This window comes from Streptomyces sp. NPDC047022 (assembly GCF_040644155.1).
In the GTDB taxonomy this organism is placed as follows: domain Bacteria; phylum Actinomycetota; class Actinomycetes; order Streptomycetales; family Streptomycetaceae; genus Streptomyces.
In genome coordinates this window covers 189665-305007 of record NZ_JBEYVV010000004.1, presented here as the reverse complement: position 1 = coordinate 305007, position 115343 = coordinate 189665, and the positions used below count along the sequence as shown (strand labels likewise).

Below are 115343 nucleotides of genomic sequence, written 5' to 3'. Positions count from 1 at the left end.
GGCGATGAGTGGACACGAACACGTCGAGGTCCATGGGGTGTGCGGCTCCTCGCCTCTCGTCCTGAGTGTCGGCTTGTCGTACTGCGGCGGCGCGTTGTGCCCTCAGCTTGGCAGACTGGCGTACGCAGGGGTGGGCCAGGGGAAGGACGGATGACGTGAGTGAGCTGATAACCGGCGAGGCGGTGGCGCTGGAACTGAGCCCGGCGAAGCTCCCGAGCCGGGTCTTGGCCGTGCTGCTCGACCTGGCCGTGGCCATCACGGCCTACGTCATCGTGACGATCGCCCTGATGGTGTCCACGGCTGAAATGGACGGGGCCGTGCACGTCGCGCTGTCGATCTCCGCCTTCGTCCTTGTGCTGGTGGGCGGGCCGATCGCGGTGGAGTCGCTCAGCCACGGCCGGTCGCTGGGCAAGCTGGCCTGCGGTTTGCGCGTGGTGCGGGACGACGGGGGACCGATCCGGTTCCGGCACGCGCTGGTCCGGGGCTCGGTCGGTGTGATCGAGATTCTGATGACGTTCGGTGTGATCGCGTGCATCGCCTCGCTCGTGTCCGCTCGGGGCCGGCGGCTGGGTGATGTGTTCGCGGGGACGCTGGTCGTACGTGAGCGCGTGCCCGCTGGGCGTACCGGCTTTGTGCCTCCGCCGCCGCCCTGGCTTGCCGGAAAGTTCTCCGGACTGGATCTGTCTGGTGTTCCGGATGGGCTGTGGCTGGCCATCCGGCAGTACCTGACGCGGATGCACCAGCTGGATCCCCAGGTGGGCTGGGCGATGGCGACCCGTCTCTCCTCGGATCTCGCCGCGCGGACGGGGGCCCCGGTGCCGCAGGGGGTTCCGCCGGTCGCCTATCTGGCGGCGGTCGTGCACGAGCGGCAGGCTCGGGAGACGCGGCGGTCGCTCAACAGCCAGGCCGCGAGGGATTCCGGTGGTGTGAGCGCCGCCGCCGCTCCCGTCCGAACGGCCTGGGAGAACCCCGGCTGGGCTCCGGCCCCGCATGCCGGGGCGCCCTCGCCCGTGCCGCCGCATGCTCCTGCGGGGGTTCAGGCGCCCGTGCCCGTCACTCCGCCGGAGCGGGAGCCCGAGAGTCCGTCGGCCGAGCCGTCGGGCCGGGCCGCGACCGGGTTCGCACCGCCCGCGTAGTCAGCGCGATCTCGCTGCCCCCGTCAGGTGAACACTGACGGGGGTGTCTCGAGGTGCTCCAGCTCGATGCCGGGCGCGGCGAGCACCACGTCGCCGGAGATGTGCACCGTGTGCTGTTCCCCCGTGTCCAGGGCTGTGACCTGGTAGGTCTCCACGATCAGGGGGGCGTTGTCAGTGGCGTGTGCTTCTCTGACCATCAGAGCCCAGGACTGGTCCACGGTGCGGGGGGCGAGGACCGGTTCCGTGAAGGCGACGAGGCGTACGCGGGTCGCGGAGGAAGAGGGGGTGAGGCGGAGCAGACGAGCGGTGGCGATCAGGAAGGCGGGAGACGTGCCGGTGAAGGCGTGAGCGCGGACATTGCCTTCGGTGGCATGGGTGCCGGAGGGATCGGTGCGGACCCAGGTGACACCGTCGAGAGCGGCGCCCCGTACCTGCCAGCTCGCGGAGTGAAGTTCGAGGCGGATGGGGCGGCCCAGTTCGTCGAGGGCGAGGTCGACGGAGCCGGCGTGGTCGCCGGAGGGGGTGGTGAGTTGAGAGACGTAGCGCCAGCCGGAGGGGCCGGGCGCGCACTGGAAGTGCTCTTCTGCGAGGAGGGTGTGGTCGTGCGGGTCGTGAAGCGAATATCGGCCGCGGGGCATGGGGGTCCTGGGTGGTAACGGGTTTGGTCGGGCCAGTCTGACTGGTCCGGTCAAGGGGACAGGCCCCCGGCACGGGGGTGCGGGGGCCTGTCTCGGTACCTGCTACCTGACCGGTACCTGCTACCTGATCAGTAGCGGTAGTGGTCCGACTTGTACGGGCCCTCGACGTCGACGCCGATGTACGCGGCCTGCTCGGGGCGGAGCTGGGTGAGCTTCACGCCGAGTGCGTCCAGGTGGAGGCGGGCGACCTTCTCGTCCAGGTGCTTGGGCAGCGTGTACACACCGGTCGGGTAGGCGTCGGGCTTGGTGAACAGCTCGATCTGGGCCAGCGTCTGGTCCGCGAACGAGTTGGACATCACGAACGACGGGTGACCGGTGGCGTTGCCCAGGTTCAGCAGACGGCCCTCGGAGAGGATGATGATCTTCTTGCCGTCGGGGAAGGTCCAGGTGTGGACCTGCGGCTTGACCTCGTCCTTGACGATGCCCGGGACCTTGGCGAGGCCGGCCATGTCGATCTCGTTGTCGAAGTGGCCGATATTGCCGACGATCGCCTGGTGCTTCATCTTGGCCATGTCCGAGGCCATGATGATGTCCTTGTTGCCCGTCGTGGTGATGAAGATGTCGGCCTTGTCGACGACCTCGTCGAGGGTCGAGACCTGGTAGCCGTCCATCGCCGCCTGCAGAGCGCAGATCGGGTCGATCTCAGTGACGATCACTCGGGCACCCTGCCCGCGCAGGGACTCCGCGCAGCCCTTGCCCACGTCGCCGTAGCCGCAGACGACGGCGGTCTTGCCGCCGATCAGCACGTCGGTGGCGCGGTTGATGCCGTCGATCAGCGAGTGGCGGCAGCCGTACTTGTTGTCGAACTTCGACTTGGTGACCGCGTCGTTGACGTTGATCGCCGGGAACAGGAGGACGCCGTCGCGCTGCATCTCGTACAGGCGGTGGACGCCGGTCGTGGTCTCCTCGGTGACGCCGCGGATCTCCGACGCCAGCTGCGTCCACTTCTGGGGGTTCTCGCCCAGGGTGCGGTGCAGCAGCTGGAGGATGACGCGGTGCTCGTCGGACTCGGCGGTGTCGACCGAGGGGACCTTGCCGTCCTTCTCGTACTCGACGCCCTTGTGGACGAGGAGGGTGGCGTCACCGCCGTCGTCCAGGATCATGTTCGGGCCGCCGGTGGGGGTGTCCGGCCAGGTCAGCGCCTGCTCCGTGCACCACCAGTACTCCTCCAGGGTCTCGCCCTTCCAGGCGAAGACCGGGATGCCCTGAGGGTTCTCAGGGGTGCCGTTCGGGCCGACCGCGATGGCGGCTGCGGCGTGGTCCTGGGTGGAGAAGATGTTGCAGGACGCCCAGCGGACCTGCGCGCCCAGGGCGACCAGCGTCTCGATGAGGACGGCGGTCTGTACGGTCATGTGCAGGGAGCCGGTGACGCGGGCGCCGGCCAGCGGCTGCGTCTCGGCGTGCTCCTTGCGGATCGCCATGAGACCGGGCATCTCGTGCTCGGCGAGGGTGATCTCCTTGCGGCCGAACTCGGCCAGGGAGAGGTCGGCGACCTTGAAGTCCTGTCGGTTGTCGACAGTCGTCATTGCGAGCTGCTCCTCGGGGGTTGGGTCGAGGTGGGTACGGCTGGTCTGCGCGGCGGCGGGCACAAGGGTGCCCGAAGGAGGGCACAAGCATGCCCACGTGCGCGCAGCGCAGTCCGTCGGAGGCCCTCTCTCCCTCGGCCGGTCCTCGCTGGGACCGCCCGACCGCCATCAGCAGCGACGTCTGGCTCGCCTCCAAGCTACACCGGGGGGCGGGGCGGACCCCAGTCCGCCTCCGGGGTCGTCTGAATTTGCGCAGTTCCTCGCGGCTCTGGTGGGGACGTGCTGGTGCGTTGCCGGCTGCGCGCGCGTTGTGGGTTTTTGCGCAGTTCCCCGCACCCCCAGCGCGCACACCCTGGTGCATCGTCGGCTGCCGGTGCGTCGTGGAAATTTGCGCGGTTCCCTGCACCCCCTGGCCCGCACAGCCTGGTTAGTTGTCGGCCGTGCGGGATTGGGCGGTTTTGCGTAGTTCCTCGCGGGCCTGAGTGGGTCAGTGAGTGGGGGTCGGGGACGGGCCGCCCGGGGTTGCTTCGGGGTCGGGGCCCTTGGCTGCCTCGGCCTCGCTGTAGATGTCCGGTTCCAGATAGATGACGCGGGCGATCGGGACGGCGGCGCGGACCCGGGCCTCGGCGGCGTTGATGGCGGTGGCGACCTCCGCGGCCGTGTCGTCGTGCCTGACGGCGATCTTGGCGGCGATCAGCAGTTCCTCGGGGCCGAGGTGGAGCGTGCGCATGTGGATGATGCTCGGGACCGTGTCGCCGTCGACCATCGCGGCCTCGATCTCCCTGATCACGTCGATGCCCGCGGCCTCGCCGAGGAGCAGGGACTTCGTCTCGGCAGCGAGGACGAGGGCGATCAGCACCAGGAGCACACCGATGCAGACGGTGCCGATGCCGTCCCAGACGCCGTCACCGGTGATGAGTGAGAGGCCGACGCCACCGAGGGCGAGGACCAGGCCGATGAGCGCGCCGAAGTCCTCCAGGAGGACCACCGGCAGCTCGGGCGCCTTGGCGCGGCGGATGAACTGCGCCCAGGAGAGCTTGCCGCGCAGCTCGTTGGACTCCTTGATGGCGGTGCGGAAGGAGAAGCCCTCGGCGATGACCGCGAAGACGAGCACGCCGACGGGCCAGTACCAGTTGTCCAGCGCGTGCGGGTGCTCGATCTTCTCGACGCCCTCGTAGATGGCGAACATGCCGCCGACCGAGAAGAGGACGATCGAGACGAGGAAGGCGTAGATGAAGCGTTCACGGCCGTAGCCGAAGGGGTGCTGGGGGGTCGCCTCGCGCTGTGAGCGCTTGCCGCCGATCAGCAGCAGGAACTGGTTGCCGGAGTCGGCGAGCGAGTGGACACCCTCGGCCAGCATCGAGGAGGAGCCGCTGAAGGCGAACGCCACGAACTTCGATACCGCGATCGCGAGGTTGGCGCCGAGTGCCGCCACGATCGCCCTGGTGCCGCCTGACGCGCTCATGTGTTCGCGTTGTCCCTTCGTAGCCGTTCCGCCCCGGGCATTCGCACGTCGCGCACGTCGTCCGGGGCTTTGCCCGTGCTTTGCCGGTGGGACATTGTTGCAGCCGGGTCCGACGGCACTGCGCCGGACCGGCTCGACGGCAGCCCAGGGCTCGGGATCAGGCGGCGACCGTGGCCCGGAAGACCGTACCGTCCCCGGACACTTCGGTCTTTTCGCCCGCCGGTACGAAGACCGACTCACCGGGGGCGAGCACCTGGTCGCCCGCGCGGACGGTGCCCGCGGTGCACAGCAGGATCTGCGGGGTGGAGCGCGTGAGGTCGTGCGAGGCGCCGCTCTCGGCGAGCACGTAGCGGGAGAGGCGGAACTCGTCGATGGGGGTCTCGTAGAGCTCCTCGCCGTCGGGCGACGCCTCCGGGCGCAGCACACCGGGGTCGCTCGCTTCGAAGCGGACGATCCGCAGCAGCTCGGGGACGTCGACGTGCTTGGGGGTGAGCCCGCAGCGCAGGACGTTGTCCGAGTTGGCCATGATCTCGACGCCCAGACCGCCCAGGTAGGCGTGCGGGACGCCGGCGCTCAGGAAGAGGGCCTCGCCGGGCTGCAGCTGCACGTAGTTGAGCAGCATGGCGGCGATCACGCCGGGGTCGCCGGGGTAGTGGTGGGCGATGTCGGCGTAGGGGGCGTAGGCGCCGCCGAGGCGGGCGCAGGCTGCCGCGGCCTCGGTGACCGTGTGGGCCATCTCCTCGGCGTCGGCGCTCAGGACGGCCGTGAGGACCTCGCGCAGGGCGGCTTCCTCGGGGTGGGCGTGCAGCAGGTCGACGTACGGCTTCAGCGAGTCGACCTCGAGGCCCGCGAGCAGTTCTGCGGCGGCGTCGGGCGCGCGGAATCCGCACAGGCCGTCGAACTCGGTGAGGGCGCAGATCAGCTCGGGCTTGTGGTTGGCGTCCTTGTAGTTGCGGTGCGGCGCCTCGACCGGGATGCCGCGGCGTTCCTCGTCGGCGTAGCCCTCCTTCGCCTGCTCCAGGTCCGGGTGTACCTGAAGGGAGAGAGGGGCGCCGGCGGCGAGGATCTTCAGCAGGAAGGGCAGCCGGGGTCCGAACCTGGTCATCGTGCCGCTGCCCAGTTCCTCCTCCGGCGCCTTGTCGATCACCTCGTGGAGAGGGCCGCGCCCGGTGCGCGAGGGTGCGCCCGGGTGGGCGCCCATCCACATCTCCGCCTGCGGCTCACCGGTCGGCTCCACGCCGAGGAGCCGGGGGATGGCGGTGGTCGAGCCCCAGGCGTAGGGGCGGATGGTGTTGTCGAGGCGATCCATGGGTGTCTTTTCTCCGTACGTACGCTGCGCTGCGGGCGCTCTTCACAGGGCGCGAGCCAAGATCAGGCCCCCGAAGCGAGCGCCACGTAAACAGCGGCGAAATCCGTGATGGCGATCAGTTCCGCGAGGGTTTCCAGATCGTCGCCGTCCTCCGGTTCGAGTTCGCTGATCGCCGTGTCGTGGCCGAGGGCCAGTTCCCGGGCGGCGGGTGCCGCGCTCAGGCCGCCGATCGGACGGTCGCGCAGGAGCACCACGCGCGCGTGCAGGGCCTGCGCCTCCTCGACCCGGTCCCGGAAGAAGTCGTCGGGGTCGGCGCCGGCGGCGAAGGCTCCGGAGAGCAGGATGTGGTGCGAGGCGAGCGCCTCGGGCAGCTGTGCGGTGAGCGCCGGGCGGCCGGCGAGTTCGGCGAGCGCGGCGGCGAACCGCTGGCCCGCCGGTTCCGCCGAGATGCCCTCCGTCCAGATCACGGGGAGGGACTCGGCCAGCTCCGCGGCGAGGGTCTTGGCGGGGTTGCCGTAGGTCGCGATGGCGGGGCCGCAGCGCTCGGCGACGTGGTCGAGGCGGTTCGCGACCTTCCCCAGGATGTCGGGCGGCGCGGAGAGCAGTCCGGTGCGGTCCAGGAGTACGAGCAGGGGGGTGAGCAGGGCCCACAGGACGCCGGGCGCGGACGCCGTGAGGGGTTCGTCCTGTTCGTAGGGGGCGGTCGCCATCGGCACGAACAGACCGTGGGCGCCGAGCACCGCGTCCGTGATCGGCGAGCGGGCCGGTGCCACGGCGACGACCGTGCAGCCGCGGCGGTATGCCTGCTCGACCAGGATCGACAGGCCCGGTTCGGTGCCGTCCGGCGTCGCGATCAGCAGAAGGTCGACGGGGCCGGCCCAGCCGGGCAGGTCCCAGCGCAGGGCTCCGGGGGCCGGGGCGACACCGGTGGGGTGGATACGGGTGACCGGGCATGCGGCACCGGCGAGGGTGCCGATCAGCTCGGCCACGCCCACCGAGGCGGTGCCGGGGCCCGCGATGAGGACGCCGCGGGGGCGTCCGTCGGGCTTCAGTTCGTTGACCCCCGCCTCGGCGGCGTGCCGCACGGCGGAGCGCACCCGGGCGCCGGCCTCGGCGGCACCGCGCAGCAGCGCGCGCCGATCGGCGCGCGCGAGCGCCTCGGGGTCGTCAAGCAGCGATTCGTCGAGCATGGGCGGCAAGCCTCCGATCGCCGGGTCAGGTCCGTCAGGCGGGGCGGCGGGCCTCATCGACCAGCAGAACCGGGATGCCGTCCCGGACCGGGTAGGCGAGCCGGCAGTTCTGCCCCGTGCAGACCAGTTCGCTCTCCTCCTCCTTGAGCGGGGCGTGGCACGCCGGGCAGGCGAGGATCTCCAGGAGGCCGGCTTCGAGCGGCATGAAAGGTCCCTTCGGGGCGGATGGCGCTTGGCCTGGTCAGAGTACCGCTGCGGGGCGCGGCATGCGGGGGTTGGGCGATCCGGACACGTCTGTCCCGGCACCGGGGGGTGCCCCTCACCCGGGAAGCGGGCAGGGCGCGTTCCTCCTCGCGGGGTACCCGCGGAACCCTCCCCCATGACGGAACCGGCCCAGTGACATGACCCGCCCCTCCGGATGGCGGAGAGGCGGGCCCGTGCGGGGTGGGCGTCAGCCGCGGATGATCTCCAGAGCCTCGTCCCTGATCTTGGCCATGGTCGCCTCGTCCCTCGCCTCCGCGTTCAGACGGAGCAGCGGTTCCGTGTTGGAGGGGCGGACGTTGAACCACCAGTCGGCGGACGAGACGGTCAGTCCGTCCAGGCCGTCCAGCTCGACGCCCTCACGGCCCTCGTAGGCCTCCTTGATCGCGGCGAGGCGGCCCTGCTGGTCGTCGACCGTGGAGTTGATCTCGCCGGAGCCCACATAGCGGTCGTACTCGGCGACCAGCTGCGACAGCGGCTGGTCCTGGCCGCCCAGGGCCGCCAGCACATGGAGGGCGGCGAGCATGCCCGTGTCGGCGTTCCAGAAGTCCTTGAAGTAGTAGTGCGCCGAGTGCTCGCCGCCGAAGATCGCGCCGGAGCTCGCCATCTCGGCCTTGATGAAGGAGTGCCCCACCCGGGTGCGAACCGGCGTGCCGCCGTGCTCCCGTACGACCTCGGGTACCGACCACGACGTGATCAGGTTGTGGATGATCGTGCCTTCGCCGCCGTGCTTGGCGAGCTCACGTGCGGCCACCAGGGCGGTGATCGCGGACGGCGAGACCGGGTCGCCCTGCTCGTCCACGACGAAGCAGCGGTCCGCGTCGCCGTCGAAGGCGATACCGAGGTCGGCGTGCTCCTCACGCACCCGCTTCTGCAGGTCGACGAGGTTCTTCGGGTCGAGCGGGTTGGCCTCGTGGTTGGGGAACGTGCCGTCCAGTTCGAAGTACATCGGCACCAGGTCGAGGGGCAGTCCCGCGAACACGGTCGGCACGGTGTGCCCGCCCATCCCGTTGCCCGCGTCGACGACGACCTTCAGGGGGCGGATGGAGGTGAGGTCCACAAGTGAGCGCAGGTACGCCGCGTAGTCCTTCAGCGTGTCGCGCTGGGTGACCTCTCCCGGCGTCGTCCCCTCAGACCCCGGCGCGCCCGAGTCCAGCCAGCCCTCGACCAGTTCGCGGATCTCGGTGAGCCCCGTGTCCTGGCCGATCGGAGCGGCGCCCGCGCGGCACATCTTGATGCCGTTGTACTGCGCCGGGTTGTGCGAGGCGGTGAACATGGCGCCCGGCAGGCCGAGCGCGCCCGACGCGTAGTAGAGCTGGTCCGTCGAACACAGGCCGATCTCCGTGACGTTCACACCGCGCGCGGACGCGCCGCGCGCGAAGGCGCGCGCCAGTCCCGGGGACGAAGGCCGCATGTCGTGGCCGATCACGATCGCGTCCGCGCCGGTCACTTGCGCGAAGGCCGCGCCGAAAAGCTCGGCGAACGACTCGTCCCACTGGTCCGGGACCACTCCGCGTACGTCGTACGCCTTCACGAGCTGCGACAGATCAGCAGACACGGTCAATCCTCCTGAAAAACCTCAACGACGGAGCCAAACTACCTGGTGGAACTGGCACTCGACTGTGCCTGCGCTGTCCTGGGCGGACAGTTCCCACGGAGTTCATACCGTGGCTGACTGGAGCCACGGAACAGCGGAAAGCGGAAGATACCGGACGTCCGGGCCGCGTGGGCACGCTCGCCGGGACGGCCAACTGCGCTGTGACAGAGGCGGTTTCGAGCCATCTTGCGCACCGCCCGGGAGTCGGCGCCGAGATGCCGGTCCGACCCACAGGCAGTTGACCGGGAGGGCCCGCGCCGAGTTGACCTGAAGGCCGCGCTCAGTTGTCCGGCGAGCGCAGCACCCGCAGATGGCCGCGGCGTGCGACTTCCATCGGGTCCGCCGGACGCCCGCCGGCCGCCTCCGCCGCGCGCTGCTGCGGACGGGCCGCCTCACGCACCGCGTTGGCCAGGGCCTCGAGATCGTCACCGCTCGGGCGCGCCGGTGCCGATCCGTCCAGGAGCCGGACGACCTCCCAGCCGCGCGGCGCGGTCAGGCGCTCGGAGTGCTCGGCGCACAGGTCGTAGCAGTGGGGTTCGGCATACGTGGCGAGCGGGCCGAGGACCGCGGTCGAGTCGGCGTAGACGTACGTCAGCGTCGCGACGGCGGGTCGGCCGCAAGCGGTGCGCGAACAGCGACGTACAGGGCTCACGACGTTGGACGGTACCGCACTCTTGAGCGGGCCGCGACGACTCTCCCCCAGGTCACTCCACCGTGTCGTGCCGCGAAACGCCCCACACGCCCATCTTGCCCCACCCTGCTGACCTGCGTGAACACCTCACCCGGCGATCCCGGGCGTCTCTGAAACCGGTCACCACTTGACATAAACACCACCAATCGCCATGAGGCGGGCGGTCTCCGAGAGGTATGGAATCGAGCTCAACTTGGCTGGAATGGTCATCATGCGACATGCCGTGCGGTGTCGGCGCGCCGTCGCGGGCTCCGCCCCCCTACGCCGTCGTACGCCGCCCGACGTGGCCGGACACCACGGCGCCGAGGCGACTTCGGCCGGAGGGGGCCGGGCGCGCGGCCCCCTCGGGGACTACGCTTCGTCAGTGATGGACAGCCCCGTACCGCCCCGCACCGCCGCCCCCGGCCCCCGCCGCCGTGACCGCCATGGCAGAGGCATGCGTGGACCCGTCGCGCCGCCCCAGGTGCCGCTCTCCGCGAGCCGCGCCGAGGTGTTCGCCGACCTGGTGCAGGACTCGGTGGAGCGCCTCGAGCGACACTGGCCGCAGCTCGCCGACATCGACTTCCTGGTCCTGGAGGTCCCGCGCCTCGACGGGCCCGGCGACGGCTGGAGCGACGAGGCGGTGCCCCTGGGGGGCACGATCGAGGCCCACGACGGCCGCCGGGCGCGTGTGGTGGTCTACCGGCGTCCGGTCGAGATCCGCACGAAGGGCCGTGACGAGCGCGCCGCCCTGGTCCATGAGGTCGTCGTGGAACAGGTGGCGGAACTGCTCGGTCTGACCCCGGAGACGGTGGACCCGCGCTACGGCGAGGACTGACCGGGCATCCGGCTGCCCGGCCGCGGCCGTCACTTCTTCAGCAGCACCGACAGGTCCTGGCCCGCCTGCGGCACCGCGACCGTCCCCCGGTCGTCCGGGAGGGTCTGCACGGTGAACCCCGGTACGCCGCCGACATCCGCCCGCAGCGTGCGGGCGGCGTAGACGGGCCCTCCGGAGACCGGCTCGACGGTGAGCGCGTACGTGCCCTTCAGGCCGCTGGGCACGGGCAGGTCCACCTCCTGCGTCGTACCGCCCTTGACCGTGTACTGCTTCGTCACCGCGGTGCCGCCCTCGCTGCCCGCGGACGCGGTGACCTTCACCGTGGCCGTGCCGAACGGGGCGGTGAGCGCCAGCGTCGTGCCCTTGGCGCTGTTGTCGGCGGCGGATGCTCGGGTGCCGACCGGCGCGGTGGCCGGGATGAACGCCGTCTCCTGCTTGTCGCCCTTGCCGCGCAGCACACGCAGGGCAGCGACCACGGGGACATGGCTGTCACCGGGCAACAGCACCAGGGAGCCCGCCTCGCCGCGCGTGACGTTGCCGAGGTCGACGGCGGCGGTCATGCCCGCCTTCACGTGCAGCGTGTCGTTCCCGGCCGGCGTGATCTGGCCGGAGGGGGAGGCCAGGCGCACCTTGAGGTCGGCGTCGGAGTCCCCGGGCGCGAAGGCGATCAGACGGACGTCCGTGGCGTCCTTGGGGATGCCGGGCAGCACCAGGGAGTCCCCGGGGTCCGTGGAGGCGCCGAGCCAGTCGCCGCCCAGCTTCTGGTCGAGGGCCTGCACGGCGGCGGCCACCCGGCCGCTGCGCACGCTGACGTGGACCGTGAGGTCGTCCTGCTGCGTGTTAGCGAGGGTGGACAGCAGGACGGGCTCGCTGGAGTGCGGCTGGACGGTGATGCCCTCGCCGACCGTCGACTTGAGGTCACCGTCCTTGCCGTACAGCTCGATGTCGACCACCGCGGCGGAGTCGTCGGGGTTGGTCAGATGCACATAGTCGCTGCGGGAGCCGGCGGTGCTGGCGCCCGGGAACCAGAAGTCGGTGTCCGCGGCCGTGCAGTCGGTTCCGAGCAGGCCGCGTCCGGCGCCCGCGCTGACCTGAGTCGTCTCCTGGACCGTCCAGCCTGGCGCGAACCTGCCCGTGGCCGTACCGAGCAGCGCGGGCGTGTCCGCGCCCGAGCCGTCGCCGGTGGCCGGGGTGCCGGGCTGCTTGAGGGTGACGGTCGGGGCGTCGGCCTGCTTCTTGGCCGTACCCGCCTTGTCCGTCCCGCCGGTCTTGCCTGTCTTCCCCGTCTTCCCCGTCGAGCCGCTCTTGCCGTCGGTCGTGCCGGTCTGGCCAGTCTGGCCGGTCTGGGAGGAGTCCGAGCCGTCCGCCGACTGCGCGCTCGCCGCGGTCAGTTCGGCCTTGCCGCTGCCGGACGTGCCCTGCGAGACGGGGGTGAACGATGTGTAGGACGTCTCGGCGAGGTCGGAGGTGCTCGGCTCCGGGCACAGCAGCCTGCTCTGCTCCACGGGCAGCCGGGCAGCCGCCTTGGCGGTGCCGTCGCCGGACGCGGACGGCGCGGTGAGCGCCGCGAGTCCGGTGATGGCGGCGACCGCGGTCGTGCCGGCGATCAGGGACAGGGTCGTGCGATTCACTGCTGGCTCCCGTCGGGGCGCTCGCTGTCGGTGCCGTGCGCGGGGTCGTACGGCGTGGCGTAGCCCTGCTGGTACGTCGGGTCGTACGACGCCGTGGCCCCATAGGCGTACGGGTCGTACTGGGCGCCCTGATAGGGGTCTGCCGGGTACGGCTGCTGCTCATAGGTGCCCGGCTCGTACTGGTGCTGCACACCTGGATACTGCTCGCCCGGGTACTGCTCGCCCGGGTACTGCTCGCCCGGATGCTGCTCGTTCGGGTACTGCTCGCCGGCGAAGGCGTTCCACTCGTCGCCCGCGTAGCCCGCCTGCTCCCACTCACCGGGGGCCGGCTGCTGGGGTACGTCCGCCGGCACCTCCTCGGGGAGCGGCTGCGGGACGTCGGCGTCCTGCCCGGCCTCCTCGGTCTCGGCCTGGGCGCGCAGACGGCGGGCGCGGCGGCCCTCGCCGCTGGTGTCCTGGACGGGCACGATCCGCTCCTCGGGAAGGTCGTCGTCCACGTCCCGGCGGCGGCCGGGCAGGGCGAGGACCACGAGGACCACGGCGAGGGCGCCCTGCGCCCACAGCCAGGCGGTGTGCGCGATCGGCGTGTCGTAGGTGACGTCCAAGGTGCCCGCGTCGGCGGGCAGTTGGAATCCCTGGGCCCAGCCGTCGACCGTGGTGCGGGTGAGGACCCTGCCGTTCAGGGTGGCGGTCCAGCCCGGGTCGGCGGTGTCGGCGATGCGCAGCACGCGTCCCGCGGCGCCGGACGGGATCTTCGTGTGGATCTCCACGGGTCCGGCCGGGATGGACTGCGGTGCGGTGGAGCCGCCGACGATCGCGGCCCGGGAGACCTGCCGGTCCAAGCGCCACAGGGCACTGCCGTCCTGCTGGCTGAGCCGGGACAGGCCGGGCGTGGCGTCCAGGACACGGCTGACCTCGTGCGGCGCGCCCCGGCGGACGAGGACATAGCGCACGGCGAAGCCGCCGAGTTCGTCGGCCTGGTCGGCACCCGAGCCCGCCACGAGGTTGGCGACGACCTTGTCGAGCTGCTTGTTCCCGCCGTCGCGCCCGGCGAGCTCACCGTCGCCGAGGCGGGCGCCGGAGCCGCGGACCAGGGTGTAGCCCACGCGCGCGGTGGACTCGCCGTCCAGGACGAGGGTGCGGGCCTGGTCGCTGGTGCCTGCCTCCTCGGCGACGAACGCGGGCACCTGGACGGGGTCCCGGCGCTCCAGGGGGCCGTCGGCGCCCCGGATCATCCATCCCGCGGCGATCAGCAGCGGGCCGGCCGCGCAGGCGAAGGCGATGAGGGCGGCGACCGGCTGGCGCCAGCCGAAGCTCTGCTCGGCCACGCGTGTGCGTGCTCCCTCCGCGCCGATGGCGGCGGCCGAAAGGAGCGCGAGGCCGTAGACGAGGGTCGCGGGTCCGGCCCAGGCGGAGCGGTTGGACAGGACCGCGAAGACGAGCGCCACCAGGGCGACCGACCATGCCGTCCAGACGCCCGCCTGGCGCCCGGAGCGCAGCAGGGCGGCCAGCGCGGCCAGGACGATGCCGATGAGCATCAGTCCGCTGACCGTGCCGGGACCGCCCGGGCTCGCGCCGAGAAGGTCGGAAGCGGAGGCCGCGCTCTTGCCGAAGGTGAGACCGGCCTCCTTGAAGAAGCCGAAGGGCAGCAGCGACACCGACCAGGGGGCGAGCACCAGGAGCGGGGTGCCCAGCTGGGCGAGCAGGCGGGCGAGGTGGGCGACGAAATCGTTCCTGCGCACCACCAGCAGCGCGAGGCCGAGAACCAGGGCGATCGGCCACACGATGGGCGTGAACGCGGTGGTGATCGTCAGCAGCAGGGCGTACGCCCAGGTGGCGCGCCAGCTGCCGCGGGTTCCGGACGCGCGGGTGAGTCCGCTCGCCGCGATGCCCGCGCGCGCGATGAGCGGGAGCAGGACCGCGAGGACGGCGGTGCCGATGTGGCCGCCCGCAAGAGCTCCGGTGGCGGCGGGAAGGAAGGCGTACGCGACCGAGGCCCAGGCGCGCAGCAGCCGCGACTCGACGAGCGGACGCGAGGCGAAGTACGCGGTGAAGCCGGCCAGCGGAACCGAGCCGACGAGCAGCACCGTGACCGCGAGGCCGGTGGAGCCGAACAGGATGCTGGCGAGCAGGCCGACGACGGCGACGTAGGGCGGCCCGGACTGTGTGCCGCCCGCGCCCACCGGGTGCCAGGCGTCGAGGTAGCGCGCCCACAGGTCGGAGGTGCCGGCGGGCGCGGGCAGCAGCGCGCCGCCCGCGAGCGCGCCGCCGCCGAGCAGCGCACGGCAGGCGACGAGCGAGAAGAACAGGAGGACGAGGAAGAGCACCGGACCGGGCTTGCGGGCGATGCGCTTGAGGCGGGCGAACTGTTCGACTTCGAGGAAGTCGGCGTCGTCGCCACCGGGACCGGACTCGATGCCGCCGCCGTGCCGGCCCGCCGAGGAGACCTCGGGGTCGGAGCGGCCGACGACATTGCTCGCCACCTGTTCGACGGTGGCCCGCACCGTCGCTCCGGGTGGCGGGAAGAGAGGGCGCAGCTCGTCCTTGCCGATCTGCGGGCTGCCGCGCCTGCGCCGGGCGGCGATGATCCGCTCGGGCCGCAGCAGCGTCCCCAGCAGACCGCGGATCTCGTCGACCGCCTGTCCGGGGACCTTTCCGACGAGGTACGCCACGGTGCGCAGCAGGGTGCCGAGCACGAGACGGAGCAGGATCCAGGGCAGCTGTGCCGTACGGGCGTTGGTGAGGAGGGTGTAGACGGCGCCGGCCTTGTCGACCTTGTGCGGGGATGCCGCGGTGCGGCCCACGCAGTCGACGGCGCGGCGCTCGCGGGAGGCGGCCTCGGCGTGCCGTACGACCGCGTCGGGGGCGATGAGGACGCGGTGTCCGGCGGTGTGGGCGCGCCAGCACAGGTCGACGTCGTCGCGCATCAGGGGCAGATGCGGGTCGAAGCCGCCGAGCTCCTCGAAGACGTCGCGGCGTACGAGCATCCCGGCCGTGGACACGGAGAGTACGGACCGGATGCCGTCGTGCTGTCCCTGGTCCTGCTCCCGGCGGTCGAGACCCGTCCAACGGCGGCCGGAGTTGGCGATGGTGACGCCCACTTCCAGCAGCTGGCGGCGGTCGTACCAGCCGCGCAGCTTGGGGCCGACGACCGCCACGTCGTCGCGCCCCAGCTCCGCCTCGTTCTCGACGACCCGCAGCAGCTGGGCAAGGGCGTCGGGTTCGGGCGCGCAGTCGTCGTGCAGCAGCCACAGCCACTGCACCGGCTCGCCGTACGGCAGCTCCGGCATGTCGTACGCGTCGTCGCGCCAGGTCCGGGTGACCGGGTCCCAGCCGCTGGGGCGCTTGAGGTAGGGCAGGTCGTCCGGGGTCAGGACGGGCGCCGTGCGGTTCGCCTCGTCGACGGCCTGGCCGAAGCCGGTGCGGCGGGCAAGGTGGACGACGCGGTCGGCGCCGAGTGACTCGGTGAGCACCTGGGCGGAGTCGTCCGCGCTGCCGGTGTCGGCCGCCACGGCGTTCTGCACGGGGCGTTCCTGGCCGAGCAGCCCGGCGAGCGCGTCGGGCAGCCAGCGGGACCCGTCGTGGGAGACGAGCACCGCGGTGACCACGTGACGCGGGAACTCTGGGGTGGCGGCGTCGTGTTGGGCCGCCGTATGGCTGTGCACGGACATCGAGGTACGGGCCCCGGTTCGCTGGACTGCGGTGGACGCCTGCGCCCCGAGGGGGCAGCGGGACGTCTCGGACGGAGGCCCACACTAACGGCTGGACAAGATCACGGCCCGCCGCCTGTGGATAACCCACCAGCGCCGGGCCGTTCGCTACATGCCGATGTGTACCTTTTGATCGCTCACTGGGCGGGTCGGCCGCCGCGCGCACGTAACACTGCTCTACGGCGTACTGGACGACTCTTTCCGGTCGGCGGCGCTCAGATCGCGGCCTTCTTGAGGCGGCGGCGCTCACGCTCGGACAGACCGCCCCAGATCCCGAAGCGCTCGTCGTTGGCCAGCGCGTATTCAAGGCACTCCGAGCGGACCTCGCAGGCGAGGCAGACCTTCTTGGCCTCGCGGGTCGAACCGCCCTTCTCGGGGAAGAAGGACTCGGGGTCGGTCTGGGCGCACAGCGCGCGCTCCTGCCAGCCGAGTTCCTCGTCCGCGTCGTCGACCAGCAGTTGCTGCACCAGCTCGGTCATGTGCGCCCCTCGTCAGTCTTTCGCGTCCCCGTGATGTAGCCGTTACCGATTTCGGCTGAACGACACGAGTGAAATTACAAGTGTGCCGATCCGGGCCAGTCAAGCCGAGATCTGCTATTGGGCCCCTTATTCACTCTGCGGAACCAAGGCTATGCGGAAAGTGTTCAAATCGGCATAAACCCCGACAGGCAACAGGGGTCCGGTCAGGCTTCACACCCCTCGCAGGGGAGGACGTCCACACGTTCGATCCCGTTCCGATACGTACCGCGAAGCGAACCTGATCACAGTCGGATCACAGAATCACAACGGAGTCCGTGCGCCCTGCGGTGCGCTCCATGTGTCCCTGACTCCCTATGAACAAACCTTTCGTCTGTCAGATGAACCGGATGAGGTGAATCAGCTCCCACATACCGGTCCTCAAGTTGACAGCGGAGGTGTGACCCGGTGTCCTAGTGGGCATGCTCGCGAACTCGGTACCCACCCAGACCCGCCCTGCCGGGTCCCTCGGTGCTGCCCGCGCTCGCTGTAGCTGTTGCTGTTCCGGCTGTTGAGCCTTCCCCACCGCTCCAGCCGCACCTGAGCCCACCCGGCTCGGCCGCTGTTCCCTTCCGCCCGCACCAGGGCCCGCGCCACGCCCGCGATCCGGACGCACGGCACGCGATATCCCCGCAGCTCATCCCCATCGCTCATCTCCCGCCGAGGAACACCGCACCCCATGAATAGCGACAGCGACCTCCAGATCGCCGGCGACATCCTCGAAGTACCGCACCTGCTCCAGCCGCCGCGCGAGCACCCGGCCACCGTGGCCGAGTTCGCGGGCCTCGCCCGCTCCATCGCCGCCGACCGCTCCCGGTGGGCGCCCCTGGTGCAGTTCGACGCGACGTCCCGCTGGTACCACCGCCTGCAGACCGGCCCCGGCTACGAGGTGTGGCTGCTGTCCTGGGTGCCGGGGCAGGGCAGCGGGCTGCACGACCACGGGCGCTCGTCCGGCGTACTGACGGTCCTGGACGGCGCGCTGACCGAGCGCACGGAGCGCGGAACCCGCGCGCTCGGAGCGGGCGCACAACGGGTTTTCGCACCGGGATATGTGCACGAAGTGGTGAACGACGCGTGGGAACCCGCGGTGAGCCTGCACGTCTACTACCCGGGGTTGACGGAGATGCCGATGCACGGCAGCGCGTGTGCCGCGCAGCTCGGCAAGGTCAACGCGTAAGCGCTCCGCCGGGAGTGTGACTCGGCCGCCGGTTGTCCGCGGGTGCGCTGTGGCTGGTCGCGCGGTTCCCCGCGGCCCTGTCCGTGGCTCCGCCGTCGGACCACTGCGGCGCCGTCGGGGCTGGTCGGGCCCGCGCGGCGGAGCCGCCGGTGAGCCGCGAACCGGCACCGGCGCGCAGACGCGTTGTCGTAGCTGCCTGTGAACACGTTGTCGTAGCTGCCTGCGAGACTGGTTCCCATGCGCATTGTGGTTCTGGCAGGGGGCATCGGCGGTGCCCGGTTCCTGCGTGGTCTGAAGCGTGCCGTCCCCGCCGCGGACATCACCGTCATCGGCAACACCGGAGACGACATCCATCTCTTCGGGCTGAAGGTCTGCCCCGACCTCGACACGGTGATGTACACGCTCGGCGACGGCATCAACGAGGAGCAGGGCTGGGGCCGGGCCGACGAGAGCTTCCATCTCAAGGAGGAACTCGCGGCGTACGGTGTCGGACCGGAGTGGTTCGGACTCGGCGACCGTGATTTCGCCACGCACATCGTGCGGACGCAGATGCTGGGCGCGGGCTATCCGCTCAGCTCGGTGACCGAGGCGCTGTGCGACCGCTGGAAGCCGGGGGTGCGGCTCATCCCCATGTCGGACGACCGGGTCGAGACCCATGTCGCCGTGACCCTGCCCGACGATCCCGTCCAGAGCTCCGGCGAGCGCAAGGTCATCCATTTCCAGGAGTACTGGGTACGGCTGCGGGCCTCCGTGCCCGCCGAGGCGATCGTGCCGGTCGGCGCGGAACAGGCCAAGCCGGCGCCGGGCGTCCTGGAGTCCATCGGCCGGGCCGACGTGATCCTCTTCCCGCCGTCCAACCCGGTCGTCTCCATCGGCACGATCCTCGCCGTGCCCGGCATCCGCGAGGCGATCGCCGCCGCCGGAGTGCCGGTGGTGGGCCTCTCCCCCATCGTCGGTGACGCGCCCGTGCGCGGGATGGCCGACAAGGTGCTCGCGGCGGTCGGCGTCGAGTCGAACGCCGCCGCGGTCGCCGAGCACTACGGCTCGGGGCTGCTGGACGGCTGGCTCGTGGACACGGCCGACTCGGCGGCGGTGGAGCGCGTGGAGGCCGCGGGCATCCGCTGCCGCGCGGTGCCGCTGTTGATGACCGATCTGGAGGCGACGGCCCGCATGGCCCAGGAGGCGCTGGCGCTCGCCGAGGAGGTGCGGTCGTCTTGAACAAGGCATCCGGCTACCGGGTCTGGGCCCTGCCCGGTCTCCCCGAGGTCCGGCCCGGCGACGACCTCGCCAAGCTGATCGCGGCCACCGAGCCCGGGCTCGTCGACGGGGACGTGCTGCTCGTCACCTCGAAGATCGTGTCCAAGGCCGAGGGGCGCGTGGTGCGGGCCGACGACCGGGAGGCCGCCATCGACGCCGAGACCGTGCGCGTCGTCGCCCGGCGCGGTCCGCTCAGGATCGTGGAGAACCGGCAGGGTCTCGTCATGGCCGCAGCCGGGGTCGACGCCTCGAACACCCCGTCAGGGACCGTGCTGTTGCTGCCCGAGGACCCCGACACCTCCGCGAGGGCCCTACGGGAGGGTCTGCGGGACACGCTCGGTGTGCGGGTCGGCGTGATCGTGACGGACACCTTCGGCAGGCCGTGGCGCACCGGGCTGACCGATGTGGCCATCGGCGCGGCCGGTGTGCGGGTCCTCGACGACCTGCGCGGCGGCACGGACGCGCACGGCAATCCGCTGAGCGCGACCGTCGTCGCCACCGCCGACGAGCTGGCCGCCGCCGGTGACCTGGTCAAGGGCAAGGCAGCCGGGCTGCCCGTGGCCGTGGTGCGCGGGCTCGGGCACTTCGTGGCCCGGGACGACGGCGAGGGGGCGCGCGCGCTGGTGCGTACCGCCCACGACGACATGTTCCGGCTGGGCACCTCGGAGGCGGTCCGGGAGGCGGTGAACCAGCGGCGTACGGTGCGGGCGTTCACCGACGAGCCCGTCGACCCGGGCGCCGTGCGGCGCGCGGTGGCCGCCGCCGTGACCGCGCCCGCACCGCACCACACGACGCCGTGGCGGTTCGTGCTGCTGGAGTCCGCCTCGTCGCGGACCGGGCTGCTGGACGCGATGCGGGACGCCTGGATCGCCGACCTGCGGCGGGACGGGAAGACCGAGGAGTCGATCGCGAAGCGTGTCCGCCGCGGCGACGTGCTGCGCAATGCGCCGTATCTCGTCGTGCCCTGCATGGTCATGGACGGATCCCACGCCTATGGCGATGCCCGGCGGGACGGGGCCGAGCGCGAGATGTTCGTCGTCGCCACCGGCGCGGGGGTGCAGAACCTGCTGGTCGCGCTCGCCGGGGAACGTCTGGGCTCGGCGTGGGTGTCGTCCACGATGTTCTGCCGGGACACCGTCCGCGAGGTGCTCGGGCTGCCGGACAGCTGGGAACCGATGGGGGCCGTGGCCGTCGGGCATCCCGCCGAGGAGCCGAGGCCGAGGCCGGAGCGGGACGCGGAGGGGTTCATCGAGGTCCGCTGAGCGCGGTCACCGGGCACGGCGCCCACAGGCCGGGGAACTCCGCCCCTGCGCGGTGCCGCGCCCCTTGCCCTCGCCCTTAACCTCGTAGAGACAGCTCCCAGACGTCTCTCAGAGGAATCTCGTGGAGAAATCTCGCAGAGACGCCTGTAGAGACACCTACTGAAGCCCACCAACACCAGGACCTCTTCCGTGGCCGGACGATTCCCCCAGCGCCCCACCCCCACGACCGCGCGCGGTGGGCATGTCGTCGTGCCCACGGGAGTGCCGCGGCCGGCCACGGCACCGGGACGGCGCCGGACCTGGACCCCGCCCGGACCGCTGGACCTCGGGCTGGTGCTCGGGCCGCTTCGGCGTGGCCCCGCGGACCCCACGTTCCGGGCGACACCCGACGGGTCGGTATGGCGGGCCAGCCACACCCCGACGGGCCCTGGCACCCTCCGGGTCACGCTCCGGGGCCCGGTCGCCGAGGCGGAGGCGTGGGGGCCAGGGGCGGAGTGGCTGCTGGACCAACTCCCCGACATGCTCGGCGCGTCGGACGACCCCGACGCGTTCGAGCCCCGGCACCGGCTGCTCGCTCTGGCGCGGCACCGGCGGCCGGGGCTGCGCCTGACGCGGACGGGGCTGGTGCTGGAGTCGCTGATCCCGTCGGTCCTGGAGCAGAAGGTCACGACGGACGAGGCGTACCGGGCCTGGCGGCTGCTCGTACGGAGGTTCGGGGTCCCGGCGCCGGGACCCGCGCCGGCCCGGCTGTACGTGATGCCGGCACCGCGTACATGGGCACTGATCCCGTCCTGGGAGTGGCACCGGGCCGGGGTCGACGACAAACGGGCGTCGACGATCCTGCGGGCGGTGCGGGTCGCCGCGCGGCTGGAGGAGTCCTGCACCATGGAACCGGCCGCGGCGCAGACCCGGCTGGAAGTGGTGCCCGGGATCGGCCCGTGGACCTCCGCGGAGACCGTGCAGCGCAGCCATGGGGCGGCGGACTCGGTGACCGTCGGCGATCTGCATCTGCCGGGGATCGTGGGGTACGCCCTCACCGGGGACCGCGACACCGACGACGAGGCGATGCTCTCGTTGCTGGAGCCCTATGCGGGGCAACGCCACCGCGCGGCACGGCTGATCCTGCTGAGCGGACGCGTGCCGCCGCGGCGTGCTCCGCGGATGACGCGGGGTGACATCGGCCGGCTGTAGGGCTCGCGACGGCTGTAGGACTCACTACGGCTGTAGGACTCACTACGGCTGTAGGACTCACAACGGCCGCAGCATGCACGAGGGCTGCGTGACGTGAGAAGAAGTCTGCCCGCAGGGCGCACCGCCTTCGCGGCACGCCCTGCGGCAGGGTCCTACTGGTCCGAGGAGAAGCGCACGGCGCCCGCGGGAATCCTCGCGTCGCACCAGATGCGTACGCCCTCGCGGAGTTCGTTGTCCGCGCCGACCACCGCGCCGTCGCCGACGACCGCGCCGGTGAGCACCGAGCGCTCGCCGATGCGGGACCCCGCGCCGATCAGCGAGTCGGTGATGACCGCGCCCGGCTCCACCACCGCGCCCGAGAGCACGGTGCTGCCGGAGATGCGCGCGCCCTCGCCCACGACCGCGCCCTCGCCGATCACCGTGCCGCCCGTCAGCTTCGCGTCCGAGGCGACCGACGCCGTCGGCAGGATCAGGCGGTCGCCGCAGCGGCCGGGCACCGCCGGGGACGGGGCACGTCCGAGGACCAGGTCGGCCGAACCGCGCACGAAGGCCGCCGGGGTGCCCAGGTCCAGCCAGTACGTCGAGTCGACCATGCCCTGCAGATGGGCACCGGCGGCCAGCAGGTCCGGGAAGGTCTCCCGCTCGACCGAGACCGGCCGGCCCGCGGGGATGGTGTCGATCACCGAGCGGCGGAAGACATAGGCGCCGGCGTTGATCTGGTCGGTGACGATCTCCTCAGGGGTCTGCGGCTTCTCGAGGAACGCCGTGACCCGGCCCGTCTCGTCCGTCGGCACGAGGCCGAACGCCCGCGGGTCCGGCACCTTCGTCAGGTGCAGGGAGACGTCCGCGCCCGTCGACTGATGGGTGTCGACCAGCGCCCGGATGTCGAGGCCCGTGAGGATGTCCCCGTTGAAGATCAGGACGGGCTCGTCGGGTCCGGAGTGGAGACGGCTCGCCACGTTGCGGATGGCGCCGCCCGTGCCGAGAGGCTCCTCCTCCGTGACGTACTCCAGCCGCAGGCCGAGGGCGGAACCGTCACCGAAGTAGGGCTCGAACACCTCGGCCAGGTAAGAGGTGGCGAGCACGATGTGCTCCACTCCCGCCGCCCTCGCCCGCGCCAGCTGGTGCGTGAGGAAAGGAACCCCGGCCGCCGGAACCATCGGCTTCGGCGTGTGCACCGTGAGTGGGCGCAGCCGGGTGCCTCTACCGCCGACCAGGAGGATCGCTTCTGTCACCTGTCGTCTCTGCTTCCTGCCGGGACCGGCCGTGCTGTCAATCGGCCGGCCAGTCTATGCAGACCTGGTTATGAAGATTGCTAAGGGTGGCATGAGGACCGTGAGAGACGGTATGCGAACGGCCCTTACAGCTCTCGTGCACCAGCCCTCCCCTCCGTCAGCGGCCCTGCAGGCGGGCCGCCGCGGAACGGGCCGTGCCGAGTCTGCCGTACAGCATCTCTCCCGGGCACTCCGTGGCGAATCCGTCACGATGGCCCGAGATCACGTTCAGCAGCGCGTTCTGGCCCTTTGGATAGAGGTTGCCACCACCCGACTGCAGGTATGTCTTGGCACGCGGGTCCATGCCGGAGAGTCCGAGTTTCCACGCGGTGAGGGAGGCGATGGCGTTCATGGCGGCGGTCGAGGGAGCGGCGTTGGTGAAAGTGCCGAGAACGGCGATGCCCGTGCTGTTGGTGTTGAACCCGAGGGTGTGGGCGCCCATTACGGGCTTGTCCACGCCACCGGCCCGGCCCTCGTAGATGGTTCCGCACTTGTCGATGAGGAAGTTGTAACCGATGTCCCGCCAGCCGCTGCTCACGACGTGATAGCGGTAGATGCCGCGGATGATCGAAGGGGCCTGCGAGCAGGAGTAGTTGTTGCCCGTCACCGTGTGGTGCACGAACGCCACCTTCACACTGCCCGTGTAGACGAAGCCCGGCTCGCGCAGGCTCTCGTCGGCTCCCCAGCCGGCGCGCGTGACGATACGCGGCCGTGGCCCGATGAACGGCCCCGCAGCCCCGGGGCCGCCCTTTCGCGGCTCTGCCACCGCCCACCGGTTCGCGGTCTTCCTGGTCGCCTCCCTGGACAGTGCCGGAATCACGGTGGCGTTCAGGGGCGCGAGGTTCGCGTTGACGGCGGATGCGGCGAGTTCCGCGCTCGATTCACTACCGTATGCGCCCCCACTCCATCGCGACGCCGATGCCGCCGCCGACACTCCCTGCCCGGCCTGCCCGAGAGCGTCCGACCGCGGATCCACGCCGGGATCGACCAGTTCCACCCGCAGGCCGTCGGGGAGTACGGGCGCACGGGTTTCGCCCGTCTGGACCGCCTCCGCGCGCACCCGCACCTCGACGCCGTCCGAGTCACCGACCCACAGCGGTGCCGTCGATCCGCGCATCCGGCTCGAACGGCCCTCCATGGTCGCCGGGTCGGGGCCGTGGCCGCGGTTGTGCGTCTCGAGTTCCTGCCAGGCCGACCACACACCCGTGCGACTGGACCGGGTGCGGATCTGGACGCGGCCGTGGAGTTCGACACCCGGGTCGTCCCAGACGACGCCGGCCAGGGAGAAGGAACGTACGGCCGTGGCCTCCAGCCCTCGTTCGACCGCCGCGCCGGCGCGGTGGGGGCCCAGGGGCTGCAGGGGAAGGGACTGGGTACTGCCGGGAATCTGCGCCCCGGCGAACGATTCGGCGGCCGGCACGTTCCGCGTACGCATCGGGTCCGGCCCTGCCGCCGCGGACGGCAGGGCGGACGTCAAGGTCAGGACCGTCGCACAGGCGAGGCCGAATGAGGAAGCAAGGTATCCACGCATAAGTATGATCTTGGACATAGTCAGACATTTATGTCCATCTGGGAACTGACGCACCGTCGGCTCCGCTCGCCCGAACCGGTGGCACGTCCACGCTCCCGCCGATGAGCCCCCGCGCGTGCCCCCGCGTACTCTTGCGCGCGTGAACGCCACCGACCGCACCACTGCCGACCTGCTGCGATCCGCGCTCGCCGAGGATCCCGCACGCCCCCTGGTGACCTTCTACGACGACGCCACGGGGGAACGCGTCGAACTCTCCGTGGCCACCTTCGCCAATTGGGTGGCCAAGACCGCCAACCTCCTCCAGGGCGAGCTCTCCGCCGAACCCGGTGACCGGCTCGCGCTGCTGCTGCCCGCGCACTGGCAGACGGCGGTGTGGCTGCTCGCATGCGCGTCCGTGGGCGTCGTGGCGGACGTCGGCGGCGACCCCGGCACCGCGGATCTCGTCGTCAGCGGGCCCGGCACGCTGGACGCGGCACGCTCCTGCTCCGGAGAGCGCGTCGCCCTCGCGCTGCGCCCTCTCGGCGGGCGCTTCCCGGGGACCCCGGACGGCTTCCTCGACTACGCGGTCGAGGTGCCGGGCCAGGGCGACCGCTTCCAGCCGTTCGCCCCGGTCGATCCGGAGGAGCCCGCGCTGATCGTCGCCGGGGCGGAGTACACGGGTGCGGAGGTGGTGGAGCGGGCCCGCGCCGACGCGCCCGGCCTCGGCCTGACCGGACCCGGTTCGCGCCTGCTGTCCGCACGGCCCTACGACTCATGGGAGGGGCTGAGCGCCGGACTGTACGCACCCCTGGCCTCCGGCGGCTCGGTGGTGCTGTGCCGCCATCTGGAACAGCTGGGGCAGGACGCGCTCGCCCGGCGCATCGAGAGTGAGCGGGTGTCGGCGACGGCGCACTGAGCGGCACCCGGGCGCCCCGGCGCCTCCCCCGTTCGGAGCAGTACCGGCCGCCCCCTGCCACCGCCCCGGGCCATGGTCGTAAGAACCCGACGTCACAAAAACCCGGCGTCGGAAGAACTCGATGTCGGAAGAACTCGATGTCGCAAGAACCTGATGTCGCAGGAACCCCGGCCCGCCCGCGCTGCGAGCGGAGCGCATCTCGTCCGGCACAAGGCGGTGAACCCGCGTGACGACCGAAGGCACCCCGTGGCAGCCGCGGGCGGCCACTCCGCGCCGCCGCGGGCCCGTCGTCGGTGCCTCCGCGACCGGGCCCGGGCTGGTGCGCCGTCGGCGCCGGCGCTGGATCCGGCGCACCTCGCTCGGGCTCGCCGTACTGCTGTTCGGGGCCGCCGGGGCCGGGTGGGCCGCGTACGAGAAGCTGGACTCGAACATCAAAGCGGACAACGACGCCGCCTCCGAGCTGGCCCGCTACGAGAAGGAGCGGCCCGCGGTGCTCGTGCCCGGCGCGCAGAACATCCTGATCATCGGGTCCGACTCACGGTCGGGCGCCGGGAACGCCCGTTACGGACGGGATTCCGGGACCGAGCGCTCCGACACCGTGATCCTGCTGCACCTCGCGGCCGACCGGCGCAGTGCCACCGCCGTCTCCATCCCGCGCGACCTGATGGTGAACGTCCCGGACTGCCGCCGCAGGGACGGCAGCCGCAGCAAGCCCGCCTTCACGATGTTCAACTCGGCCTTCGCCACCGGTGGTTCGGCCTGCACCATTCGCACCGTCGAGAAGGTCACCGACATCCGCATCGACCATCACATGGTCATCGGCTTCGACGGCTTCAAGAAGATGGTCGACGCGCTCGACGGCGTGGAGGTGTGCCTGAAGCAGCCGATCGACGACAAGGCCGCCAAGCTGAGGCTGCCCGCGGGCAGGGTGACCCTCGACGGCGAGCAGGCGCTCGGATACGTACGCGCCCGCAAGAGCCTGGGCGACGGCAGCGACACCGACCGTATGGAACGCCAGCAGCGCTTCCTCGGCGCAATGGCCGGCAAGGTGCGCAGCGACCGCGTCCTGCTGAACCCAGTGAAGCTGTATCCCGTGCTGGACGCCGCCACCTCGTCCCTGACCACGGATCCGGCCCTGGCGAGTCTGCGCGGTCTGTACGACCTCGTGCGCAGGCTGCGCAACCTCCCCGCGGACCGTGTGCAGTTCCTGACGGCACCGCGCACGCCGTACCCGCCCGACACCGATCGCGATCAGCTCGTCCAGCCCGCGGCCGGGGAACTTTTCGCACGACTGCGCATGGACCGCCCGGTCGCGGTCACCAAGGAAGTACCGGACGATTCGGCGCCTCATGCACCGGAAAAGAACGGCAAGGCGTCCGGCAATGCGGGATACGGGTACGGCATTGATGACGGTGAGCAGTCATCCAGCGACGGAAAGTCCGCAGAAAAGCGGTCCGTTGACCCGGTTCTTCCCGAGCGATCCCCCGAACCCCCGCCCACTTTCCGGGGAAACACCGCGGCACAGGACGCCTGCAGGTAAAGGGAACACCAAGGCGGGGAACGCTTGAGCTAAGAACTCTCTGAGAAATAGGGCAGATTGCCCGGTTGTAGGAGAGTGCAATTTGTCACCGCCGTGGCCCCAGGCTGAACTGGGCGGATAGTGTGAGCGATCCGGTGCCACGCCTTCGAGGTCCGACCTGGGTTGGCGCACTGGCTGAATAGACCCGAGCGCCTTGGGGGGAGGCGCCGCGTGGCCCCGACGGAGGATTCGGACAACCGTGGACTCGCAAGGCCGTGGGCGGGCGGACAACATGGACCCCGCAGATCAGTGGGTACGCAACCCGAACACCGGTGAATACGAACTGCGACTGAACCCTTCCTCACCGCAGTCGGCCGTGCCGCGACCGCGGCGGGGAAATCCGTCCGCTCCGGGCGGGCAAGGGGGCACTCGCACCGCACCCGGCCCCCGGGTGCCGGCTCCCGATACCCTGCCGGGTCCACGCCGTCGCCGGGGAGAGCCGCCCGAGCCCCCGCCGGGGCGCAGGCGGGGGCGGACGAAACCCAAGACGGGGAAGGCGAAGAAGATACTGCTGTGGACCGGCGGCAGTATGGCCTTCATCCTGATCGCGGTCACCGGTGCCGGCTATCTCTACCTCCAGCACCTCGAGAACAACGTCACGACGACGGATGTCGGCAGCGCGGGCAAGCAGGGCTTCAGCAAGGACGAGGCGTTCAACCTGCTGATCATCGGCACCGACAAGCGCACCGGCAAGGGCAACACCGGCTACGGCGACGCCGGCAGCGTCGGGCACGCCGACACCAACATCCTGCTGCACGTGTCCAAGGACCGGACGAACGCGACCGCGCTGAGCATCCCCCGCGACCTGATCGTCGATATTCCCGACTGCCCGACGAAGCAGCCGGACGGCACCACCAAGGTCATCCCGGGCACGAAGAACGTCCGCTTCAACACGAGCCTCGGCCAGGACGGCCGCGACCCGGGCTGCACCATGCGCACGGTCAAGGAAGTCACCGGCATCGCACCGGACCACTTCATGATGGCCGACTTCAACGCGGTGAAGACGCTGACCACGGCCGTGGGCGGCGTCGATGTCTGTGTGGGCAAGCCGATCAACGACAAGGAGTCGCACCTCAAACTGCCCAAGGGCGTGTCGAAGATCGAGGGCGAGCAGGCCCTGGCCTTCGTGCGCACCCGGCACAGCTTCGGCAACGCGGGCGACCTGGACCGGATCAAGGTGCAGCAGCAGTTCCTCGGCGCCCTGGCCCGCAAGATGACCTCCAGTGACACGCTGACCGACCCGGGCAAGCTGCTGGACCTGGCGGAGGCGGCCACCAAGGCGCTCACCGTCGACACCGGCATCGGCAAGGTGAGCACGCTCAAGGACATGGCCCTGGAGCTGAAGAAGGTGCCGCCGAAGAACATCGCCTTCACGACGGTGCCGGTGAGGGACAATCCGGCCGAGAAGGTCGTCCATGCGACGGTGGTCCCCCTCCAGCCCCAGGCACAGCAGCTGTTCCAGACGATCAACGCCGATGTCTCTTTGACCACGGTCAAGCAGCAGCAGAAGAAGGAGAGCGCCGCGGTGGCCGCCCGTCTCAAGGGCTCCCGCTCGGCCGCCTCCGATGTCCGGGTCGACATCTACAACGGCGGCGCCCCGGCCGGCAGCGCGCAGCAGACCCTCAGCTGGCTGCAGAACGAGGAGGGCGTCCTCAAGTCCAGCCAGCGCGGGAACGCGAGCGCGCCGCTGGACAAGACGACGCTCGAGTACGCCCCCGACCAGGCCGACCAGGCACGCAAGCTGGCGGACCTGATGGGGCTGCCCGCGTCGGCGCTGAAGCCGGGCAAGAGCGAGACGAACGACCAAGGTCTGCCCGCGATCGTGCTGACGCTCGGCAAGGACTTCAAGGGCGCCGGAGTTCCCCTGACCGCGCCGACCAAGGCGCCGACGGACGTCCAGAAGGCCACCGCGGACAAGCAAGTGTGCTCGACGTGATGACCTGAGCGGCCCATTGCCCGTCTGACACAACGCAGACACGTAACAGGAGGCATACGCGCCCGGTGGGATGCATCCCACCGGGCGCGTCGAGCGTCTAGCTACTGGACGCGCATGCATTCCGGTGGGCCGCAAGGGGCGTACCACCGTTTGGCGAAGGTTCCGCAAGGCGCGGCGGCGCGAGACCCGCCGGGCCACGGAACGGACCCGGTGTGCCGGGCACAGGGTGGGGAGGGCAGGGACTTGGTACAGGGCAGCGTGCGGGGGCAGGGCAAAGGGACGCGAATACAGGACGGGCGGGCCGGTGAACTGGGCCCGGACGACAGACCGTACGAGCAGGAAGGCGGCGGCGTTCAGCAAGACGCCGACGGCATCGGGCAGGACCGCGACGGCGATCGGCGCGCCGGCGACGGTCCGCCGTCCGAGCCCGGCGGCCGGAGCGGCGAGCAGCCGCCCGCCGGTGAGGGCGGAGCCCGCCCGCGCCGCAGACGCCGCGTCCTGCGCTGGTCGGCGACCGTTCTCGCGGTCGTCATACTCGGGACCGCCGGCGCGGGCTATCTCTACTACCAGCACCTGAACGACAACATCAAAAAAGAAGACCTCAACATCGGCGACCCGAAGGACCGGGCTGCCGCACCGACACCGAACGCGGCGGGCCAGACCCCGCTGAACATCCTCCTCATCGGGTCGGACGGCCGTAACTCCAAGGAAGACCAGGAACTCGGCGGCGCGAAGGACACCTTCGACTCCCCGCCCCGCGCCGACGTCCAGATGCTGGTGCACCTCTCGGCCGACCGCACCAACATGTCGGTGGTGAGCATGCCGCGCGACACGCTGCTCCAGTTCCCCCAGTGCACCGACCCCCAGACCAAGCAGGTCTACCCGGCGACGACCTCACTGCGGATCACCAACGACTCGCTGGGCCGCGGCGGTCCCGGGTGCACGGTCGCGACCTGGGAGAAGCTCACCGGCATCCACATCGACCACTTCATGATGGTCGACTTCGCGGGCGTGGTGTCGATGGCGGACGCCATCGGCGGCGTCCCGGTGTGCGTGGACAAGAACATCTACTCCCACACCTCCTCCGGGCACGGCTCGGGCCTGAAGCTGAAGGCGGGCACCAGCTACGTCAAGGGCACGCAGGCCCTGGCTTGGCTGCGCACGCGGTACGGCTTCGAGGACGGCAGCGACATCGCCCGTACGAAGGCCCAGCACCAGTACATGAGCGCGATGGTGCGTCAGTTGCGTGCCAACGCCACTCTCAGCAACCCGGACAAGCTGCGCGCTCTCGCGGAGACGGCCACCTCGGCGCTCACCGTCGACCGGGGGCTCGGCACGGTCGCCAAGCTCTACGACCTGAGCACCGAGCTGAAGAAGGTGCCCACCGACCGCATCACGATGACGACGATGCCGTTCGTCTACTCCGGTGAGCGCGTGCTGCCCAAGTCCGGGGACGCGGACCAGCTGTTCCGGCTGGTGCGCGAGGACATCGCGCTGGACGGCAAGGACGCCGAGAACGGCAAGGACACGAAGAAGGCGTCGCCCGAGCCGGCATCCGCCCCGACGGACAGCGACGACAAGATCGCGGTCCAGGTGCAGAACGGCACCCGGACGGATGAGCTGGCGCCGGCCTCCGGGAGGGCGGCCACGGTGGCACAGCTCCTCGTCGACAAGGGCTTCAGCGAGGCCGGTTCCGACTCCTCGACGGTGCTCTCCCAGGACACCACGGTCGTCCGCTACCCGAGCGCGGACCTGAAGGGCGACGCCGAGCGCGTCGCCAAGGTCCTGGGACTTCCGGAGAGTTCGGTGCAGAGGTCGACGGACGTCTCGGGCGTCACCCTGGTCGTCGGCGCCGACTGGCGCACAGGAACCACGTACAAGGCGCCGAAGCAGGACAACAAGACCCCGGTGTCAGCCGACATCCTCAATGGCGCGGACAAGAAGTGCATGACGGTGGACCCGGCCTTCACCTGGTGACCGCGCGCGTCGGGGCCCTCTCTTCACGTAAAGGGCCCCGACGGCGTCGGGACCGAAGTGTCCGGCGCGGGGACCGAAGTGTCCGGCGTGAGGACGTGTATGTCAGCGGGCGGCGACGACCGCCGGGCGCCGCGACGCCATGACCTTCTTCGCCAGCGACTTCGGGCTGGTCAGAAAGCCCCAGCCCCAGGACATGTGCATGGCCGCGAGGGCGACCGGGATCTGGAGGCGCGCCTTCAGGGGAAGGCCCTTGCCCGCCGGGACGGAGCCGAGGCCGATCGCCGCGAGATAGCCGCCGGGGATCACGAAGCCCCACGGTGTCAGCGCCGCGCCCACCACGACGCCCGCCGTGATCGCGCACACCGCGGCCGGCGGGGCGAGGTAGCGCAGGTTGATGGAGCCCTCGTGGTACCGGGCGACCACATGGCGCCAGCGTCCGTAGTCCTTGTACTGCTTGGCGAGGGCCCGCACCGAGGGCCTGGGACGGTACGACACCTTGAGCTCGGGCGAGAACCAGACGATGCCGCCGGCCTCCCGGATCCGGAAGTTCAGCTCCCAGTCCTGGGCGCGGATGAACTCCTCGTTGTAGCCGCCCTGCTGCTCCAGGGCCTCACGCCGGAAGACACCGAGGTAGACCGTGTCCGCGGCACCGGCCTCGCCACCCGTGTGGAAGGCGGCGTTGCCGACCCCTATCTTCGAGGTCATGGCGGCGGCGACTGCGTGCTCCCAGTCGTTCTCGCCCTCGGCGTGCATGATGCCGCCGACGTTCTGCGCGCCGGTCTCCTCCAGGAGGCGTACGGCAGTCGCGATGTAGTTCGGCGACAGCATTCCGTGACCGTCGACGCGGACCACGACCGGATGCCGGGACGCCTTGATCGCGGCGTTGAGCGCGGCGGGCGTGCGACCGGCCGGGTTGGGGACCGTGTGCACGCGCGGGTCTTCCCGGACCAGTTCGGCCGCGATCTCGTCCGTGCGGTCCGTGGACGGACCGAGGGCGAGCACGACCTCCATCTCGCCGCCGTACTCCTGGGCGAGGATCGCTTGGACGGCGCCGCGCAGATGCCGTTCCTCATCGAGGACCGGCATGATCACGGACACGGCGGGGAGCTGCACGTCGGGAGTGGCGTTCATAGGGGCCTCACGTTACCGCGAACGGGGGACACCGGTGCGCGCCGCCCGGGCGGCACCGGGAGCCGCCGATCACAGCGGCCTACGGTGCTCAGGGATCCACGTCCACGGAGGTCTCCCCGGTGCCCACGCCGACCCGCTCGCCCGCGCGTCCTCACCCGGAACGCCGGTCTCCCGCCCGTCGGCCGCCGGCCCGGCGGAGAAAGCCCCGCTGGGCATCACGGGTGTTCACCGCGCTGTCCGTGAGCGTTCTCGCCGCGGCCGGGATCGGGCACGCCATGATCGCCGGGGTCGACGAGGACATCTCCCGTATCGACCCCTTCAAGGACATGAAGGACCGCCCCGCGGCGGGTCACGGGATGAACATCCTCCTGGTGGGCACGGACGGCCGGGAGGGGATCACGGAGCAGGAGCGGCACGAGTTCCATCTGGGCGGGGATCCCTGCCACTGCACGGACACGGTCATGATCGTGCATATCTCCGAGGACCGGGACCGGGCGACGGTGGTGAGCCTGCCGCGGGACTCCTACGCGCAGGCGCCGGCGTACACCGACCGTGCGACCGGGGTGCAGCACCCGGCCCATCCGATCCGGCTGAACGCGGCCTACGCGGAGGGCGGCCCGGGTCTCACCGTGCGCACGGTCGAAGGCATGACGCAGCTGAAGATCGACCACTATATGGAGGTCGACTTCATCAGCTTCATGAAGACGGTGGACGCGCTCGGCGGTGTCCGGGTGTGCACGGCAACGCCGCTGAAGGACGGCTTCACCGGGCTCGACCTGGCCCCGGGCACGCATCTGCTGGGCGGCGGGCAGGCGCTGCAGTACGTGCGCTCACGGCACGTGGACGCGGCCTCCGACATGAGCCGTATGCAGCGGCAGCAGAAGTTCCTGGCGGCGCTGATCGACCGGGCGACGTCCTCGGGCATCCTGCTGAACCCGATGAAGTTCCGCGATGTGACCCGGGCGGTCCTGAGCTCGGTACGCGCGGACCCGGGCTTCGGGACGGACGAGCTGCTCGGGCTCAGCCACGCCATGCGGAATTTCTCACCGCGCTCGTCCGAGTTCACGACCGTGCCCATCGGTGACACGAAGTTCCCCGTCGCCGGTCTCGGCTCGACGGTGAAGTGGGACGACGCCAAGGCGCGGGCGCTGTTCCGGTCGCTGCGCGACGACAGACCGCTCACACCTGCCACGCCCGGGCACCGGGCGAAGGGCCCGGCCCCGGTGAGCGTGGACGTGCCCCCGCAGCAGATCCGGGTGCAGATCCAGAACGGAACGCCCGATGCGGGGCTCGGCAAGCGCCTGGACGACGGACTCGCGGCCACCGGGTTCCGTACGACCCGGCAGCCGGTGGCCGCGGCGGACCGTTCGGCCCGGCGCACGGTGATCCTCTACGACCCTCGCTGGGACCGTTCGGCCCGGTCCCTGGCGGCGGCCCTGCCGGGCAGCGAGCTGCGCGCCGCTCCGCGCCAGGGGGAGCTGCTGAAGGTGATCGCGGGCAGCGACTTCAAGGAGGTGCGGCCGGTGAAGCCCGAGGAACCGCAGAAGCCGGACCAGGTGACGACCGGCGATCAGGTCGTATGCCCGTGAGCCCTGGGGCGGCGGCAACGCCCGTGACTCAGTCGCGGGCAACGCCCGTGACTCAGTCGCCGTGGCCGTCCGCGGCCCGCTGCGCCCGCAGTTCCGTGATCGCGCGGCGGCGGGCCAGCCGGTGGGTGCGGCGGATCTGGGCCTCCTGGTAGCGGCGCTGGTCGCGCTCCGACTCCGGGATGACCGGCGGCACACGCCGGGGCTTGCCGTCGGCGTCGACCGCCGCGAAGACGAGATAGGCGGAGCCGACCTGAGTGGGCGGCGTCGACTCGTTCCAGCGCTCGGCCAGTACCCGGACGCCGACCTCCATCGAGGTGCGGCCGGTCCAGTTGACCTGGGCCTTCACATGGACGAGGTCGCCGACCCTGACCGGCTCCAGAAACGCCATCTCGTCCATGGAGGCGGTGACGGCCGGGCCGCCGGAGTGCCGGCCCGCCACGGCACCGGCCGCGTCGTCGACGAGTTTCATGATCACGCCACCGTGCACCGTGCCCAGAAGGTTGGTGTCGTTGTGGGTCATTATGTGGCTGAGCGTGGTCCGGGACGCGGAGGTCGGCTTGCCGGGGAGTTCACCCGCGATGACGCCCGGAATTTCTGATTCCGGAGCTGGGGCCTGGTCTGTCATGGCGTCCACCTTATGCCGCGCGAAGGTACTGAAATATTTGTGTCAGCTTCGCAACAGCCCTGACCCCGTTCTTCGCCGCCCCTTGTGGGGCACATACCCCGACCCTGCACACTGGGGCGCATGAACGATTGGCCCGAGGGATATCCCGACGCAAGCCGCGGCAACCGCTATGGACGCGGCAGCACCAACGCACAGCCCGATGGGGCGCGCGTGATGCGGCAGGTCCGGCGCACGCCGGGGACGCCGGGCGGCCCTCAGGGCGCGCCGCCCTACGGCGGGGTGCCGCAGCAGCCGTCGTACCAGGACGGCTACCAGGGTGACCCGGGGTACGGCGGTCACGAAGGGTACGACAGCGGTTACAACACCGGCCAGGTCTATGGCGGCGCCCCGCCGAACGGCGGCGGGTCCGGCCCGGAGTACGAGCAGTACCGGCCGCGCCCGAACTGGCGGCGCCGGATCAAGTGGACCGTGATCACTCTGGTCACGGTGCTCGTCGTGACCTCGGTCGCCACGTACTTCTGGGCCGATTCCAAGCTTCACCGCGACGTCGACCTGTCCAAGGTCATAGACCGGCCTGCGGCGGGTGCCGGCACGAATTACCTGATCGTCGGCTCCGACAGCCGGGCGGGCCTGACCGACGCGGACAAGAAGAAGCTGCACACCGGGTCCGCCGAGGGCAAGCGGACGGACTCGATGATGATCCTTCACGTCGGGGACAACGGCGACACCCTTGTCTCGCTCCCCCGTGACTCGGACGTGGAGATTCCGTCGTACCAGGGTTCGACGTCGGGAAAGGTCTACAAGGACACCGGCCGCCATACGAAGCTGAACGCGGCGTACGCCGAGGACGGCCCCGAGCTGCTGGTCCGGACGATCGAGTACAACACCGGGCTGCACATCGACCACTACGTGGAGATCGGCTTCGCCGGTTTCGCCAACATCGTGGACGCGGTGGGCGGCGTCGAGATCAACATCGACCAGGGCTTCAAGGACAAGTACTCGGGCGCCGACTTCAAGGCGGGCACGCAGACGCTGAACGGCGAGCAGGCCCTCGCCTTCGTCCGCACCCGGCACGCCTTCGCGGCCAGCGACCTGCAGCGCACCAAGAACCAGCAGAAGTTCCTCTCGGCGCTCGCCCACCAGGTCGCCACCCCGTCGACGGTCCTCAACCCCTTCAAGCTCTACCCGACCATGAGCGCGGGCCTGGACTCCCTGACCGTCGACAAGGACATGAGCCTGTGGGACCTCGGCTCCATGTTCTGGGCGATGAAGGGCGTCTCCGGCGGCGACGGTAAGTCGCTGAACATGCCGATCTCCGGCTCCACGGGCGGAAACCTGGTGTGGGACAAGGCCAAGGTCAAGACGCTGGTGGACGAGCTGAAGAACGACCAGCCGGTGACGGTCTCGGGCAACTGAGCCCCGGGCAGCCGTAGCCGGGAAGGGCCCCGCCGATGCCGGCGGGGCCCTTCCTCTGCTCGGGTACGAGCGCCGCCGATCAGCAGGCGCAGAGGCAGAACGGATGCCCCGCCGGGTCCGCGTACACCCGGAACGTGCGCGAGCGGTCCTCCGTGTCCAGCGGCCGGGCGCCGAGCGCGAGCACTCCCTTCTCGGCCGCGTCCAGGTCGTCCACCGTCAGGTCCAGATGGAACTGCTGCGAGCCGTCGGGCGCCGGCCACCGCGGCGGCACATGCCCGGGCGCGGCCTGGAACGCCAGCGCCGGGCCGTCCGGCGTCTTCAGGTCGACCCAGTCGCCGCTGCCCTCCACCTCGCCGCCGAGCACCTCGGCGTAGAACCCGGCGAGCGCGCGGGGGTCGGGACAGTCCAGGACGACGGGGCCCAGCTTGGCGAGAGCCATGACTTCCTCCTCGAAGTGCGTTACCCATAGAGACCGGCATACGGTAACCGTTACCGCATAGTGGCGTGTTGGAGGTAACACCGCAAGGGGAATTCCGGAAGGTAACGTCGCAGACATGACTGACAGAGCCCCCGCTCCGGGCGGTCTCGCGCTGGTGGAGGCCCTGGTCAACACCGTGGACCTGGAATCGGGCGACGATCGCCTGGACACACCCGAAGGACGTGCCGAGTTCGGCGTCGCGGAAGGCGACCTGGCGCAGACACGCGAGCTGCGGGAGTCCCTGCGTGCCGTCTGCCTGGCCCACGCGGGCCATCCGCCGCACCGCGAGGTGACACCCCTCGGCGTGCTTCTCGCGCGGGCACCCCTGCATGTCGCGGTCGACGAACGGGACGGCTCCGCCGCTCTCGCCCCCGCCGACGGACGGCCGCTCCTGGCGCGTGTGGCCGCGGCCGTCGCGCAGGCTCTCACCGAGGGCACCTGGATGCGCCTCAAGGCCTGTGAACTGCCCGAGTGCCACTGGGCGTACTACGACCGCAGCCCGGCCGGGAAGGGCCGCTGGTGCTCGATGGCGGTGTGCGGGGCACGGGCGAAGATGCGGCGGTACCGGGCCAAGTAGGCGCACACCCGGCACACGGTTCGGAGCCTCCCGGCCCGTGCGCCACGGCGGTGGTACAGAATGGGGGCCGGACGCCGGTCCGGCCGACTGAGCCTCGGCCGGACCGGCGTCACCCGTCCCGGCGCGCCGCGCCCCGGCCGTGATCCCTCACGCGGTGGGGCGGCCCATGGCCCGGTAGGTCCAGCCGGCCTTGCGCCACAGCTCCGGGTCGAGCGCGTTGCGTCCGTCGAGGAGCACACGGGAGGCGACCGCCGCGCCCATCTCCTCCGGGTCCAGCTCGCGGAACTCGCGCCACTCCGTGAGGTGCAGTACGACATCGGCGCCGCGCACCGCCTCGAGGGCCGAGCCTGCGTATCCGAGCGTGGGGAAGAGCCGCCGGGCGTTGTCCATGCCCTTGGGGTCGTAGACCGTGACCTGGCCGCCCTGCAGGTGTATCTGCCCGGCGACGTTCAGCGCGGGCGAGTCGCGTACGTCGTCCGAGTCGGGCTTGAACGTGGCACCCAGGACCGCGACGCGCTTGCCGAGGAACGAGCCGCCGCCCAGCGCCTCTCGGGCCATCTCCACCATCTGGCCGCGGCGGCGCATGTTGATGGAGTCGATCTCCCGCAGGAAGGTCAGCGCCTGGTCGGCGCCCAGCTCGCCCGCCCGTGCCATGAAGGCCCGGATGTCCTTGGGCAGGCAGCCGCCGCCGAAGCCGATGCCCGCCCGCAGGAACTTCCTTCCGATCCGGTCGTCGTGCCCGATGGCCTCCGCGAGCTTGGCGACGTCACCGCCCGCGGCCTCGCAGACCTCCGCCATCGCGTTGATGAAGGAGATCTTGGTGGCCAGGAAGGAGTTGGCGGAGGTCTTCACCAGCTCGGCGGTCGGGAAGTCGGTGACGACGAAGGGCGAGCCCTCGGCGACCGGGGTCGCGTACACCTCGCGCAGCAGCTTCTCGGCGCGCTCACTGCGCACGCCGACCACGACCCGGTCGGGGTGCAGCGTGTCCTGGACGGCGAAGCCCTCGCGCAGGAACTCCGGGTTCCAGGCCAGCTCCGCGTCCTGGCCCGCGGGTGCGTGCTCGGCGAGATAGGCGGCCAGGCGGTCGGCGGAGCCGACGGGCACGGTCGACTTGCCGACGACCAGGGCGGGTGCCTTCAGGTGCGGGGCCAGGGAGGCGACCGCGGCGTCCACGTAAGACATGTCACAGGCGTACTCGCCGTGCTTCTGGGGAGTGTTCACACAGACGAAGTGGATGTCGCCGAAGTCGGCCAGCTCGGCCCAGTCCATGGTGAAGCGCAGCCGCCCCGTGGCGCCCTCGATGCCCGCCACATGCTTGCGCAGCAGCTCCTCGAGGCCGGGCTCGTACATGGGGACCTCGCCCCGCTGGAGCATCTCGATCTTCTCGGGCACGACATCGAGCCCCAGCACCTCGAACCCGAGCTCGGCCATGGCCGCGGCGTGTGTCGCGCCGAGGTAGCCGGTACCGATCACGGTGATCTTGAGGCTCATGGATCTGCTCCAGGGATTACGGCTGTGAATCGGTGCCCGAGCATAGCGGGGCCTTACGACGGGCAGGTTCCCCGCTGTCGCCAAGCTCACGTATCAGTCGAGTGGGCGTACCTCTAAAATTTGAGTTACTTAACGGTAATTAGCGTCGGCTTCGCAGCGTTTTGGAGCGTGAGAGACCTTGGCCGGATCGGCTGACTTCGACCTGTACCGCCCCTCCGAGGAGCACGACATGCTCCGTGATGCGATCCGTTCGCTGGCCGAGGCGAAGATCGCGCCGTTCGCCGCAGCGGTGGACGAGGAGGCGCGCTTCCCGCAGGAGGCGCTGGACGCCCTCGTCACGGGCGACCTGCACGCGGTGCACGTACCAGAGGAGTACGGCGGCGCGGGCGCGGACGCGCTCGCCACGGTAATCGTGATCGAGGAGGTGGCGCGTGTCTGCGTGTCCTCCTCACTGATCCCGGCCGTGAACAAGCTCGGCTCCCTCCCGGTGATCCTCTCCGGCTCCGAGGAGCTGAAGAAGAAGTACCTGGGTCCGCTGGCCAATGGCGACGCGATGTTCTCGTACTGCCTCTCCGAGCCCGAGGCGGGCTCGGACGCGGCCGGTATGACGACGAAGGCGGTCCGCGACGGCGACCACTGGGTCCTCAACGGTGTGAAGCGCTGGATCACCAACGCGGGCGTCTCGGAGTACTACACGGTCATGGCCGTGACCGACCCCGAGAAGCGCTCCAAGGGCATATCGGCATTCGTGGTCGAGAAGTCCGACCCGGGCGTGTCCTTCGGCGCCCCGGAGAAGAAGCTCGGCATCAAGGGCTCGCCGACCCGCGAGGTCTACTTCGACAACGTCCGCATCCCGGCCGACCGCATGATCGGCGAGGAGGGCACGGGCTTCGCGACCGCGATGAAGACGCTCGACCACACCCGCATCACCATCGCCGCTCAGGCCCTCGGTGTCGCGCAGGGCGCCTTCGACTACGCCAAGAACTATGTGCGTGAGCGCAAGCAGTTCGGCAAGCCGATCGGCGACTTCCAGGGCATCCAGTTCATGCTCGCCGACATGGCTATGAAGATCGAGGCGGCCCGCCAGCTCACCTACGCGGCGGCGGCCAAGTCCGAGCGCGGCGACAAGGACCTGACCTTCCAGGGCGCCGCCGCCAAGTGCTTCGCCTCGGACGTGGCGATGGAGGTCACCACGGACGCCGTCCAGCTCCTGGGCGGATACGGCTACACGCGCGACTACCCGGTGGAGCGCATGATGCGCGACGCGAAGATCACGCAGATCTACGAGGGCACGAACCAGGTCCAGCGCATCGTGATGGCGCGCAACCTTCCGTAACAGCGGTGACAGCAGGGCTTTCGCAGGTCCTGCGGACCGTGAGGGTGGCAACAGCCCCCCGGCGCGATGCCGGGGGGCTGTTGCCGTGTTCCGCCCTTCGTCCCTTCGCCGCCCGCGGGCTTGTGTGCAGCCGCGGGCGGTGAGCCGTTCAGTCCCCGGCGCGGGACCGGAGCGGTTTCGGGAGGCGGACCAGGGGGAGGGGGCGCCCGGTCTCCACGATCCATGCCTCCACCCCGTTGACCGCCCCGAGAACAAGGACGACCGCGCCGACCGTGACCAGCAGCGGCACGTGGGGCGCCAGGAGGGACAGCGCCACGCACAGCACCGCGCCGGTGAAGCGTGGCACGGCGACAGCTCCGAACATGCGCCGTCGCGCGTAACAGAAGCCGCCCAGATACAGGGCGGCCCCGGGGGCCGCGAGAAGTCCCGCCAGTTCGTGGGGCACCTGAAGGGGCGCCCGCAGCAGTACCTTCAGGCTGACGGCCATGCAGATGATGCCGATGGCGTAGACGAGGTGGGCGTAGCTGAACACGTCCCGTACGACGCGTGCCTGCACAGGATCGCTGCTCAGGCTGTGCCGGGCCGCGGGGGCGCCGTAGTGGAAGTAGGTCCACCACAGCAGCAGGATCAGGCTGAAGGCGAGGCCCAGCGTCAGCAGGGTGGGGGTGTCGGCGCCGGCCTGCGAGGCATTGGCCCCGGCGGCGACGACCGTCTCGCCCAGGGCCAGGATCACGAACAGGCCGAACCGCTCCGGCAGGTGCGAGGTTTCGAAGCGGACCTGGTCCAGGCGTCTGCCGAGGATGGCCGTGCCGAGGATCTCCACCACGGCCGCCAGCCCCCACAGGGTCAGCCGTGTCTCCTCGGCCGCGAGGCCCCCGATCAGCACGAGGGGGCCGTTGACCAGCAGGCTCACCGCGAACGGTTCCACGCGCAGCCCGCCGAAGGTGGGCCAGCGGCGCATGCGCTGCCACAGGATCAGCCGCATCAGGACATAACAGGAGCCGAACACGACCCCGTCGTCGCCGAACGCCCGCGGGACGGCGACGGACATGCCGAGACCACAGGCCGCCAGGGCGAAGATGAGGAGCCGGCCGTGGGCGCCGTCCAGATGGGGACCCGCGGCGTTGCCCAGCAGGGCGGCTCCCACCCAGCCCATCCACAGCGGCACGAACAGCACCAGGGCCTTGAGGGCACCTTCTGCCGAGTGGGCGTGTGCCAGCACACCCGCGATCTGGGTGATGACGAAGACCCAGACCAGGTCGAAGAAGAGCTCGGCCCACGTGACGCGTTGCTCTTCCGGCGCGGTGGGCCCGGCCGGGGCCGCCGTGGCGGGGCTCACGGTCACCGGTCGGCACCCGCCGTTCTCAGGGCCGCTCCGAGCCCGTCGGCACGCACGCCCGCGGCGCCGGGCACGAAGCTTTTCATGGGGGCGATGAACGCCCGGGGGAAGCCCCGGGGGATCGCGCCGGCTTGGTCGAGCCGGTCGATCGCCTCGGCAGGCAATGTCAGGTCCACGGCGGCGAGGTTATCCCGCGGCCGCTCCGGGCGCGGCATGGATCCGGAGCGGCGTGATGGCGCGCAGCCTGCCGCGGCGCGCGGGGCATTGCGGCAACGCGCGGGGCGTTTTGGCGCATCCTTCAGGGGCCCCTTCGCGTGGTGCGGCAGGGTAGGTGCATGAGTGATCCGGTGATGGCGGCGCGGTTGCCGTCCTTTCCCTACCACCCGGACCCCCTGGCCACCGGTTCGGTGGTCGCCGCGGACACGGAGTGCCTGTGCTGCGGGCTGCGCCGCGGATACGTGTACGTGGGACCCGTCTACGCGGTGGCCGACGTCCGCGCCGAGCTGTGCCCGTGGTGTATCGCGGACGGCAGCGCGGCGGAGCGCTTCAGGGCGCGGTTCACCGAGGTGACGGGCGAGGCACCCAGGTCGGTGGTGCGTACGGTGGAGCGGCGCACACCGGGCTTCGCCGGCTGGCAGCCGGAGCGCTGGCTGACGCACTGCGGGGACGCGGCGGCGTATCTGGGGCGCGCGGGCACCAAGGAGCTGGCGGACCATCCTGAGGCCGCGCAGAGCCTCCGCGAGACCCTGGGCGAGATGTTCTACGCCTCCCTCGACGCCGACGGCCAGCCCACCGCCTATCTGTTCCGCTGCCGCACCTGCGCCAGGCATCTGGCGTACGCCGACTTCACCTGACGACGGCAGGGCCTCAGGGGCGCGGACGCCGGCCCGCGCCCCTTCCGTCTCAGCGGTCCAGCTGTTCCAGCGTCGCGTTCGACGGGCTCCGCTTGCCCTGGATGTCGCGGGCCACGTCCTCCGCCGCGCCCAGCACCCGTACCGCGTTCTGCCAGGTCAGCTTGGCCAGGTCGGATGTCGACCAGCCGCGGTCCAGCAGTTCCGCGATCAGGTTCGGGTAGCCGGAGACGTCGCCCAGGCCGTCGGGGGTGAAGGCCGTGCCGTCGTAGTCGCCGCCGATGCCGAGATGGTCGATGCCCGCCGCCTCGCGCATATGGTCCAAGTGGTCGGCGACCGTCGCGACGGTGGCGACGGGACGCGGACGGCGCTCCTCGAAGGCCTGGTGGACCTTCATCGCCTCGGGCGTCGTGTCCAGATGGTGGAGGCCGTGCGCGCGCATGTTCTCGTCCGCGGCGGCGGTCCAGTCGACCGCCGCCTGGAGGACGAACTTCGGCACGAACGTCACCATCGCGACGCCCCCGTTGGCGGGCAGGCGTTCGAGGACGTCGTCCGGGATGTTGCGAGGGTGGTCGCACACCGCGCGTGCCGAGGAGTGCGAGAAGATCACCGGCGCGTCCGAGGTGTCCAGCGCGTCCCGCATCGTCGTCGCCGCCACATGCGAGAGGTCGACCAGCATGCCGAGGCGGTTCATCTCGCGCACGACCTCACGTCCGAAGTTCGTGAGGCCGCCCGCCACCGGCTGGTCCGTCGCCGAGTCCGCCCACGCGACGTTGTCGTTGTGCGTGAGCGTCATGTACCGCACACCCAGCTCGTACAGCCCGCGCAGCGTGCCGAGCGAGTTCGCGATCGAGTGACCGCCCTCCGCGCCCATGAGGGACGCTATGCGGCCGTCCGCGCGCGCCGCCTCCATGTCGGCGGCGGTCAACGCCCTCCGCAGGTCGGCCGGGTAACGGTCGATCAGCTGCCGTACGCAGTCGATCTGTTCGAGCGTCGCGGGCACCGGCCCGGGCATGTCGCTGCGCACGTACACCGACCAGAACTGCGCGCCCACGCCGCCCTCGCGCAGCCGCGGCAGGTCGGTGTGGAGGTGGGCGTTCTGGTGCACGGAGATGTCGCGGGCGTCCAGGTCGTAGCCGACCTGCTCGCGCAGCGCCCAGGGCAGATCGTTGTGCCCGTCGACGACGGGGTACTGCCGCAGCAGTTCGCGTGCCGCCTCCAGGGAGGGCGAGGTCATCGGCGTCACTTCCCGGAGCCGAAGCCGAAACCGGCCGCCGACCCCTCGACCTTGGCGCGCAGGCGCTTGCCCTTCTCGGTGGCCTGGTCGTTGAGGTCCTGCTGGAACTCCCGCATCTTGCCGAGGAGTTCCTCGTCGTGCGCGGCCAGGATGCGGGCCGCGAGCAGACCGGCGTTGCGGGCGCCGCCCACCGAGACCGTCGCCACCGGCACGCCGGCGGGCATCTGCACGATCGACAGCAGCGAGTCCATGCCGTCCAGGTACTTCAGCGGGACCGGGACGCCGATCACGGGCAGCGGGGTGACCGAGGCGAGCATGCCGGGCAGGTGCGCGGCACCGCCGGCACCCGCGATGATCGCCTTCAGGCCGCGATCCGCGGCCTGTTCGCCGTACGCGACCATCTCGCGGGGCATACGGTGCGCGGAGACGACGTCGACCTCGTAGGCGATCTCGAACTCGTCGAGTGCCTTGGCGGCCGCCTCCATCACGGGCCAGTCGGAGTCCGACCCCATGACGATGCCCACCAATGGATAGGGGCGCGCGTCAGCGCTCGTCGAGGGGTGGTGGTCGGGCGACGGGTGGGCGGGGCTCATTCGGTGATGGTGCCTCTCAAGTAGCCGGCAGCGTGACGTGCGCGCTCCAGCACGTCGTCCAGGTCGTCGCCGTAGGTGTTGACGTGGCCGACCTTGCGGCCGGGCTTCACGTCCTTGCCGTACATATGGATCTTGAGTTGGGGGTCGCGGGCCATGCAGTGCAGGTACGCGGAGTACATGTCGGGGTAGTCGCCGCCGAGGACGTTGACCATGACGGCCCACTTGGCGCGCGAGCGCGGGTCGCCGAGCGGGAGGTCGAGGACCGCCCGCACATGGTTGGCGAACTGCGAGGTGATCGCGCCGTCCTGGGTCCAGTGGCCCGAGTTGTGCGGACGCATCGCGAGCTCGTTGACCAGGATGCGGCCGTCGCGCGTCTGGAACAGCTCGACGGCGAGATGGCCGACGACACCGAGTTCCTTGGCGATCGTCAGGGCCAGCTGCTCGGCCTTCAGCGCGAGTTCCTGCTCGAGATCGGGGGCGGGGGCGATCACGGTGTCGCAGACCCCGCCGACCTGCCGCGACTCCACCACGGGGTAGGCGACGGCCTGGCCGTGCGGCGACCGTACGACATTGGCGGCGAGCTCGCGGACGAAGTCGACCTTCTCCTCGGCGAGGACCGGGACGCCCGCGCGGAACGGCTCGGCGGCCTCCTCGGCGGTCTCGACCACCCACACGCCCTTGCCGTCGTAGCCGCCGCGGACGGTCTTCAGGACGACCGGGAAGCCGTCGCCCTCGGCCGCGAAGGCCAGGACGTCCGCCGGGTCGCTCACGATGCGGTGGCGCGGGCACGGCACACCGATCGCGTCGAGCTTCGCGCGCATCACTCCCTTGTCCTGGGCGTGCACGAGCGCGTCCGGGCCCGGGCGCACCGGGATGCCGTCCGCCTCGAGGGCGCGCAGATGCTCGGTGGGCACATGCTCGTGATCGAAGGTGATCACGTCGCAGCCCTGTGCGAAGGCGCGCAGCGTGTCCAGGTCGCGATAGTCGCCGATGACGACGTCGTGCACGACCTGCGCCGCGGAATCCTGGGGGGTGTCACTGAGGAGCTTGAACCTGATGCCCAGCGGAATGCCCGCCTCGTGTGTCATACGAGCGAGCTGGCCACCGCCGACCATGCCGACTACCGGGAACGTCACGCTCCTAGGGTATCGGCCGCGCCACCGCGGCCGGATTCCGTCCCCGCGGGTCACGAACCGGACACCTCCGGGACACCTCTGAGTGTGAGCTTTCTTTCCGTCCTCATGAACTGGTCCGGGGGCACGGGTCCCGGCCGCTGGTTAGCATGGCGGGGTTGACGCAGCTGCCCGGCGCACTCCGCCGGGGGCCGATGCGAACGACCGATACGGCCGCTGCGGCCGATCCGAGCGACCTACACAACCGACCCGACGGGGGCTGGCAACACCATGGGCAGTGGTTCCACAAGCCTGAGCGACAAACCCCGAGGCACGATGCGCCGGCAGTTCGACCAGCTGATGCGCGAGATCGCCAAGTTCGGCGCGGTCGGCGGGGCGGGACTGCTGGTCAACCTTCTCGTGTTCAACCTCGTGCGGCACATCACCGGTCTCCAGGTGGTCCGCGCCAGTGTCATCGCCACCATCGTCGCGATCGCCTTCAACTACGTCGGGTTCCGCTACTTCACCTACCGGGACCGCGACAAGAACGGCAGCGCCCGCGAGATAACGCTGTTCCTGGTGTTCAGCGCGGCGGGCCTGGTGATCGAGAACGGCGTGCTGTTCGCGGCGACGTACGGACTCGGCTGGGACAGCCCGCTGCAGAGCAACATCTTCAAGTTCCTCGGCATCGGCCTCGGCACCCTGTTCCGCTTCTGGTCGTACCGCTCGTGGGTCTTCAAGGCGATGCCGGCCGGGGAGGCCGTGGCGGGCGCCGAGTCGATACTCAAGGAAGCGGAGCGGCAGCGCCGCCACGACCAGCGCGTCAACCGCTGACCGCGCGGGCGGCCCCTTCCCGGCCGTCCCCATCGCCTTGTCCGCGCCCCGATCGTCTTGACCTGCGGTCCGATCGTCGTGGCCTGCGTCCCGATCGCCTTGACCTGCGGTCCGATGGTCTTACCGGACCGTCGTCTCCGGCTCGTCCCCCGGCGTCGGCGGCATCCTCAGGGGCGTGCGGGACAGGAACAGCCCGAAGACCGGGGGCTTGGCCTGGAGCATCTCCAGACGCCCGCCGTCGGCCTCCGCGAGGTCACGGGCGACCGCCAGGCCGATGCCCGTGGAGTTGCGCCCGCTGATGGTGCGCTCGAAGATGCGGGAGCCCAGCTCGGGCGGCACCCCCGGCCCCTCGTCGGTGACCTCCACCACCGCCTGGTTGCCGGTGACTCGGGTACGCAGAGCGACGGTGCCGCCACCGTGCATGAGCGAGTTCTCGATCAGCGCGGCCAGCACCTGGGCGACCGCGCCCGGGGTGCCCACGGCCCGCAGATGCCGCTTGCCCGAGCTGACGATCGCACGGCCCACACCGCGGTAGGCGGGGCGCCACTCGGCGATCTGCTGCTGGATGACCTCGTCGAGGTCGAAGGAGACGGCGGAGCCAGTGCGCGGGTCCCGCGCGTTCGTCAGCAGCCGCTCCACGACGTCCGTGAGCCGCTCCACCTGCGTCAGGGCGATGGTCGCCTCCTCCTTCACCGTGTCCGGGTCATCGGTGAGGGCGATCTCCTCCAGGCGCATGGAGAGCGCGGTCAGGGGCGTACGCAGCTGATGGGAGGCGTCGGCGGCGAGCCGTCGCTCGGCGGTGAGCATGCGCCCGATCCGCTCGGCGGAGGCGTCGAGGACGTCGGCGACCCGGTCCAGCTCGGGGACGCCGTACCGCTTGTGGCGCGGTCGCGGATCGCCGGAGCCGAGGCGCTCCGCGGTCTCGGCGAGGTCGGTCAGCGGGGATGCCAGACGGTTGGCCTGGCGCACGGCGAGCAGGACCGCGGCGATGATCGCGAGGAGCGCGACCAGGGCGATGATCATCAGGGTGCGGCCCACCTCGCGGGTGACCGAGGAGCGGGGCTCCTCGACCCGCACCGTCTCGCCCTCCTCGCCCTCGGTCGTGGAGTGGATGACGTCCCCGACGGGCTTGGCACCGACCTGGATGGGTACCTGGCCGGGAATGTCGATCACCGCGTACCTGTCGCCGGTGACCTGGGCCTTGAAGATCTCGGAGGTCACCCGCTCATTGCTGAGGAGCCGGCTGTCCACGATGCTGGCGAGCCGCAGCGCCTCGGAGTCGACGCGCTCCTGTGCGCTGTTGCTGATCGTCCTGGTCTCGACGATCACGAGGGAGACGCCGAAGACGGCGATCACCACGAGGACGACGGCGAGGGTGGACTGAATGAGACGACGACGCAAGGGGCCCTCCGTGCGCTGGCATGACAACGACCAGTGTCCCCCCGCCCGCGCCCCCTACGGACAAGAGGCATGAAGCCGCCCTGCCCTTACGCAACTCCACCGCGCGGATCGCACGCGAAGGCGCGCTCTGCGGACGAGCGGGGAACTGCGCGCTACAGGGGCGCGGGGAACTGCGCGAAAAACCCACGACGCACCCGCACCCGGCAACGCACGAGCCGGACCTCGGCCAGGGGCGCGGGGAACTGCGCGAAACCCCCCGCTCCGACGCACCCGCACATCACGACCCCGCCCCCGCGCCTAGCTCTTCTCGAACCGGAACCCCACACCCCGGACGGTGGCGATGTACCGAGGATTCGCCGCGTCATCGCCCAGCTTCTTGCGCAGCCAGGAAATATGCATGTCCAGGGTCTTCGTGGACGACCACCAGGTCGTGTCCCAGACCTCGCGCATCAGCTGGTCCCGGGTGACCACCCGCCCCGCGTCCCGCACGAGAACCCGCAGCAGGTCGAACTCCTTCGCGGTGAGCTGGAGCTCCTCGTCGCCCATCCACGCCCGGTGCGACTCGACGTCGATACGCACCCCGTGCGTGGCGGGCGGCTGCGCGGGCTCGGTGGAGCCGCGCCGCAGCAGCGCCCGGACACGGGCGAGCAGTTCGGCGAGCCGGAAGGGCTTGGTCACGTAGTCGTCGGCGCCCGCGTCGAGACCGACGACGGTGTCCACCTCGTCGGCACGCGCGGTCAGGATGAGGATCGGCACGGTGTGCCCCTCGGCACGCAGCCGGCGCGCCACCTCGAGGCCGTCCATGCCGGGAAGCCCGAGGTCCAGCACGACCAGGTCGACACCGCCCTGCATTCCGGCGTCGAGCGCGGTGGGTCCGTCCTCGCGCACTTCGACCTCGTAGCCCTCCCGGCGCAGGGCACGGGCCAGCGGCTCCGAGATGGACGCGTCGTCCTCGGCGAGCAGTACACGGGTCATGGGGTGATGGTAGTCCGCCGACGACCGGAGCAAAGGTGTGACCGAGGGTGTGATCACCGGAGCGCGCTTCTTACCTTGGCCTGCCACGATGCGCCGGCGCCGCCCGTGTTCACGGAGCGCGTTCGCGCCTTTCCGTCCTAGGTGACATCCTGGCTGGGACCTTCGATTGGGCGTCCACGGTTCCGGTCTTACCTGTGATCCGTGTCTCAAGTCCCTCCATATCCGGCGCTCTCATGACGTATGGTGACCAGAACGCCTGTAGCACCACCTGACCTTCGGCGGGCACTTGACGCTGAAGGTCTCTTTTGTGTGCGGGCTGGTCTCGGCCGGCCTTCAAAGGAATGACCTACGGCCGGGCCTTGTACGCAACGACACGCGTGGAGGCGTGGATCCCGGTGGTCGCCGTCCACCGCTCCGTGATCCGGAACGGAATCCCCGTGGGCGTGGGGGTGGACGACCGATCTGCCGGTGCCGGCCGCCCCCCACCGGGCGTGTGACTCTCGAAGCCCCTGGCTTCTCCCTTCTCGGCAACGTCCGGGCGGAGGGGACTCCATGGGCACGGGGCCCCCACGCGCATGCCCCGACCAGCAAGGAACGACATGGCGTCCAGCCTGACGAAGGACTCGGTCCGCCCGGGCACCCCCGGATCCGAGAAGACCTTCTTCGGCCACCCCCGCGGACTGGCCACTCTCTTCATGACCGAGATGTGGGAGCGATTCTCCTACTACGGCATGAAGGCCCTTCTCCCGCTGTACCTGGTCGCCCCGGGCGGCCTGCACCTGAACGCGGCCACGGCGACCGCGATCTACTCGGTGTACGTAGCCCTCGTCTACCTGCTCGCCCTGCCGGGCGGCTGGTTCGCCGACCGCGTCCTCGGTCCCCGCAAGACCGTCGCCGTGGCGGGCTTCATCATCATGCTGGGCCACCTCACGCTGGCCCTGCCGTCCGCCGGCACCTTCTACGCCGGTCTGGGTCTCGTCGCGATCGGCTCGGGTCTGCTGAAGGCCAACATCTCGACGATGGTCGGCCACCTCTACGACGGCATGGACGGCACGCGCCGCGACGGTGGCTTCACGCTGTTCTACATCGGCATCAACCTGGGCGCCTTCGCCGCGCCGCTGGTCATCGGCACCGTCGGCGAGAACGTCAACTGGCACCTGGGCTTCGCGCTCGCCGCGCTCGGCATGGCGCTCGGCCTCGGCCAGTACCTGCTCGGCGGCCGCCACCTGAGCGAGCGCTCGAAGGAGGTCCCGACGCCGCTGTCCGCCGCGGAGAAGGCCTCCACGCTGCGCAAGGCGGGCCTGTGGGCCGCCGTCGCGGTCGTCTTCTACGCGATCGTCGGCTTCTCCGGTGTCTACACGCTGAACTGGCTGCTGGTCCCGATCACCATCGCCGGTCTGGTCATCCCGATCGTGGTCATCGCCCGGATCAAGCGGGACAAGGACCTGAACCAGGCCGAGCAGTCCAAGATGTCCGCGTACATCTGGTTCTTCGTCGCCGCGGCCGTGTTCTGGATGATCTACGACCAGGGTGGCTCGACCCTGTCGATCTTCGCCGACTCCTCGGCCAAGAACACGATCTTCGGCTGGGGGTTCCCGGTCTCCTGGTACCAGTCGGTCAACCCGGTCATGATCATGGCGCTGGCCCCGGTCTTCGCCTGGATGTGGCTCGCGCTGAACCGCCGCGGCAAGGAGCCGAGCACGGCGACGAAGTTCGCCTCCGGTCTGGTCCTGATCGGTGCCTCCTTCTTCCTGTTCCTCGCCCCGCTGAGCATCGCCGACGGCGGTCACAAGGCCGCGGCCATGTGGCTGGTCGCGATCTACTTCGTGCAGACCGTCGGCGAGCTGACGCTCTCCCCGGTCGGCCTCTCCGTCACCACGAAGATGGCCCCGCAGAAGTACGCCTCCCAGATGATGGGTGTCTGGTTCCTGGCCGTCACCGCCGGTGACGCCACGACCGGCCTGCTCTCCATCGCGGGCGTCGACCTGAACAAGACGGGCATCGTGACCCTCGAAGCCGTGATCGCCGTGGTCGCCGGCTTCGCGGCGTGGATGTACCGCAAGAAGGTCAGGGAGCTCATGGGCGACGTCCACTGACGTAGCGCCCGGGCCAAGCAAGGGCCGTCGCACCTTCAGGGTGCGACGGCCCTTGTCCGTTCCCGGGTGTCAGCGGGCTCGCCTGGGCAGGAACGCGAAGACCGCCCCGCCCAGCAGGATCACCGTGCCAGCCACCAGGCCCAGCGCCTTCAGTGCGCCGTGGTCGCTGGAACCGGTCTCGGCCAGACCGCCCGAGCCGCTGCCGCTGCCGCCGGACGAGGAGGTGCCCCCGGACGTCGATGTGCCGCCGGAGGCACCGCCCGGCTGCTGCGAGGTGTCCAGGCTCAGGGACACCTGCGTGCTGGTGGGCGTGCATGTGGTGGTCGTACCGAGCGCCTTGATGACCAGCACGCCCGGGGACAGGGTCGAGGTGCCGCTCGCGCCCGGCTTATAGGTGCCGGTGAGGTCCGGGATCTCGATCGGGTCGCCCGACTTGATCGGGTTCGCGTTCGTGGGGCCCTCGACGTGCACGGTCCCCTTGTCCGCGCCGCCCAGCACGACATCCATGGACGGCTTCACCGAGTCCTTCGGTATGTCCGCCGGGCTGTCCATGACCGACTTCTTGAACTGCACCGTCAGGCCGAAGCTCCCGCCGTCATTCTTTGCGTTGATCTGCACCGGCGAGGTGGCGTTCTTGTCCCCGATCGGGGTCTTGCAGGCGTACGGGATCTGCACCTCCTTGCCGGTGAAGTCGGTCTGTCCGGTGCCGCCGGTGGGGGTGCTCGTCGGGGTGGCCGACTGCGTGGGCGCGGGCGTCGTCGACGAGGGCGGGGCCGGGGTGGGCGTCGGGGTGGTGCCGCCGCCGCCCGTCACCTGGATCGTCGCCGCCTTCTGCACGGTCTCCTTCGGTGTGCACTTGGTGTCGGTGGACATCGCGTTGACGGTGTACGCGTCCGGCGTCAGCGTCACCGCGCCGGCCGTCGTCAGCTTCAGGCTGCCCTTCATGTCGGACAGCACCATGGCGCCGCCCTTGGGAATCGCGGGGTTCTGCCGCGGGCCCTGCAGGGCGATGTCGGCGGTCTGCGCGCCGGCCGCCTTCAAGACGCCGGACGGCTGCACCGAGTTGGCGGGCAGGTCGATGATGTCCGGGTTCTTGGACGCGGCCTGCACGAACTTCCACACGATGTCCACGGTGTCGCCCACCTTCGCGGTGGCCGGCGCGGTGATCTCGACCTGCGTGGTGCCGTCGACCGGACTGATCCCCGCGGGCGGCACGCAGTGGGTCGCGTACGCCACCGTGGCCGCCTGCGCGGGCGTCGCGGCCAGGCCCAGCAGGGCGCCCGCACCGCTCAGCACCAGCGCGGCGCCCACCGCCGTGCCTCTCCTTCGCATGCTCACATGCGTCCCTTCCTGGTGGGAGTCGTGGAAGTCGTGGGAGTCACTGGGCTCGTGGGAGTTGTGGGGTCCCCAGGAGCCGTGGCGCTCGTGGGAGTTGTGGGGCTCCCAGGAGCCGCGCTCGCAGGACTGGTACGACTCGTCGGGCTGTCGTCGTGCGGTGCGGAGAGCCGGCCGGCCGGGTCGCCCGGAGCGGAGTCCGGGGTGAACCAGGGCAGGGCCGGGGTCGTAGGGGGTGAGGCCGCGGGGGGCCGGGAGCGGAAGACGGGCAGCACGAGGGCGGGGCGGGTCAGGCGCCGGTGGCGGACTCCGCCCGGCCGGACCCGGTCCACCAGGGCCATCCCGGCGCGGAACAGCGCGACCGGTACGACCACGCACAGCAGCAGCCAGAACAGGGTCACGCCCCAGGGACGGTCCACGCCCCACGGCTGCTCGGCCAGGACCCTGCCGCCGTACTCCAGCGAGACCGTGTAGTCGCCGTGCGCCCCGGCCGTCAGCTCCACCGGCAGTCTGATCTGCGCCTTGCCGCCAGGCCCCACCGTGCCGCGCCACTGCTGCTCGTCCCACTGCGGGGCGAACACACCGTGCGCGGTGCCGACGCGGAAGACGGGGTCCTTGACCGGCGCCGAGCCGACGTTGCCGACGGTGAACACGAGCGTGCGGGAGGGCGGCGCCCCGAACCAGGTCAGCAGCCCGTCGCCGCCGTCGAGCCGGGTGTCCGTCAGCACCGACAGGCGCCCGGCGAAGGACTGCGCCGGAAGCGGCTGAACGGCGTGGCCCGCGACCTGGAAGACCACGTCGGTCTGCGCCGTCGCCCCGGTGACGGTGGCGACGTGTACGACGCAGGGGCACGGCACGGGCGGCTCGGACACCGGAAGGCTTCTGCGGAACGCCCCCCGCGCATCGGTCGTGACGGCCCTGCCGTCCGCGTTGGCACAGGAATTGGTGCCGCCGATCACACCGCGGGAGGGCGAGGACTGTCCGCAGATCAGGATCATCAGCAGGGCCCTGGGCCGCCAGCCGCTGCCGCTGACGGTGACCGAACCGCCCGTCCCCGCCTGGGACGTCGACAGGCTGACGGCCGGCTTGTCCGCGCCCCAGGCGGGCCGGGCCAGGGGTGCAAGGACGAGCACGAGCACCGCCACCAGCGCCGAGATGCGCCCCTTCACATCGCCGCTCCCGTCAACTCGGCCTGCGTGCCCGCCCGGATCTCGCTCCGCTCCTCCGGCGGGGGGCGCCTGAGACGTCGTACGGCCACACCGGCGCCCACGGCCGCGAGCAGCGCGGCGGCCATGGCAGCGGCCGGCGTCCCCCACGGCACGAACCGCACCGAGGCGGACGCGGTACCGTGCGCTCCGCCCGCCGCCGTGACGGTGAGCCGCACGTCCACCGCGTCGAGCGCCGGGTGGTGCGGCCACGGCTCGGTGAGCCGGACGCTGCTGCCGGGCGGCAGCTCGACGGGCAGTGCGCGCGGGGCGCGGTCGAGGACCCGGCCGAGCACTCCGTCGGCGCGCACCGCGAGCCTGGGGGTCAGCACGGTGGTGCCCCGGTTGACCAGCTCGTAGGTGATCCGCCCGCGCCGCACCTTCAAGTGCTCCACCGTCAGCGCGGACAACACGGGTCCCAGAACGCGGACTTGGACCCGTACGGCCGAGGTACGGCCGCCGCCCGTGTCCGCCACGATCGCGCCGGGGTGGTCTCCGGGAGCGGCGTCCGGCGGCACCGTCACGGTGAACGGCACGTCGGCGCGGGTACGGGCGGGCACGGTCACCGCGACCGTGGGTACCGCGGTTCTGCGGCCCCCCGAGCTGCGCGCGAAGCGGATCCACGCACCGGTGCCCACCGGCTTCGAGTGCGCCTCGAGGCTCCCGTCGGCGGCGTCTTCCGCGTCGGCGCCGCTCAGCCGGACGGTCAGCGGCCGGTTTCCCGGGTTGAGCACCGACACGGCGTCCTGGAGCACCGTCCCGGGGCCGCCCTCCGCGTAGACGTACGGCCGGCCGTCGGCGCCGCCCGTCGCGGGCACGACGGACCAGCCGCTGTCGGCGGCGACGGGCGCGGCGCCCAGCAGGACGGTCGCAGCGGCCAGGGAGAGACGGACGGCGGCATGGCGGGCGTACGGCATGGGCGGCTCCCAGCGGGTGACGGGCGGGAGGGGCGGTGAGCTTGCGCCTCAGCGGCGCACCGCCTGGTTCCTGCGTGTCAGCCACAGCACCCCGGCCGCGCCCGCGAGCAGCACCGTGCCGCCGAAGGTGCCCAGGGCGACCGCGGAGTCCTCGGGGCCGGTCTGCGGCAGCTGCCCGCCGCTGTCCGCGCCGCCCTGGGTGGAGCCGGACGAGCCGGACGAGCCGCCGCCGGCGGCCGTGACGTCGAGGGTCAGTGACGGGCCCGGGGTGTTGGAGGGCGTGCACGTGGTCGTCGTACCGAGCGCCTTGATGGTCAGCACCCCGGCGGTGAACGTGACCTTGCCGGTCTTCTTCGGCGTGTATGTACCGCTCAGATCGTTGATCTTGATGGGAGTGTTGGCCGGGATCGACTCCTGGTTGGCCGGGCCCGTCACCGTGATGCTGCCGCTGTCGGCACCGCCCAGGTTGACGGTCGCGCTCGGGCTCATCGCCCCCTTGCCCAGTTCGACCGGGCTGGAGGAGACGCCCTTCTGCCAGGACATGGTGATCTTGTAGGCGCTGCCGCTCTTGACGCCCTTGATGTCGATGGGCGAGACGGCGCTCTTGTCGCCGATGGGGGTCTTGCACTGGTAGTTGACGTTGACGACCTCCGCCTGGGCCGCGGGGGCGGTCATCAGTAGCGCCGAGCCGGCCAGGGCGGCGGCGGACGCGAGCACGGCGGTCCGTTGGTAGTTCGGCACGGTCCCCTCTTTCCTGACGGCATATCAGATTCGGCCGTCAAGGTACGCCCCGGCCGTTGTAGAGGGAAGACACAGTGCGCGCCGGATCTGTGGCGATCCGGCGCGCATGAAGTGATGTGCGCGTGTGACGCGCGGCGGGGGCGTCAGGCAGGGGCGCCGAGCTCGGCCCACACCTTCTTGCCCGCGACACCGGGCGTACGCACGACCCCCCAGTCCAGGCAGAGCCGCTGCACGATGAACATCCCGTGACCACCGGGGCGACCCGCTCGGTGCGGGGTGCGCGGGGCAGGCTGACCCGAGCCCTTGTCCGACACCTCGATGCGCAGCACCTTCTTGTCGCATGTGATCCACAGCTCTTCGGGACCCTCGGCGTGCAGGCACGCGTTGGTCACGAGCTCGGAGACGACGAGCAGCACGTCCTCGGCCGCGGCCCGCCGGTCGGCGGTCGCGGCGGGCAGCCAGCCCCACGCATACAGCGCCTGTCGGGTGAAATCGCGGGCGAGCGGGACGACGCCGCTCGCACCGTCGAAGCCAAGCCTGCGCACCTGCCGGTCCGAGGGAGGCGCCTCTCCCCCGGACACACCCGGGGGAGCGCCCGCGCCGGACGAACCCTGCTCGGGCGCTCCCGAAGCGCCGCCGGGCTCGGGGCCGCGGTCGCCCGGCGAGTAGGGCCGGGTGGTGCTCATCAGCGCTTCACCTCACCGATTCACCAGTTCACGATTCAAGACTCAGTACGTGGTCGGGCGGCGTTTCCGCCGGTTTTCTGTCGTGCCGTTCGTGCGTGATGTTCGTGCCGTTCGTGTGGAGCCTCTGCATTCGGCCTTCGGCCTACGCCCGGACTGCCGACACATTCAGCATGTCTCCTGCCCGGGCGGATCGCCTGAACACCCGCGGATCCGGCCGGGAACTGTGACACCCGTAACGCGCTGGTCACACGATGACGACCGAGCGCACCGCTGCCGTGCGCCCCGGTACTACTCGGCCAGCGCATCGTCCACGGCGTCATGGACGGTGAAGACGGCGTCCGCCCCGGTGATCTCGAACACCCTGGCCACGACGGGCAGCATCCCCGCCAGATGGACGCCGCCACCGGCGGCCTCGGCCTTCAGCCGGGCGCCCAGGAGCACGTTCAGCCCGGTGGAGTCACAGAACTCGAGCCGTGAACAGTCCACCACCAAGCGTGAGAACCCCTTCTCGAGGCAGTCCTCCAGGGGTTCGCGCAGCAAATCGGCGGTGTGGTGATCCAACTCACCCACCGGGGTCACAACGGCGCTCGTGCCTTCTTGCCGCACTTCGACCAGAAGCCGGCCCGACTGTGCGCTGCCGACCGTCCCGCGGTCCATGCCGTCTCTCTCCCGACCGTCGTGGCTGTCTGATTGGACGCTTTCGAACACTACGCCTTCCTCACACCTCTCGACACCCGAACAACCCGACTAATTCGGACATTCCGCTACATAACGCACTTGCGGTGGGCCGACAAAAGCAGGTAGGGCTAGTACGGACACCGATTCGACACGGCCGGCTTTGGAGGCGCCGCACACCGCAGTGCACGTATTGGCTTCGGCGGCCATATGCCGAGAACGATGGAGGACATCATGTCACCCCGGCTCGACACACCGCAGACCCAGAGGGCGACGTCGGCACCCCTTCTGGAACAGCTGAATCTCGACACTGCCGACAGCGTCGCCCAGCACGGTCTCACCGAGTCCGACGGTCTCTCGGACCTTCCCGAGATCCCGCCGTACGACGAGGTGGGGGCGGTCGACGCGCGAGCCCTGTCCAAAACGCTCTTCGAACGGCTGGAGTCGCTCGAGGAGGGCACGCACGAATATTCGTACGTCCGCAATACCCTCGTGGAATTGAACCTCGCCCTGGTGAAGTTCGCCGCCTCCCGTTTCCGCTCGCGCAGCGAGCCGATGGAGGACATCATCCAGGTCGGCACGATCGGCCTGATCAAGGCGATCGACCGTTTCGAACTGACCCGCGGTGTGGAATTCCCCACCTTCGCGATGCCGACGATCATCGGCGAGATCAAGCGCTTCTTCCGCGACACGTCGTGGTCCGTGCGCGTCCCGCGCCGGCTCCAGGAGCTCCGTCTCGACCTGGCGAAGGCCGGCGACGACCTTGCCCAGCAGTTCGACCGCGCCCCCACGGTGGCCGAACTGGCGGAGCATCTCGGCATCTCGAACGACCAGGTCGTCGAGGGCATGGCGGCGTCGAACGCCTATACGGCCAGCTCCCTTGACGCGCAGCCCGAGGAAGACGACTCCGAGGGCGCGCTCGCGGACCGCATCGGCTACGAGGACCATGGGCTCGAAGGCATCGAGTACGTCGAGTCGTTGAAGCCGCTGATCGCCGAACTCCCGCCGCGCGACCGGCAGATCCTGTCGCTGCGCTTCGTCGCCAATATGACGCAGTCGGAGATCGGCGACGAGCTCGGCATCTCGCAGATGCATGTGTCGCGGCTGCTGTCCCGGACGTTGGTACGACTACGCAGGGGGCTGACGGTCGAGGAGTGACGACTGTCGTGACGTGATGTCACCGCATGTACCCACCGCCCGGTGCCGCAACGGCGCCGGGCGGACCCGTTTCGGCATCGCCGCTCGCCGGTGGCCCGGCAGACATCGTTCGCCCGTCGCCGCGAGGCGAACGATGTATCCCCCGGCACTGGTTACCCACGGATACCTCTTTTCCCGCGCGCCACGGTCCACCACTATGGAGCACCGCAAACCGGCCGGTAGGTCAGCGGTGCGGCGAGCGGCGCCGCGGGGTGGTGCGAGGAGGCGGGCGGATGGTTCGGGCTGACGGGGCTGACGGGGCTGACGGGGCTGACAGCACCGGAGCATGGGACGTGGCGACGTCCGGGGCCTCCATGCCGGAGGGCGCGAGCGGCATGGGAGTCGCGAGCGGCTCGGGCCCCGGCGCCATGGGAACGGCGGACCCGTCCGACACCCGGCTCACCGAGCTCCTCAGAGCGGACACCGCGACCTCCTACCAGGCTCTGCAGGACCTCCGCGCCCGCCACCGGCCCTCGGTCCTCGCCTACGCACGGCTGTGCACCACCAGCGAACCGGCCGCGCGCCAGCTGGCCGGGCAGACCTTCACCCTCGCGGCCCGTCAGACCGCGCACGGCACCGATCCGGGCCTCCCTTGGCGGCACCGGCTCCTGCTGCTGACCGCCCGGCTGGCCATGTCCTGGGCCAGGGACGAGCGGGCGGCGGGTCTCGACCCGGGACTGCTCCTCGTCATGAACACCGCCGGTCCGCACGGCCCCGTCCCGCCCATGCTCGCGGCGTACCAGTCCCTCCCGTCCCGTATCCAGGGCCTGCTCTGGTACGGGGTCGTGGAGCACGAGCCGGAGGAAGGGACGGCGACGTTCCTCGGGCTCAGACGCGAGGACGTGGTGTACGGCACCGAGCAGGCCCTCACCGCGATGAGCCAGTCCTGCCTGAGGTCCCGTCTGGCCGTCTCCGACGATCCGCACTGCGGCGATTTCCGGCGGCTGATCGAGGAGTCGGTACGGCCCGACAACCCTCGCCACAGCGCCGACATGCACGCTCATATGGCGCACTGCGGGCACTGCACGGCCGCCTACGAGGAGCTCATCGCGCTGCGGGACACCCCCCGTACCGTCCTGGCCGAGGGGCTGCTGCCCTGGGGCGGCACGGCGTACGCCATGGACAGCGCGAGCGAACACCCGTCCAACGCTCCCGCGACGGGGACCACTTGGCCGCCGCGCCGCCGCTTCGCACTGGCCACGGTCGCCCTCGGTCTGGCCCTGGCGCCGCTGCTCGTCTTCATGCTGTCCTCGGGCGGACCACGGGAGCAGCGTGCGGCGAGCTCGTCCGTCAGCCCGCCCGCCGCTCCGCCCGCGGTGACGGTCACGGCCACGGTCTCGGTGAGCCCCACCGCGTCGCCGTCGCCCTCACCCACTCCTACGCCGTCCGCCAAGTCGCCCTCGCCGACGAGGAGTTCGCAGCCGCCGAAACCGACGCCGACCCCCACGGCACACGCACCGGACGGCACGTACGCCCAGGTCGTGAACGCCTCCACGGGCCGTTGCCTGGACGTGGACGGCTACTTCGACGACGGCACGGACGTCGTCACCGAGCCGTGCCGCTCGTCCCCCACCCAGTTGTGGCGTGTCGACACCTCACGCGGCGTGCTCCAGTCCTACGCGGACGCCGACTTCTGCCTGGACAGCCGCGGCTCCGTGGACAGGGGAGTCGGCATCTGGGGGTGCGACTCGGTGTACGGGCGCAATGGCGACAACCTGCGGTTCAGCGTCGACGCCGACGGCGCGATCCGCCCGGCCATCGCCCTCGACACCGCGCTCACCCCCGACGGCCGCCACGGCCTTTCGCTGCAGCCACTGAGCGGGGGCCCTGAACAGCGGTGGCTGGCGGGGGCGTCCTGACAGGGCCCGGCCGTCGGATGTGCGCGGGCCGTCAGGCGCCCCGCACTCCCCGCCGCCACACCTCGGCGACGAGGGGCACCCCGGGCCGGTAGGCGAGGTGGACATGGCTCGGGGCGTCGAGGATCGCCAGGTCCGCGTAGGCGCCCGGGGCGATGCGGCCGATGTCCCTGCGGCGCAGGGCGCGCGCCCCTCCCGCCGTGGCCGACCAGACCGCCTCGTCGGGGGTCATGCCCATGTCCCGTACGGCCAGCGCGATGCAGAACGGCACCGAGGACGTGAACGACGAACCCGGGTTGCAGTCGGTCGACAGGGCCACCGTCGCGCCCGCGTCCAGCAGGCGGCGCGCGTCGGGCCACTCGGCACGGGTCGAGAACTCGGCGCCGGGCAGGAGCGTGGCGACCGTTTCGCCGTTCGCGAGCGCGTCCACGTCGGCGTCCGTCAGATGCGTGCAGTGGTCGGCGCTGGCCGCGTCGAGTTCGACGGCGAGCTGTACGCCGGGGCCGTACGACAGCTGGTTGGCGTGGACGCGTGGGTGCAGGCCCTTGCGCTTGCCCGCGGTGAGGACGGCGCGGGCCTGGTCGCCGTCGAAGGCGCCCTTCTCGCAGAAGACGTCGATCCACCGGGCGTGCGGCGCGCACGCTTCCAGCATCTCTCCGGTGACCAGGGCGACATAGCCGGCGGGGTCGTCGGCGTAGTCCGGGGAGACGATGTGGGCGCCGAGGAAGGTGACCTCGTCGGTGTGCGCGGACGCGATGCGCAGGGCCCGTGCCTCGTCCTCGACCGTCAGGCCGTAGCCGGACTTCGTCTCGAAGGTGGTGGTGCCCTGGCGGAGCGCCTCGGAGAGGTAACGGACGAGGTTCGCCTCGAGCTCCGCGTCCGTCGCCGCCCGGGTCGCGGCGACCGTGGTGCGGATGCCGCCCGCCGAGTAGCTGCGGCCCGACATGCGGGCGTTGAACTCCTGGGTGCGGTCGCCCGCGAAGACGAGGTGCGAGTGGGAGTCCACGAAGCCCGGGATCACCGCCCGTCCCTCGGCGTCGACCCGGTTGTCAGTGGCGGGTGCTTTGCTTGATTCACCGGTCCAGACGACGCGGTCGCCGTCGATGACGACGGCCGCGTCCTGGATGAGTCCGAGGGGAGAAGTGTCGCCGAGGGAGGGATCGTTGGTGACCAGGCTGGCGATGTTGGTGATGACCGTGCTGCTCATGGTGTCCTCGTGGGTGGCCGGTCCGGTGGTGGGCGTCAGGCGCGCAGGGCTTCGACGGCGTCCGCCAGTGCCCTCGGCACGTCGGGGACGAGCGTGTGTGCCCCGTCGCGTACGACATGCCGGCCCCCGACGACCGTATGGCGCACATCCGCCGCCGTCGCGGCGAATACGGCCGTCTCGGCGCCGTGCCGCGGCGACGGTCCCGCGGTCCTGACCGAGTCGAGCGCGATCGTCGTGAAGTCGGCGAGCGCTCCGGGCTCCAGGATGCCCGCGTCCGCCCAGCCGAGCGCCGCGTGCCCGTCGGCGGAGGCCGCCCGCAGGAGTGCCTCCGCCGTCCAATGACCGCGGGTGCGGCTGCGCAGGCGCTCGTTCAGCTCCATCGCCCGCGCCTCTTCGAGCAGATCGATGACGGCGTGGCTGTCGGAGCCCAGGCTGAGCGGGGAGCCTGCCGCGTGCAGGGCCACGGCGGGCCCGATTCCGTCGGCGAGGTCCCGCTCGGTGGTCGGGCACATGCAGGTGCCGGTGCCGGTGGAGCCGATCAGCCGGATGTCCTCGTCCGTGAGGTGGGTGTTGTGGACGCCGGTGGTGCGCGGTCCGAGGACACCGTGGTCGGCGAGGAGACGGGTCGGGGTGCGGCCGTGGGCCGCCTGGCAGGCGTCGTTCTCCGCCGTCTGCTCGGACAGATGCACATGGAGCGGGGCCCGCCGCTCCTCGGCCCAGCGTGCCACCGTGGCCAGCTGCCCGGCGGGCACGGCGCGTACCGAGTGGATGGCGGCGCCGATCCGCGCGTGATCACGTTCCTTGAGATCTGAACAGCGTTCCGCCCAGGCTTCCGCGGTGCCGTCGGAGAAGCGGCGCTGGTGGGCGTTCGGCGGCTCACCGAAGCCGGAGGAGAGATAGGCGGTGTCCAGGAGGGTGATGCGGATGCCGGCCTCGGCGGCGGCGTCGACGAGGGCCTCGCCCATGGCGTTGGGGTCGGAGTAGGGGGTGCCGTCCGGGGCGTGGTGCACATAGTGGAACTCGCCGACGGAGGTGACCCCGGCCAGTGCCATCTCCGCGTACACGGCACGGGCGAGCTCGCGGTACGTCTCGGGAGTCAGCCGCTCGGCGACGGAGTACATGACCTCCCGCCAGGTCCAGAAGGTGCCGGAGCCGACCTGGGTCCTGCCGCGCAGGGCGCGGTGGAAGGCGTGCGAATGGGCGTTGGCGAGCCCGGGGAGGGTGAGTCCCCTCAGGATCTCGGCGCCCGGGGGCGGGGTGGGGACACCGGTGCGGACGGCGGCGATGCGGCCGTCCGCGGCCTCGACGCAGACGCCGGGTTCGACGTAGGTGTCGAGCCAGGCATGCTCCAGCCAGTAGGTGCACGTGCGCTGAGTCGGTGTCACCTGCACACCAGCCCTTCCAGTACGTCGGCGAGCGCCCTCACCCCGGCCAGGCAGTCGTCCTCGGCGGCGTGTTCTGCCGGGGAGTGCGAGATGCCGGTGGGGTTGCGCACGAACAGCATGGCGGTCGGGATGCTCCCGGACAGGATTCCGGCGTCGTGTCCTGCACCGGTGCCCAGGACGGGCACGGTGAGGCCGGGGGCCGTTTCCTTGCCGAGGATGCGGACCAGTTCGTCGCGCAGAGCGTGATCGAACTCGACGACGGGTGTGAACGACTCGCGCGCCACATCGAGGTCGACGCCGTGCCGCTCCGCGTACTCGCGGGCCGCCTTCTCGATGCCGCCGACGACGGTGTCGAGACCGTCCTGTCCGGGGGCCCGGGAGTCGAGCCAGCCGCGGACGAGCGAGGGGATGGCATTGACCCCGTTGGGCTCGACGGCGATCTTGCCGAAGGTGGCCACGGCACCGGCCAGCTCGGCCTCGCGCCGGGCGGCGAGGACGGTCTCGGCGTAGGGCAGCATGGGGTCGCGCCGGTCGGTGAGCCGGGTCGTGCCCGCGTGGTTGGCCTCGCCCCGGAAGTCGAAGCGCCACCGCCCGTGCGGCCAGATGGCGCTGGCCACACCCACCTGGTCTCCGCTCAGATCGAGGGCGCGGCCCTGCTCGACGTGGAGTTCCACGAACGCGCCGATACGGCCGAGCCGCTCGGGGTCGGGGCCGATGGCGTCGGGGTCGTATCCCGCGGCCTCCATGGCCCGCGGCAGTGTGACGCCGTCGCCGTCGGTCAGCCGGTGCGCCTGCTCGCGGGTGAGCTGTCCGGCCGTCAGTCGCGAGCCGACACAGGCGAGCCCGAACCGGGCGCCTTCCTCGTCCCCGAAGTTGACCACGGCCAGCGGCCTGCGGAACTCGGTGCCCCGCGCCCTCAGCTCGTCCAGGGCGGCGAAGGAGGACACGACACCGAGGGGCCCGTCGAAGGCGCCGCCGTCGGGGACGGAGTCCAGATGGGAGCCGGTGACGACGGCGTCCCCGGCGGCGGGGTCACCGAGCCAGGCCCACTGGTTGCCGTTGCGGTCGACCTCATGGGTGAGGCCCCGTGCGCGGGCCTGCTCCTCGAACCAGGCCCGGCACTCGGCGTCGGCGGCCGTCCAGGCGAAGCGCCGGTAGCCGCCGGAGTCGGAGCTGCGGCCGACCGGCAGCAGCTCCGACCACATGCTGTGGAAGGTCACGCGTCGTCACCCTCGCGCATCGGGACGCGGACGCCCCGGTCCTGCGCCACCGACTCCGCGATGTCGTAGCCGGCGTCGACGTGCCGGATGACGCCCATGCCGGGGTCGTTGGTCAGGACCCGCCGGACCTTCTCCCCGGCCAGCTTGGTGCCGTCGGCCACGGTCACCTGCCCGGCGTGGATGGAGCGGCCCATGCCGACACCGCCGCCGTGGTGGATGGACACCCACGACGCACCCGACGCCACGTTCACCATGGCGTTGAGCAGCGGCCAGTCCGCGATGGCGTCCGAGCCGTCTAGCATCGCCTCGGTCTCGCGGTACGGGGAGGCGACGGAGCCGCAGTCGAGGTGGTCGCGGCCGATGACGATCGGCGCGGACAGCTCACCGGCGGCGACCATGTCGTTGAACCGCTCACCGGCCTTGTCCCGCTCGCCGTAGCCGAGCCAGCAGATACGGGCGGGCAGGCCCTGGAAGTGGACGCGCTCGCCGGCCATCTTGATCCAGCGCGCGAGGGACTCGTTCTGCGGGAAGAGGTCGAGGATCGCCCGGTCGGTCTTGGCGATGTCGGCCGGGTCGCCGGACAGCGCCGCCCAGCGGAAGGGGCCCTTGCCCTCGCAGAACAGCGGCCGGATGTAGGCGGGCACGAAGCCCGGGAAGGCGAACGCGCGGTCGTAACCCGCCAGCTGGGCCTCACCGCGGATCGAGTTGCCGTAGTCGAAGACCTCGGCACCGGCGTCCATGAAGCCGACCATCGCCTCCACGTGCCGGGCCATCGACTCACGGGAGCGCGTGGTGAAACCGGCCGGGTCCTTGGCCGCGTAGGAGGCCATGTCCTCGAAGTCGACGCCTGTCGGCAGATACGCCAGCGGGTCGTGGGCCGAGGTCTGGTCGGTGACGATGTCGATGGGGGCGCCCATGGCGAGCAGCTGGGGGAGGAGGTCGGCGGCGTTGCCGAGGACTCCGATCGACAGCGGTACGCGCCGGTCGCGGGCGTCCGCGGCCAGCTGGAGGGCGTGCTCCAGGGAGTCCGCCTTGACGTCCAGGTACCGGTGCTCGATACGGCGTTCGATGGCCCGGGGGTCGCAGTCGATGCAGATCGCGACGCCGTCGTTCATGGTGACGGCGAGCGGCTGGGCACCGCCCATGCCGCCGAGCCCGGCCGTCAAGGTGATGGTTCCGGCCAGGGAGCCGCCGAACTTCTTCGCGGCGACGGCGGCGAAGGTCTCGTAGGTGCCCTGGAGGATGCCCTGGGTGCCGATGTAGATCCAGGACCCGGCGGTCATCTGCCCGTACATGGTCAGGCCGAGGGCCTCCAGGCGGCGGAACTCCTCCCAGTTGGCCCAGTCGCCGACGAGGTTGGAGTTGGCGAGCAGGACGCGCGGCGCCCATTCGTGGGTCTGCATGACGCCGACGGGACGGCCGGACTGGACGAGCATCGTCTCGTCCTGCTTGAGGGTCTTCAGCGTGCGCACCATCGCGTCGAAGGAGCGCCAGTCACGCGCGGCCTTGCCGGTGCCGCCGTAGACGACGAGCTTGTCGGGGTGCTCGGCGACCTCGGGGTCCAGGTTGTTCTGCAGCATGCGCAGAGCGGCTTCCTGCTGCCAGCCCAGGGCGCTCAGTTCCGTGCCGCGTGACGCTCGGACGGGGCGGGGTCCTGACATGGGCTGCCTCCTGGTGGACGGCCGCACGCTGCCGGGGGCGCGCGGGGACTGTTGCAGTGGTTATTCACATCCTGACCACCTGAATAGAACTAGTCAATACGTTCTTGCGTAAGCGCGTCGGACGTGGGGGTGTTTGGCTGAATACATGACCGCAGAAAGGCACACGGGGACGGGGGACGCGGTGGACAGCAGGGGCGCATGGGGCGCGTGGGGCTCCAGGACAGGTCATACGAGCGGCCCCGGCGACGCCGAGCGGGTGGCCCGCCGCGACGACGCCGTGCGCGGTGCCGTCGAACAGGGACTGCTGGGGCCGACGGCGCCGATCGCCGGACTCCTGGACGTCGTCGGGATCCGGGAGGCGGCGGCCGGCCTGCGGGCGGCCTTCGAGGCGGTGGTCGCGCCGGGCACACCCGTGCTGCACGCCTTCGCGGTGAAGGCGACACCGCTGGTCCCGGTGCTGCGCCTGCTGCGGGACGCGGGCATCGGCGCGGAGGTGGCGAGTCCCGGGGAACTGGCCCTGGCCAGGGCGGCCGGGGTGGCGCCGGAACAAACGGTGCTGGACGCGCCCGCCAAGACCCCCGAGGAGCTGCGCGAGGCCCTGGCGCTGGGCGTCGCCGTCAACGCGGACAACCCGCAGGAACTGGAGCGGCTCGACGCCCTCCTGCGCACCACGAAGACCTCCTCCGCCCTCGGGGTCAGGGTGAATCCGCAGCTCGGGTCCGGCGCCATCGAGGCGCTGTCCACGGCGACCGCCACGTCCAAGTTCGGGGTGGCGCTGCGGGACGAGGGAGCGCGCGCGTGGCTGATCCGCGCCTGTTCCGAGCGGCCCTGGCTGACCCGGCTGCACGCGCATTCCGGTTCGCAGGGGATGCCGCTCTCCCTGATGACACGGGGCATAGCCGAGGTCCACGCGCTCGCCGAGGAGATCAACAAGACGGTCGGACGGCGCCAGATCGACACCATCGACATCGGCGGCGGGCTGCCGGTCAACTTCGCCTCGGACGCGACGGCGCCGACGTACGCGCAGTACGCGCGGCTGCTGTCGGAGGCGGTGCCCGGACTGTTCAGCGGGCGCTACGGACTGGTCACCGAGTTCGGGCGGTCACTGCTCGCCAAGCAGGGGACGGTGGTGGCGAGGGTGGAGTACGCCAAGCGCGCGGGCGGCCGGGCCGTAGCCGTCACCCACGCGGGCGTACAGGTCGCGACCCGCACGGTGTACGCGCCCGCGTCCTGGCCCCTGCGGATCGCGGCGTACGACGCCAAGGGACGCCCGAAGGAGGGGCCCGAAGCGGTGCAGGACGTGGCCGGACCGGCGTGTTTCGCGGGTGACCTGCTGGCCTCGGCACGCAAACTGCCGCTCCTGGAGCAGGGCGACCTCGTGGCGGCACTGGACACCGGGGCGTACTACTTCGCGCACCACTACGCCTACAACTCCCTCGCCCGGCCGGGAGTGTACGGCTACGCGCCGGACGGCCACGGCGGGATCCGGTTCGCCATCGTGCGGGAGCCGCAGAGCCTGGAGGAGATCGTGGCGGAATCGGGCGGAGAGCACACGGGCGCGCTGACGGCGCTCTGAGAGGGCCCCCGGCGCCCCGGGAGGCGCGCACGCCCTCCCCGGGCGCCGTACCTCACCCGCACGCCGCCGCATATGCGCAGGCCAGCAGGCTGAAGCACATACGGCCTCATCAGGCCCCCAAACAGGGACAGCCGACCAACGTTAGCGGCTCGGCGCATGTTCCACCGGAAAATGCCCCGATCCCCCACTCGCCGCACACACGTTGCGTAACGTCTGCGTCACTCAGCCGTACCCGAGGCGGGAGGGGAGCCACGGTGCCCGGAATCGACGAGTGCCTGCTGGAAGCCATGCGACTGCCCGGTGCCCGGGGCGCCGCGGTGGTCGACTGGACCAGCGGGCTCGCCCTGGGCACGGTCGGGGACTCACCCGGCGGTGACCACGAGACGACCGCGGCGGAAGCCGCCGAACTGGCCCGGCTGGCCGCCGAGCACCGGGCGTTCGCCCCGGAGGGCGACGCCGACTGGTCCATCGACGCCTGCCCGGTCGAAGACCTGATCATCGCCAACCGCGACAGCTACCACCTGCTGCGGTTCGTCCCGACGACTTTCGACAGCAGTGTCTTCCTGCACCTGTGGCTGGCCCGCACGGAAGGCAATCTCGCCCTCGCCCGCATCCGGCTGGGCGAGATGGCCGGACGGCTGGTGCTGGTATGACGACCGTGAGAACACCTCCCCCGCCCCCGCTGCCCGTACGGCAGCGGACCGAGATCCCGAGCGGCGGGCTCTCCCCCATGCTCAGCAGGCTCGCCGCCGAGCGGGCCACGGGTGTGCTGATGCGCGACGGCGGCATGCTCCACCTCGCCGACGGCCATGTGGTGTACGCCGAGAGCCCCGCGACCCCGGGCCTCGACGCCCTCCTCATGGCGCGCGGCGCGATCGCCGAGGACGGCTGGCGGGAGGCGGTCGCGAACGCGGGGGGACGGCGGCTGGTGGGGCGGTTCCTCGTGGACAGCGGCCGGATCGGCCAGGGCGCGCTGGAGCTGTGCCATCTCGGGGCACTGTACGACGCGGCGTACTTCGTCCTCGGCCCGAGCACCGCCCCGGCCCGCTTCCGGTACGGCGACGCCCACTGGCTCGGCCCCGTACGCCCGGTGCACGTGGCCGCGGTGGAGCGGGAGACACTCCGCCGCCGCGATCTCCTGGACCGCATCTGGCCCGATCCCGCGGCCGACGAGGCCCCCCTCGTGCGCACCGGGCTGGCTGAGGGCCCGAGGGTCTCCCCCCGTCAGGGCGAGGTCCTCGACCGGGTCGACGGGGTCCGGACGGCGACGGACATCTCGCGCGAGCTGGGCCGCCCCGCGTTCCACACGCTGGTGGACGTACGGCGCCTGGCCGCGGCCGGTGTCGTGTCGGCCCGCGTGCCCGTGGCCGCGCCCCCGGACGCCGTCGGCGTCGGCGTCCCCGTCCCCGCGGCGGAGCTGCCGCCGTTCACCGACCCCCACGTCACGTTGCTGAAGAGGCTGAGGGATGCGCTGGAGGCCCTTTGACCGGCTCGAACGGCCAAGCCCGGCCGAGGAGAGGAGGCCCTTGATGGAAGCGGAGCCCGAGGTGCTCGACGAACTCCGCCGCCTGCGATCCCGCATCCCTCAGCTCAGCGGCGCCCTCGCAGCCAGCGTCGACGGACTGGTCCTCGCCCAGGACACCCCCGGCGTCGAACCGGAAGGCGTCGCCGCCCTGACCGCCGCCGCGCTGGGCGTCGCCATGAGGCTGGCGGACGCGACGGGCCAGGGCGAGTTCCGTGAACTGCTCGTCCGCGGCGTCCATGGCTATGTGGCCACCTACGCGGCGGGCCGCAGCGCGGTGCTCACCCTGCTGGCGCGCGACCGCGTCAACGTCGGCCGACTGCACCTGGAGGGCCGCCGCTCCGGCTCCCGCATCGGGGAACTGGTCGACGCCATCGTCGCCAGGCCCGCGCCGTTGCCCGCGCCGCGCCCCGCCGGCCTCACCCCAAGGACCTCCACCTGGCCCGCTCCCATGCGGACCCGCACCCCGCGCACTCCCGCGAGCCCTCAACCGGCCGCGGACTCGCGCACCACCACGGAAAGTTGAAAGGACACACCACCAAATGGCCAACACCGAGACCACGCTGAAAGAAGCACTCGCCCAGATCGAGGGGGCGACCGCGGCGGCGCTCGTCGACTACACCAGCGGAATGGCGCTGGGCACGCTGGGCGGCAGCAAGAGCTTCGACCTCACGGTCGCGGCGGCGGGCAACACCGACGTCGTGCGGGCCAAGCTGCGCACCATGGAACACCTCGGGCTCAAGGGCCAGATCGAGGACATCCTGATCACCCTGAGCGACCAGTACCACCTGATCCGGCTGCTCACCGGCCGCGGTGGCAACGGTCTGTTCCTCTACCTGGTACTGGACGCCAAGCGCGCGAACCTGGCGATGGCGCGCCACCAGCTGAAGAAGATCGAGGAGGACCTCGAGGTCTGACCCTTCCGGCCCTCAGGCACCCTCACGCCCCGCGCGCCGGAGCTGAGGGGCAGGACCGGAGCTAGACCAACGCGGCGGTACGGCGGCGCGCCCCACCCGGGGCCGCGTCGCCTGCCGCGACGCCGGTGCTGCGATACCCCTTCACCGGCCTGCCCGCGGGCGCGCCACCGCGGCTGCCGAGCCAGTCGACGCGCACCCACAGCAGCACCTCACCGGACCCCTCGCGCCGGCCGATCCGTGCGGCCTTCAGCCACAGTCCCGCGCCGGCCCCGGCGAGCAGCATGCCACCTGCGGCGGGCGCCACGAAGGAGACGGCGAGCGCGGCGGCGAAGGCGGCGAGCAGCCACCAGCGATGGCCGCGCCGCCAGGTCCGGACGGTGACCGCCCGGTCCTGGAGCACATCGTGCTTGCCCGCGCGGGATGCCCCGCGCACGAGAGCCGAGTAACGCTTACGGCGAGCGAAGGCGACGACGAGGGCCGCGACGACGAAGAGTACGGCCCCGGCCAGGACGCCGGTCGGCCGTCCGGTCAGTCCCGGGGCGAGCATCCCGACACCGGCCGCGAACAGTCCGAGCCACCACAGCGGTGCGGCACCTGCCCGTACGACGACTGCCACCCGTGCCAGTCCCTGTCCTCCGCGTACCACGCTCGGCCTTCCGTCCCACTCGCCGTCCTTCTCGGTGCGGCGCACCGGTGCGCGCAGGCTAACGAGCGAATCTGAGACCAGTCTGAAAAGCGACACAGGCAGGGCCGTCCACAGGTGAGCGACCGGACGCGTCCGGCGGCGCTACTCCACGAACAGCCCCCGGGCCGCGGCCCTTGCGTCGAACTCCTCCAGCCGGGCCTGGGCGTCCGGCAGGTCGTCGCACATCGCCTCCAGCAGGACCCGGCCGAGCAGCATCGGTGCGCAGGCCGTGTCGAAGGCGAGCCCTGTGCCCACGGCGGCCGGGAGCAGCAGGTCGGAGACCTTCGCCACCGGGGCGAAGGCCGAGTCGGAGACCGTGACCACGGTCAGGCCCGTCTTACGCGCGTACGCCAGCGCGTCCACGACCTCACGCGGATGCCGCGGCAGCGCGAAGCACAGCAGAGCGCTCGCCCCCGCCCGCACGGCCGCGTCGATACGGTCGTGGAGCATCGAACCGCCCTCGTTGAGCAGCCGTACGTCTGGGTGGACCTTCACCCCGAAGTACGCGAAGCCGTACGCCTGGGAGGCCGCGGCTCGCAGACCGAGGACGGGCAGCGGGCGCGAGGCGGCGAGGAGCCGCCCGGCCCTCTGCACCGGCTCGGGGTCGGACAGCAGCTCCGCGAGATGCTTCAGGTTCTCGATCTCGGCTTCCACGGCCTGCTGGTACTCGTTGTGCGTCCCGGTCTCCGGGGGTTGTTCCGCGGGGGCGACCTCGCGCAGGTGCTTGCGCAGAGCGGGGTAGCCGTCGAAGCCGAGGGCGACCGCGAAGCGGGTCACGGACGGCTGGCTGACCCCGGCGAGTTCGGCCAGTTCCACGCTCGACAGGAACGGCACGTCGGCCGCCTTGCGCACCATGCTGTGCGCGATACGCCGCTGGGTCGGCGTGAGCCGGTGCCCCTCGAAGAGTGCCTGCAACCGTGCCGCAGGGCTGTCGGTCACGCTCATGACGTACTCCCCCTCCAGGTGTCGGTGTACCGGGCGCCGCGCCCGCACGCCCTCGGGCGCGAGCCGGCCAACAGACGGTACGCATGGCACGCGCGCGGTGTCTGACGCGCGGACCTCTCCCGACCCGGGCACCGGATCATCGAGCACCTATTCAAACACCAAGGCGCCTGCATGGCGATATGCAATCCGGATGTGCGCAGGCCCGGCACGGGCCCGCCCCAGAACAAAGAGGGGGGCTACCCCCAGTGATGCTGGAGTCGCGGCTCCCTAACGTGGGACGCATGACCGGAATGGACACACGGGACGGCGACCTCAAGAAGGAACTCGACGCCACCCTGGGGACCCGCAGGGAACTGGGCGAGGAGTACGAGTCGGCGCTGGTCGACTCCTTCCTCGAGAAGGTCGACCGGCGCATCGACGACACGATCGACCGGCGGGTGCGGAGACAGCTGGCCGAACAGCAGACAGCGGTGGCCCGTGCCGCCAAGTCCCCGCAGGCGACCGACTCCTGGGGCGAGCGCTTCGGCTTCGGCATCGTGTCCCTGGTGCTGGCGGTCCCGCTGTCGGCGATCGGCGCCACGGTCTGCGGCCTGCCGGGCCTGCTGATCAGCTGGGTGGGCATCGTCGGTGTGAACGTCGCCCAGGTCGCCCGTATCAGCCCGGGCATACTCGGCCGCGGCCGGAAGTCCTCGGGGGACACCGACTGAGAGGGCCGAGCCGAGCCGAGCGCTCCGGGGGAGGTGTGCGCGGGGACCGCCGCACCCCCGTTGCCGGGGGGCGGGACGACGGCGGTCCCCGCGAGGGACGCGGGCCGGGTCAGGGCCGGGCTGCGCGTCCGGGGCGTCCTTGGAGGTCCGGGAGCCGCTCCGGAAGTCCTTGACGCCGTTTCGGTTGCCGGCCGCAGCGCGAAGCCCTGCCCTGGTGCTCCACACCCGGGAGGTGTCCCCGCCGCTTCGCCGACACCCACCAATGTGCCGGACGCGTGTTAAGCGGGTGCTGCGTGGACGTGACGCGCTCGTACCACTTCCGGAAAGCTCATGTCCTCCCGCGTCACCCCGGGTTCGTCCGGCACGCCCGCTTCACCGGACGTTTGTCACTGCTTCGCGCCCTTGGCCAGGAACGCCAGGAGGTCCTGCCGGCTGACCACTCCGGTCGGCTTGCCCTCGACCAGGACGATCGCCGCGTCGGCCGCGCCGAGCACGGACATCAGGTCCTCGACCGGCTCACCGGAGCCCACCTGCGGCAGCGGCGCGGACATGTGCTTCTCCAGCGGGTCCTCCAGCGAGGCGCGCTTGGTGAACAGCGCGTCCAGCAGTTCACGCTCGACCACCGACCCGACGACCTCCGCCGCCATCACATCCGGGTGGCCCGCGCCGGGCTTGACGATCGGCATCTGCGAGACGCCGTACTCGCGCAGCACCTCGATGGCCTGACCGACCGTTTCGTCGGGGTGCATGTGGACCAGGGACGGGATGGCGCCACCCTCCTTGTCACCGAGCACATCGGCGACACGGGCGCTCGGACCGGTGTCCTCCAGGAAGCCGTAGTCGGCCATCCACTCGTCGTTGAAGATCTTGCTGAGGTAGCCGCGACCGCTGTCGGGAAGGAGCACGACCACCACATCGTCGGGGCCGAGCCGCTCGGCGACGCGCAGCGCCGCCACGACCGCCATACCGCAGGAGCCGCCGACCAGCAGCCCCTCCTCCTTCGCCAGACGCCGGGTCATCTGGAAGGAGTCCTTGTCCGACACGGGGACGATCTCGTCGGCAACGGTCCGGTCGTAGGCGGTCGGCCAGAAGTCCTCGCCCACACCCTCGACGAGGTACGGCCGCCCGGAGCCGCCCGAGTACACCGAACCCTCGGGGTCGGCTCCGACAACCTTGACCCGGCCGTCGCTGATCTCCTTCAGATAGCGCCCGGTGCCGGAGATGGTCCCGCCCGTGCCGACACCGGCGACGAAGTGGGTGATCTTCCCCTCCGTCTGCTCCCACAGCTCGGGGCCGGTCGAGTGATAGTGCGAGAGGGGGTTGTTGGGGTTGGAGTACTGGTCCGGCTTCCAGGCGCCCGGCGTCTCACGGACCAGCCGGTCGGACACGTTGTAGTACGAGTCCGGGTGCTCCGGGGCGACCGCGGTCGGGCATACGACCACCTCGGCGCCGTACGCGCGCAGCACATTGATCTTGTCGGTGGAGACCTTGTCGGGGCATACGAAGATGCACTTGTAGCCCTTCTGCTGGGCCACGATCGCGAGGCCCACGCCCGTGTTCCCGCTGGTCGGTTCGACGATCGTGCCCCCCGGCTTGAGCTCGCCGCTCTCCTCGGCCGCCTCGATCATGCGCAGCGCGATGCGGTCCTTCACGGAACCGCCGGGGTTGAAGTACTCGACCTTCGCGAGAACGGTCGCCTGAATGCCGGCGGCCACGCGGTTGAGCCTCACCAGCGGGGTGTTGCCGACCAGGCTGATCATCGAGTCGTGGAATTGCACCGTTGTCTCCGGTTGCTGCAAAAGGGGTGGTCGTGATGGTTACGCCAGGGTAAGCGGTCGCGCGGCCCGCGGGTCGGCAAACGCGGGCCATCCCAGGCCGATCACGCACGGTGGGGATTGGGGGACAGGGCGTACGGGGCAAGCAGTGGTTGTACGGCTACGAGGAGGTGGCGGCGGCGCATGTCGAGCATGTCCAGAGCGAGGGTGGCCCGGCGCATCGCGGCGGGCGCGGCATACGGCGGCGGCGGGATCGGCCTGGTGGGTGCGGCCGCCGTCGGGCTGCTGGTAGCCGAGGTGCAGATGGCCAAGCGCCACGTCGGCAACGGGCACAGCCCGTATCCGCCGAGCGCGGACGGCCTGTACGGATGGGAGTCTCCCCACTCGGGCCGGACCGGTGCGGGGGCTGGGTACACCGCCCTGGACGACCCACCGCTGCGGCTGGTGATGCTCGGCGACTCCACTGCCGCGGGGCAGGGGGTGCGCCGCGCCCGCCAGACCCCCGGCTCCTTGCTCGCCTCGGGGCTCGCCGCGGTGGCGGAACGACCGGTGGACCTGCAGGTCGTCGCCCTCCCGGGGGCCCAGTCGGACGACCTGGACCGCCAGGTGGCGCTCGTGCTGGAGAACCAGGACCAGGTTCCGGACATCTGCGTGATCATGATCGGCGCGAACGACGTCACCCACCGGATGCCCGCGACACGATCGGTGCGCCATCTGTCGGCGGCGGTGCGCCGGATGCGTACGGCCGGCGCGGAGGTGGTGGTGGGCACCTGCCCCGACCTCGGCACGATCGAACCGGTCCAGCAGCCGCTGCGCTGGCTGGCCCGCCGGGCCTCCCGCCAGCTGGCCGCGGCCCAGACGATCGGGGTGGTCGAGCAGGGGGGCCGTACGGTGTCGCTGGGCGACCTGCTGGGCCCCGAGTTCGAGGCCAATCCGCGTGAGCTGTTCGGCCCGGACAACTACCACCCTTCGGCGGAGGGCTACGCGACGGCGGCGATGGCGGTCCTGCCGACCGTCTGCGCGGCTCTCGGCCTGTGGCCGGCGGAGGAGGAGCGCCCGGACGCCTCCCGTCGCGAGGGCTTCCTGCCGGTGGCCCGCGCCGCGGCAGAGGCGGCGTCGGAGGCGGGCACGGAGGTCACCGCCGCGATGCCGACGGGCCCCCGGGGCCCATGGGCCCTCCTCAAACGCCGTCGCCGCCGGCGCCTGCCCACCCCGGACGAAACCCCGGCCACAGCGCCGGAGCCCACGGCCTGACCCCACGGAGCCCACGACCCCGCTGTCGCGGCGGGGGCTGCCGCCGCACCGGGCGGCAGCCCCGCGGCCGCGCCGCCGGGGCGCGCGGTGAGCCAGGGGGCCTGCTGCCTGGCCATTTCCCGGCTGAACCGCCAACGGGGATAAGCAAGCGCTTAGAAAAGTGCGGCCCGAGTCACACCCCACAGCCCGTGACCTCCACCGTACGTACGGGTAACTTCCCCTACAGCCCTGCCCTTCCTCGTGCAATGGAGCCGTGATGCCCGAAGCCGTCATCGTGTCGACCGCCCGCTCCCCCATCGGCCGTGCCTTCAAGGGCTCCCTGAAGGACCTCCGCCCCGACGACCTCACCGCCACGATCATCCAGGCCGCCCTGGCCAAGGTGCCCTCGCTGGACCCGAAGGACATCGACGACCTGATGCTCGGCTGCGGCCTCCCCGGCGGCGAGCAGGGCCACAACCTCGGCCGCATCGTCGCCGTGCAGATGGGCATGGACCACCTTCCGGGCTGCACCATCACCCGCTACTGCTCGTCCTCCCTGCAGACCTCCCGTATGGCCCTGCACGCCATCAAGGCCGGCGAGGGCGATGTCTTCATCTCCGCGGGCGTCGAGATGGTCAGCCGCAGCATCAAGGGCTCCTCGGACGGCCTCCCGGACACCCACAACCCCCTCTTCGCCGAGGCCGAGGCCCGCACCGCCGCCGTCGCCGAGTCCGAGGGCTCCGACTGGCACGACCCGCGCGAGGACGGCCTGATCCCCGACGCGTACATCGCGATGGGCCAGACCGCCGAGAACCTCGCCCGCCTCAAGGGCGTCACGCGCGAGGAGATGGACGAGTTCGGCGTCCGCTCGCAGAACCTCGCCGAGCAGGCCATCGCCAAGGGCTTCTGGGAGCGCGAGATCACCCCGGTGACCCTCCCGGACGGGACGGTCGTCAGCACGGACGACGGCCCGCGGGCCGGGGTCACCATGGAGGGCGTCTCCGGCCTCAAGCCGGTCTTCCGCCCCGACGGCCGTGTCACGGCCGGCAACTGCTGCCCGCTCAACGACGGCGCCGCCGCCGTGGTGATCATGAGCGACACCAAGGCGCGTGAGCTGGGGCTGACGCCGCTCGCGCGGATCGTCTCCACCGGTGTCTCCGGGCTGTCCCCCGAGATCATGGGCTACGGCCCGGTCGAGGCCAGCAAGCAGGCACTTCAGCGGGCCGGCCTCACCATCGACGACATCGACCTCGTCGAGATCAACGAGGCCTTCGCCGCCCAGGTGATCCCCTCCTACCGCGACCTGAACATCCCACTGGAGAAGCTGAACGTCAACGGCGGCGCCATCGCCGTGGGCCACCCCTTCGGCATGACCGGCGCCCGCATCACCGGCACGCTCATCAACTCCCTCCAGTGGCACGACAAGCAGTTCGGCCTGGAGACGATGTGCGTCGGCGGTGGCCAGGGCATGGCGATGGTCATCGAGCGCCTCAGCTGACCACGTCGCGCCACCCCCGGTGTGCGGCCCGGAACCCTGCCTGCCAGGGTTCCGGGCCGATTTGTGACCCAACCTCCCCCAGGATGTGACCTATCTCCTTCCGGACGGGATATACGCAGGTCAAGGTGGTTTCACGGGAAACATCAGCACCAGTCGACTGTCCGTTTCGTGACGTTACGCACTGACAGTTGGTTAGTCCGGCCTTCAAGCTGATGTAGGAAGTCGAGGGTCGACTTTGAACCGGGAGTACGTCAGTGAGCGCCATGCCGATAGTCCTGCTGCTCACCACGGCCGCGACCGCGGGCGTGGGCGTCGCCGTCCTGCTCAGCGTGCGCTCGCTGCGCCGGCAGGTCTCAGCCCTGCACGGTGAACTCGCACAGAGCCGCGCCGCGCAGGCGCACGGCCTGGTGCCCGCCGCCCGTTCCGCCTCCGGCACGGAGGAGATACGCGCCGCCGTGGCCGATGCGCTCGCCGAGGAGCGGGAGCGGGAGCTCGCCGAGGCGCGCGCCTTCTGGGCGGCCCAGGAGGCGCATGACATCGCCGACGCCCCCACCCTGCTCGGGCTGCCCGAGAACGACCTCTTCCTGCCCCGCCCGTCGGACTTCGCGGGCCTGGAGCACGACAGCCTGGAGCCGGTGAGCGAGCCCGCCTCCGAGGAGAGCGAGTTCGCCGCGGGCACGCCCCTGGACGGTCTCTTCGGAGGCGAGTCGCCCGAGCTGGCCGCGGCCCGCCGCCGCCACCCCTCCCACCCGGACTTCGTGCCCTCCCCGTCGCCCGTCGTGGGCGACTACGAGCGCACGGTCTCCCGCCTGGAGAAGCTGGCCGCCGCGCGCACCGAACTCGCCGACGTCCGCCCGGGCCCGCTGGGCACCCTGGATGTCTATGTCTTCGTGGACGGTACGACGCTGTGCATGACCCCGGGGCACCGTGAGACCGCGGAGCGCCTGGCCACCGCCCTGGCCGACGGAAACACCCCGGTCCTGCTGGGCGGCTCCGGCGTCTCGGGCGCCTACGCGCTGACCTTCGAGTGCGGCGAGGAGAACGTCTACGTCCTCGCGGACCGCGTCATCGCGTCCCTGTAGCACCCGCGGGTCACCGAGGCCCGTAGCACCCGCGTGTTGCCGAGGCTTCCGCGTCCTCGGGTTCCTCGCGGTCCTCGCGGTTCCTCGCGGTCCTCGCGGTTCCTCGCGGTCCTCGCGGTCCTCGCGGTTCCTCGCGGTCCTCGCGGTTCCTCGCGGTCCTCGCGGTCCTCGCGGTTCCTCGCGGTCCTCACCAGCCGAAGGCCGCGGGAGGACCGTTTCCAGGACCGCGCGCAGGCGTCACACCCCTCACACACCGGCGCGCTTCTGCGCCTCCTCCACGAGCGCCACGGCCTCGTCAAGTTGCTGCGAATCATTCAGGACGATCGCGAGATCGTGTCCGGCGACCGTGATCTGGTCCGCAGCCGCGAACATGCCCGCGTCGGGCATCTCACGGGGTTCGGCCGAGGGGTCCTCGATGAGTTGGGCACGCCGTGCCAACTCCCTGGCCAGAGCGAGTGCCTCGGCCGCCGCACTCCGCTGCAGCCGGCTCTGCGGCGCGGCCCGCAAACGGTCGGCGAAGTGATCCACGGCCCGAGTCAAAGGCGTCGTATCAAGCACGCCGCGAGACTACGCGTCACAACACGACTGTTGCCAACAGGCGAACGCTCAGGCACGGTGACCTGAAGGACCGGCTTCATCGAGTGCGTCCGGAGGCGCCGATGTCCCAAGTCTTCTCCGAGGAGACCCATCGCAATCTGCTCGCCCGTATCCCTCACTGCACCGGTCGTGAAGTCTCCGACTGGCTTCGCACCGTCGACGAAGGCCCCGCTCTCTGCTTCGAGGAGAAGCTCAGCTGGCTCCGGCACGAGCACAATCTCGCGTACGGCCACGCCAAGGCGATCATTCACGAATACGACCTGAGGAGGGCCGCGCGCAAACTGCTCTGAGCGCGCACCGCTCGCAGCAAGCCCTACGTCCGAAGGGCCCGCGAACCGTGGTTCGCGGGCCCTTCGGGGTGTTCGGTGCGGTGCGTCAGTCCCTGCTGAAGATGGCCACCAGCCGCAGCATCTCCACGTAGATCCACACGAGGGTCATGGTCAGACCGAACGCGGCCAGCCAGGCCTCCTCGCGCGGAGCGCCGTACGCGATGCCGTCCTCGATCTGCTTGAAGTCGAGGGTCAGGAAGAACGCGCCGAGCAGGATCGCGATGACACCGACGAGCGCGCCCAGCGGGCCCATGCTGCGCAGCCCGCCGTCGGGGGCGACGCCGAAGACGACCAGCAGCAGGTTGACCGCCATGGTCAGGACGAACGCCATGGCGATGGCCATGCCGATGCGGGCGTATCGCGCGGTCACCCGGATCCAGCCCGCCTTGTAGACGAGCAGGGTCGCGCCGGAGATCGCCATCGTGCCGAGCACGGCCTGGAAAGGCGCGCCGTGCCACTGCGCGTTGTACATCTCGCTGATGACGCCGAGGAAGACGCCCTCGAAGGCGGCGTATCCAAGGATCAGCGCGGGCGTCGGGGTCCGCTTGAAGGACTGCACCATCGCCAGGACGAACGCGACGAGCCCGGAACCGATCGCCAGGCCGAAGCTGGTGGCGGTGATCGGCAGCAGGGCCCAGGCGAGGACCGCGCCGACGACGACCGTGCCGAGCGTCATCGCCGAGCGCACGACGACGTCGTCCATCGTCATCCGGCCGGTGGCGGCCGGGGCCTGCGGCGGGGCGCCGTACTGGGTCTGCTGGGCGTAAGGGTTCTGCGCGTAGGGGTTACCGCCCGCGTACGGGTTCTGCGCATACGGGTTGCCCTGCGTGCCGACTGCGGCTCCCCCGGCCTGCGGCGCGGTGTTGAAGCCCGCGTAGCCGTTGTCGCGGCTGAACCCCCGTCGCGAGAAGACCGGGTTGCTGCTCCTCATTTCACTCCTCCATGGCCACTCTGACGTGGTCTTGGCTCAAGAGTAATAGGTAGGCAAAGGGGCGACCCTACTGCCTGGGGAGGATCTTTCCCTCCTCCTTGCGCGCAACACGCTACGCCTGACCATGATTCCCAGCACGGGAGCGTCTCATCCATGACCAAGCTGGGACAGATTCGAGACCGGCCGCTGATCGGCGAGTGAGGGGCGAGTGAGGGGCCCCTGCCGGGGTTCACCCATGTGGACGCCTCGCGCCGAGGCGGCGTCCGGCGCGAACCGGTGACGGGCATGCCGGGACGGGGCTCCCGGGTTCGGGTTCCCGGGAGCCCCGTCAGGCCGTGCCCATCCGGTCAGCTGTGGGCCCGTCAAGGGTCCGCGGTCAGTGCGTGCCGGTCACCTTCATCGTGGCGGCGAGCGCCGGGACGGCGTACGGCGAGTCGGTGTCGACGGTCAGACCGCTCGTGTACGTGCCGGCCCGGTCGACCTCGCCCGCGTTCAGGGTGACTCGTACCATCACCGCGGCGCCCGGGGCGACGGTGACGGTGTGCGGCGCCGACAGCCAGGGGGCGGCGCCCGAGCTGCCGCAGTCGCCGTACCCCGGCAGCTGCTCGACGCCGGTGACCGGATCGCTGCCCGCGTTCGCACCGCCGACGACGTACAGTCCGCAGGCGCCGCTGCCGCGGTAGACCATCGCGTCGGCCGTCGGCAGGGCCGACCAGGAGTCGGTGACCGGGTCGTACTCCTCGGCCTGGTTGGTCAGCTGTCCGCCGGTGACACCGCTGACCAGCTGAAGCCGCCCGCCGGAAGAGGCAGAGGCCATCGCCCAGTTCGGGTACGGCAGGTCGGCCCGCGCAGTCCACGCGCCGGTGACCGGATCGAAGGCGTACGTCGCCGTCGTCTCCTTGCCGCTGACCGGATCGGTCCCGCCGGCGCACACGACCTGGCCGTCGATGCCGGCGCAGGAGAACCACGAGTCGGTGATCGGGTAGTTCGCCACCTGGCTCCAGGTGTTGGCCCTGGGATCGTAGACGTAGGTCGCCTGCGAGGCCGGGAAGCAGTTGCCGCCGCAGCCGGCGACCACATAGAGCCGGCCGCCGAGGACCGCCGTGCCGCCCGCGACGACGCCCGCGGGGAGCGACGCCACCGAGGACCACGAGTCGTGCTTCGGGTCGTAGCGGTACGCCGCGGTCGAGGCGTTGCGGTTGCTGTCCCAGCCGCCGACGACGTAGATCTCGCCGTCGACCGCCTCCACGCCGGGCTTCTCCAGCTTCTCCGGCATGTTCGCCAGCCGCTGCCAACCGCCGGTGGCCGGGTCGTGGACGTAGGCCTTGAACAGCAGGTTCGCGCCGTCGGTCCCGCCGAACACGTAGACCTTCCCGTCGAGTGTCACCGTGCCGCTGTCCATTACCGGTGTCGGGAGGACATCGGCGGTCGTCCACGCGGTGGCGCCCGCCACGGTCGTCGCGCCGGTCGGGCCCGTCGGTACCCCGCCTCCGTGCGTGTCACCGGCGAGCAGCGACCCACGGGTGAAGTCGCCACCGGCGTGCCGGACCGGTGCGCCGGTGGCGGGCTTGCCCGCCTGCCCCGGGTGCGAGTCCGGCGTGTAGGAGCCGTCCTGCGGGTCGAGGACGACGTGGACGGGTGCCGTGCCGGTGTTGCGCAACGTCACGGTGCGGTACGCCGACCGGCCCAGCGGCTCGGTGACCTGCGGTGAGCCGCCCGAGACGCTGAGCCGGCCGGCACCCAGGCCCCAGTCCTTGCGGGTGACCTGGTCGCGGGCGACGGGGACCTTCGCGGTCGAGTCCGTGTACGCGCCGTCCATGACTCCCAGCGTGGTCCGGCCGGAACTGTCGGCGGCCGAAGCGGGCGCGAAGAGCTCGTAGGCGCCGTCGGCCGTCGTGGCCGTCGGGGTGCCGGCCACGCTGACGGTGGCGCCGGAGAGTGCCTTGCCGGTGTTGGCGTCATCGACGGCGCCGGCCACGAGCCCGCCCGAGGCGGCATCGCAGGAGCGGTTGCCGATGAAGACGTCGTCGACCTTCCAGAACCACGAGTGGACCGCGTCGTACCGGAACCGGACCCGCACGTCGCTCTTGCCGGCGGCCTGGGGGAGCGCGACGGCCTCGGGGCCGTAGGAGATCGTGCGGGCCATGTGCCAGACCGAGGTCCAGGTCCGGCCGCCGTCGACGCTGACCTCGACGTAGGCGTTGGAGTTGTAGCGGGGTGACATGAAGGAGTTGTCGAAGGAGACGATCGGGGTGGCATCGCCGCTCAGGTCGAGCGCCGGCGAGACCAGGCTGGTCGTCTCCTCGGTGTCGACGCCGCCGTCGCGGGAGTCGACCTCGGCGAACCGGCCGGTGCCGCCGGTGTCGTTGCCGTAGTGGCCCGGGTCGTCGAAGCGCCAGGTGATCCCGGAGCCGCTGTCGTCGGTGACCGTCCAGCCATGCTGCGGCGTTGCGCCGGCCCAGCCCTCGAAGTCGGTCGTGGTGCCGTCGTATCCGAAGCGGTAGCCGAGCGTGGTGCAGGCGCTCGCGTCCACGGGCAGCGACACGTTGCGGCGTACGTCGCCGGTGCCGACTGCGACGGTGTCGTCCGCCGTCCTGTAGCCCGGCAGGGTCGACGAGACGTGCAGCTTGTAGTTCCCGTCGTCCGGCAGCCGGACGGCGTACCGGCCGGTGACCGGGTCGGTGTCCACCGCGCCGCCGGGGTAGCCGTCGACGGTGATCGTCGCGGCGAGCGGCCAGCCGTGGCCCGACGCGTCGGTGACGGCCCCGGAGACGAGGTGGGTGGGCAGGGCGCGCAGCGTGAAGGACTTCTTCGCCGTGAGCCCCTCGGTGACCTTCAGCGTGGTGGTGGCCGTCGCGTAGCCGAACCGCGCGACGGTCAGGGTGTAGTCGCCCGGCGCGGGGGCGATCGTGTAGCCGCCCGACGCCTCGGTCTTCGCGGTGTAGCTGCGGCCGTCCGCGTCGGTGGCGGTGACGGAAGCGCCCGGGACCGGGCCGTTGGCCGTTCTCGAGCCGGTGCCGCGCACGGTACCGGTGACCAGACCGTGCGGGCCCTGGCGGAACGCGCCGACACCGGCGGGCGAGCCGAGCCCGGTCGGACCGTCCCAGCCCTTGCGGGCGTTGCAGAGCTGGTTGCCGCAGTAGCCGTCGGAGCCGGCGGTGACGTCGGTGAGGTCACCGGCGTTCGTGTCGTTGTACGGGTAGGTCACCGGGTAGGTGCCGGGCGTCGGGGTGCCCGCGAGGGCGTACATCGCGGCGACGAGCGGCGAGGAGAGCGAAGTGCCGCCGACCTGGAGCCAGCCGCCGACGGCGGGGTTCGAGTTGTAGATGCCGAGGCCGGTGGCCGGATCGGCGTCCGCGGACACGTCGGCGATGGCACGCCTGTCGCAGCCGGTGTCGAGGCCCTGCTGGTACGCCGGCTTCGGCTCGACGCTCGAGCAGCCCGAGCCGCCTCTGTCCCAGGCCGCCTCGGTCCAGCCGCGGGCGGTGGTGCCGTCGCGGGTCAGCGTCGTCCCGCCGACGGCGACGACGTTCCCGTTCGACGCCGGCCAGTTGACGATGTTGCCGTAGTCGCCGCTGGATGCCGTGACAGCGATACCGGGGTGGTCGTAGTCGTGGTCGTACGCCGTCGCGAGGCTGCCCCCCTCTCCGGGGATGCCGTAGGAGTTGGAGATGGCCACGGGGTGGTGGGCGGCGGCGGTGTTCTCGGCCTGGCCGAGGTCGTCGACGCCGGCGGAGTCGGCCTCGACGAGCAGGATGTGGCACTGCGGGCAGGCCGCGGAGACTGCGTCGAGGTCGAGCGCGGTCTCCATGGACCAGTCGGCGTCCTCGGGCGGGAGGTTGTGGCCGCCGTTCTGGTCGAGCTTGGTGAAGCAGCCGTTCGCCGTCGTGCACGCGGGAAGGCCGTAGGTGCCGCGGTAGACGGCCAGATCGGCCTCGGCGGTCGCGTAGCCGCCGGCGTCGACGATGGCGACCGTCTCGCCCGAGCCGCCCGTGGGCAGATGGTAGGCCGCCCTCATGTCGTTCGGGGTGAGGGCGTTCGCGGGCGGGGTGGACGAGCCCGCGGCCAAGGCGCCGTGAGTGTTGGTCACGCCCATGAGGTCGCAGGTGGCGTAGGGCGCGTCACCCTTCTGCTCGGAGGCAGGCAGGGGGACGGCGCATCCGGCGGGCTTGTAGGTCGCTGTGCTCTGCGGGGTGCCGCCGGCCGGGGTGGGCGCCGCTTGCGCCGGGGCGCCGGCCATCAGGCCTGACGCCACCGCGCAAGCGACCGCCGTCACAGCGGCCCATATGCGTATTGGTCTGTGCATCGCTCTTCTCGGAAGTGTGCGTCGGCCGGGCCGACTCGAGTGGGGTGCTGGTCAGACCGGCCGGTACTCCACGCCCGTCTTCCGCCGGTACTCGCGCGGCCCGTCCGCGCCTGCCGTCGGGGCCGGATCGACGGTGGTGTCCTGACCGTCGGCGGAATCCTCGAGGGAACCGTCGACGGGGCCGAACGCCGGCTCCTCGCCGGACCGTTCGGCGCCGTTGCCAGAAGTCATCGTGGCTGCTCCGTTCTGTCCCAGAGCCAGCAGTGAACGCGGCACGGCGATCACACGGCAATGGGCAGAACTACCCGGGAAACTCCCGCACGGTCACCCGTGGCTACCCCGTCGAAGTCGGCGGCTGCGGCACGTTCCCCGGCAGCGGCACGTCACCCGACTCCACGGCGGCGACGGCGAGCGCGGTGCGCGAGGGCGCTTGCCGTTTACGCATCGCGGAGTGGACGTGCTTCTCGACGGTGCGGGGCGAGAGCCCGAGAACGCGGGCGATCTGCGCGCTGGTCCGGCCCTCGACGAGCAGGCGCACCACGTCGAGTTCACGCGGCGAGAACTGGTCGCCGTAGCCGGGCCGGCCCGACCGCGCTCCGGCCCGGACCCCCTCGTCCGCGAGGGTACGCCGCACCCGGTCCGCGTCCTCGGTCGCGCCGAGGGCGGTGAGGCCGCCGAAGACCTCGCGGAGCAGGCCGACGGCCCGGTCCCGCTCGCCGACGGCGAGGTGACAGCCGGCCGCCGCCTCGCGGGCCAGCAGGGCGTCGTACGGTCTCGGAAGGGCGGCCCAGGCGGCGCCCGCCTCCTCGAAGAGCCCGGCGGCGCCGGCGAGGTCACCGCCGGCACGGGCGAGCAGGGCCGCGGTCAGTCGGCGGGCTGCCGTAGCCACCGGCGCATCCAGGTCTCGTGTGCCCGCCGCGAAGGCCTCGGCCGCGCGGACGGCCTCCCCGGCGCGTCCGTCTTCGAGCAGGGCGCGGACCCGGAGCGGGGCGATCTCGGCGGCCCAGAGCCAGAGTCCCTTGGCCTCGACGAGCCGCCAGGCGGCATCGGTGGCGGCCAGTGCCTCTGCGGGGTGACCGGCGGCGAGCGCCAGCCGTGCGAGCACGGCGGACGGATCGCGGGACCCGTCGGCGGGGCCGCGCGGACGCCCGGCCTCGATGGCGGCGCGGACCCGCTCCTGTGCCCGCCGGTGGTCGCCGCGAGCGACGTCGAGCAGGCCGGCCAGCAGCAGTGCGTCAGCGCGCAACACGGGTTCGTCGGCGTCAAGTGCCAAGGACCCCCACTCCATCGGGGCCGCCCAGTCGCCGGTGAGCCAGTCGAGGTGGGCGAGGGTCGCCCCGACGAGGTCGCGCAGGCGCAGGTGCTGGTGCTCCTCGGCCAGGGCGGCGGCCGCTTCGAGCCGGCGCCGGGCGTCGTCGTAGCGGCCCCACAGCATCGCCGCCTCACCGAGGTTGGCGAACCCCCGGGCGCGCTGCAGCACCTCGCCTGGGGTCTCCCCCTCGACCGGCAGGTCACGCGCTGCCGCCCAGCCGGCGGGGTCGCCGAGTACCAGGAGCGTGGCGGCGCGGTCCATAAGAAAGGAGAGCCGCTCCTCGGGCGACGGACCGGGCCGGGCCTCGATGAGACGCCCGGCGTGCTCGAGCCAGGCTCGGTGATGCGCCGCGGGCCGCGCGGTACCGACCGGGCGAGCGAGCATCATCATCGCGTGGACCGCGGCGCCCGGCCGCTCCTGGACCAGCCCCGGCACGGCCCGCTCCATCTCTACCGAGGCGGCCTCCACATCACCGACGTGGAACATCAGCCGCGCCAGCTGCCAGGTGGTCTCGGTCCGCTCCTCGGACGTGAGTTCACCGGCGGCGGTCTCACGCAGCACGGCGACGAGCTCGCGCAGCGGCCCGTTTCCGGATGCGGCGTACAACGGCATGCGCTGCACCAGACGAGACACTTCCGCGCCACGGACGGCGCCGCCGGCAAGGAGGTCGAGGAGCAGCCCGAACGCTGTACGCGGGTCGCCCGACGAAATCGCGTGGTCCGCCGCCTGCTCGGCGTACGCCGCCCAGCGGTGCGGGTCGCCCGCCTCCCGGAAGTGCCGGGACAGCTCGGCGACGCGGCGTACCGGCTCCCCCTCGAGGGCTTCCCCGGCGCGGAAGTGGAGGCGGCTGCGCTGAATGGCGCCGAGGGCGTGGTAGACACTGCGCGCGGCCAGCACGTGACGGAACCCCACCCGGGCATCGCGCTCCTCGTGCAGCAGCCCGCCGGCGAGGGCCTCGGCCAGACCGTTCTCCGCCTCTTGCACGGGTATGCCGGCGACCTCGGCGACGAGCACCGGAGACCGCTCACCCTCGAGCACGGCGAGCGCGGCCAGCACCGCGCCGGCCGCGGGCCCGAGGCGGGAGGTCCGTTCGAGCACGGCGTCACGGATGCTGGGCGGCACGTCGAGCTCCTCGACGTCGCGCCGCAGCCACGCGCCGTTCTCACAGACCAGGTCCGCGCGGTCGTAGAGCAGACGGACCGACTCCTCGATCGCGAGCGGCAGCCCGTCCGTGTGGCCGTGGAGGAACTCGGCGAACTCCACCGAGACCGGCTCCCCGCCGAGCATCGAGGACACCAGGTCCGCTGTCCCGGCGGTGTCCAGGGGCCCGGGTTCCACACGGGTTACGCCGGACTGCGCGACCAGCCGGCGCAGCAGGGACTCCGGGCGGACGTCCTCGGGCCGGTGGGTGAGGACGAGACGCGGGCCCCGCTCCCGCCGGGCTCGCAGGAACAGCAGAAGCTCGAGCGTGGTCTCGTCGGCCCAGTGGGCGTCCTCCACCACGAGCAGCCCGACGCCGAGGGCGTCGATGAGCTCGACGAGTGCGCGCAGCAGCCGGTGCCGGGCGGACGCGGCGTCGGGCAGCGGCCCGGGCGCGGGCGGGAGCTGATCCGCCCATTCCGGGAAGACCGGCCGCAGCGCCCCCGCCAGTCCGGTGAGCGGCAGGCCGGCGACGCGCTCGGTCAGCCGGCGTACGCCGTCGACGACCGGGCCGAGCGTGTATGGCTCCCGGAACGGCGGGCACACCGCGACCAGCGCCGTCTCCCGGCGCCGCCGCAGGAGCTCGTGGAGCAGCCGGGTCTTCCCGATCCCCGCCTCACCCGCGACCACGACGAGGGCCGGCCGCTCGTCGAGAGCCTGGTCGAGCGACGATAGGTCGCGCTCGCGGCCCACCAGCCGGGGTACGGCGAGGCCGGGACGGCGTGCCGGCGTGCCGGCATCCTCCGCTGCACTCATCCGCGTCTCCGATCCGTCCCGGTGCACCCATTCTGCAGGTCGCCCTTTCCGGCCCTCGTCCTGGTGTGCTGCGCGCCCGTTGCGGGCGGATTCCTTCGCTCGGAGCAACGTCGGTGAACGGAGACTTCGATGGGCCGGGTGAGCGCCGCCATCGATGGAGACCGATCGGTTCACCACCGCTGCCAGGGCCTGGCCGGATGGCAGCAACGCAGCGCCGGGGGCAGGCTTGGAAGCCGGGGCGAGCAATGGAGGAGTGGTGGGCAGGCTGGTCGTCGTAGGAGTGGATGGCTCGTCGTCGAGTCTGGACGCGGTGGCGGAGGCCGCCACGGAAGCCCGGCGGCGTCATGCGGAGCTGCGTGTGGTGCACGCCTTCAGCTGGCCTGTCAGGCCGATGTATGCGCCGCTGGACCCGTCACCGCTCGATCGCCTGGTGCACGAGGCCGCGCAGCATGCCCGGAGCGTTGCGCCCGAGGTGGAGGTCACCGAGGCCATGGCGACCGGCGACGCGGTGGCGGTGCTGGAGGCCGAGTCGCGAGCCGCGGACCTGGTGGTCGTCGGCTCCCGGGGTATGGGCGGTTTCATCGGCATGCTGCTGGGATCAACGGCGGTGTCCCTGGCCTCCCACGGTCTGTGTCCGGTGATGGTGGTCCGCGAGAAGCCGGTCGACGCCGGACCGATCGTGCTGGGTGTCGACGGCTCCCCGGCCGGCGACAAGGCGGTCGACTTCGCCTTTGCCGAGGCGACGTTGCGCGGTACCGGGATCGTGGCTGTGCACGCGTGGCTGCCGGACTACGCGCCTCCCGGCGGGAGCCCCGAGGGCGCGGAGCGTCTGCTGGCCCAGGCACTCGCCGGCCGCACGGAGACGTATCCGGACGTCACGGTCAGACAAGACGTGGTGGGCGGCGAAACCCGCGAGGTATTGATCGAGGCGAGCAAAACTGCCCAGCTCCTGGTCGTCGGAGCGAGAGGGCGTGGCGGCTTTGCCGGACTGCTCCTGGGCTCGGTGAGCCAGGCGCTGCTGCACCACGCGCACTGCCCGGTCACCGTCGTCCGCGGCAAGCCATGACCCATGCGGTGCGGGACGCCCGTCCCATGAGCTCTTCCCGTCCCGACGGCCGTGATCGGCGCCCTGGCCGGGGCCGGCCCGCAGGTACGGGTGGTGCCCGGAACCGGACTTGAACCGGTACGCCCGCGAGGGGCAGCGAGGTTTAAGCTCGCCGTGTCTGCATTCCACCATCCGGGCAGGCCGTGGGCCAGGCATCAAGCACTCCGAGCCTATCGGCGTGCATCACCCGAACAGGGGCCAGGCGACGCGATGTTGTCTTATTTTATTGATGCCTGAGGGGGCATCAGCCCCTGGTAGGGGCCGTCCGCACTTGCCACTAGCGTTTCGGGTGACGACGGCTCATGTATGCGGAATGACGGAATTTCACCGCCTTGAAGGAGAGCTGTCGGTGCTCCGCGTTCCGGCATGACCAACCGCTTTCCGGCCAGGACGGGTCCCGGGGAACCCGTGGGGGTAGGGCGTCATCCCCAGGTATGACCGGCAGGGGCCCGGTCCGACTCGAGACGGCCCTCCGAACGGGAGCAGCGGCTGACTACAGGCGGCGCATCGCGAACGACGATGGAACGGTCCTCTTCACCGTCGTCCCGACAGGAGCATCCCCCCGTGACCAGCACTCCCCTCGCCGACCGGACCACCACCGTGGCTGCCCGCGCCACGGAACTGTCGAAGGTCTACGGACAGGGCGAGACCCAGGTGGTGGCCCTCGACCGCGTCACCGTCGACTTCCAGCAGGCACAGTTCACGGCGATCATGGGGCCCTCGGGCTCGGGCAAGTCGACACTGATGCACTGCGTGGCCGGGCTCGACTCCTTCTCGTCCGGTTCCGTCCGCATCGGTGACACGGAACTGGGCACGCTGAAGGACAAGCAGCTCACCAAGCTGCGCCGGGACAAGATCGGCTTCATCTTCCAGGCGTTCAACCTGCTGCCGACCCTGACCGCGCTGGAGAACATCACGCTGCCGATGGACATCGCGGGCCGCAAGCCGGACAAGGCGTGGCTGGACCTCGTGATCCAGATGATCGGGCTGTCCGGGCGGCTGAGCCACCGGCCCTCGCAGCTGTCCGGCGGTCAGCAGCAGCGCGTCGCGGTGGCGCGGGCGCTGGCCTCCAAGCCGGAGATCATCTTCGGTGACGAGCCCACCGGAAACCTGGACTCGCGCTCGGGCGCCGAGGTGCTGGGCTTTCTGCGCAACTCGGTACGCGAGCTCGGGCAGACGGTGGTGATGGTCACCCATGACCCGGTGGCGGCGGCCTACGCGGACCGGGTCGTCTTCCTGGCGGACGGGCGGATCGTCGACGAGCTGCACGAGCCGGACGCGGAGGCGGTGCTGGACCGGATGAAGCGTTTCGACGCCAAGGGCCGCACCAGCTGAGGCCGCTCGCCCCGGCCCCCGGATCACCCCACGCGCCGCCGAGCGCCCCCATCCCACCCGTCGCACAATCCTGCCCTGGAAAGACACATGTTCCGTACCGCCTTGCGCAACGTGCTCACGCACAAGGCCAGGCTGCTCATGACCGTGCTCGCCGTAATGCTCGGCGTGGCGTTCGTGTCGGGCACCCTGGTGTTCACCGACACCATCTCCCAGGCCTACCAGAAGAGTTCCGCCAAGGGATTCGACCAGGTGGACGTGGCCATCCAGCCGGAGGGCGCCGCGGACACCGGGGACAAGGTCGCCAAGCAGCCCCAGCTGACGCAGGCCCTCCTCGACAAGGCCGCCAAGGCGCAGGGCGCCGACAGCGCCATCGGCGTCGTGAGCGGCTTCACCGCCATCGCCGACAAGGACGGCAAGCTCATCGGCGGCGGATTCCGCTCGCAGGGCGGGAACTACTGGGGGGCCAAGGACCGCCGCTATCCGCTCGTCCACGGGCACGCCCCGAAGGGCGTGGGCGAGGTCCTCATAGACTCCGAGACGGCCCGGCGCGCCGGATACAACGTCGGCGACACCGTGCGGATCTCGGTCGACGGCCCGGTCCTGACCCCGCGGATCGCCGGCGTCTTCACCACCGACGACGGCAATGTCGCCGCGGGTGGCAGCCTCGCGCTCTTCGACACGGCCACCGCCCAGCGTCTGTTCCACAAGCCCGGCGCGTACGACGAGATCGATGTGAAGGCGGCCTCCGGCACCAGCCAGATCGCGCTGCGCAACGCCCTCGACGGGATCATCCCCAAGGACACCGCCTACACCACCACGGGCCAGCAGCTCGCCGACGACCAGGCGAAGCAGATCGCCGACGCCACCAGCGGCATGCGCACCGCGCTGCTGGCCTTCGCGGGGATCTCGCTGTTCGTCGGCACCTTCATCATCGCCAACACCTTCACCATGCTGGTCGCCCAGCGCACCAAGGAACTCGCCCTGCTGCGCGCCGTCGGCGCCTCCCGTCGGCAGGTCACGCGGTCCGTGCTCATCGAGGCGTTCGTGGTCGGCGCGGTCGCGGCTGTCACCGGTCTGGTGGCGGGCATCGGTATCGGCGCCGGACTGCGCGCCCTGGTGGGCCAGTTCGGCGGCACGGTCCCGGACGGCCCGCTCGTCATCGCCCCGGGCACGATCCTCGCGGCCCTCGCCGTCGGCGTCCTGATCACCATGCTGGCGGCCTGGCTGCCGGGCCGCCGCGCCGCGAAGATCCCGCCTGTGGCCGCGATGAGCAGCGTCCACGCCAAGGCCACCACCAAGTCCCTGGTGCTGCGGAACACCATCGGCGCCCTGCTCGCCTCGGCGGGCGTCGTCGCCGTCCTGTACGGCACCACGCTCAGCGCCTCGGACGCCAAGGGCCCGATGGGTCTCGGCGCCGCGCTCCTGGTCATCGGCGTCTTCGTGCTCACCCCGCTGCTGTCCCGACCGCTCATCGCCGCTGCCGCGCCGCTCATGCGGGTGTTCGGCATCTCCGGAAAGCTCGCCCGGCAGAACTCGGTGCGCAACCCGCGCCGTACCGCCGCGACCGCCTCCGCGCTGATGATCGGCCTGACCCTGATCACCGGTCTGACGGTGATGGCGGGCAGCCTCCAGCAGGCGATCGACAAGAAGGCGTCCTCCGCGATCAAGGCGGACTACGTGGTGTCCATGGCGAACGACAACAACCTCGCGCCCGGCGTCGAGAGGGCCCTGGCGTCCGCCGCGGGCGTGACCGCGACCAGCCCGCTGCGGGGCGCGCCCTCCCGCGTCGACGGCCGGTCCTCCGAGTATCTGACCGGTGTCAACGGTGCGAACATCGCCAAGCTGACCAACCTGACCCTGGACAGCGGCACCTTCGAGGTCGGCGGCTCCCGGGCCGTCGTGGACGACGAGACCGCCAAGGACCACCACTGGAAGGCGGGTTCCCGGTTCACGCTGGCGTTCGAGGACGGCGCGAAGCGGCAGATGACGGTGTCCGGCGTCTACCAGAGCACCGAGATGATGCGCGGCATCATGCTGGACAACGCCACGCTCTCCCCGCACCAGAGCGACCCGTCCGACCGCCAGATCATGGTCAAGACCTCGTCGGGCGCCACGGCTTCCGCCAAGGACGCGCTGGTGAAGGCGCTCGGAGACAACCCGGCCATCAAGATCCAGGACAAGAAGGACATCTCCAACGCCATCGGCCAGGTGTTCACGCTGATGCTGAACATGCTCTACGGCCTGCTGGCGATGGCCGTGATCGTGGCGGTCCTCGGCGTCATCAACACCCTGGCCATGTCGGTCTTCGAGCGCTCCCAGGAGATCGGGATGCTGCGCGCGATCGGCCTGGACCGCAAGGGCATCAAGCGGATGGTCCGGCTGGAGTCCCTGGTCATCTCGCTCTTCGGCGGAGTGCTCGGCATCGGCCTGGGCGTGTTCTTCGGCTGGGCGGCGGGCAAACTGCTCGGCACGGCACTGCCGACGTACGAGCTGGTGCTGCCCTGGGGCCGGATGGCCGTCTTCCTGCTCCTCGCGGGACTGGTCGGCGTACTGGCCGCACTGTGGCCGGCCCGGCGCGCGGCCCGTCTCAACATGCTCAGCGCCATCAAGGCGGAGTAGCGGCGGCGGCGATGCCGCAGGAGCCCCGTCCGGCGTTCGACGTCCGGGCGGGGCTCCTGCCGTCCTGTCGGACGTGCTCGGTGGATCAGTTCCAGGTACGGGCACGCAATGGCATCCCGGATGCGCCCGGCCCTGGCGTCCGTACCGCGAGGACCTGGTTGACCCCGATGCGGTTGCGTTCGAAGGCGAGCGCCGAGGCCGCCATGTACAGCCGCCAGACGCGAGCGCGGCCCGGGCTGGTCAACTGCTGCGCCCTCGCCCACTCGGCCTCCAGACCGGCGACCCAGCGGCGCAGCGTGAGGGCGTAGTGCTCCCTGAGCGACTCGACGTCCCGGACCTCGAACCCGGCGCGCTCCAGCTGGGTCACCGTGGTGCCGACGGGGGCGAGCTCCCCGTCGGGGAAGACGTACGCGTCGATGAACGTGTCCACGTTGTACGTGGTCTCGTCCCGCTGGGGCCGCCGCGCGATCTGGTGGTTGAGCAGCCGCCCGCCCGGCTTGAGGAGGCGGTACAGATCGCAGGCGTACTGCAGGTACCGCTGCGCGCCCACGTGTTCGGCCATGCCGATGGAGGAGATCGCGTCGTACGGGCCGTCGCCGACATCCCGGTAGTCCTGCACCCGGATCTCGACGCGGTCGGCCAGGCCCTCCTCCGCGACCCGCTTGCGGGCGTACGTGGCCTGCTCCTGGGAGAGGGTGACGCCCACGACGCTCACCCCGTGCTCACGGGCCGCGTGCAGGGCCATGGAGCCCCAGCCGCAGCCGACGTCGAGGAGCCGCTGGCCGGGCTTCAGGTCGAGCTTGCGGCAGACGAGTTCGAGCTTGTCGCGCTGCGCGTCCTCGAGGGTGCCGTCGGGGCTGCTCCAGTAGGCGCACGAGTACACCATGGACGGTCCCAGGACGAGCTCGTAGAAGTCGTTCCCCACGTCGTAGTGGTGGCTGATGGCCTGCTTGTCGCTGCGCCGGGTGTGCAGATGACGGCGCGCCTTGCGGACCTCCTCAGGGGGCGGCGGGGGTGGCGGGAAGGGGCCGGCCATCCTGGCGAGGCCGCGGACGGCGGCGCGGACGTCGGGGTCGCGGACGGCCTGGACGAGGGTACGGGCGTCGTCGCCGCGCTCCCAGATGAGTCCCGCGAGAAGACCGAGGGTGGAGTAGAGGTCTCCGTCGATGCCCAGGTCACCGGCGACCCAGGCGCGGACCAGGCCCAACTCGCCCGGCTTCCACAGCAGGCGGCGCAGGGCGCGGCGGTTGCGTACGACGAGGACCGGTGCGCCGGGCGGACCGGCCTCCGATCCGTCCCAGGCGCGGATGCGCACCGGGAGTGGATCTCCCAGCAACTGTTCGACGAGGCTCTTCAACCGCGGCGCGGCATCGGCCATGGTGCACACCTCCGATGGGGCGTCCCCTGCTCAACGGAGTCGAGAGCTCGGGGAAGGGAGTCTCGGAATGTCCCCCACCACGAAAACACCTGCGGCGCCCGGCCGCAGTCCCCCGTTGGCGTTACGGCTCGGCAAAAACAGCTGCATACACCACGCAAGTCCCCGGGGCCGGGGCCTCTCAGCCCATGATCCCGCTGATCCCGCACGGGAGAGCCGAAGAACCCTCCTGCCGCCGCACGGGAATGCCGAAGGGCCCCCCGCACCACGGATGGCGGGAGGCCCTTCGGCTGGATCGGTGACCGGGCGTCAGGACGCCTTGGCCTTCTCCTCGGTCTTGACCGGCGCGGCGGCGACCGGCGCCGGCTTGGCGGCCTCGTAGAACTCCTCGCGCGGCGACTCGATCGCGCCGAGCGAGACGACCTCGCGCTTGAGGAACATGCCCAGCGTCCAGTCGGCGAAGATCCGGATCTTCCGGTTCCAGGTCGGCATGGCCAGACCGTGGTAGCCGCGGTGCATGTACCACGCCAGACGACCGCGGAGCTTGATCTTCATATTGCCCATGACGATCATCGCGACGCCCTTGTGGAGGCCGAGGCCCGCCACCGCGCCCTTGTTCGCGTGGCTGTACTCCTTCTGCGGGAAGCCCCGCATACCGGAGACCACGTTGTCGCCGAGCACCTTGGCCTGGCGCAGAGCGTGCTGGGCGTTCGGCGGGCACCAGGCGTTCTCGTTGCCCGCCTTGCGGCCGACCATGTCCGGAACCTGGGCGTTGTCGCCCGCGGCCCAGATGTAGTCGGTGCCCTGGACCTGAAGCGTGGCGGCGGTGTCCACGTGACCGCGCGGGCCCAGCGGGAGGCCGAAGCGGGCGAGGGCCGGGTTCGGCTTGACGCCGGCCGTCCACACGATGGTGTTGGAGTCGACCTCGAGGCCGTTCTTCAGCACCACGTGGCCGTCCACGCAGGACTCCATGGAGGTGGAGAGGTAGACCTCGACACCGCGGCCCTCGAGGTGCTCCTTGCCGTACTGGCCGAGCTTCGGACCGACCTCGGGGAGGATCTTGTCGGCGGCGTCGACGAGGACGAAGCGCATGTCCTCGCGGGACACGTTCTTGTAGTACTTGGCCGCGTCGCGGGCCATGTCCTCGACCTCACCGATGGTCTCCGCGCCGGCGAAACCGCCGCCGACGAAGACGAAGGTGAGCGCCTTGCGGCGGATCTCCTCGTCGGTGGTGGAGTCGGCCTTGTCGAGCTGCTCCAGCACGTGGTTGCGCAGACCGATGGACTCCTCGATGCCCTTCATGCCGATGCCCTGCTCGGCGAGGCCGGGGATCGGGAAGGTGCGGGAGACCGCGCCGAGCGCGATGACGAGGTAGTCGAAGGGCAGCTCGTACGCCTCGCCCACCAGCGGGGCGATCGTGGCGACCTTGCGGTCCTGGTCGATGGTGGTGACCCGGCCGGTGAGGACCTCCGCCTTGGGGAGCACGCGTCGCAGCGGGACGACGACATGCCGCGGGGAGATGCTGCCGGCGGCGGCTTCGGGGAGGAAGGGCTGGTAAGTCATGTACGAGCGCGGGTCGACGACCGTGACGGTCGCCTCGCCGTAGCGCATCTTCTTGAGAATGCGACGAGCTGCGTACAGGCCTACGTACCCACCGCCTACTACGAGGATCCTGGGACGCTCCGTGGTGCTCATGCCATCGAGTATCCACCCGCCCCCGGGGGGTCGCTCGTGCGCCCCTTCACAAGCTTAGATGAGGTGTCTGCTACACTGCGCGACCCAAGTGACCAAGGTCATGGCGCCACAGGGGAACCGCAGTGTAGTGCGAACCATTGTCAAGGCCCTGTGAGCTGCCCGTCCTGACTCCCGGGGGATCCATACCGGGCCTTTACAACGCCCCCGGACGAACCCTCGGAACCGCTCGCGTGAGCACCTCCATGACCCCCTTGAGCCCCCCGGATGGCCCAACGAACCCCAAAGGTCCCCCAGCAGGGGCGATTTCCTTGTGAAGAACTTCACGAAGGTTTCTGGCGAGGGTGCTTCGGACGCCCCCGGAGACCCCGGAGGTCCGCTCACAGGCCGCCCGACCTGCCCAAAGAAGCTACCGGTCGGTAGATCCCGCGTCACGTGTACACCGCGCCGCGCAGTCGTGCCGATCGCGGATTTCGAGGTGCTGGAACAAGCGGCCGACGTGCTGCCGGGCAAGGAAGCGGAAGCCATGTCGGCCGAAGGCCGCCGCCGGAACGCCGGACCGCAGGAACATCCGAACAACGGAACATCCGGACAACGGGCCGCCCGGAGCCTACCGGCCCGGGCGGTCGCCGCACCTGGAGTGTCACTCGTCGCCGGGTGCCACGCTCCAGGCGATGCCGTCGAGGATGTCGTGTTCGCTGACCACGACCTCGGCGGCTCCGGTTCGTTCCATGATGGCGAGCAGAACGAGGGCGCCCGCGCCGATCACGTCCACGCGGCCCGGGTGCATGGAGGGGATCGCCGCGCGTTCGGCGTGCGTGGAGCGCAGCAGCGCACCTGTGATCTCGCGGACGCGTTCGGCGGAGATCCGGGAGTGGTGGATCCGCGTGGAGTCGTACTCCGGGAGGTCCTGGGCGATCGCCGAGAGCGTCGTGACCGAGCCCGCGAGACCGACCAGCGTCCGCGCCTCGCGCAGCGGGACCGTCTGCTCGGCGAGGTCCAGCGCCGCCTCTACGTCGGACCGTATGGCCGCGATCTCCTCCGGGGTCGGCGGATCGGAGACGGCGCCGTCGTGCACGAGGTGGCGCTCCGTCATACGCACACAGCCGATGTCGACGGACCGCGCGGCACGCACATGCTCCTCGCCGACGACGAACTCCGTGGAGCCGCCGCCGATGTCCACGACCAGGAAGGGTCCGGCGAGGTCCGTACGGCCCGCCAGTTCCCGGGTGGCGCCCGTGAAGGAGAACTCCGCCTCCTGGTCACCGGAGATGACCTCGGGCTCGACACCGAGGATCTCCAGCACCCCCCGGACGAATTCGTCCCGGTTCTCCGCGTCGCGGGAGGCGGACGTCGCGACGAAGCGGAGCCTCTCGGCGCCGTGCTCCTTGATGACTTCCGCGTACTCCCGGCAGGCGGCGAACGTGCGCTCCAGCGCCTCAGGAGCGAGCCGTCCGGTCCGGTCCACGCCCTGCCCGAGCCGCACGATCGTCATCCGCCGGTCCAGCTCGACGAGTTCACCGGTGGCCGGGTCGGCGTCCGCGACCAGGAGGCGGATGGAGTTGGTGCCGCAGTCGACGGCGGCCACGCGTGTCATTCGTCGTCCTCCCCCGAGCCGGCGGGCCCGGTCCCCGGCCATCCGGTGTCGGTCGTCTCCACCTGGCAGTCGTCACCGGACCGCGGACCCCCGGGGATCACGCACGACCCCTTGCGCCACCACTCGGGCAGCATGGCGATCGCCTCGTCGCCCAGCGGGTTGACGCCCGGGCCCGCGACCAGGGAGTGCGCCACGAGCACATGCAGGCACTTCACCCTGTCCGGCATGCCGCCCGCGCTCGGGAACCCCGGGAGCACCTCGATGGTGTCGCGGCGCGCGATGTAGTCCTCGTGCGCGGCCCGGTAGGCGGCGGCCAGTTCCGGGTCGGCCGCCAGGCGCTCCGTCATCTCCTTCATGACGCCGTTCGCCTCCAGCGTGCCGATCGCGGAGGCGGCGCGCGGGCAGGTCAGGTAGTACGTCGTCGGGAACGGTGTGCCGTCGGGGAGCCGCGGCGCCGTCTCCACGACGTCCGGCTGTCCGCACGGGCACCGGTGCGCGATCGCGCGCAGCCCGCGCGGCGGACGGCCGAGTTGCTGCTTGATGGCGTCGATGTCCGCGTCGGTGGGCTCGGTGCTCGGGGTGGGCGGCGGAAGGGTTTCCATGGGTGTCTTTCAGGCTGTCTTTCGTGTCGGTGCGCTGGTTCGTCCGGATCAGTGGCCGGACTTGTCGGACCTGTCGATCCCGTCCCAGATGTTGGTGTACCAGGGGCGTGCCGCCGTCGTGCGGTCCGTGCTCGACTGCTTGGCCGCCGCGTCCGGGTCGATCACGACGTACCCCGTCTCCCCCGGCATCACATAGTGCAGCCGCAGCCGGATCTGCTGCTCCGCGTACGCGTCGTCCTGCCAGCGCGCCTTGAGGTCGCGCAGCTGTTCGACGCGTTGGCGTGCCTTCGCCTGCTGCCGTTGCAGGTCCGCGATGTCGGCGCGCTGGGAGACGTACTGCCTTATCGGGTACGCCAGCGCCACGATCAGCGAGCACAGGACGAGCGCGAGCAGCGCGGCCCGGCCGGTGAGCCGGGAGCGGCGCGCCTGTCGTCTGGTCTGGGAGCGGTAGACCCGGGCCGCGGTCTGCTCTCCCAGCAGGCGCAGCCTGGTCGCGGTGGAGAACCGGTCACGGTCCTTCACAGCCATGTCTCCCGCCTCCCCTTCATACGTACATACGTCCCCGCACACGGTACGGGACCGAGTACGGGGACGTACGGACGACTGGCTAAGGCGTGACTCCGCTTGCGCTCGGCCTCGCTCTCAGCCCTGTTCGGCCTTGCTCAGCCTCGCTTCGGTCTTGCTCAGCCCTTGAAGCGCGGGAACGCGCTGCGGCCGGCGTAGACCGCGGCGTCGTCGAGGATCTCCTCGATGCGCAGCAGCTGGTTGTACTTGGCGACGCGCTCGGAGCGGGCCGGGGCACCGGTCTTGATCTGGCCGCAGTTGGTGGCGACGGCCAGGTCAGCGATGGTGACGTCCTCGGTCTCGCCGGAGCGGTGGGACATCATGCACTTGAAGCCGTTGCGCTGGGCCATCTCGACGGCGTCCAGGGTCTCGGTCAGCGAGCCGATCTGGTTGACCTTGACCAGCAGGGCGTTGGCGGTGCCCTCCTCGATGCCGCGGGCGAGGCGCTCCGGGTTGGTGACGAACAGGTCGTCGCCGACGAGCTGGACCTTGTCGCCGAGCTTGTCGGTGATGACCTTCCAGCCGGCCCAGTCGTCCTCGAACAGCGGGTCCTCGATGGAGACGAGCGGGTAGGCCGCGACGAGCTCCTCGTAGTACTCCGTCATCTCGGCGGCGGAGCGCTCCTTGCCCTCGAAGAGGTACTTGCCGTCCTTGTAGAACTCGGAGGCGGCGACGTCCAGGGCGAGGGCGACCTGCTCACCGGGCACGTACCCGGCCTGCTTGACGGCCTCGAGGATGAGGTCCAGGGCCTCGCGGTTGGAGCCGAGGTTCGGGGCGAAGCCGCCCTCGTCGCCGAGGCCGGTGGAAAGACCCTTGGTCTTCAGCACCTTCTTGAGGGTGTGGTAGACCTCGGTGCCCCAGCGCAGGGCCTCGGAGAAGGACTCCGCGCCGATCGGGGCGATCATGAACTCCTGGATGTCCACGTTGGAGTCGGCGTGCGAGCCGCCGTTCAGGATGTTCATCATGGGTACCGGCAGCAGGTGCGCGTTCGGGCCGCCCAGGTAGCGGAAGAGGGGGAGGTCGCTGGCCTCGGAGGCCGCGTGGGCGACGGCGAGGGAGACGCCGAGGATGGCGTTGGCGCCGAGCGAGCCCTTGTTGTCGGTGGCGTCCAGGTCGAACATCGCCTGGTCGATCAGGCGCTGCTCGGTGGCGTCGTATCCGACGAGCTCCGGCCCGATCTGCTCGATGACGGCGAGGACCGCCTTCTCGACGCCCTTGCCCTGGTAGCGGTTGGGGTCGCCGTCACGGAGCTCGATGGCCTCGAAGGCGCCGGTGGAGGCACCGGACGGAACGGCGGCACGACCCGTGCTGCCGTCGTCGAGGCCGACCTCGACCTCGACCGTGGGGTTACCTCGGGAGTCCAGGATTTCCCGGGCTACGACGACGTCGATGGACGGCACGAGCATCTCCTTCTTGGATGTGACGCTGAGAGTGCGGCGCACTTTGCGACTAGAGCCTATCCGCCCCGGACCGGCGGTCGGCCGACCGACCGTCCCGTGGACAGGGTGACGGTCCACATTGTTTCACAGCGGAACAAAGAGGGAGGGAAGACCGGGGAAATCTCGGTGAAGAGTGCGGGTCGCGGAAGCGAAAAGACCCCGCTCCGGTGGGTACGGGGGGAACGCGCACCGGAGCGGGGAGCCCGTGGGGACGGGGAGGCCTCACGGTGACCCCCACGGTGGGGGTCACATCTGGGAGGACACTGTGAGCGGACTACCGGATTCCTGTCACTTCAGGTGCAGCTGCTGACCCGGGAAGATGAGGTCGGCGTCCTTGATGATGTCCTTGTTCAGCTCGAACAGCTTCTTCCAGCCGCCCTGCACATGGTGCTTCTCGGCGATCGCGCTGAGGGTGTCGCCCTTGACCACCTTGTACTCGCCGTCGCCCTTCTCGACCTTCTGACCGGACGGGGTGGTGACGGTCTTGTGCGGAGCCGCCGGACGCGCGGCCGAGCGGGAGGCCTTCTGCTCGGCGGGGCGGGGGGCGGCCTTCTTGGCGGCGGAGGGGGCGGCGGCGGCACCGGTGTACGGGGTGCTGGACAGGCCCCTGCCGCAGACCGGCCAGGCGCCCTTGCCCTGGCCCGCGAGGACCTTCTCGGCGACGGTTATCTGCTGCGCCTTGGTGGCCAGGTCGGCGCGGGAGGCGTAGGCGGTGCCACCGTAGGCGGCCCAGGTGGAGTTCGTGAACTGGAGGCCGCCGTAGAAGCCATTGCCGGTGTTGATGGACCAGTTGCCGCCGGACTCGCACTGGGCGACGGTGTCCCACTGGGCGGCGGTGGCGGCCGAGGCGCTGCCGGCCGCGAGCAGCGGGGCGGCGACGGCGGCACCGGTGACGCCGGCGAGCGTGACGGCACGAACGGCCTTGGACGGACGACGGTGCTTGCCCTTGCCGGAACACAGCATGGTTCGATCCCCTCACCGACGCCTGCGAGGTGAGCTGTCGGGTTCGGGCCGGTTGAGTTGCCCGGCCGCGCACCCCATGAGTGCGCGGCTCCACCCCAAGCCGCCCCCGGTCATCATCCGGGCGCGGCACTTACCTTGGGTCCCCCGCTCCTGCCTACGGCGCTTGACGCGACGACTGTTCCCACGCGGCCGCTGGCAGGATTCGGCGTTGCGACGCTGGGGCCCGCTGTGGCGAGCGAGACGACCGTAAGCAGGCGATCGTCCGAAAACCAAAGACGATCAGGGCCAATGAGACTCATCTCTCACTCTCACCAAACCGGACATTCATCGCGAAGCGGGGCGTGAACTCCCGGCTTCGCGGCAGCAGTTCAGGAATGGCCCGGGGTCGGCTCGGCGTCGAGCGCAAGGCTCTGGCCGGGGAATATGAGGTCGGGGTCGGCGCCGACGGTTCGCTTGTTCGCCTCGTACAGCTCGGCCCATCCGCCCTTGAGGTCAAGGGAGTCGGCGATGGCCGACAGGGTGTCTCCGGGGCGAACGGTGTAGGCGTCATCGGCCGTGTCACGCGCGGCACCGGAGTCACGGGAGGCATGGCGGCCTGACAAGTCGCCCGTACGGCCGCCCTCGGCGCCATCCTCGGCACTGCCGCCGCGATGGCGTCCGGCGCCCGGCGTCTTGTCCCCGCCGGCCTCCGAAGAGGAGTCGTCGCGGCCGGACTTGTCCGACTCGTCGTGCTTCGTCGCGGGGGCGGTGGAGCCGCCGGTACCGGAGCCCGCCTGGGCGCCGTCCGGAGTTCCGTCCGGCGAGGAGGAGCCGGAGGGGGAGGCGGGCGAGGACGGTGCCGGGGTCGCCGAAGCAGACGAGTCGGACGAGTTGGGCGAGCCGGATGCACCGGACGAGCCGGATGAGCCGGACGAGTCGGACAGGCCCGAGTCGATGCCGGAGTCCATGCCGGAGTCCATGCCGGAGCCGGAATCCGCGCCATGGCCGGAGCGGGAGCCGCCGGACAGGTCGTTCGCGAGGCCCGTGACGACGTCGGCGGAGCCGGAGTCCTCGTTCAGGCCGGAGGAGCGCCCGCAGCCGGGCCAGGCGGAGACGCCCCGGTCGGCGAGGATCTTCTCGGCGACGGCGATCTGCTGTGAACGGCTCGCCTGGTCGGGGCTGGCGGCGTAGTCGAGGCCGCCGTACTTGTCCCAGTCCTGCAACGTCAGCCGGAGCCCGCCGTAGTGGCCGTCTCCGGTGTCGGCGCTCCAGGAACCGCCGCTCTCGCACTGCGCGACCTGGTCCCACGTGGAGCCGCTGGCGGCGCTCGCGCCGGTGGCACCCAGGAGTGGGATCGCGATCGCGGAGCCGGTCACTCCTGCCGCGACGAGGATGGCAGGAGCCTGACGGGGGCGACGGTGACGACCGTTCCCGGAGAGCATGCGGTTGCCTTTCACACGACAGCAGTGGCCAACGTGGCGGTTGTGGCATGCCGCCGCGTTGCTGCGTGAACGTAACCGCAGACACCTGCTTGTCACAAGTTAATGCAGCGTAGATAACGTGAAGATCACATTACTGATATGCCGTCAGCTTTCTGCGACCGTCGGCGTGTTCGCCACCGGTGCGAACTCCACGGGGAGCGTGCGCAGTCCACGCATGATGAGCCCGCCGCGCCAGCGCAGATCGGCCGGTTCCACGGCGAGGCGCAGGTCCGGGAGGCGGGTGAGCAGCGTGGCGAGCGCGGTCTGGCCCTCCAGACGGGCGAGCGGGGCGCCGAGGCAATAGTGGATGCCGTGTCCGTATCCCAGGTGCTGGTTGTCCCGGCGGGAGAGGTCGAGGACATCCGGGTCGGCGAACCGCGCCGGATCCCGGTCGGCGGCTGCGAGCACGACCAGTACCGGGTCCCCTGGGGCGATGTCCTGACCGCCGATGGTGAGCGGCTGTGTGGCGAACCGCCAGGTGGCCAGTTCGACAGGGCCGTCGTAGCGCAGGAGTTCCTCGACGCCGGTCTCGAGGAGGCCGCGTTCGCCACGGGCGAGGGAGTCCTGGAGCCGGGCGCGCTGTTCGGCATGGGTGAGCAGGGCGTACGTCCCGTTGCCGATCAGGTTGACCGTGGTCTCGAATCCGGCGAAGAGCAGGATGAAGGCCATGGCCGCGGCCTCGTTCTCGGTGAGGTGTTCGCCGTGGTCGGAGGCCCGGATGAGCGCGGAGATGAGGTCCTCGCCGGGGGTGGGGGCGTCGGGCAGGGCCTCGCGCTTGCGGTGGATGAGGTCGGCCAGATAGCCGCGCATCTTCTTCACCGACCGGGCGACCCCGCCCCGAGGCCCGCCGCCGTGCCGGATCATCATGCCCGCCCAGTCCCGGAAGTCGTCCTGGTCCTCGCGGGGGACGCCGAGCATGTCGCAGATGGCGTAGATGGGAAGCGGGAAGGCGAACTCGTGGATGAGGTCCGCGCTGCCACGGGCCGCGAAGCCGTCGATGAGCCGGTCGGTCAGTTCCTGCACGCGCGGGGAGAACTCGGCGACGCGCCGCGGGGTGAACGCCTTGGAGACGAGGCGGCGCAGCCGTGTGTGGTCCGGGGGATCGATGTTGAGCAGGTGCGTCATCAGCTCGGCCTTGCGCTCGCCGGGGATGCCGGTCTTGCCCTTGGCGTGCGCGGGCTCGTCGTGATGCGCCGGGTTCTTGCTGAGCCGCTGGTCGGCGAGTGCCTGCTTGGCGTCGGCGTACCGGGTGACCAGCCAGGCCTCCACTCCGCTGGGCAGCCGCGTCCGGTGCACGGGGGCGTGCTCACGCAGCCAGGCGTAGGCGGGGTAGGGGTTGGCGGCGAACTCCCAGGTGAAGAGTTCGGGGGCGGAGTGGTCGGAGGCGGGGTGGTTGGTCACTCCCCGACGGTATGCGCTCCGCGCGGGTCCGGGGGCCGGGGTATGCGGTGACCTGCGGGTCCGCTGTGGGTGTTGCGCGGTTCGCCGCCGACGAGGGCGCGGTCCCCCGCGCCCCGTCGGGCCCCTTGCCGTGCGCCGTCAGAGGCCCTCCGCGGTTCTTATGGCGTCTCTGTAGGCGCGGGCCGCGGCTCTCAGCGCTGCTTCCGGGTCCACTCCCTGCGACTCCGCGCGGGCCGCCAGCGTCAGGAGTTCATAGCCGATGCCCTCGCCCTGGGGCAGGGGGACGTCGAGTCCCGCCGTGCGGGCACGGGACGCGAGCTTCGCCGCCAGGGCGAGGCCCGGCTGGCCGAGGGGGACGCCGTCGGTCGCCGACTCGCGCTGCTTCTCCACCGCCTTGGTGCGCAGCCAGTGCTCCTTGACCTCCTCCGGTGTCCGCGCCGTCTCGTCGCCGAAGACGTGCGGGTGGCGGTGGATCAGCTTGGCGACGATGCCGCCCGCCACGTCATCGATGGAAAAGGGAGCCTCCGGGTCCTCCTCGGCGATGCGGGAGTGGAAGACGACCTGGAGCAGGACGTCGCCCAGCTCCTCGCGCAGTTCGTCACGGTCGCCCGCCTCGATCGCCTCGACCAGTTCATACGCCTCCTCGATGGCGTACTTGGCCAGGCCCTGGTGAGTCTGCCGAGAGGACCAGGGGCACTCGGCGCGGATACGGTCCATGACCTGGACCAGATCGAGCAGCCGGGCGCCCGGGAGGTCGTACGACGCCGGGAGCAGCTCCAGCTCCGGCATGGTCAGCCTCCCCGAGCCCGCCAGCCGGGCCAGGCCGTCGGTCAGGCGCGGCTCCCCCTCGCCCGTCGCGACGACGACCACCGTGTGCCCGCCGGCGCAGGCGTCGACCAGTTCCCGCGCGGTGGGGGCGTCCTCCACGACCGCCACGCCCGCCTCCCGCAGATACGGCAGCTGGGGGTGTGCCCCGTCGGCGCACAGGACCCGGTCGGCTTCGCGCAGCGTCTGCCACGCCGGCCAGGACAGCAGTCCGGGCGCGACCCGGTGGCTGGTGGTGAGCAGGACGATGCGGCCTGCGGGCGCGTCCGAGGCGCCGACCGTGTGCGGGACGTCCTCGCGGGGGCTGTTTGCGTTCACCCCTCGAACGTAACGCACGCCTCGGACGTCCCCGGAAGTTGCCAAGGGGCCGGTGGGCCGGTGACGGGCGAAGCTCTCGCTATGCCGTCCGCTGCGCCGGCGCCGCGGTGACTTCCTTGATCCATGGCGTCCTGGCATCCACGCGGCTGCTCTTCTCCATGTCCCACGCGCCGTAACGCGGATTGATGTCGACGTGGAGTTCCTTGGACGCCTTCGACATCGCCTTCCAGAACACGGCCATGCCCTCGGTCGTGTTCATGTCGGCGCCGAGCACGATGGCCAGCTTCTGGACCTCCACATCCGTGCGGAGGTTGTCGTCGAGGCGCTGCGGGGCCACCTGGTACTGCTGCAGCATGGCCGCCTGCAGTGCCGCCGCGCCGCCCACCTGCTGTTCCCTCAGGGTCCGGAGCTGCTCGACCTCGTTGCGGGTGACGGTGACGCCCGCGTCCCCGGCGGCACGGTCCAGGACCTGGTTGAGGACAAGGGCGTGGAGGGTGTTGCGGGTGAGGCCCCCGGTCTGGGAGACCACTTGTTCGTACTGGGCCTCGTTCGTGGCGGCGCGCTGGGCCGCGCGCACCTCGTTCACTCGGCCCTCCAGTTGGGTGACCGTGATCCGCTGCCCTCCCACGACGGCCGCGGTGCCCGCGTGGGCGGCGCCGCCGCAGGCGGTGAGCAGGGGGGCCGCGGCCAGGGCGGCACTGAGGGCGATCGCGGTGCGACGGCGGTGCAAGGTGGCCTCCCGAGGAGATTGTGCGACGGTGCACAAAGTCTTGCGGTGATCGATGGTAGGCAGTGGCCAGGCTCTGGCCAACCCATTCGAATCAACGATTCCCGCGGACTTCGGGCACCGCCGCGCCCCGGACTCGCGATCAGCCGGTGATGGCCACCGGCGCGTCCCAGGCGTCGCGGTCCACGGTGAGCGTGTAACCGCCGTGCGTCTCCTTGCTGTTGACCATGTACTGGTGGGCGCGGCTGTGCGCCGTGAACTGGGTGGAGCCGAAGGGCCAGTCCGCGGTGGTGGTGTTCTGCTGGTCCCACAGCGCGTACCAGAGGTTGCCCGGCAGGTCGGTCTTGTCGGTGGCGCCCGCGATGGCCTTGGCGCTGGAGCTGGTGAACCCGTAGAAGCCCGCGCGGTACGTCTTGACGTGCAGTTGCTTGTCGAAGGCGCGTACGTACGTCAGCACGGCGTCGTTGCACGACTTGTCGGTGACGTTGTACGCCTCCATGTCGAGGTAGATCGGGCTGCCGGCCTTCATGCCGAGCGCCGATGCCTTGGCCACCGCGTCGTTGGCGTCGCTGGTGCCGAGCGAGGCCGCGGTGGAGGCCGTGAGCTTCTCCGGGTTGGCGCCGGACTGGCAGGGCGGCTGGGCGCCGACGTAGAGCGGGATCAGCTTCCAGCCGAGGGAGCTGACCGACTTCACCCAGGAGGCGGTGAGGTTGGGCTGGGCGCAGCCGCGGTTCTTGCCGCCGACGTACACGGCGGCGGCGCCGTAGAAACCGTCGTGCCAGGCCTTCATCGCGGACAGCGACGGCGCGGCGCAGGTGTCGAAGGCGCGTCCGGTGAAGGTCTTCTGGGCCGGCCATGTGGTGGCCGCCATGGAGGCCTGCGCGGCGATCCCCGTTCCGGCGACCACGGCGGCGCCTGCCACGGCCCAGGAGATGTACCTGCGCTTCTTGGACAGCCGATGGCTCGACATGGAAGTCCCCGCCCTTGTCTGTGTGATGGCCCGTGTGATGGCCTGCGTGATGGTGTGCGCGATGGTGTGCGCGATGGCTGTGCGATGCCTGTGTATGAGGCAAGCGGACGAAACCTAGTGGATGCCGCCCCCATGATCGGAAAAGGTAATCCCCCGGATCGATCAAGACTTTCTCAAGCCGCCGCGAGAGCCGGCGCCTTCCGCGAGCCTCAGCCGCGCACTCGCCCCAGCCACTGCAGGGTCCGGCGGATGTCCGAGGCCAGCGGATGGCCCGTGCCGCGCAGGCGTTCGACATCGTGCAGCAGCCGGACGAGGGTGTCGTGTGCGGCGGCACGGTCGCCGAGGGCGAGCAGCAGATGGCCGACGCGGCGGCGGACGTCATGCGCGAGTTCCGGGTCGCCCGCCACGTACTGGTTCTCGTAGTACGGCAGCAGCGCGCGGTATTCGGCGAGCGCGGCCGACGGTTCGCCCAGCTGCTCCAGGCACTGCGCGATGTCGTAGCGGAAGCGCAGGGACTGGGGGTCGGCCTTGCCGGTCTCCGAGGCGCGCTCGTCGGCGAGGCGGCGCAGTTCGGGCAGTGCGCGCCGGTACTGGCCGTCGTCCATGAGGGTGGCCGCGTACTGCTTGCGCAGGGTGCGGACGACCGGTGAGTGCTCGCCGTGCTGGGCGGCGGCGACCGGGAGGATCGCGCCCAGCACGTCGACTGCCTGGGTGATCCGGCCTTCGCCGAGCAGCCGCTTGACCTCGTCCACGGCGCCCGCGACATCGGGCTTCCCGGCCGCCGGGGCCGACGGCGCCTGGGGCTGGGGCGCGGGGGTTCGCGCGCGGTCCGGCCACGGGGCGTGCGGGCGCAGGAAGGGGCGTGTGGGGTCGAGCGGAGAGCCGGTGGGCGTGCCGCGTGCCGGGAGGAGCGGGAGCAGCTGCTCGTACGTCTCCTGGGCGGAGGCCGGACGGTGCTGCGGGTCCTTGGCGAGCAGCCGCAGCACGAGCGATTCGAGTGCCTCGGGCACCTCGGGGCGCAGCCGGCGCACCGGGACCGGGGGCTCGTAGAGGTGCCGGTGCAGCACTCCGAGCGCGGTGGTGCCGGTGAACGGCACATCGCCGCTGAGGAGTTCGTGCATGAGCACACCGAGCGCGTACAGGTCGGTGTACGGGCCCACCGCGCCGCCCATCGCCTGCTCGGGGGCCATGTAGGCGGGCGAGCCGATGGGCGAGCCGGTGTGGGTGAGGCGCGTGGTGTCCGTGTCCATCACCGAGGCCACACCGAGGTCGAGGACGGTGACCGTGCCGTCCTGCTTGACCATCACGTTCCGGGGCTTGAGGTCCCGGTGGATGATCGGCACGGCGTGCACGGCGGACAGCACGGCGCACAGCTGCGCGGCGACCGCCACCGTCCACTGCCAGGGGTACGGTTCGTGCTCGGCGAGATGGTCGGAGAGGTCGGCTCCGTCGACGTACTGCATGACGAGGTACAGCTCCTCGCCCTCGCTGCCCGCGTCGTGCACCGTCACCAGGCCAGGGTGGTCGACCTGCGCGGTCACCCGGCACTCCCGCACGAAACGGCGGCGCAACTCGTCGGCCTCCTGGCCGGCGACCCTGTCGGGGCGCAGCAGTTTGACCGCCACGCGCCGGTCGAGGCGCTGGTCGTACGCCGTCCACACCTGCCCCATGCCGCCCTGGCCGATGAGCATGGACAGTTCGTAGCGGTCGGCGACGACGCGGCCGGTCTCCACGCTCACCTGTTGTCCTCGTGCTTGCGCAGATAGTCGCTCAGCTCATCGAGTTCGGCCCGGACCTGGTCGATGCGGGCGGGCGACGGATGCTGCGGCTGAGGTGGCGGCGGCGCAGGCGTGTACGGGTGCGGCGGGGTCCCCGGGGGCGGCGTGGAGTGCGTGGGCTGCGTGGTGGCGTACGGCTGCGCGGCGGGGTAGCCGTAGCCCGCGTGCGGCGGCCCGGGCCGCATGTAGGCCGTGGCCCCTGACGGCATGGGGCCGGTGGGCGGCAGGGTCCGGTGGTGACGTATGTCGAAGACCAGGAAGTAGGCGCCGCTCGCCGCACCCATGATCAGTACGAGGGCCATCGCGACGTCGCCGACGTGATTGCTTTCCGGCACGGAGCCGACGACGGCGAAACAGATTATGGACGCCGGCAGGCCGAGCCAGGCCAGGAGCCAGTCGGCCCTCTTGCCGCGCAGCACGGCCACCCGGAACAGCGGGAGACAGGAGAGGAGCCCGCAGCTGAGGAGGCCGGCGGCGGCGAACAGCACGCGCAGGGTTATGACCGTGCCCGAAGTGCGGGTGGGCGGCGCCGCGCCGTGGCCGTACATGACTGCTCCTGGGACCGGGTGAGGACGGACGGACGAGTGTCGGAGTCCGAGCGTATAACCCGGCTCCGACATGTGGTCACGGGTTGTACCGAACCGTTGTCGTACCGGCCGCGCGGCGCCCGCGAGCGCCGGGGGCGGGTGCGTGAACTCGCGCGCCGGGTTCCTCAGTCCGGGGCGCCCGTGCCCGTCAGTCCGGTACGCCTGTGCCGCTCAGGCCGGTGCGACCGCGCCCGTCAGTCCGGTGCGACCGTGCCTTCCGTCAGGCCGTCGTGCAGGCCCCGGACGAGCTGTTCGCCCAGGCGGCCCGCGAGGCGCAGGGCGTCCTCGAACGCGGCGAGCGCCCGGAAGCGTTCGCCGTAGCTGCGCTGCCGCTCGAGCGGCAGCCGGGGCAGCTGGAGGCGGCGCACATCGAGCCGGGTCGCGGTGGAGGCGTAGCTGCTGGCCTGGCGGTTGTTGGCGGTACCGCGCAGGAAGCCGGCGAGGAACCAGGCGTCGAGCGCGGCCGTATCGGGGCGCAGAAGCGTGAGGTTGCGTCCCAGGGCCGCTCCCGCGGTCGACCGGTCGATCACCCGCGCGGCCGCGCCTCCCCCGAGAACGGGCACGACCACATCGCCCTCCTCGACGAGGACCGGTTCCTCCCCGGACTCGGGCAGGGTCCCGGAGGGGGCGGTCCCGGTGAGGACGTCCTGGTCGGTGAGCACGCGCGCGTGGGGGCCGTGTCCGCCGGAGCGCATCACCAGGGCGCCGCCGCGGGCGAGTTCACCGACGGTGGTGAGCGGCCAGCGCGCCTGTTCGGCGGGGTCGGCCGCGGACGGGGCCAGATCGGCTGTCAGCCGGAGGGTCTCGTCGAGACGCGCGCGCAGGGCCGGGAGCTCCTCGGCGCCGCCGCCCGCCGCGGGCGGCGGGAGATGGCGGGCCGGGGCCAGATCGACGTCGTCGTCCAGAAGCTCGATGACGGGCACGGAGCGGCTCACGCCCGGCACCTGTGGTGCGCTGCCGTCTCGCGCGAACGGGCGCCAGGCGTCGAGGACCGCGGAGCGCACCGTCTCCCAGTCCGGTCCGCCGCGCCCCTCGGAGAGGGCCGCGGCGGCGTCCGCGACCAGCAACTCAGGGTGCGCGTGTGCCCTTTCGGGGCGGTGCAACACCCACAGGTGCAGCGGGATGTTGTACGGGGGTGCCGTGCCCGCGGGCAGGGCGATCACGGCGCGCAGGGCGCCCCGGCGCAGCAGGTCGGCGCGGATACGGCGGCCCGAACGGCGGGAGGCGGCGGCAGGCGGCATCAGCAGGACGGCGATGCCGCCGTCCCTGAGGCGGGCCAGCGCGTGCTGCACCCAGGCGAGTTCGGACTCGGTTCGGGCCGGGAAGCCGTACTCCCAGCGTGGGTCGTAGGCGAGTTCCTCATGGCCCCAGTTGCGCTCGTTGAACGGCGGGTGGCACAGCACGGCGTCGGCCCTGAGCGTGTCGAAGGCGTCGGCCCTGAGGCTGTCGCCCGCGGCGGTGCGCACGGCCGCCTTCGTGTGCAGGGCGAGCCGCAGCGCCGCCAGCGCGGCGAGCGAGGGGTCGCTGTCCTGGCCGTGGAGCTCCTGATCGGGCACGGGGGCGACGGCGCGCAGCAGGGCGCCTGTGCCGCAGGCCGGGTCCAGGACGATGCGCGCGTCCCCCGCGAGGTCGGCCATCAGGGCGGCGAGATCGCCGGGGGTGAGCGTGTACTGGCGCGGGTTCGCGTCGAGGTGGCGGCCGAGCAGGAACTCGTACGCCTGCGGGGCGCCCAGTTCCGCGGCGAGGCCGGCGGCGCCGCGCAGGAGCGGGGCCGACGGCAGGAGTTGCTCGGAGGTGGGGGTGGGCGCGGCGGGCCGCCGGAGCACACCGAAACGGGGTGTCAGCACCTGTTCGAGGGCGGTGGGCAGCAGTTTCGCGAGGCGGGCGTCGGAGCCCGCGCTCGCCTCCGCCCACACCGTGGGCCGGTCGCGTACGAGCACGAGGACGCAGCCCACGTGGACGAGGGCGGTGACGGGCCCGTCGGGGTGGCCGGCGAGCTGCTGCCACACGCGCTCCCGCAGGGGCACCTCGGCGAGCTTGCCCTGGTGGCGCAGCCAGTCCTCGACCTCGCCGAGCGAGAAGGACGGGCTGGTCTCCGTGCCGCCGACCGGTTTGGGGAAGTCACTGTGACGCCGGCGCCAGTTGCTGACGGCGGCACGCCCCACCCCCGCGAGCCGGGCGATACCGGCGGCGGTCACCTCTGTCTCGTTGTCCTGCACCCGCACGGCTCCCCTCTGCCCTGTGATGTGTCATCGAGCATACCGATGCGCGCAAGATCCACCCATTCACGCCCGTGTACACGACCAAAGATGTGAACCGTGTTGACTCGGTTCACAGCCTCTGGTCTCATTGACTCATCGAACGAGCGAACCGCCGCCGAACGGTGGTCGCTTTGCCAGGGGGAGGAAACCCGTCATGGGTATGAAGGGCAAGATCGCGCTGGGGGCCGTGGTCGGCATCGTCGTCATCGGCGTGGTGTCGGCCAACACGGGCGGCGATTCGTCCAAGGACGGCAAGGGAACGTCCGCGTCCTCGGGACCGCACTCCGGAACCACGTCCGGCAAGAACGGGAAGAACGGCTCCGGCGAGAAGAGCCAGGACGCCAGGAAGGTCGCCTTCAGCGGCGACGGAGAATACGAAGTCGGCAAGGACATCAAGCCCGGCACCTACCGTACGCGCGGCAACGCCGACGACGAGTGCTACTGGGAGCGCGCGAAGGACGCCTCGGGCGACACCGACTCCACACTCGCCAACGACAACGTCACCGGCACGAGCTACGTGACGATCAAGGCGACCGACAAGCTCTTCAAGTCCACCGGCTGCAAGGACTGGGAGGCGGTCACGGCAAAGCCGTCCGGCACACCCACCGCCAAGAACGTCGCCGGCGACGGCGGAATGTACGCGGTCGGCGCCGACATCGCCCCCGGCACCTACCGGTCCACCGGCAACACCGACGACAAGTGCTACTGGGAGCGCACCAAGGACGCCCTCCAGAGTGTCGACTCCATCAACGCCAACGACAACGTCAGCGGAACCGCCGTCGTCACGATCAGCGCGCACGACGCCTACTTCAAGACCACGGGCTGCCACGACTGGACGAAGACGTCCTGACCCCTCGCCATAGCCGGCGGGGCGGCATCTCACTACGACCCGGCGGGGCGATTTCCAGCCCTGCCCGGCGGGGCGGTGACTCCCACCGCCCCGCCCCACCTCACCGCACGTCACTCATCTCAAGGAACCCGCATGCGTCGCCCCGCACTCGCCGTCCTCGGCCTCACCACCGCTCTCCCGCTGGCGCTGACCCTGGCCGCCTGCTCCTCCACTTCGTCCGGCTCCTCCGTCAGCGCGCCGAAGCCGAAGCACTCCGCGTCCCAGGACCCGGACGCCGGTCTGGCCACGGGCGCACAGCTCAAGAAGGCCCTGGCTCCGGCGTCGTTCTTCGCCAAGGGCTTCGCCCTGGAGCCGAGCGGGTCCCAGGACACCGGAGACACCTTCACCGAGCAGTCCTCCGCTCCCGCGTCGGCGAAGCCGGACTGCGAGAAGCTGGACGGGACCGGCTGGATCGACGCCACCGGAGTGTCGGGCGTGTCCTTCGCGCAGAACGACTACGTCAGCAAGGACACCTCGGAAGAGATCGCACAGGAGATCGACGCCTACCGCGGGACGACAGCGGCAACCGTCCTGAAGGACCTTCAGGACGTGGTTTCGGCGTGCACGGCCTACACCGACTCGCAGACGCACACGAAGGTCAAGGTGACCGGTACGGCGACGTCCGGCCTCGGCGAGGAGGCGTACACCGTCACGCTCACCGACAGCGGCTGGCAGAACGGCACCACCCTGATCGCCGCGCGCACGGGAAAGAACGTCATATCCGTGATGTCGACGGCCGGCCATGACAACGGGGCGGCAACGGCCAAGAAGCTGACGGAGCAGATCCTCGCGTCCATGAAGAACACGGCCTGAGTTCCCCGCTCACCGCGCTCGCCCTTTCGGCAGCCGCCTCCGCCTCCCTCTCCGAGGAGGCGGAGGCGGCTGCCGCAGGACCACGTCCGTCGTTGTCAACCGCCACACTGCTTCAGCATCATCTGCTTGTCGGCCGCCGTCACGGGAAGGCCGTACTTCAGCGACACCTGGGCGAAACGCACCGCATAGGAACAGCGGATCTGCACGTTGGGGGGCAGCCAGGTCGCCGGCCCGGAGTCGCTCTTGGCGCCATTGCTGGGGCCGTCCACGGGAATCAGGTTGAGCGGGTCGTTGGCGATGTCCTCCCGCTTGCCCTTCGTCCAGCGGGAGGCACCCATCTGCCAGTCGTACGACAGCGGCATGACGTGGTCTATCTGCACCGTCGTGGCGTGGGACTTGGTCCACTCGATGGTCTTGCCGGTGTACGGATCCTGCAGCGTCATGGAGGTGACGACGCAGTCGGAGCCGGCCCGGAAGCGGACTTTCTCCCCATCGCGTTTCAAGAGATCGTTCCGCGAGTCGCAGCCGTTGTGAGCAAAGGGGATGCCGCCTGGAGCCGAGTCCATCCAGGCGTAGCCGAACTGGTCCCTCGTGTACCCCGTCTTCGGCCCGCGTCCCTTCGTGGCCACTTTTTCGATCAACGACCGCGCCTTGGTCCTGTCCGCGGTGGAAGTGATCGCCGCCAGCCCCGGCTTCGTGCCGTCCGGATTGTCCAGCGGGTTCACGGCCCGGCCGTTGCCTACGGTCGAGACAGCAGAACCGGAGGGTCCACTGTCCGCATGCGGGCCGGCGGAGCCCGTCGTGTCGTTCTTGCAGCCGCTCACCGCGACCAGGACCAGAGCAGCGGCGGCGATCCCACCCCTCAGACGCACCACGCGGCGCCCTCCCCTTGCATGTAACGCTCGTTCGAACCGCCCCGGCAGGAACGGTTCCCCGCTCTCACGGTAGCGGCCCGGACGTCATGCCCACACACCGCCGCCCGGTGCACCGAAGCACACCGGGCGCGCGTACGGGGCGGCTTTACGAGCCGCCCTACGAGCCCAGGACCGAGGCCAGGAACTCCCCGACCCAGCCCAGCAGCTCCCGACCCACCAGTGGCTTTCCGCCCACCTTCGCGGTCTTGGGGCGGGGCACCAGAACCTGGTGGACCGCCGGCTTGATGACGGTCCCCGGGTAGAGGCGCTTGAGCCGCAACTCCTGGGACTCCCGCAACTCCACCGGGGCGAAGCGGATGTTGGTGCCCTGCAGGACGATCTCGCCGACGCCGCACGCACGCGCCAGCATCCGCAGCCCCGCGACCAGCAGAAGGTTCTCCACCGGCTCAGGAAGCTTGCCGTAGCGGTCGACCAGCTCTTCCCGCACGGCCCTGATGTCCTCCTCCGTGTTGGCGGAGGCGATCGCCCGGTAGGCCTGCAGACGCAGCCGCTCGCCGGGCGCGTAGTCGTGCGGGACATGCGCGTCGACCGGAAGCTCGATCTTCACCTCCAGCGGCGGCTCCTCCTCCACCCCGCCCTCCAGGGACGCGCGGTAGTCCGCGACGGCCTCGCCCACCATCCGCACATACAGGTCGAAGCCCACCCCCGCGATATGACCCGACTGCTCGCCGCCGAGCAGATTGCCCGCGCCACGGATCTCCAGGTCCTTCATCGCCACATACATGCCCGCGCCCATCTCCGTGTGCTGGGCGATGGTCGCCAGCCGCTCATGGGCGGTCTCCGTGAGCGGCTTCTCCGGCGGATACAGGAAATACGCGTAGCCGCGCTCGCGACCTCGGCCTACACGTCCGCGCAGCTGGTGCAGCTGGGAGAGACCGAAGTTGTCGCCGCGCTCCACGATCAGCGTGTTCGCGTTCGAGATGTCGATGCCCGACTCGACGATCGTCGTGGAGACCAGTACGTCGTACTTCTTCTCCCAGAAGTCGACCACCACCTGCTCCAGCGTCTGCTCCGACATCTGGCCGTGGGCGGTGGCGATACGTGCCTCCGGGATGATCTCCCGCAGCCTCGCCGCGGCCCGGTCGATCGACTCCACCCGGTTGTGGATGTAGAAGACCTGACCCTCGCGCAGCAGCTCACGGCGGATGGCGGCGCCGATCTGCTTCTCCTCGTACGGCCCGACGAAGGTCAGCACCGGGTGCCGCTCCTCCGGCGGGGTCGTGATCGTGGACATCTCGCGGATGCCCGTCACCGCCATCTCCAGCGTGCGCGGGATGGGGGTCGCCGACATGGTGAGCACATCGACGTTCGCGCGCAGCTTCTTCAGCTGCTCCTTGTGCTCGACGCCGAAACGCTGCTCCTCGTCGACGATGACCAGGCCGAGGTCCTTGAACTTCGTCTCCGACGAGAACAGCCGGTGCGTGCCGATGACGACGTCCACCGAGCCCTCACGCAGACCCTCCAGGACCGCCTTGGCCTCCGTGTCCGTCTGGAAGCGGGACAGCGCCCTCACGTTCACCGGGAACTGCGCGTAGCGGTCGCCGAACGTGCCGAAATGCTGCTGCACCAGCAGGGTGGTGGGCACGAGCACGGCGACCTGCTTGCCGTCCTGCACCGCCTTGAATGCGGCACGGACCGCGATCTCCGTCTTGCCGTACCCCACGTCACCGCAGATCAGCCGGTCCATCGGAACCGACTTCTCCATGTCCTCCTTGACCTCGGCGATCGTGGTGAGCTGATCCGGGGTCTCCACGTACGGGAACGCGTCCTCCAGCTCCCGCTGCCAGGGCGTGTCCGAGCCGAACGCGTGGCCGGGGGCCGCCATCCGCGCGCTGTACAGCTTGATCAGGTCCGCGGCGATCTCCTTGACCGCCTTCTTCGCGCGCGCCTTCGTCTTCGTCCAGTCGGCGCCGCCCAGGCGGTGCAGCGTGGGGGCCTCACCACCGACGTACTTGGTGATCTGCTCCAGCTGGTCGGTTGGGATGTAGAGCCGGTCGCCTGGCTGTCCCCGCTTGGCCGGGGCGTACTCCACCACCAGGTACTCGCGCGTCGCACCCTGCACCGTGCGCTGCACCATCTCGATGTAGCGGCCCACTCCGTGCTGCTCGTGGACGATGTAGTCGCCCGCCTCCAGGGTCAGCGGGTCGATCGTCTTGCGGCGGCGGGCAGGCATCCGGGCGCCGTCGCGTCCGGCGGCCTTCTGGCCGGAGAGGTCGGTCTCCGTGAGGACGGCGAGCTTGAGGGCCGGGTCCACGAAGCCGTAGTCGATCGAGCCGCACGCCACGTGCACGACCGACGGGGACAGCTGTCCGAGGTCGGCGTCCAGGCGGGCGGCGATGCCCTCGCCGCCCAGTACCTCGACCGTGCGGGACGCCGGGCCGTGGCCCTCCGTCACGAACACGGCGCGCCAGCCGCCGGAGAGCCAGCCCTTGGTGTCGGCGAGCGCCTTGGCCGTGTCGCCGCGGTAGGTCTCCGAAGCGTGCATGCCCAGCTTGAGCGTGTCCCCGTCCAGGGAGTCGAGTGCGTCGCCCGACGCGAACGGCGACACGGACCACCACAGCATGCCCAGCTCACGGGCCCGCTCCCGGACGTCCGCGATCGACCACAGGGAGGCCGCGCCGACATCGATCGGGGCCTCGCCGCCGCCCGCGGTGGCCGCCCAGGACGCCTGCAGGAACTCCTGGCTGGTCGCCACGAGGTCGGCGGCCCGGGTGCGCACCCGCTCGGGGTCGCAGACGACGGCCATGGCGCCGGCGGGCAGGACGTCGAGCAGCAGCTCCATGTCGTCGACCAGGACGGGGGCCAGCGACTCCATGCCCTCCACCGCGATACCCTCGGCGATCTTGCCGAGCAGTTCGCCCAGCTCGGGGTGCTCCTCCGCCAGGGCACGCGCGCGTGCGCGCACGTCGTCGGTGAGCAGCAGCTCACGGCAGGGCGGGGCCCACAGACCGTGCTCGGCGACCTCGAGGGACCGCTGGTCGGCGACCTTGAAGTAGCGGATCTCCTCTACGTCGTCGCCCCAGAACTCGATGCGCAGGGGGTGTTCCTCGGTGGGCGGGAACACGTCCAGGATGCCGCCGCGCACGGCGAACTCCCCGCGCTTCTCGACCAGCTCCACCCGAGAGTACGCGGCCGCCGCCAGGGCACTCACGATCTCACCGAGGTCGGCCCGCTGTCCGGTGCGCAGGGCGACCGGCTCCAGGTCGCCAAGGCCCTTGACCTGTGGCTGGAGCACCGAGCGCACGGGGGCGACGACAACGGAGACAGGGCCCGTCTCGGGGTCGTCCTGGCTGGGGTGGGCGAGCCGTCTGAGCACGGCCAGTCTTCGGCCCACCGTGTCGCTGCGCGGGCTCAGCCGCTCGTGAGGGAGCGTCTCCCAGGAGGGGTACTCCACGACGCTGTCCGCCGGCAGCAGGGAGCGCAGGGAGGCGGCGAGGTCTTCGGCCTCGCGTCCCGTCGCGGTCACCGCGAGTACGGGCCTGCCGGTGTCCCGGGCCAGCGCGGCCACGGCGAAGGGGCGCGCCGCGGGAGGGCCGACCAGGTCGACATGCCTCCGGTTGCCGTCGGAGGCGGCCTTCACCGCTTCCGCGAGTGCGGCGTCCTTGACGACGGCGTCGAGCAGACCGTGCAGGCTCATGAAGGGGCATCCCGTCCCGGGTGGGCAACACGAACGCCCGGCCGCGAGGTTCAGGGGCCGGGGGTGTCCAGCGTACGACGCCGGGTTCGGCGGTGCCTGGCCTGTGGACAACGCCGCCGGGTGACCTGCGGTCCGCTTTGGGGTGTGGGCGGGGGCGGAGACGTGGGGTGAAGGGGTTGTGGTGGGGTTCGGTGCGTGATGACTGCGGGTGTGTCGTGCGTTTTCGCGCAGTTCCCCGCGCCCCTTTAGTGGTCCATCCGGTACGACGGGGGCCGCCGGTACGTCGCGG

General features: G+C 71.1%; 94 protein-coding genes, 1 tRNA gene, 1 pseudogene and 1 riboswitch (1 of these 97 cut by a window edge). Of the genes and pseudogenes, 35 read left to right on the top strand and 61 right to left on the bottom strand.

All coding sequences use genetic code 11. From position 1 onward, the window contains the following. Positions 1–34 carry the start of a stage II sporulation protein M gene (locus ABZ845_RS08040; protein WP_360974436.1) on the bottom strand. 974 nt of this gene lie to the left of the window's left edge, so 34 of the gene's 1008 nt are visible here — the first part of the coding sequence; the start codon lies at positions 32–34; its stop codon lies off the left edge, out of view. Positions 35–155: 121 nt separating this feature from the next. On the opposite strand from ABZ845_RS08040, the gene ABZ845_RS08035 reads away from it, so the two are divergent. After that, positions 156–1136: an RDD family protein gene (locus ABZ845_RS08035; protein ID WP_360974433.1), complete on the top strand. Its 981-nt coding sequence runs from the start codon at positions 156–158 to the stop codon at positions 1134–1136. A 23-nt stretch (positions 1137–1159) separates the two neighbouring features. Here ABZ845_RS08035 and ABZ845_RS08030 read toward each other — a convergent pair whose 3' ends face one another. The 8 genes from ABZ845_RS08030 to ABZ845_RS07995 form a co-directional block, all read right to left on the bottom strand. Next, complete coding sequence (locus ABZ845_RS08030) at positions 1160–1774, bottom strand: hypothetical protein (protein ID WP_360974430.1); 615 nt, start codon at positions 1772–1774, stop codon at positions 1160–1162. Between the two features lie 128 nt (positions 1775–1902). Continuing rightward, positions 1903–3360: an adenosylhomocysteinase gene (gene ahcY, locus ABZ845_RS08025; RefSeq protein ID WP_360974427.1), complete on the bottom strand. Its 1458-nt coding sequence runs from the start codon at positions 3358–3360 to the stop codon at positions 1903–1905. 487 nt (positions 3361–3847) lie between these two features. Further along, positions 3848–4825: a cation diffusion facilitator family transporter gene (locus ABZ845_RS08020; RefSeq protein WP_360974424.1), complete on the bottom strand. Its 978-nt coding sequence runs from the start codon at positions 4823–4825 to the stop codon at positions 3848–3850. Between the two features lie 157 nt (positions 4826–4982). After that, positions 4983–6134 carry a mannose-6-phosphate isomerase, class I gene (gene manA, locus ABZ845_RS08015; RefSeq protein ID WP_360974421.1) on the bottom strand — a complete coding sequence of 384 codons (1152 nt, stop codon included), beginning with the start codon at positions 6132–6134 and terminating at the stop codon, positions 4983–4985. Positions 6135–6196: 62 nt separating this feature from the next. Next, a complete protein-coding gene (locus ABZ845_RS08010; protein WP_360974418.1) occupies positions 6197–7324 on the bottom strand; it encodes an SIS domain-containing protein in 1128 nt (375 codons plus the stop codon). Between the two features lie 34 nt (positions 7325–7358). Beyond that, the gene (locus tag ABZ845_RS08005) at positions 7359–7529 is read right to left on the bottom strand and encodes a Trm112 family protein (protein WP_360974415.1); all 171 of its coding nucleotides are present in this window, start codon (positions 7527–7529) and stop codon (positions 7359–7361) included. Between the two features lie 246 nt (positions 7530–7775). Beyond that, on the bottom strand, positions 7776–9143 hold the full coding sequence (locus ABZ845_RS08000; RefSeq protein ID WP_360974412.1) for a phosphomannomutase/phosphoglucomutase: 1368 nt from the start codon (positions 9141–9143) through the stop codon (positions 7776–7778). A gap of 319 nt (positions 9144–9462) precedes the next feature. Then, the gene (locus ABZ845_RS07995) at positions 9463–9885 is read right to left on the bottom strand and encodes a DUF3499 domain-containing protein (RefSeq protein ID WP_360974487.1); all 423 of its coding nucleotides are present in this window, start codon (positions 9883–9885) and stop codon (positions 9463–9465) included. A gap of 355 nt (positions 9886–10240) precedes the next feature. On the opposite strand from ABZ845_RS07995, the gene ABZ845_RS07990 reads away from it, so the two are divergent. Then, positions 10241–10690 (top strand): metallopeptidase family protein, encoded by a 450-nt coding sequence (locus ABZ845_RS07990; protein WP_360974484.1) that lies wholly within the window; start codon positions 10241–10243, stop codon positions 10688–10690. Between the two features lie 29 nt (positions 10691–10719). Here the strand turns inward: ABZ845_RS07990 and ABZ845_RS07985 are convergent, their stop codons facing one another. The 3 genes from ABZ845_RS07985 to ABZ845_RS07975 form a co-directional block, all read right to left on the bottom strand. Continuing rightward, positions 10720–12321, bottom strand: coding sequence for a DUF5719 family protein (locus ABZ845_RS07985; RefSeq protein WP_360974408.1), 1602 nt, complete (start codon positions 12319–12321; stop codon positions 10720–10722). Beyond that, complete coding sequence (locus ABZ845_RS07980; RefSeq protein WP_360974404.1) at positions 12318–15992, bottom strand: glycosyltransferase; 3675 nt, start codon at positions 15990–15992, stop codon at positions 12318–12320. The genes ABZ845_RS07985 and ABZ845_RS07980 overlap by 4 nt, the downstream gene beginning before the upstream one ends. Positions 15993–16246: 254 nt before the next feature. Further along, entirely contained in the window at positions 16247–16510 is a 264-nt protein-coding gene (locus ABZ845_RS07975; RefSeq protein ID WP_010986447.1) for a WhiB family transcriptional regulator, read from the bottom strand. Positions 16511–17225: 715 nt separating this feature from the next. On the opposite strand from ABZ845_RS07975, the gene ABZ845_RS07970 reads away from it, so the two are divergent. The 4 genes from ABZ845_RS07970 (at position 17226) to ABZ845_RS07955 (ending at position 21433) form a co-directional block, all read left to right on the top strand. After that, positions 17226–17723, top strand: a complete 498-nt coding sequence (locus ABZ845_RS07970) for a cysteine dioxygenase family protein (protein WP_360974401.1) — start codon at positions 17226–17228, stop codon at positions 17721–17723. Between the two features lie 237 nt (positions 17724–17960). After that, positions 17961–18941, top strand: coding sequence for a 2-phospho-L-lactate transferase (gene cofD / locus ABZ845_RS07965; RefSeq protein WP_360974398.1), 981 nt, complete (start codon positions 17961–17963; stop codon positions 18939–18941). Beyond that, a complete protein-coding gene (locus ABZ845_RS07960) occupies positions 18938–20242 on the top strand; it encodes a coenzyme F420-0:L-glutamate ligase (RefSeq protein ID WP_360974395.1) in 1305 nt (434 codons plus the stop codon). The genes cofD and ABZ845_RS07960 overlap by 4 nt, the downstream gene beginning before the upstream one ends. 189 nt (positions 20243–20431) lie before the next feature. Then, complete coding sequence (locus ABZ845_RS07955; protein ID WP_360974392.1) at positions 20432–21433, top strand: DNA-3-methyladenine glycosylase 2 family protein; 1002 nt, start codon at positions 20432–20434, stop codon at positions 21431–21433. 152 nt (positions 21434–21585) lie between these two features. On the opposite strand, the gene ABZ845_RS07950 is transcribed toward ABZ845_RS07955, so the two are convergent. Together ABZ845_RS07950 and ABZ845_RS07945 are read right to left on the bottom strand one after the other, a co-directional pair. Then, positions 21586–22668: an NDP-sugar synthase gene (locus tag ABZ845_RS07950; protein WP_360974389.1), complete on the bottom strand. Its 1083-nt coding sequence runs from the start codon at positions 22666–22668 to the stop codon at positions 21586–21588. A gap of 157 nt (positions 22669–22825) precedes the next feature. Next, positions 22826–24238, bottom strand: a complete 1413-nt coding sequence (locus ABZ845_RS07945; protein ID WP_360974386.1) for a peptidoglycan recognition protein — start codon at positions 24236–24238, stop codon at positions 22826–22828. A 139-nt stretch (positions 24239–24377) separates the two neighbouring features. Between ABZ845_RS07945 and ABZ845_RS07940 the strand changes: the two genes are divergently transcribed. From ABZ845_RS07940 to ABZ845_RS07925, 4 genes are all read left to right on the top strand, one after another. Continuing rightward, positions 24378–25133 carry a TIGR03089 family protein gene (locus ABZ845_RS07940; protein ID WP_360974383.1) on the top strand — a complete coding sequence of 252 codons (756 nt, stop codon included), beginning with the start codon at positions 24378–24380 and terminating at the stop codon, positions 25131–25133. A 226-nt stretch (positions 25134–25359) separates the two neighbouring features. Next, positions 25360–26673 carry an LCP family protein gene (locus ABZ845_RS07935; protein WP_360974380.1) on the top strand — a complete coding sequence of 438 codons (1314 nt, stop codon included), beginning with the start codon at positions 25360–25362 and terminating at the stop codon, positions 26671–26673. A gap of 238 nt (positions 26674–26911) precedes the next feature. Then, positions 26912–28648 (top strand): LCP family protein, encoded by a 1737-nt coding sequence (locus ABZ845_RS07930; protein WP_360974377.1) that lies wholly within the window; start codon positions 26912–26914, stop codon positions 28646–28648. Between the two features lie 243 nt (positions 28649–28891). Continuing rightward, positions 28892–30625, top strand: coding sequence for an LCP family protein (locus tag ABZ845_RS07925; RefSeq protein WP_360974374.1), 1734 nt, complete (start codon positions 28892–28894; stop codon positions 30623–30625). Between the two features lie 102 nt (positions 30626–30727). Here ABZ845_RS07925 and ABZ845_RS07920 read toward each other — a convergent pair whose 3' ends face one another. Beyond that, the gene (locus tag ABZ845_RS07920; RefSeq protein WP_360974371.1) at positions 30728–31756 is read right to left on the bottom strand and encodes a glycosyltransferase family 2 protein; all 1029 of its coding nucleotides are present in this window, start codon (positions 31754–31756) and stop codon (positions 30728–30730) included. A 275-nt stretch (positions 31757–32031) separates the two neighbouring features. Between ABZ845_RS07920 and ABZ845_RS07915 the strand changes: the two genes are divergently transcribed. Next, positions 32032–33345 (top strand): LCP family protein, encoded by a 1314-nt coding sequence (locus ABZ845_RS07915; protein ID WP_360974481.1) that lies wholly within the window; start codon positions 32032–32034, stop codon positions 33343–33345. Positions 33346–33397: 52 nt separating this feature from the next. Here ABZ845_RS07915 and ABZ845_RS07910 read toward each other — a convergent pair whose 3' ends face one another. Then, a complete protein-coding gene (locus tag ABZ845_RS07910) occupies positions 33398–33970 on the bottom strand; it encodes an acyl-CoA thioesterase (protein ID WP_360974368.1) in 573 nt (190 codons plus the stop codon). Between the two features lie 120 nt (positions 33971–34090). Here ABZ845_RS07910 and ABZ845_RS07905 point away from each other — a divergent pair, with 120 nt between their 5' ends. Continuing rightward, entirely contained in the window at positions 34091–35386 is a 1296-nt protein-coding gene (locus ABZ845_RS07905; protein WP_360974365.1) for an LCP family protein, read from the top strand. A 79-nt stretch (positions 35387–35465) separates the two neighbouring features. Here ABZ845_RS07905 and ABZ845_RS07900 read toward each other — a convergent pair whose 3' ends face one another. Further along, positions 35466–35825 carry a VOC family protein gene (locus tag ABZ845_RS07900; protein ID WP_360974362.1) on the bottom strand — a complete coding sequence of 120 codons (360 nt, stop codon included), beginning with the start codon at positions 35823–35825 and terminating at the stop codon, positions 35466–35468. Positions 35826–35940: 115 nt separating this feature from the next. On the opposite strand from ABZ845_RS07900, the gene ABZ845_RS07895 reads away from it, so the two are divergent. Then, positions 35941–36441: a CGNR zinc finger domain-containing protein gene (locus tag ABZ845_RS07895; RefSeq protein WP_360974359.1), complete on the top strand. Its 501-nt coding sequence runs from the start codon at positions 35941–35943 to the stop codon at positions 36439–36441. Between the two features lie 147 nt (positions 36442–36588). Here ABZ845_RS07895 and ABZ845_RS07890 read toward each other — a convergent pair whose 3' ends face one another. Next, on the bottom strand, positions 36589–37932 hold the full coding sequence (locus ABZ845_RS07890; RefSeq protein WP_360974356.1) for a UDP-glucose/GDP-mannose dehydrogenase family protein: 1344 nt from the start codon (positions 37930–37932) through the stop codon (positions 36589–36591). A gap of 178 nt (positions 37933–38110) precedes the next feature. On the opposite strand from ABZ845_RS07890, the gene ABZ845_RS07885 reads away from it, so the two are divergent. Continuing rightward, positions 38111–39268, top strand: coding sequence for an acyl-CoA dehydrogenase (locus ABZ845_RS07885; protein ID WP_360974353.1), 1158 nt, complete (start codon positions 38111–38113; stop codon positions 39266–39268). A gap of 148 nt (positions 39269–39416) precedes the next feature. Here the strand turns inward: ABZ845_RS07885 and ABZ845_RS07880 are convergent, their stop codons facing one another. Together ABZ845_RS07880 and ABZ845_RS07875 are read right to left on the bottom strand one after the other, a co-directional pair. Then, the gene (locus tag ABZ845_RS07880; protein WP_360974350.1) at positions 39417–40613 is read right to left on the bottom strand and encodes a low temperature requirement protein A; all 1197 of its coding nucleotides are present in this window, start codon (positions 40611–40613) and stop codon (positions 39417–39419) included. Then, on the bottom strand, positions 40610–40783 hold the full coding sequence (locus ABZ845_RS07875) for a hypothetical protein (protein ID WP_360974347.1): 174 nt from the start codon (positions 40781–40783) through the stop codon (positions 40610–40612). The genes ABZ845_RS07880 and ABZ845_RS07875 overlap by 4 nt, the downstream gene beginning before the upstream one ends. A 159-nt stretch (positions 40784–40942) precedes the next feature. On the opposite strand from ABZ845_RS07875, the gene ABZ845_RS07870 reads away from it, so the two are divergent. Continuing rightward, positions 40943–41461 carry a CbrC family protein gene (locus ABZ845_RS07870; RefSeq protein ID WP_360974344.1) on the top strand — a complete coding sequence of 173 codons (519 nt, stop codon included), beginning with the start codon at positions 40943–40945 and terminating at the stop codon, positions 41459–41461. A 49-nt stretch (positions 41462–41510) separates the two neighbouring features. On the opposite strand, the gene ABZ845_RS07865 is transcribed toward ABZ845_RS07870, so the two are convergent. The 3 genes from ABZ845_RS07865 to ABZ845_RS07855 form a co-directional block, all read right to left on the bottom strand. Beyond that, the gene (locus ABZ845_RS07865) at positions 41511–42695 is read right to left on the bottom strand and encodes a dipeptidase (RefSeq protein WP_360974341.1); all 1185 of its coding nucleotides are present in this window, start codon (positions 42693–42695) and stop codon (positions 41511–41513) included. Between the two features lie 5 nt (positions 42696–42700). Continuing rightward, complete coding sequence (purE, locus tag ABZ845_RS07860; protein WP_360974478.1) at positions 42701–43207, bottom strand: 5-(carboxyamino)imidazole ribonucleotide mutase; 507 nt, start codon at positions 43205–43207, stop codon at positions 42701–42703. 77 nt (positions 43208–43284) lie between these two features. Further along, positions 43285–44424 (bottom strand): 5-(carboxyamino)imidazole ribonucleotide synthase, encoded by a 1140-nt coding sequence (locus tag ABZ845_RS07855; protein ID WP_360974338.1) that lies wholly within the window; start codon positions 44422–44424, stop codon positions 43285–43287. Positions 44425–44691: 267 nt separating this feature from the next. Here ABZ845_RS07855 and ABZ845_RS07850 point away from each other — a divergent pair, with 267 nt between their 5' ends. Beyond that, complete coding sequence (locus ABZ845_RS07850) at positions 44692–45234, top strand: GtrA family protein (RefSeq protein WP_360974335.1); 543 nt, start codon at positions 44692–44694, stop codon at positions 45232–45234. Positions 45235–45354: 120 nt separating this feature from the next. Here ABZ845_RS07850 and ABZ845_RS07845 read toward each other — a convergent pair whose 3' ends face one another. Beyond that, positions 45355–46635, bottom strand: coding sequence for an ATP-binding protein (locus ABZ845_RS07845; RefSeq protein ID WP_360974332.1), 1281 nt, complete (start codon positions 46633–46635; stop codon positions 45355–45357). Positions 46636–46932: 297 nt separating this feature from the next. Further along, positions 46933–47610, bottom strand: coding sequence for a response regulator transcription factor (locus ABZ845_RS07840; RefSeq protein ID WP_059130771.1), 678 nt, complete (start codon positions 47608–47610; stop codon positions 46933–46935). Positions 47611–48209: 599 nt separating this feature from the next. Here ABZ845_RS07840 and ABZ845_RS07835 point away from each other — a divergent pair. Then, the gene (locus ABZ845_RS07835; protein ID WP_360974329.1) at positions 48210–49706 is read left to right on the top strand and encodes an oligopeptide:H+ symporter; all 1497 of its coding nucleotides are present in this window, start codon (positions 48210–48212) and stop codon (positions 49704–49706) included. A gap of 69 nt (positions 49707–49775) precedes the next feature. Here the strand turns inward: ABZ845_RS07835 and ABZ845_RS07830 are convergent, their stop codons facing one another. From ABZ845_RS07830 to ABZ845_RS07805, 6 genes are all read right to left on the bottom strand, one after another. Further along, entirely contained in the window at positions 49776–51038 is a 1263-nt protein-coding gene (locus ABZ845_RS07830) for a hypothetical protein (protein WP_360974475.1), read from the bottom strand. 2 nt (positions 51039–51040) lie between these two features. Then, a complete protein-coding gene (locus ABZ845_RS07825) occupies positions 51041–52210 on the bottom strand; it encodes a hypothetical protein (protein WP_360974326.1) in 1170 nt (389 codons plus the stop codon). Continuing rightward, positions 52207–53163 carry a hypothetical protein gene (locus ABZ845_RS07820; RefSeq protein ID WP_360974323.1) on the bottom strand — a complete coding sequence of 319 codons (957 nt, stop codon included), beginning with the start codon at positions 53161–53163 and terminating at the stop codon, positions 52207–52209. Before ABZ845_RS07820 ends, ABZ845_RS07825 begins: the two co-directional genes overlap by 4 nt. A 48-nt stretch (positions 53164–53211) precedes the next feature. Beyond that, the gene (locus ABZ845_RS07815; RefSeq protein ID WP_360974320.1) at positions 53212–53904 is read right to left on the bottom strand and encodes an LPXTG cell wall anchor domain-containing protein; all 693 of its coding nucleotides are present in this window, start codon (positions 53902–53904) and stop codon (positions 53212–53214) included. Positions 53905–54047: 143 nt separating this feature from the next. Further along, positions 54048–54590: an ATP-binding protein gene (locus ABZ845_RS07810; protein ID WP_360974317.1), complete on the bottom strand. Its 543-nt coding sequence runs from the start codon at positions 54588–54590 to the stop codon at positions 54048–54050. A gap of 288 nt (positions 54591–54878) precedes the next feature. Next, entirely contained in the window at positions 54879–55247 is a 369-nt protein-coding gene (locus ABZ845_RS07805; protein WP_360974314.1) for an STAS domain-containing protein, read from the bottom strand. Positions 55248–55499: 252 nt separating this feature from the next. On the opposite strand from ABZ845_RS07805, the gene ABZ845_RS07800 reads away from it, so the two are divergent. Then, entirely contained in the window at positions 55500–56423 is a 924-nt protein-coding gene (locus ABZ845_RS07800) for an RNA polymerase sigma factor SigF (RefSeq protein WP_360974472.1), read from the top strand. 374 nt (positions 56424–56797) lie between these two features. Beyond that, positions 56798–58321, top strand: coding sequence for an RICIN domain-containing protein (locus tag ABZ845_RS07795; protein WP_360974469.1), 1524 nt, complete (start codon positions 56798–56800; stop codon positions 58319–58321). Positions 58322–58352: 31 nt separating this feature from the next. On the opposite strand, the gene hutI is transcribed toward ABZ845_RS07795, so the two are convergent. From hutI to hutU, 4 genes are read right to left on the bottom strand one after another with little or no spacing between them, the layout of a single operon-like run. After that, a complete protein-coding gene (hutI, locus tag ABZ845_RS07790) occupies positions 58353–59525 on the bottom strand; it encodes an imidazolonepropionase (RefSeq protein WP_360974311.1) in 1173 nt (390 codons plus the stop codon). Positions 59526–59560: 35 nt separating this feature from the next. After that, the gene (locus ABZ845_RS07785) at positions 59561–60910 is read right to left on the bottom strand and encodes a formimidoylglutamate deiminase (protein ID WP_360974308.1); all 1350 of its coding nucleotides are present in this window, start codon (positions 60908–60910) and stop codon (positions 59561–59563) included. Next, complete coding sequence (locus tag ABZ845_RS07780) at positions 60907–62130, bottom strand: allantoate amidohydrolase (RefSeq protein WP_360974306.1); 1224 nt, start codon at positions 62128–62130, stop codon at positions 60907–60909. The genes ABZ845_RS07785 and ABZ845_RS07780 overlap by 4 nt, the downstream gene beginning before the upstream one ends. Next, positions 62127–63791: a urocanate hydratase gene (hutU, locus tag ABZ845_RS07775; RefSeq protein WP_360974303.1), complete on the bottom strand. Its 1665-nt coding sequence runs from the start codon at positions 63789–63791 to the stop codon at positions 62127–62129. The genes ABZ845_RS07780 and hutU overlap by 4 nt, the downstream gene beginning before the upstream one ends. A gap of 145 nt (positions 63792–63936) precedes the next feature. Between hutU and ABZ845_RS07770 the strand changes: the two genes are divergently transcribed. The 5 genes from ABZ845_RS07770 to ABZ845_RS07750 all read left to right on the top strand — a co-directional run bounded on the left by ABZ845_RS07770 (position 63937) and on the right by ABZ845_RS07750 (position 67806). Further along, complete coding sequence (locus ABZ845_RS07770) at positions 63937–65367, top strand: diaminopimelate decarboxylase (protein ID WP_360974300.1); 1431 nt, start codon at positions 63937–63939, stop codon at positions 65365–65367. A gap of 254 nt (positions 65368–65621) precedes the next feature. Then, positions 65622–66020 (top strand): hypothetical protein, encoded by a 399-nt coding sequence (locus tag ABZ845_RS07765; RefSeq protein ID WP_360974297.1) that lies wholly within the window; start codon positions 65622–65624, stop codon positions 66018–66020. Beyond that, a complete protein-coding gene (locus ABZ845_RS07760; RefSeq protein WP_360974294.1) occupies positions 66017–66853 on the top strand; it encodes a transcriptional regulator in 837 nt (278 codons plus the stop codon). Before ABZ845_RS07765 ends, ABZ845_RS07760 begins: the two co-directional genes overlap by 4 nt. 43 nt (positions 66854–66896) lie before the next feature. Further along, positions 66897–67415 (top strand): roadblock/LC7 domain-containing protein, encoded by a 519-nt coding sequence (locus tag ABZ845_RS07755; protein ID WP_360974291.1) that lies wholly within the window; start codon positions 66897–66899, stop codon positions 67413–67415. A 16-nt stretch (positions 67416–67431) separates the two neighbouring features. Continuing rightward, positions 67432–67806, top strand: coding sequence for a hypothetical protein (locus tag ABZ845_RS07750; RefSeq protein ID WP_360974288.1), 375 nt, complete (start codon positions 67432–67434; stop codon positions 67804–67806). A gap of 61 nt (positions 67807–67867) precedes the next feature. Here the strand turns inward: ABZ845_RS07750 and ABZ845_RS07745 are convergent, their stop codons facing one another. After that, the gene (locus ABZ845_RS07745; protein WP_360974466.1) at positions 67868–68452 is read right to left on the bottom strand and encodes a hypothetical protein; all 585 of its coding nucleotides are present in this window, start codon (positions 68450–68452) and stop codon (positions 67868–67870) included. Positions 68453–68593: 141 nt separating this feature from the next. Next, entirely contained in the window at positions 68594–69436 is an 843-nt protein-coding gene (locus ABZ845_RS07740; protein WP_360974285.1) for a MurR/RpiR family transcriptional regulator, read from the bottom strand. Between the two features lie 281 nt (positions 69437–69717). On the opposite strand from ABZ845_RS07740, the gene ABZ845_RS07735 reads away from it, so the two are divergent. Next, entirely contained in the window at positions 69718–70143 is a 426-nt protein-coding gene (locus tag ABZ845_RS07735; RefSeq protein WP_360974282.1) for a hypothetical protein, read from the top strand. A 386-nt stretch (positions 70144–70529) separates the two neighbouring features. Here ABZ845_RS07735 and ABZ845_RS07730 read toward each other — a convergent pair whose 3' ends face one another. After that, complete coding sequence (locus ABZ845_RS07730; protein WP_360974279.1) at positions 70530–71921, bottom strand: cystathionine beta-synthase; 1392 nt, start codon at positions 71919–71921, stop codon at positions 70530–70532. Positions 71922–72101: 180 nt separating this feature from the next. Here ABZ845_RS07730 and ABZ845_RS07725 point away from each other — a divergent pair, with 180 nt between their 5' ends. The 3 genes from ABZ845_RS07725 to ABZ845_RS07715 all read left to right on the top strand — a co-directional run bounded on the left by ABZ845_RS07725 (position 72102) and on the right by ABZ845_RS07715 (position 75731). Then, on the top strand, positions 72102–73172 hold the full coding sequence (locus ABZ845_RS07725) for an SGNH/GDSL hydrolase family protein (RefSeq protein WP_360974276.1): 1071 nt from the start codon (positions 72102–72104) through the stop codon (positions 73170–73172). A gap of 256 nt (positions 73173–73428) precedes the next feature. Continuing rightward, complete coding sequence (locus ABZ845_RS07720; RefSeq protein WP_360974273.1) at positions 73429–74649, top strand: acetyl-CoA C-acetyltransferase; 1221 nt, start codon at positions 73429–73431, stop codon at positions 74647–74649. A gap of 263 nt (positions 74650–74912) precedes the next feature. Next, positions 74913–75731, top strand: coding sequence for a hypothetical protein (locus tag ABZ845_RS07715; RefSeq protein WP_360974463.1), 819 nt, complete (start codon positions 74913–74915; stop codon positions 75729–75731). Between the two features lie 246 nt (positions 75732–75977). On the opposite strand, the gene ABZ845_RS07710 is transcribed toward ABZ845_RS07715, so the two are convergent. Then, positions 75978–76289 carry a hypothetical protein gene (locus ABZ845_RS07710; protein WP_360974271.1) on the bottom strand — a complete coding sequence of 104 codons (312 nt, stop codon included), beginning with the start codon at positions 76287–76289 and terminating at the stop codon, positions 75978–75980. Positions 76290–76390: 101 nt separating this feature from the next. Here ABZ845_RS07710 and ABZ845_RS07705 point away from each other — a divergent pair, with 101 nt between their 5' ends. Next, positions 76391–76618, top strand: coding sequence for a DUF4287 domain-containing protein (locus ABZ845_RS07705; protein ID WP_360974268.1), 228 nt, complete (start codon positions 76391–76393; stop codon positions 76616–76618). Positions 76619–76703: 85 nt separating this feature from the next. Here the strand turns inward: ABZ845_RS07705 and ABZ845_RS07700 are convergent, their stop codons facing one another. From ABZ845_RS07700 to ABZ845_RS07685, 4 genes are all read right to left on the bottom strand, one after another. Continuing rightward, on the bottom strand, positions 76704–77588 hold the full coding sequence (locus tag ABZ845_RS07700) for a Bax inhibitor-1/YccA family protein (protein ID WP_360974265.1): 885 nt from the start codon (positions 77586–77588) through the stop codon (positions 76704–76706). Between the two features lie 376 nt (positions 77589–77964). Then, entirely contained in the window at positions 77965–81843 is a 3879-nt protein-coding gene (locus tag ABZ845_RS07695) for a kelch repeat-containing protein (protein WP_360974262.1), read from the bottom strand. A gap of 102 nt (positions 81844–81945) precedes the next feature. Further along, complete coding sequence (locus tag ABZ845_RS07690; RefSeq protein WP_360974259.1) at positions 81946–82125, bottom strand: hypothetical protein; 180 nt, start codon at positions 82123–82125, stop codon at positions 81946–81948. A 103-nt stretch (positions 82126–82228) separates the two neighbouring features. Beyond that, a complete protein-coding gene (locus tag ABZ845_RS07685; RefSeq protein ID WP_360974256.1) occupies positions 82229–85162 on the bottom strand; it encodes an AAA family ATPase in 2934 nt (977 codons plus the stop codon). Between the two features lie 256 nt (positions 85163–85418). On the opposite strand from ABZ845_RS07685, the gene ABZ845_RS07680 reads away from it, so the two are divergent. After that, entirely contained in the window at positions 85419–86228 is an 810-nt protein-coding gene (locus ABZ845_RS07680; protein ID WP_360974253.1) for a universal stress protein, read from the top strand. Positions 86229–86319: 91 nt separating this feature from the next. On the opposite strand, the gene ABZ845_RS07675 is transcribed toward ABZ845_RS07680, so the two are convergent. Then, positions 86320–86405, bottom strand: a tRNA-Leu gene (locus ABZ845_RS07675). Between the two features lie 426 nt (positions 86406–86831). On the opposite strand from ABZ845_RS07675, the gene ABZ845_RS07670 reads away from it, so the two are divergent. Together ABZ845_RS07670 and ABZ845_RS07665 are read left to right on the top strand one after the other, a co-directional pair. Further along, entirely contained in the window at positions 86832–87602 is a 771-nt protein-coding gene (locus ABZ845_RS07670) for an ABC transporter ATP-binding protein (RefSeq protein ID WP_360974250.1), read from the top strand. An 87-nt stretch (positions 87603–87689) separates the two neighbouring features. After that, positions 87690–90221, top strand: coding sequence for an FtsX-like permease family protein (locus ABZ845_RS07665; RefSeq protein WP_360974247.1), 2532 nt, complete (start codon positions 87690–87692; stop codon positions 90219–90221). 85 nt (positions 90222–90306) lie between these two features. Here ABZ845_RS07665 and ABZ845_RS07660 read toward each other — a convergent pair whose 3' ends face one another. Both ABZ845_RS07660 and ABZ845_RS07655 read right to left on the bottom strand, forming a co-directional pair. Beyond that, positions 90307–91599, bottom strand: a complete 1293-nt coding sequence (locus tag ABZ845_RS07660; protein ID WP_360974244.1) for a cyclopropane-fatty-acyl-phospholipid synthase family protein — start codon at positions 91597–91599, stop codon at positions 90307–90309. A 306-nt stretch (positions 91600–91905) separates the two neighbouring features. Then, positions 91906–93291 (bottom strand): NAD(P)/FAD-dependent oxidoreductase, encoded by a 1386-nt coding sequence (locus ABZ845_RS07655; RefSeq protein WP_360974241.1) that lies wholly within the window; start codon positions 93289–93291, stop codon positions 91906–91908. A 448-nt stretch (positions 93292–93739) separates the two neighbouring features. On the opposite strand from ABZ845_RS07655, the pseudogene ABZ845_RS07650 reads away from it, so the two are divergent. Then, a pseudogene (locus tag ABZ845_RS07650) lies at positions 93740–93829 on the top strand (prevent-host-death protein); the annotation flags it as partial. Between the two features lie 102 nt (positions 93830–93931). Here ABZ845_RS07650 and ABZ845_RS07645 read toward each other — a convergent pair. The 13 genes from ABZ845_RS07645 to ABZ845_RS07585 all read right to left on the bottom strand — a co-directional run bounded on the left by ABZ845_RS07645 (position 93932) and on the right by ABZ845_RS07585 (position 108738). Then, positions 93932–94885 carry a Ppx/GppA phosphatase family protein gene (locus ABZ845_RS07645; protein ID WP_360974238.1) on the bottom strand — a complete coding sequence of 318 codons (954 nt, stop codon included), beginning with the start codon at positions 94883–94885 and terminating at the stop codon, positions 93932–93934. Continuing rightward, on the bottom strand, positions 94882–95487 hold the full coding sequence (locus tag ABZ845_RS07640; RefSeq protein WP_360974236.1) for a DUF501 domain-containing protein: 606 nt from the start codon (positions 95485–95487) through the stop codon (positions 94882–94884). Before ABZ845_RS07640 ends, ABZ845_RS07645 begins: the two co-directional genes overlap by 4 nt. A gap of 48 nt (positions 95488–95535) precedes the next feature. After that, positions 95536–96015, bottom strand: coding sequence for a septum formation initiator family protein (locus tag ABZ845_RS07635; RefSeq protein ID WP_360974233.1), 480 nt, complete (start codon positions 96013–96015; stop codon positions 95536–95538). 155 nt (positions 96016–96170) lie between these two features. Further along, entirely contained in the window at positions 96171–97457 is a 1287-nt protein-coding gene (eno, locus tag ABZ845_RS07630; protein ID WP_360974460.1) for a phosphopyruvate hydratase, read from the bottom strand. Positions 97458–97778: 321 nt separating this feature from the next. Beyond that, positions 97779–98453, bottom strand: coding sequence for a transglycosylase family protein (locus ABZ845_RS07625; RefSeq protein WP_360974230.1), 675 nt, complete (start codon positions 98451–98453; stop codon positions 97779–97781). Between the two features lie 4 nt (positions 98454–98457). Continuing rightward, positions 98458–98625, bottom strand: a riboswitch (cyclic di-AMP (ydaO/yuaA leader). Between the two features lie 196 nt (positions 98626–98821). After that, entirely contained in the window at positions 98822–99874 is a 1053-nt protein-coding gene (locus ABZ845_RS07620) for a transglycosylase family protein (RefSeq protein WP_360974226.1), read from the bottom strand. Between the two features lie 144 nt (positions 99875–100018). Beyond that, on the bottom strand, positions 100019–101314 hold the full coding sequence (locus ABZ845_RS07615; RefSeq protein ID WP_360974223.1) for a cytochrome P450: 1296 nt from the start codon (positions 101312–101314) through the stop codon (positions 100019–100021). 138 nt (positions 101315–101452) lie between these two features. Beyond that, positions 101453–102457: a nucleoside triphosphate pyrophosphohydrolase gene (locus ABZ845_RS07610; protein ID WP_360974221.1), complete on the bottom strand. Its 1005-nt coding sequence runs from the start codon at positions 102455–102457 to the stop codon at positions 101453–101455. A gap of 79 nt (positions 102458–102536) precedes the next feature. Continuing rightward, complete coding sequence (locus ABZ845_RS07605) at positions 102537–103187, bottom strand: SurA N-terminal domain-containing protein (protein WP_360974218.1); 651 nt, start codon at positions 103185–103187, stop codon at positions 102537–102539. Positions 103188–103326: 139 nt separating this feature from the next. Beyond that, on the bottom strand, positions 103327–104154 hold the full coding sequence (locus tag ABZ845_RS07600) for a glycoside hydrolase domain-containing protein (protein ID WP_360974215.1): 828 nt from the start codon (positions 104152–104154) through the stop codon (positions 103327–103329). Positions 104155–104363: 209 nt separating this feature from the next. Then, positions 104364–105845 (bottom strand): protein kinase, encoded by a 1482-nt coding sequence (locus ABZ845_RS07595; RefSeq protein ID WP_360974457.1) that lies wholly within the window; start codon positions 105843–105845, stop codon positions 104364–104366. Between the two features lie 44 nt (positions 105846–105889). Next, entirely contained in the window at positions 105890–106480 is a 591-nt protein-coding gene (locus ABZ845_RS07590; protein WP_360974212.1) for a hypothetical protein, read from the bottom strand. A 233-nt stretch (positions 106481–106713) separates the two neighbouring features. Beyond that, on the bottom strand, positions 106714–108738 hold the full coding sequence (locus tag ABZ845_RS07585; RefSeq protein ID WP_360974209.1) for an N-6 DNA methylase: 2025 nt from the start codon (positions 108736–108738) through the stop codon (positions 106714–106716). Between the two features lie 196 nt (positions 108739–108934). Between ABZ845_RS07585 and ABZ845_RS07580 the strand changes: the two genes are divergently transcribed. Together ABZ845_RS07580 and ABZ845_RS07575 are read left to right on the top strand one after the other, a co-directional pair. Beyond that, positions 108935–109630: a hypothetical protein gene (locus ABZ845_RS07580; protein ID WP_360974206.1), complete on the top strand. Its 696-nt coding sequence runs from the start codon at positions 108935–108937 to the stop codon at positions 109628–109630. 132 nt (positions 109631–109762) lie between these two features. Then, positions 109763–110482 (top strand): hypothetical protein, encoded by a 720-nt coding sequence (locus tag ABZ845_RS07575; RefSeq protein WP_360974203.1) that lies wholly within the window; start codon positions 109763–109765, stop codon positions 110480–110482. A gap of 95 nt (positions 110483–110577) precedes the next feature. Here the strand turns inward: ABZ845_RS07575 and ABZ845_RS07570 are convergent, their stop codons facing one another. Further along, positions 110578–111357: an HNH endonuclease family protein gene (locus ABZ845_RS07570; protein WP_360974200.1), complete on the bottom strand. Its 780-nt coding sequence runs from the start codon at positions 111355–111357 to the stop codon at positions 110578–110580. 157 nt (positions 111358–111514) lie between these two features. Then, positions 111515–115054, bottom strand: coding sequence for a transcription-repair coupling factor (mfd, locus tag ABZ845_RS07565; protein WP_360974197.1), 3540 nt, complete (start codon positions 115052–115054; stop codon positions 111515–111517). Positions 115055–115343: the final 289 nt, after the last annotated feature.

Bases quoted from the DNA above. Each gene is read 5' to 3' on its own strand.
- ABZ845_RS08030 (WP_360974430.1), bottom strand. From the start codon at position 1,774: ATGCCCCGCGGCCGATATTCGCTTCACGACCCGCACGACCACACCCTC.
- ahcY (WP_360974427.1), bottom strand. From the start codon at position 3,360: ATGACGACTGTCGACAACCGACAGGACTTCAAGGTCGCCGACCTCTCC.
- ABZ845_RS08020 (WP_360974424.1), bottom strand. From the start codon at position 4,825: ATGAGCGCGTCAGGCGGCACCAGGGCGATCGTGGCGGCACTCGGCGCC.
- manA (WP_360974421.1), bottom strand. From the start codon at position 6,134: ATGGATCGCCTCGACAACACCATCCGCCCCTACGCCTGGGGCTCGACC.
- ABZ845_RS08010 (WP_360974418.1), bottom strand. From the start codon at position 7,324: ATGCTCGACGAATCGCTGCTTGACGACCCCGAGGCGCTCGCGCGCGCC.
- ABZ845_RS08005 (WP_360974415.1), bottom strand. From the start codon at position 7,529: ATGCCGCTCGAAGCCGGCCTCCTGGAGATCCTCGCCTGCCCGGCGTGC.
- ABZ845_RS07990 (WP_360974484.1), top strand. From the start codon at position 10,241: ATGGACAGCCCCGTACCGCCCCGCACCGCCGCCCCCGGCCCCCGCCGC.
- ABZ845_RS07980 (WP_360974404.1), bottom strand. From the start codon at position 15,992: ATGTCCGTGCACAGCCATACGGCGGCCCAACACGACGCCGCCACCCCA.
- ABZ845_RS07975 (WP_010986447.1), bottom strand. From the start codon at position 16,510: ATGACCGAGCTGGTGCAGCAACTGCTGGTCGACGACGCGGACGAGGAA.
- ABZ845_RS07970 (WP_360974401.1), top strand. From the start codon at position 17,226: ATGAATAGCGACAGCGACCTCCAGATCGCCGGCGACATCCTCGAAGTA.
- cofD (WP_360974398.1), top strand. From the start codon at position 17,961: ATGCGCATTGTGGTTCTGGCAGGGGGCATCGGCGGTGCCCGGTTCCTG.
- ABZ845_RS07945 (WP_360974386.1), bottom strand. From the start codon at position 24,238: ATGCGTGGATACCTTGCTTCCTCATTCGGCCTCGCCTGTGCGACGGTC.
- ABZ845_RS07920 (WP_360974371.1), bottom strand. From the start codon at position 31,756: ATGAACGCCACTCCCGACGTGCAGCTCCCCGCCGTGTCCGTGATCATG.
- ABZ845_RS07915 (WP_360974481.1), top strand. From the start codon at position 32,032: ATGATCGCCGGGGTCGACGAGGACATCTCCCGTATCGACCCCTTCAAG.
- ABZ845_RS07910 (WP_360974368.1), bottom strand. From the start codon at position 33,970: ATGACAGACCAGGCCCCAGCTCCGGAATCAGAAATTCCGGGCGTCATC.
- ABZ845_RS07905 (WP_360974365.1), top strand. From the start codon at position 34,091: ATGAACGATTGGCCCGAGGGATATCCCGACGCAAGCCGCGGCAACCGC.
- ABZ845_RS07900 (WP_360974362.1), bottom strand. From the start codon at position 35,825: ATGGCTCTCGCCAAGCTGGGCCCCGTCGTCCTGGACTGTCCCGACCCC.
- ABZ845_RS07895 (WP_360974359.1), top strand. From the start codon at position 35,941: ATGACTGACAGAGCCCCCGCTCCGGGCGGTCTCGCGCTGGTGGAGGCC.
- ABZ845_RS07890 (WP_360974356.1), bottom strand. From the start codon at position 37,932: ATGAGCCTCAAGATCACCGTGATCGGTACCGGCTACCTCGGCGCGACA.
- ABZ845_RS07870 (WP_360974344.1), top strand. From the start codon at position 40,943: ATGAGTGATCCGGTGATGGCGGCGCGGTTGCCGTCCTTTCCCTACCAC.
- ABZ845_RS07865 (WP_360974341.1), bottom strand. From the start codon at position 42,695: ATGACCTCGCCCTCCCTGGAGGCGGCACGCGAACTGCTGCGGCAGTAC.
- purE (WP_360974478.1), bottom strand. From the start codon at position 43,207: ATGGGGTCGGACTCCGACTGGCCCGTGATGGAGGCGGCCGCCAAGGCA.
- ABZ845_RS07850 (WP_360974335.1), top strand. From the start codon at position 44,692: ATGGGCAGTGGTTCCACAAGCCTGAGCGACAAACCCCGAGGCACGATG.
- ABZ845_RS07840 (WP_059130771.1), bottom strand. From the start codon at position 47,610: ATGACCCGTGTACTGCTCGCCGAGGACGACGCGTCCATCTCGGAGCCG.
- ABZ845_RS07835 (WP_360974329.1), top strand. From the start codon at position 48,210: ATGGCGTCCAGCCTGACGAAGGACTCGGTCCGCCCGGGCACCCCCGGA.
- ABZ845_RS07830 (WP_360974475.1), bottom strand. From the start codon at position 51,038: ATGCGAAGGAGAGGCACGGCGGTGGGCGCCGCGCTGGTGCTGAGCGGT.
- ABZ845_RS07820 (WP_360974323.1), bottom strand. From the start codon at position 53,163: ATGCCGTACGCCCGCCATGCCGCCGTCCGTCTCTCCCTGGCCGCTGCG.
- ABZ845_RS07810 (WP_360974317.1), bottom strand. From the start codon at position 54,590: ATGAGCACCACCCGGCCCTACTCGCCGGGCGACCGCGGCCCCGAGCCC.
- ABZ845_RS07805 (WP_360974314.1), bottom strand. From the start codon at position 55,247: ATGGACCGCGGGACGGTCGGCAGCGCACAGTCGGGCCGGCTTCTGGTC.
- ABZ845_RS07800 (WP_360974472.1), top strand. From the start codon at position 55,500: ATGTCACCCCGGCTCGACACACCGCAGACCCAGAGGGCGACGTCGGCA.
- ABZ845_RS07795 (WP_360974469.1), top strand. From the start codon at position 56,798: ATGGGAGTCGCGAGCGGCTCGGGCCCCGGCGCCATGGGAACGGCGGAC.
- hutI (WP_360974311.1), bottom strand. From the start codon at position 59,525: ATGAGCAGCACGGTCATCACCAACATCGCCAGCCTGGTCACCAACGAT.
- hutU (WP_360974303.1), bottom strand. From the start codon at position 63,791: ATGTCAGGACCCCGCCCCGTCCGAGCGTCACGCGGCACGGAACTGAGC.
- ABZ845_RS07770 (WP_360974300.1), top strand. From the start codon at position 63,937: ATGACCGCAGAAAGGCACACGGGGACGGGGGACGCGGTGGACAGCAGG.
- ABZ845_RS07760 (WP_360974294.1), top strand. From the start codon at position 66,017: ATGACGACCGTGAGAACACCTCCCCCGCCCCCGCTGCCCGTACGGCAG.
- ABZ845_RS07755 (WP_360974291.1), top strand. From the start codon at position 66,897: ATGGAAGCGGAGCCCGAGGTGCTCGACGAACTCCGCCGCCTGCGATCC.
- ABZ845_RS07750 (WP_360974288.1), top strand. From the start codon at position 67,432: ATGGCCAACACCGAGACCACGCTGAAAGAAGCACTCGCCCAGATCGAG.
- ABZ845_RS07740 (WP_360974285.1), bottom strand. From the start codon at position 69,436: ATGAGCGTGACCGACAGCCCTGCGGCACGGTTGCAGGCACTCTTCGAG.
- ABZ845_RS07735 (WP_360974282.1), top strand. From the start codon at position 69,718: ATGACCGGAATGGACACACGGGACGGCGACCTCAAGAAGGAACTCGAC.
- ABZ845_RS07725 (WP_360974276.1), top strand. From the start codon at position 72,102: ATGTCGAGCATGTCCAGAGCGAGGGTGGCCCGGCGCATCGCGGCGGGC.
- ABZ845_RS07720 (WP_360974273.1), top strand. From the start codon at position 73,429: ATGCCCGAAGCCGTCATCGTGTCGACCGCCCGCTCCCCCATCGGCCGT.
- ABZ845_RS07715 (WP_360974463.1), top strand. From the start codon at position 74,913: ATGCCGATAGTCCTGCTGCTCACCACGGCCGCGACCGCGGGCGTGGGC.
- ABZ845_RS07705 (WP_360974268.1), top strand. From the start codon at position 76,391: ATGTCCCAAGTCTTCTCCGAGGAGACCCATCGCAATCTGCTCGCCCGT.
- ABZ845_RS07700 (WP_360974265.1), bottom strand. From the start codon at position 77,588: ATGAGGAGCAGCAACCCGGTCTTCTCGCGACGGGGGTTCAGCCGCGAC.
- ABZ845_RS07690 (WP_360974259.1), bottom strand. From the start codon at position 82,125: ATGACTTCTGGCAACGGCGCCGAACGGTCCGGCGAGGAGCCGGCGTTC.
- ABZ845_RS07685 (WP_360974256.1), bottom strand. From the start codon at position 85,162: ATGAGTGCAGCGGAGGATGCCGGCACGCCGGCACGCCGTCCCGGCCTC.
- ABZ845_RS07665 (WP_360974247.1), top strand. From the start codon at position 87,690: ATGTTCCGTACCGCCTTGCGCAACGTGCTCACGCACAAGGCCAGGCTG.
- ABZ845_RS07660 (WP_360974244.1), bottom strand. From the start codon at position 91,599: ATGGCCGATGCCGCGCCGCGGTTGAAGAGCCTCGTCGAACAGTTGCTG.
- ABZ845_RS07655 (WP_360974241.1), bottom strand. From the start codon at position 93,291: ATGAGCACCACGGAGCGTCCCAGGATCCTCGTAGTAGGCGGTGGGTAC.
- ABZ845_RS07645 (WP_360974238.1), bottom strand. From the start codon at position 94,885: ATGACACGCGTGGCCGCCGTCGACTGCGGCACCAACTCCATCCGCCTC.
- ABZ845_RS07640 (WP_360974236.1), bottom strand. From the start codon at position 95,487: ATGGAAACCCTTCCGCCGCCCACCCCGAGCACCGAGCCCACCGACGCG.
- ABZ845_RS07635 (WP_360974233.1), bottom strand. From the start codon at position 96,015: ATGGCTGTGAAGGACCGTGACCGGTTCTCCACCGCGACCAGGCTGCGC.
- eno (WP_360974460.1), bottom strand. From the start codon at position 97,457: ATGCTCGTGCCGTCCATCGACGTCGTCGTAGCCCGGGAAATCCTGGAC.
- ABZ845_RS07625 (WP_360974230.1), bottom strand. From the start codon at position 98,453: ATGCTGTGTTCCGGCAAGGGCAAGCACCGTCGTCCGTCCAAGGCCGTT.
- ABZ845_RS07620 (WP_360974226.1), bottom strand. From the start codon at position 99,874: ATGCTCTCCGGGAACGGTCGTCACCGTCGCCCCCGTCAGGCTCCTGCC.
- ABZ845_RS07600 (WP_360974215.1), bottom strand. From the start codon at position 104,154: ATGTCGAGCCATCGGCTGTCCAAGAAGCGCAGGTACATCTCCTGGGCC.
- ABZ845_RS07595 (WP_360974457.1), bottom strand. From the start codon at position 105,845: ATGCTCATCGGCCAGGGCGGCATGGGGCAGGTGTGGACGGCGTACGAC.
- ABZ845_RS07590 (WP_360974212.1), bottom strand. From the start codon at position 106,480: ATGTACGGCCACGGCGCGGCGCCGCCCACCCGCACTTCGGGCACGGTC.
- ABZ845_RS07580 (WP_360974206.1), top strand. From the start codon at position 108,935: ATGGGTATGAAGGGCAAGATCGCGCTGGGGGCCGTGGTCGGCATCGTC.
- ABZ845_RS07575 (WP_360974203.1), top strand. From the start codon at position 109,763: ATGCGTCGCCCCGCACTCGCCGTCCTCGGCCTCACCACCGCTCTCCCG.
- mfd (WP_360974197.1), bottom strand. From the start codon at position 115,054: ATGAGCCTGCACGGTCTGCTCGACGCCGTCGTCAAGGACGCCGCACTC.